At 60.2% G+C, this 110507-nt stretch carries 117 protein-coding genes and 1 pseudogene (1 of these 118 running past the window's edge); 69 read left to right on the forward strand and 49 right to left on the reverse strand.

Annotated elements, in window-relative coordinates:
- Positions 1–187: 187 nt before the first annotated feature.
- Positions 188–2572 (reverse strand): efflux RND transporter permease subunit, encoded by a 2385-nt coding sequence (locus L6D74_RS09695; protein ID WP_085648435.1) that lies wholly within the window; start codon positions 2570–2572, stop codon positions 188–190.
- A gap of 28 nt (positions 2573–2600) precedes the next feature.
- On the reverse strand, positions 2601–3629 hold the full coding sequence (locus tag L6D74_RS09700) for a WD40/YVTN/BNR-like repeat-containing protein (protein ID WP_236188886.1): 1029 nt from the start codon (positions 3627–3629) through the stop codon (positions 2601–2603).
- 324 nt (positions 3630–3953) lie between these two features.
- Here L6D74_RS09700 and L6D74_RS09705 point away from each other — a divergent pair, with 324 nt between their 5' ends.
- The 7 genes from L6D74_RS09705 (at position 3954) to L6D74_RS09735 (ending at position 9298) form a co-directional block, all read left to right on the forward strand.
- The gene (locus tag L6D74_RS09705; protein WP_007957412.1) at positions 3954–4544 is read left to right on the forward strand and encodes an amino acid synthesis family protein; all 591 of its coding nucleotides are present in this window, start codon (positions 3954–3956) and stop codon (positions 4542–4544) included.
- Between the two features lie 32 nt (positions 4545–4576).
- Complete coding sequence (locus L6D74_RS09710; protein ID WP_236188888.1) at positions 4577–5410, forward strand: alpha/beta fold hydrolase; 834 nt, start codon at positions 4577–4579, stop codon at positions 5408–5410.
- The gene (locus tag L6D74_RS09715) at positions 5407–6888 is read left to right on the forward strand and encodes an aldehyde dehydrogenase (RefSeq protein ID WP_085603065.1); all 1482 of its coding nucleotides are present in this window, start codon (positions 5407–5409) and stop codon (positions 6886–6888) included. Before L6D74_RS09710 ends, L6D74_RS09715 begins: the two co-directional genes overlap by 4 nt.
- A 12-nt stretch (positions 6889–6900) precedes the next feature.
- Entirely contained in the window at positions 6901–7386 is a 486-nt protein-coding gene (locus L6D74_RS09720; RefSeq protein WP_197868051.1) for a flavin reductase family protein, read from the forward strand.
- Between the two features lie 134 nt (positions 7387–7520).
- Positions 7521–7910 (forward strand): carboxymuconolactone decarboxylase family protein, encoded by a 390-nt coding sequence (locus L6D74_RS09725; protein ID WP_085605114.1) that lies wholly within the window; start codon positions 7521–7523, stop codon positions 7908–7910.
- Positions 7911–7968: 58 nt separating this feature from the next.
- Positions 7969–8733: a GntR family transcriptional regulator gene (locus L6D74_RS09730; RefSeq protein ID WP_236188890.1), complete on the forward strand. Its 765-nt coding sequence runs from the start codon at positions 7969–7971 to the stop codon at positions 8731–8733.
- A 1-nt stretch (position 8734) separates the two neighbouring features.
- Positions 8735–9298 (forward strand): NUDIX hydrolase, encoded by a 564-nt coding sequence (locus L6D74_RS09735; protein ID WP_236188891.1) that lies wholly within the window; start codon positions 8735–8737, stop codon positions 9296–9298.
- Positions 9299–9355: 57 nt separating this feature from the next.
- On the opposite strand, the gene L6D74_RS09740 is transcribed toward L6D74_RS09735, so the two are convergent.
- Entirely contained in the window at positions 9356–9838 is a 483-nt protein-coding gene (locus tag L6D74_RS09740) for a hypothetical protein (RefSeq protein WP_236188893.1), read from the reverse strand.
- A 139-nt stretch (positions 9839–9977) separates the two neighbouring features.
- Positions 9978–10271: a DUF1330 domain-containing protein gene (locus L6D74_RS09745; protein ID WP_236188895.1), complete on the reverse strand. Its 294-nt coding sequence runs from the start codon at positions 10269–10271 to the stop codon at positions 9978–9980.
- 65 nt (positions 10272–10336) lie between these two features.
- On the opposite strand from L6D74_RS09745, the gene ribBA reads away from it, so the two are divergent.
- The 5 genes from ribBA to L6D74_RS09770 all read left to right on the forward strand — a co-directional run bounded on the left by ribBA (position 10337) and on the right by L6D74_RS09770 (position 15677).
- Positions 10337–11446 (forward strand): bifunctional 3,4-dihydroxy-2-butanone-4-phosphate synthase/GTP cyclohydrolase II, encoded by a 1110-nt coding sequence (ribBA, locus tag L6D74_RS09750; RefSeq protein WP_064597259.1) that lies wholly within the window; start codon positions 10337–10339, stop codon positions 11444–11446.
- A 276-nt stretch (positions 11447–11722) separates the two neighbouring features.
- On the forward strand, positions 11723–12748 hold the full coding sequence (locus L6D74_RS09755; protein WP_236188897.1) for an ABC transporter substrate-binding protein: 1026 nt from the start codon (positions 11723–11725) through the stop codon (positions 12746–12748).
- The gene (locus L6D74_RS09760; RefSeq protein ID WP_039766889.1) at positions 12745–13689 is read left to right on the forward strand and encodes an ABC transporter permease; all 945 of its coding nucleotides are present in this window, start codon (positions 12745–12747) and stop codon (positions 13687–13689) included. Before L6D74_RS09755 ends, L6D74_RS09760 begins: the two co-directional genes overlap by 4 nt.
- Before the next feature lie 6 nt (positions 13690–13695).
- A complete protein-coding gene (locus L6D74_RS09765; RefSeq protein ID WP_007957396.1) occupies positions 13696–14505 on the forward strand; it encodes an ABC transporter permease in 810 nt (269 codons plus the stop codon).
- 17 nt (positions 14506–14522) lie between these two features.
- Positions 14523–15677, forward strand: a complete 1155-nt coding sequence (locus L6D74_RS09770; protein WP_236188899.1) for an ABC transporter ATP-binding protein — start codon at positions 14523–14525, stop codon at positions 15675–15677.
- Between the two features lie 247 nt (positions 15678–15924).
- Here L6D74_RS09770 and map read toward each other — a convergent pair whose 3' ends face one another.
- On the reverse strand, positions 15925–16716 hold the full coding sequence (gene map, locus L6D74_RS09775) for a type I methionyl aminopeptidase (protein WP_085648427.1): 792 nt from the start codon (positions 16714–16716) through the stop codon (positions 15925–15927).
- Positions 16713–16973, reverse strand: a complete 261-nt coding sequence (locus tag L6D74_RS09780) for a ParD-like family protein (protein WP_039766896.1) — start codon at positions 16971–16973, stop codon at positions 16713–16715. The genes map and L6D74_RS09780 overlap by 4 nt, the downstream gene beginning before the upstream one ends.
- Positions 16974–17405: 432 nt before the next feature.
- Here L6D74_RS09780 and L6D74_RS09785 point away from each other — a divergent pair, with 432 nt between their 5' ends.
- From L6D74_RS09785 to yecR, 5 genes are all read left to right on the forward strand, one after another.
- Positions 17406–18782, forward strand: a complete 1377-nt coding sequence (locus L6D74_RS09785) for a pyridoxal-phosphate dependent enzyme (RefSeq protein ID WP_085610550.1) — start codon at positions 17406–17408, stop codon at positions 18780–18782.
- Positions 18779–19957: a trans-sulfuration enzyme family protein gene (locus L6D74_RS09790; RefSeq protein ID WP_236188901.1), complete on the forward strand. Its 1179-nt coding sequence runs from the start codon at positions 18779–18781 to the stop codon at positions 19955–19957. Before L6D74_RS09785 ends, L6D74_RS09790 begins: the two co-directional genes overlap by 4 nt.
- Positions 19958–20505: 548 nt before the next feature.
- Positions 20506–21231 carry a hypothetical protein gene (locus tag L6D74_RS09795; RefSeq protein WP_236188910.1) on the forward strand — a complete coding sequence of 242 codons (726 nt, stop codon included), beginning with the start codon at positions 20506–20508 and terminating at the stop codon, positions 21229–21231.
- Positions 21232–21411: 180 nt separating this feature from the next.
- Entirely contained in the window at positions 21412–21726 is a 315-nt protein-coding gene (locus L6D74_RS09800) for a hypothetical protein (RefSeq protein WP_236188912.1), read from the forward strand.
- Positions 21727–21785: 59 nt separating this feature from the next.
- Entirely contained in the window at positions 21786–22094 is a 309-nt protein-coding gene (yecR, locus tag L6D74_RS09805; protein ID WP_011334629.1) for a YecR family lipoprotein, read from the forward strand.
- On the opposite strand, the gene L6D74_RS09810 is transcribed toward yecR, so the two are convergent.
- Positions 22066–23703, reverse strand: coding sequence for an ATP-binding response regulator (locus L6D74_RS09810; RefSeq protein WP_236188917.1), 1638 nt, complete (start codon positions 23701–23703; stop codon positions 22066–22068). The two genes, yecR and L6D74_RS09810, sit on opposite strands and share 29 nt — an antisense overlap.
- 113 nt (positions 23704–23816) lie before the next feature.
- Between L6D74_RS09810 and L6D74_RS09815 the strand changes: the two genes are divergently transcribed.
- Entirely contained in the window at positions 23817–24422 is a 606-nt protein-coding gene (locus tag L6D74_RS09815; protein ID WP_236188920.1) for a LuxR C-terminal-related transcriptional regulator, read from the forward strand.
- Between the two features lie 12 nt (positions 24423–24434).
- Here L6D74_RS09815 and L6D74_RS09820 read toward each other — a convergent pair whose 3' ends face one another.
- Entirely contained in the window at positions 24435–24647 is a 213-nt protein-coding gene (locus L6D74_RS09820; protein WP_236188922.1) for a DUF2798 domain-containing protein, read from the reverse strand.
- Between the two features lie 193 nt (positions 24648–24840).
- Here L6D74_RS09820 and L6D74_RS09825 point away from each other — a divergent pair, with 193 nt between their 5' ends.
- On the forward strand, positions 24841–25764 hold the full coding sequence (locus L6D74_RS09825; RefSeq protein WP_236188923.1) for a LysR family transcriptional regulator: 924 nt from the start codon (positions 24841–24843) through the stop codon (positions 25762–25764).
- 3 nt (positions 25765–25767) lie between these two features.
- On the opposite strand, the gene L6D74_RS09830 is transcribed toward L6D74_RS09825, so the two are convergent.
- Positions 25768–26766, reverse strand: a complete 999-nt coding sequence (locus tag L6D74_RS09830; protein ID WP_064597281.1) for a bile acid:sodium symporter family protein — start codon at positions 26764–26766, stop codon at positions 25768–25770.
- 84 nt (positions 26767–26850) lie between these two features.
- On the opposite strand from L6D74_RS09830, the gene L6D74_RS09835 reads away from it, so the two are divergent.
- From L6D74_RS09835 to L6D74_RS09845, 3 genes are all read left to right on the forward strand, one after another.
- Positions 26851–27639 (forward strand): AraC family transcriptional regulator, encoded by a 789-nt coding sequence (locus L6D74_RS09835; protein WP_236188924.1) that lies wholly within the window; start codon positions 26851–26853, stop codon positions 27637–27639.
- A 138-nt stretch (positions 27640–27777) separates the two neighbouring features.
- On the forward strand, positions 27778–29487 hold the full coding sequence (locus tag L6D74_RS09840; RefSeq protein WP_236188925.1) for an amidase: 1710 nt from the start codon (positions 27778–27780) through the stop codon (positions 29485–29487).
- Positions 29488–29711: 224 nt separating this feature from the next.
- A complete protein-coding gene (locus tag L6D74_RS09845; RefSeq protein ID WP_236188926.1) occupies positions 29712–30194 on the forward strand; it encodes a hypothetical protein in 483 nt (160 codons plus the stop codon).
- A 148-nt stretch (positions 30195–30342) separates the two neighbouring features.
- On the opposite strand, the gene L6D74_RS09850 is transcribed toward L6D74_RS09845, so the two are convergent.
- Entirely contained in the window at positions 30343–31293 is a 951-nt protein-coding gene (locus L6D74_RS09850) for a Dyp-type peroxidase (protein WP_236188929.1), read from the reverse strand.
- 193 nt (positions 31294–31486) lie between these two features.
- On the opposite strand from L6D74_RS09850, the gene L6D74_RS09855 reads away from it, so the two are divergent.
- Positions 31487–32464 carry a TerC family protein gene (locus tag L6D74_RS09855; protein WP_236188931.1) on the forward strand — a complete coding sequence of 326 codons (978 nt, stop codon included), beginning with the start codon at positions 31487–31489 and terminating at the stop codon, positions 32462–32464.
- 41 nt (positions 32465–32505) lie between these two features.
- Here the strand turns inward: L6D74_RS09855 and L6D74_RS09860 are convergent, their stop codons facing one another.
- A complete protein-coding gene (locus L6D74_RS09860; protein ID WP_236188932.1) occupies positions 32506–33606 on the reverse strand; it encodes a polyamine ABC transporter substrate-binding protein in 1101 nt (366 codons plus the stop codon).
- Between the two features lie 253 nt (positions 33607–33859).
- Positions 33860–35266 (reverse strand): purine-cytosine permease family protein, encoded by a 1407-nt coding sequence (locus L6D74_RS09865; protein ID WP_236188935.1) that lies wholly within the window; start codon positions 35264–35266, stop codon positions 33860–33862.
- Between the two features lie 324 nt (positions 35267–35590).
- Between L6D74_RS09865 and L6D74_RS09870 the strand changes: the two genes are divergently transcribed.
- Positions 35591–36076 (forward strand): flavin reductase family protein, encoded by a 486-nt coding sequence (locus tag L6D74_RS09870; RefSeq protein ID WP_236188936.1) that lies wholly within the window; start codon positions 35591–35593, stop codon positions 36074–36076.
- A gap of 67 nt (positions 36077–36143) precedes the next feature.
- Positions 36144–37187: an LLM class flavin-dependent oxidoreductase gene (locus tag L6D74_RS09875; protein WP_236188937.1), complete on the forward strand. Its 1044-nt coding sequence runs from the start codon at positions 36144–36146 to the stop codon at positions 37185–37187.
- A gap of 75 nt (positions 37188–37262) precedes the next feature.
- Here the strand turns inward: L6D74_RS09875 and L6D74_RS09880 are convergent, their stop codons facing one another.
- On the reverse strand, positions 37263–37709 hold the full coding sequence (locus tag L6D74_RS09880) for a winged helix-turn-helix transcriptional regulator (RefSeq protein WP_085648415.1): 447 nt from the start codon (positions 37707–37709) through the stop codon (positions 37263–37265).
- Positions 37710–37893: 184 nt separating this feature from the next.
- On the opposite strand from L6D74_RS09880, the gene L6D74_RS09885 reads away from it, so the two are divergent.
- The 7 genes from L6D74_RS09885 (at position 37894) to L6D74_RS09915 (ending at position 45031) form a co-directional block, all read left to right on the forward strand.
- Positions 37894–38712 carry an alpha/beta fold hydrolase gene (locus L6D74_RS09885; protein ID WP_064597308.1) on the forward strand — a complete coding sequence of 273 codons (819 nt, stop codon included), beginning with the start codon at positions 37894–37896 and terminating at the stop codon, positions 38710–38712.
- Between the two features lie 260 nt (positions 38713–38972).
- Positions 38973–40280 carry a flavin-containing monooxygenase gene (locus tag L6D74_RS09890; protein WP_064597310.1) on the forward strand — a complete coding sequence of 436 codons (1308 nt, stop codon included), beginning with the start codon at positions 38973–38975 and terminating at the stop codon, positions 40278–40280.
- A 58-nt stretch (positions 40281–40338) separates the two neighbouring features.
- Positions 40339–40755 (forward strand): RidA family protein, encoded by a 417-nt coding sequence (locus tag L6D74_RS09895; protein ID WP_007950460.1) that lies wholly within the window; start codon positions 40339–40341, stop codon positions 40753–40755.
- Positions 40756–40782: 27 nt separating this feature from the next.
- Positions 40783–41460, forward strand: a complete 678-nt coding sequence (locus tag L6D74_RS09900) for a DUF1028 domain-containing protein (RefSeq protein ID WP_236188938.1) — start codon at positions 40783–40785, stop codon at positions 41458–41460.
- On the forward strand, positions 41457–42605 hold the full coding sequence (gene argE, locus L6D74_RS09905; RefSeq protein WP_236188942.1) for an acetylornithine deacetylase: 1149 nt from the start codon (positions 41457–41459) through the stop codon (positions 42603–42605). The genes L6D74_RS09900 and argE overlap by 4 nt, the downstream gene beginning before the upstream one ends.
- 287 nt (positions 42606–42892) lie before the next feature.
- Complete coding sequence (locus L6D74_RS09910) at positions 42893–44308, forward strand: purine-cytosine permease family protein (RefSeq protein ID WP_236188943.1); 1416 nt, start codon at positions 42893–42895, stop codon at positions 44306–44308.
- Positions 44309–44407: 99 nt separating this feature from the next.
- Positions 44408–45031: a glutathione S-transferase family protein gene (locus L6D74_RS09915; RefSeq protein WP_085610573.1), complete on the forward strand. Its 624-nt coding sequence runs from the start codon at positions 44408–44410 to the stop codon at positions 45029–45031.
- A 6-nt stretch (positions 45032–45037) separates the two neighbouring features.
- On the opposite strand, the gene L6D74_RS09920 is transcribed toward L6D74_RS09915, so the two are convergent.
- On the reverse strand, positions 45038–45535 hold the full coding sequence (locus L6D74_RS09920) for a winged helix-turn-helix transcriptional regulator (protein ID WP_085648408.1): 498 nt from the start codon (positions 45533–45535) through the stop codon (positions 45038–45040).
- 99 nt (positions 45536–45634) lie between these two features.
- On the opposite strand from L6D74_RS09920, the gene L6D74_RS09925 reads away from it, so the two are divergent.
- Both L6D74_RS09925 and L6D74_RS09930 read left to right on the forward strand, forming a co-directional pair.
- Positions 45635–46273: a cysteine hydrolase family protein gene (locus L6D74_RS09925; protein WP_221397545.1), complete on the forward strand. Its 639-nt coding sequence runs from the start codon at positions 45635–45637 to the stop codon at positions 46271–46273.
- Complete coding sequence (locus L6D74_RS09930; RefSeq protein ID WP_236188944.1) at positions 46270–47835, forward strand: aldehyde dehydrogenase (NADP(+)); 1566 nt, start codon at positions 46270–46272, stop codon at positions 47833–47835. The genes L6D74_RS09925 and L6D74_RS09930 overlap by 4 nt, the downstream gene beginning before the upstream one ends.
- Before the next feature lie 88 nt (positions 47836–47923).
- Here the strand turns inward: L6D74_RS09930 and ptrR are convergent, their stop codons facing one another.
- On the reverse strand, positions 47924–48805 hold the full coding sequence (ptrR, locus tag L6D74_RS09935) for a putrescine utilization regulator PtrR (protein WP_007950470.1): 882 nt from the start codon (positions 48803–48805) through the stop codon (positions 47924–47926).
- A 103-nt stretch (positions 48806–48908) separates the two neighbouring features.
- On the opposite strand from ptrR, the gene L6D74_RS09940 reads away from it, so the two are divergent.
- The gene (locus L6D74_RS09940) at positions 48909–50300 is read left to right on the forward strand and encodes an aldehyde dehydrogenase family protein (protein WP_236188948.1); all 1392 of its coding nucleotides are present in this window, start codon (positions 48909–48911) and stop codon (positions 50298–50300) included.
- Between the two features lie 120 nt (positions 50301–50420).
- Here the strand turns inward: L6D74_RS09940 and L6D74_RS09945 are convergent, their stop codons facing one another.
- A complete protein-coding gene (locus tag L6D74_RS09945; protein ID WP_236188950.1) occupies positions 50421–51251 on the reverse strand; it encodes an oxidoreductase in 831 nt (276 codons plus the stop codon).
- A 130-nt stretch (positions 51252–51381) separates the two neighbouring features.
- Here L6D74_RS09945 and L6D74_RS09950 point away from each other — a divergent pair, with 130 nt between their 5' ends.
- Positions 51382–52287 (forward strand): LysR family transcriptional regulator, encoded by a 906-nt coding sequence (locus tag L6D74_RS09950; protein WP_085648403.1) that lies wholly within the window; start codon positions 51382–51384, stop codon positions 52285–52287.
- Positions 52288–52293: 6 nt separating this feature from the next.
- Here the strand turns inward: L6D74_RS09950 and L6D74_RS09955 are convergent, their stop codons facing one another.
- Both L6D74_RS09955 and ydiJ read right to left on the reverse strand, forming a co-directional pair.
- Positions 52294–53463, reverse strand: coding sequence for an acetyltransferase domain-containing protein (locus L6D74_RS09955; protein WP_236188952.1), 1170 nt, complete (start codon positions 53461–53463; stop codon positions 52294–52296).
- Positions 53464–53578: 115 nt separating this feature from the next.
- Entirely contained in the window at positions 53579–56608 is a 3030-nt protein-coding gene (gene ydiJ / locus L6D74_RS09960; protein ID WP_236188953.1) for a D-2-hydroxyglutarate dehydrogenase YdiJ, read from the reverse strand.
- Positions 56609–56767: 159 nt separating this feature from the next.
- Here ydiJ and L6D74_RS09965 point away from each other — a divergent pair, with 159 nt between their 5' ends.
- A complete protein-coding gene (locus L6D74_RS09965; protein ID WP_236188955.1) occupies positions 56768–57652 on the forward strand; it encodes a LysR substrate-binding domain-containing protein in 885 nt (294 codons plus the stop codon).
- A gap of 108 nt (positions 57653–57760) precedes the next feature.
- Here the strand turns inward: L6D74_RS09965 and L6D74_RS09970 are convergent, their stop codons facing one another.
- The gene (locus L6D74_RS09970) at positions 57761–59035 is read right to left on the reverse strand and encodes a glucarate dehydratase family protein (protein WP_236188957.1); all 1275 of its coding nucleotides are present in this window, start codon (positions 59033–59035) and stop codon (positions 57761–57763) included.
- A gap of 24 nt (positions 59036–59059) precedes the next feature.
- On the reverse strand, positions 59060–60427 hold the full coding sequence (locus tag L6D74_RS09975; RefSeq protein WP_236188959.1) for an MFS transporter: 1368 nt from the start codon (positions 60425–60427) through the stop codon (positions 59060–59062).
- A 121-nt stretch (positions 60428–60548) separates the two neighbouring features.
- Between L6D74_RS09975 and L6D74_RS09980 the strand changes: the two genes are divergently transcribed.
- The gene (locus L6D74_RS09980; RefSeq protein ID WP_236188961.1) at positions 60549–61448 is read left to right on the forward strand and encodes a LysR family transcriptional regulator; all 900 of its coding nucleotides are present in this window, start codon (positions 60549–60551) and stop codon (positions 61446–61448) included.
- A gap of 142 nt (positions 61449–61590) precedes the next feature.
- Here the strand turns inward: L6D74_RS09980 and L6D74_RS09985 are convergent, their stop codons facing one another.
- The gene (locus tag L6D74_RS09985; RefSeq protein WP_085648398.1) at positions 61591–62196 is read right to left on the reverse strand and encodes a DUF6338 family protein; all 606 of its coding nucleotides are present in this window, start codon (positions 62194–62196) and stop codon (positions 61591–61593) included.
- A gap of 240 nt (positions 62197–62436) precedes the next feature.
- Here L6D74_RS09985 and L6D74_RS09990 point away from each other — a divergent pair, with 240 nt between their 5' ends.
- Positions 62437–62715, forward strand: coding sequence for a Rho-binding antiterminator (locus L6D74_RS09990; protein WP_064597351.1), 279 nt, complete (start codon positions 62437–62439; stop codon positions 62713–62715).
- A 53-nt stretch (positions 62716–62768) separates the two neighbouring features.
- Here the strand turns inward: L6D74_RS09990 and L6D74_RS09995 are convergent.
- Together L6D74_RS09995 and L6D74_RS10000 are read right to left on the reverse strand one after the other, a co-directional pair.
- Positions 62769–62972, reverse strand: a pseudogene (locus tag L6D74_RS09995) (NAD(P)/FAD-dependent oxidoreductase); the annotation flags it as partial.
- Between the two features lie 84 nt (positions 62973–63056).
- On the reverse strand, positions 63057–63392 hold the full coding sequence (locus L6D74_RS10000) for a hypothetical protein (protein WP_064597355.1): 336 nt from the start codon (positions 63390–63392) through the stop codon (positions 63057–63059).
- 176 nt (positions 63393–63568) lie between these two features.
- On the opposite strand from L6D74_RS10000, the gene L6D74_RS10005 reads away from it, so the two are divergent.
- Complete coding sequence (locus tag L6D74_RS10005; RefSeq protein WP_007950501.1) at positions 63569–63808, forward strand: hypothetical protein; 240 nt, start codon at positions 63569–63571, stop codon at positions 63806–63808.
- A 59-nt stretch (positions 63809–63867) separates the two neighbouring features.
- On the opposite strand, the gene L6D74_RS10010 is transcribed toward L6D74_RS10005, so the two are convergent.
- Entirely contained in the window at positions 63868–64056 is a 189-nt protein-coding gene (locus L6D74_RS10010) for a DUF2188 domain-containing protein (protein WP_236188963.1), read from the reverse strand.
- A gap of 197 nt (positions 64057–64253) precedes the next feature.
- Between L6D74_RS10010 and L6D74_RS10015 the strand changes: the two genes are divergently transcribed.
- Positions 64254–64616, forward strand: coding sequence for an NUDIX hydrolase (locus tag L6D74_RS10015; protein ID WP_236188965.1), 363 nt, complete (start codon positions 64254–64256; stop codon positions 64614–64616).
- A 3-nt stretch (positions 64617–64619) separates the two neighbouring features.
- Here the strand turns inward: L6D74_RS10015 and L6D74_RS10020 are convergent, their stop codons facing one another.
- From L6D74_RS10020 to L6D74_RS10030, 3 genes are all read right to left on the reverse strand, one after another.
- Positions 64620–64862: a DUF1652 domain-containing protein gene (locus L6D74_RS10020; RefSeq protein WP_011334667.1), complete on the reverse strand. Its 243-nt coding sequence runs from the start codon at positions 64860–64862 to the stop codon at positions 64620–64622.
- Positions 64863–64985: 123 nt separating this feature from the next.
- Entirely contained in the window at positions 64986–65885 is a 900-nt protein-coding gene (locus tag L6D74_RS10025) for a polysaccharide deacetylase family protein (RefSeq protein ID WP_236188968.1), read from the reverse strand.
- A 134-nt stretch (positions 65886–66019) separates the two neighbouring features.
- Positions 66020–66967: an ABC transporter substrate-binding protein gene (locus tag L6D74_RS10030; RefSeq protein ID WP_236188970.1), complete on the reverse strand. Its 948-nt coding sequence runs from the start codon at positions 66965–66967 to the stop codon at positions 66020–66022.
- A 293-nt stretch (positions 66968–67260) separates the two neighbouring features.
- On the opposite strand from L6D74_RS10030, the gene L6D74_RS10035 reads away from it, so the two are divergent.
- From L6D74_RS10035 to L6D74_RS10050, 4 genes are all read left to right on the forward strand, one after another.
- Entirely contained in the window at positions 67261–68247 is a 987-nt protein-coding gene (locus L6D74_RS10035) for an aliphatic sulfonate ABC transporter substrate-binding protein (RefSeq protein WP_236188974.1), read from the forward strand.
- A gap of 61 nt (positions 68248–68308) precedes the next feature.
- Positions 68309–69148: an ABC transporter permease gene (locus L6D74_RS10040; RefSeq protein WP_085648393.1), complete on the forward strand. Its 840-nt coding sequence runs from the start codon at positions 68309–68311 to the stop codon at positions 69146–69148.
- 53 nt (positions 69149–69201) lie between these two features.
- The gene (locus L6D74_RS10045) at positions 69202–69882 is read left to right on the forward strand and encodes an SOS response-associated peptidase (RefSeq protein WP_236188977.1); all 681 of its coding nucleotides are present in this window, start codon (positions 69202–69204) and stop codon (positions 69880–69882) included.
- 267 nt (positions 69883–70149) lie between these two features.
- Positions 70150–70422 carry a hypothetical protein gene (locus tag L6D74_RS10050; RefSeq protein ID WP_085648465.1) on the forward strand — a complete coding sequence of 91 codons (273 nt, stop codon included), beginning with the start codon at positions 70150–70152 and terminating at the stop codon, positions 70420–70422.
- A 43-nt stretch (positions 70423–70465) separates the two neighbouring features.
- Here L6D74_RS10050 and L6D74_RS10055 read toward each other — a convergent pair whose 3' ends face one another.
- The 3 genes from L6D74_RS10055 to L6D74_RS10065 are packed head-to-tail and all read right to left on the reverse strand — an operon-like array spanning position 70466 to position 71662.
- A complete protein-coding gene (locus L6D74_RS10055) occupies positions 70466–70627 on the reverse strand; it encodes a hypothetical protein (RefSeq protein WP_158090459.1) in 162 nt (53 codons plus the stop codon).
- Between the two features lie 25 nt (positions 70628–70652).
- Positions 70653–70964, reverse strand: coding sequence for an AzlD domain-containing protein (locus L6D74_RS10060; RefSeq protein ID WP_176472272.1), 312 nt, complete (start codon positions 70962–70964; stop codon positions 70653–70655).
- A complete protein-coding gene (locus tag L6D74_RS10065; protein ID WP_085648391.1) occupies positions 70964–71662 on the reverse strand; it encodes an AzlC family ABC transporter permease in 699 nt (232 codons plus the stop codon). The genes L6D74_RS10060 and L6D74_RS10065 overlap by 1 nt, the downstream gene beginning before the upstream one ends.
- Before the next feature lie 155 nt (positions 71663–71817).
- Between L6D74_RS10065 and L6D74_RS10070 the strand changes: the two genes are divergently transcribed.
- Positions 71818–72204, forward strand: coding sequence for a DUF2784 domain-containing protein (locus tag L6D74_RS10070; protein ID WP_236188978.1), 387 nt, complete (start codon positions 71818–71820; stop codon positions 72202–72204).
- On the opposite strand, the gene L6D74_RS10075 is transcribed toward L6D74_RS10070, so the two are convergent.
- Positions 72201–72722 carry a DUF3087 domain-containing protein gene (locus L6D74_RS10075; RefSeq protein ID WP_236188980.1) on the reverse strand — a complete coding sequence of 174 codons (522 nt, stop codon included), beginning with the start codon at positions 72720–72722 and terminating at the stop codon, positions 72201–72203. The genes L6D74_RS10070 and L6D74_RS10075 overlap by 4 nt on opposite strands.
- Positions 72723–72932: 210 nt before the next feature.
- Here L6D74_RS10075 and ppnN point away from each other — a divergent pair, with 210 nt between their 5' ends.
- The 3 genes from ppnN (at position 72933) to L6D74_RS10090 (ending at position 75731) form a co-directional block, all read left to right on the forward strand.
- On the forward strand, positions 72933–74306 hold the full coding sequence (ppnN, locus tag L6D74_RS10080) for a nucleotide 5'-monophosphate nucleosidase PpnN (RefSeq protein WP_236188982.1): 1374 nt from the start codon (positions 72933–72935) through the stop codon (positions 74304–74306).
- Positions 74307–74463: 157 nt separating this feature from the next.
- Positions 74464–75201, forward strand: a complete 738-nt coding sequence (locus L6D74_RS10085; protein WP_039766999.1) for a response regulator — start codon at positions 74464–74466, stop codon at positions 75199–75201.
- Positions 75202–75353: 152 nt separating this feature from the next.
- Positions 75354–75731, forward strand: a complete 378-nt coding sequence (locus tag L6D74_RS10090; protein WP_236188983.1) for a hypothetical protein — start codon at positions 75354–75356, stop codon at positions 75729–75731.
- 38 nt (positions 75732–75769) lie between these two features.
- Here L6D74_RS10090 and idi read toward each other — a convergent pair whose 3' ends face one another.
- On the reverse strand, positions 75770–77308 hold the full coding sequence (gene idi, locus L6D74_RS10095) for an isopentenyl-diphosphate Delta-isomerase (protein ID WP_236188984.1): 1539 nt from the start codon (positions 77306–77308) through the stop codon (positions 75770–75772).
- Between the two features lie 296 nt (positions 77309–77604).
- Here idi and L6D74_RS10100 point away from each other — a divergent pair, with 296 nt between their 5' ends.
- From L6D74_RS10100 to L6D74_RS10110, 3 genes are all read left to right on the forward strand, one after another.
- Positions 77605–78540, forward strand: coding sequence for a polyprenyl synthetase family protein (locus L6D74_RS10100; protein ID WP_064597385.1), 936 nt, complete (start codon positions 77605–77607; stop codon positions 78538–78540).
- 120 nt (positions 78541–78660) lie between these two features.
- Complete coding sequence (locus L6D74_RS10105; protein WP_236188985.1) at positions 78661–79395, forward strand: substrate-binding periplasmic protein; 735 nt, start codon at positions 78661–78663, stop codon at positions 79393–79395.
- A 108-nt stretch (positions 79396–79503) separates the two neighbouring features.
- Positions 79504–79752 carry a hypothetical protein gene (locus L6D74_RS10110; protein ID WP_236188986.1) on the forward strand — a complete coding sequence of 83 codons (249 nt, stop codon included), beginning with the start codon at positions 79504–79506 and terminating at the stop codon, positions 79750–79752.
- A 64-nt stretch (positions 79753–79816) separates the two neighbouring features.
- Here L6D74_RS10110 and L6D74_RS10115 read toward each other — a convergent pair whose 3' ends face one another.
- The 3 genes from L6D74_RS10115 to L6D74_RS10125 form a co-directional block, all read right to left on the reverse strand.
- Positions 79817–81232 carry an FAD/NAD(P)-binding protein gene (locus L6D74_RS10115; protein ID WP_236188987.1) on the reverse strand — a complete coding sequence of 472 codons (1416 nt, stop codon included), beginning with the start codon at positions 81230–81232 and terminating at the stop codon, positions 79817–79819.
- 59 nt (positions 81233–81291) lie between these two features.
- On the reverse strand, positions 81292–82695 hold the full coding sequence (locus L6D74_RS10120; RefSeq protein WP_236188989.1) for an LLM class flavin-dependent oxidoreductase: 1404 nt from the start codon (positions 82693–82695) through the stop codon (positions 81292–81294).
- A gap of 216 nt (positions 82696–82911) precedes the next feature.
- Positions 82912–83475 carry a helix-turn-helix domain-containing protein gene (locus tag L6D74_RS10125; protein ID WP_085610605.1) on the reverse strand — a complete coding sequence of 188 codons (564 nt, stop codon included), beginning with the start codon at positions 83473–83475 and terminating at the stop codon, positions 82912–82914.
- A gap of 85 nt (positions 83476–83560) precedes the next feature.
- Here L6D74_RS10125 and L6D74_RS10130 point away from each other — a divergent pair, with 85 nt between their 5' ends.
- The 7 genes from L6D74_RS10130 to L6D74_RS10160 all read left to right on the forward strand — a co-directional run bounded on the left by L6D74_RS10130 (position 83561) and on the right by L6D74_RS10160 (position 90645).
- A complete protein-coding gene (locus tag L6D74_RS10130) occupies positions 83561–84499 on the forward strand; it encodes a DMT family transporter (RefSeq protein WP_236188991.1) in 939 nt (312 codons plus the stop codon).
- Between the two features lie 106 nt (positions 84500–84605).
- Positions 84606–87506, forward strand: coding sequence for a monovalent cation/H+ antiporter subunit A (locus L6D74_RS10135; RefSeq protein ID WP_236188992.1), 2901 nt, complete (start codon positions 84606–84608; stop codon positions 87504–87506).
- On the forward strand, positions 87506–87850 hold the full coding sequence (locus L6D74_RS10140) for a Na+/H+ antiporter subunit C (protein WP_003192163.1): 345 nt from the start codon (positions 87506–87508) through the stop codon (positions 87848–87850). Before L6D74_RS10135 ends, L6D74_RS10140 begins: the two co-directional genes overlap by 1 nt.
- Complete coding sequence (locus L6D74_RS10145) at positions 87847–89526, forward strand: monovalent cation/H+ antiporter subunit D (RefSeq protein WP_236188995.1); 1680 nt, start codon at positions 87847–87849, stop codon at positions 89524–89526. The genes L6D74_RS10140 and L6D74_RS10145 overlap by 4 nt, the downstream gene beginning before the upstream one ends.
- Positions 89523–90011 carry a Na+/H+ antiporter subunit E gene (locus L6D74_RS10150; RefSeq protein WP_039767025.1) on the forward strand — a complete coding sequence of 163 codons (489 nt, stop codon included), beginning with the start codon at positions 89523–89525 and terminating at the stop codon, positions 90009–90011. The genes L6D74_RS10145 and L6D74_RS10150 overlap by 4 nt, the downstream gene beginning before the upstream one ends.
- On the forward strand, positions 90008–90286 hold the full coding sequence (locus tag L6D74_RS10155) for a K+/H+ antiporter subunit F (protein WP_236189001.1): 279 nt from the start codon (positions 90008–90010) through the stop codon (positions 90284–90286). The genes L6D74_RS10150 and L6D74_RS10155 overlap by 4 nt, the downstream gene beginning before the upstream one ends.
- Entirely contained in the window at positions 90283–90645 is a 363-nt protein-coding gene (locus tag L6D74_RS10160; RefSeq protein ID WP_064379433.1) for a Na+/H+ antiporter subunit G, read from the forward strand. Before L6D74_RS10155 ends, L6D74_RS10160 begins: the two co-directional genes overlap by 4 nt.
- Here the strand turns inward: L6D74_RS10160 and L6D74_RS10165 are convergent.
- Complete coding sequence (locus L6D74_RS10165) at positions 90642–91082, reverse strand: DUF3995 domain-containing protein (protein ID WP_007950535.1); 441 nt, start codon at positions 91080–91082, stop codon at positions 90642–90644. The genes L6D74_RS10160 and L6D74_RS10165 overlap by 4 nt on opposite strands.
- 94 nt (positions 91083–91176) lie before the next feature.
- Here L6D74_RS10165 and L6D74_RS10170 point away from each other — a divergent pair, with 94 nt between their 5' ends.
- Entirely contained in the window at positions 91177–91563 is a 387-nt protein-coding gene (locus L6D74_RS10170; protein WP_236189002.1) for a DUF2946 domain-containing protein, read from the forward strand.
- A 94-nt stretch (positions 91564–91657) separates the two neighbouring features.
- Entirely contained in the window at positions 91658–93790 is a 2133-nt protein-coding gene (locus L6D74_RS10175; RefSeq protein WP_236189004.1) for a TonB-dependent receptor, read from the forward strand.
- Between the two features lie 114 nt (positions 93791–93904).
- On the opposite strand, the gene L6D74_RS10180 is transcribed toward L6D74_RS10175, so the two are convergent.
- The 3 genes from L6D74_RS10180 to L6D74_RS10190 all read right to left on the reverse strand — a co-directional run bounded on the left by L6D74_RS10180 (position 93905) and on the right by L6D74_RS10190 (position 95714).
- The gene (locus L6D74_RS10180; RefSeq protein WP_236189006.1) at positions 93905–94921 is read right to left on the reverse strand and encodes an ABC transporter substrate-binding protein; all 1017 of its coding nucleotides are present in this window, start codon (positions 94919–94921) and stop codon (positions 93905–93907) included.
- Positions 94922–95049: 128 nt separating this feature from the next.
- Positions 95050–95247, reverse strand: coding sequence for a hypothetical protein (locus L6D74_RS10185; RefSeq protein WP_039767035.1), 198 nt, complete (start codon positions 95245–95247; stop codon positions 95050–95052).
- Complete coding sequence (locus tag L6D74_RS10190) at positions 95244–95714, reverse strand: hypothetical protein (RefSeq protein ID WP_007950541.1); 471 nt, start codon at positions 95712–95714, stop codon at positions 95244–95246. The genes L6D74_RS10185 and L6D74_RS10190 overlap by 4 nt, the downstream gene beginning before the upstream one ends.
- Before the next feature lie 409 nt (positions 95715–96123).
- Between L6D74_RS10190 and L6D74_RS10195 the strand changes: the two genes are divergently transcribed.
- Positions 96124–96387 (forward strand): hypothetical protein, encoded by a 264-nt coding sequence (locus tag L6D74_RS10195; RefSeq protein ID WP_064597411.1) that lies wholly within the window; start codon positions 96124–96126, stop codon positions 96385–96387.
- A gap of 39 nt (positions 96388–96426) precedes the next feature.
- Positions 96427–96663: a DUF2789 family protein gene (locus tag L6D74_RS10200; RefSeq protein ID WP_236189008.1), complete on the forward strand. Its 237-nt coding sequence runs from the start codon at positions 96427–96429 to the stop codon at positions 96661–96663.
- A 6-nt stretch (positions 96664–96669) separates the two neighbouring features.
- On the opposite strand, the gene L6D74_RS10205 is transcribed toward L6D74_RS10200, so the two are convergent.
- The 3 genes from L6D74_RS10205 to L6D74_RS10215 form a co-directional block, all read right to left on the reverse strand.
- Positions 96670–96873, reverse strand: a complete 204-nt coding sequence (locus tag L6D74_RS10205; RefSeq protein ID WP_039767042.1) for a hypothetical protein — start codon at positions 96871–96873, stop codon at positions 96670–96672.
- A gap of 113 nt (positions 96874–96986) precedes the next feature.
- Positions 96987–98591, reverse strand: coding sequence for a methyl-accepting chemotaxis protein (locus tag L6D74_RS10210; RefSeq protein WP_236189010.1), 1605 nt, complete (start codon positions 98589–98591; stop codon positions 96987–96989).
- Between the two features lie 228 nt (positions 98592–98819).
- Complete coding sequence (locus L6D74_RS10215; RefSeq protein WP_039767046.1) at positions 98820–99224, reverse strand: TraR/DksA family transcriptional regulator; 405 nt, start codon at positions 99222–99224, stop codon at positions 98820–98822.
- Positions 99225–99633: 409 nt separating this feature from the next.
- Between L6D74_RS10215 and L6D74_RS10220 the strand changes: the two genes are divergently transcribed.
- From L6D74_RS10220 to L6D74_RS10230, 3 genes are all read left to right on the forward strand, one after another.
- Positions 99634–100239: a glutathione S-transferase gene (locus tag L6D74_RS10220; RefSeq protein WP_236189014.1), complete on the forward strand. Its 606-nt coding sequence runs from the start codon at positions 99634–99636 to the stop codon at positions 100237–100239.
- Between the two features lie 2 nt (positions 100240–100241).
- The gene (locus L6D74_RS10225) at positions 100242–101345 is read left to right on the forward strand and encodes a DNA alkylation repair protein (protein WP_236189015.1); all 1104 of its coding nucleotides are present in this window, start codon (positions 100242–100244) and stop codon (positions 101343–101345) included.
- Positions 101346–101455: 110 nt separating this feature from the next.
- Complete coding sequence (locus L6D74_RS10230; RefSeq protein ID WP_236189018.1) at positions 101456–102070, forward strand: LysE family translocator; 615 nt, start codon at positions 101456–101458, stop codon at positions 102068–102070.
- Between the two features lie 509 nt (positions 102071–102579).
- Here L6D74_RS10230 and L6D74_RS10235 read toward each other — a convergent pair.
- Both L6D74_RS10235 and L6D74_RS10240 read right to left on the reverse strand, forming a co-directional pair.
- Entirely contained in the window at positions 102580–103236 is a 657-nt protein-coding gene (locus L6D74_RS10235) for a DUF2931 family protein (RefSeq protein WP_236189019.1), read from the reverse strand.
- The gene (locus L6D74_RS10240) at positions 103236–104765 is read right to left on the reverse strand and encodes a phospholipase effector Tle1 domain-containing protein (protein WP_236189021.1); all 1530 of its coding nucleotides are present in this window, start codon (positions 104763–104765) and stop codon (positions 103236–103238) included. Before L6D74_RS10240 ends, L6D74_RS10235 begins: the two co-directional genes overlap by 1 nt.
- Positions 104766–104937: 172 nt before the next feature.
- On the opposite strand from L6D74_RS10240, the gene L6D74_RS10245 reads away from it, so the two are divergent.
- Entirely contained in the window at positions 104938–105294 is a 357-nt protein-coding gene (locus L6D74_RS10245; RefSeq protein WP_039767675.1) for a hypothetical protein, read from the forward strand.
- A gap of 68 nt (positions 105295–105362) precedes the next feature.
- Here the strand turns inward: L6D74_RS10245 and L6D74_RS10250 are convergent, their stop codons facing one another.
- The 5 genes from L6D74_RS10250 to L6D74_RS10270 form a co-directional block, all read right to left on the reverse strand.
- A complete protein-coding gene (locus L6D74_RS10250; protein ID WP_074688720.1) occupies positions 105363–105725 on the reverse strand; it encodes a DUF6124 family protein in 363 nt (120 codons plus the stop codon).
- Between the two features lie 419 nt (positions 105726–106144).
- The gene (locus tag L6D74_RS10255; RefSeq protein WP_236189023.1) at positions 106145–106474 is read right to left on the reverse strand and encodes an antibiotic biosynthesis monooxygenase family protein; all 330 of its coding nucleotides are present in this window, start codon (positions 106472–106474) and stop codon (positions 106145–106147) included.
- Positions 106471–107466 (reverse strand): zinc-dependent alcohol dehydrogenase family protein, encoded by a 996-nt coding sequence (locus tag L6D74_RS10260; protein WP_236189025.1) that lies wholly within the window; start codon positions 107464–107466, stop codon positions 106471–106473. The genes L6D74_RS10255 and L6D74_RS10260 overlap by 4 nt, the downstream gene beginning before the upstream one ends.
- 63 nt (positions 107467–107529) lie before the next feature.
- The gene (locus tag L6D74_RS10265; RefSeq protein ID WP_007950555.1) at positions 107530–107832 is read right to left on the reverse strand and encodes an ArsR/SmtB family transcription factor; all 303 of its coding nucleotides are present in this window, start codon (positions 107830–107832) and stop codon (positions 107530–107532) included.
- Between the two features lie 180 nt (positions 107833–108012).
- Entirely contained in the window at positions 108013–108561 is a 549-nt protein-coding gene (locus L6D74_RS10270; RefSeq protein WP_085648370.1) for a cytochrome b, read from the reverse strand.
- Between the two features lie 205 nt (positions 108562–108766).
- Between L6D74_RS10270 and L6D74_RS10275 the strand changes: the two genes are divergently transcribed.
- Both L6D74_RS10275 and L6D74_RS10280 read left to right on the forward strand, forming a co-directional pair.
- Positions 108767–109444, forward strand: a complete 678-nt coding sequence (locus L6D74_RS10275) for a thermostable hemolysin (protein WP_236189026.1) — start codon at positions 108767–108769, stop codon at positions 109442–109444.
- Positions 109434–110507 carry the 5' portion of an AMP-binding protein gene (locus L6D74_RS10280; protein WP_236189028.1) on the forward strand. 426 nt of this gene lie beyond the right edge of the window, so 1074 of the gene's 1500 nt are visible here — the first part of the coding sequence; its start codon is at positions 109434–109436; its stop codon lies off the right edge, out of view. Before L6D74_RS10275 ends, L6D74_RS10280 begins: the two co-directional genes overlap by 11 nt.

Raw genomic sequence — 110507 nt, forward strand, 5'->3', positions numbered from 1 at the left:
TCGACTTGGTCGACAACCGACAATTTAAAAGTCAGCGTGTAATCGCGTTGACTGCGTTTTGCGCCCGAATCCATTGCACCCTCCTGATAAGAAGCCAGAAGGTGTAAACCTTATTCAGGACGAGACATGCCCCATAAAAAAGCCGCAACCCTTCAAGGTTGCGGCTTTTTCATTTCAGCCAAACGGATCAGTGAGCAAACAACGAATTGCCCTTCTGCCCCGCCAGTTTCTCCGGCTTGATCAGGAACTTCGCCAGTGCCGGCAGCAGCCACAGCGCACCGAACATGTTCCACAGCAGCATGAAAGTCAGCATCAGGCCCATGTCGGCCTGGAACTTGATCGCCGAGAAGATCCAGGTGCACACACCAATGGCCAGGCACAGGCCGGTGAACAGCACCGCCTTACCGGTGGATTTCAGGGTCTGGTAATAGGCTTCCTGCAACGGCAAACCGGCACGCAGGAAACTTTCCAGACGGCTGTAGATGTAGATGCCGTAGTCCACGCCGATCCCCACGCCCAGCGCCACCACCGGCAACGTCGCCACCTTCACGCCGATACCCATGAACGCCATCAGCGCGTTGCCCAGCACCGAGGTCAGCACCAGCGGCAGCACGATGCACAGGGTTGCCGCCCACGAGCGGAAGGTGATCATGCACATGACCGCCACGCAGATGTACACCAGGATCAGGATGGTCAGCTCGGACTTCTTGATCACCTCGTTGGTGGCCGCTTCGATGCCGGCGTTACCGGCGGCGAGGATGAATTCCAGGCCTTCCTTGTTGTTTTCCTTGGCGAAGTCCTGCACCGCATGCACCGCGCGATCCAGGGTTTCAGCCTTGTGGTCGTTGAGGAACACCAGCACCGGCGCCAGCGAACAGCTGTTGTTGTACAGGCCGTCGGCCCGGGCGATGGAGTTGTTCAGCACGTCCGGGTTGCGCGACAGGGTTTCCCATTTCAGGTTGCCCTCGTTCATGCCCTTGATCATCTGCTTGGACACGGTCACCAGCGAGATCGCCGACTGCACGCCCTCGGTGTTCTGCATCTTCCACATCAGCTCGTCGATCGGCGCCATGGCTTCATAACGCGAGCAGCCTTCGGACTTGGTCTTGACCATCACCACCAGCACATCGGAGCTGGTCGAGTAGTTATTGATGATGAAGTTGTTGTCCTTGTTGTAGCGTGAGTCCGGACGCAGTTCCGGCGCGCCCTGGTCGAGGTCGCCGATCTTCAGGTTCTGGCTGTACCAGAGGCCGCCACCGAAGGCGACCAGCGCCAAAGCGATGGATATCGGCGCGACTTTCGGGTTGGCGAAGTTCGACAGCAGGCGCCAGAACGGATGCTCGCGGTGCGCGTCCTTCTTGCTCTTGGCGATGGCGCGCTTGCTGATGCCGACATAGGAAATCGCCACCGGCAGCAGGATCAGGTTGGTGAACACGATCACCGCCACACCGATGGAAGCGCCGATGGCCAGCTCGCGGATCACACCGATGTCGATGATCAGTAGCGTGATGAAGCCGACGGCGTCCGCCAGAATCGCGATCATCCCCGGCAGGAACAGCTGACGGAATGTCCGCCGTGCGGCCGTCAACGCGTTGTCCGCCTCACCGGATTGCAGGGCGATCCCATTGATTTTCTGCACGCCGTGGGAAATGCCGATGGCGAAGATCAGGAACGGGACCAGCATCGAATACGGATCGAGGCCGAAGCCGAAGAAGTGCATCAACCCGAGTTGCCAGACCACCGCCACCAGCGTGGTGCTCAACACCGCCACGGTGCTGCGCAAGCAGTTGGTGAACCACAACAGCAGGATCAGGGTGATGACGAAGGCGATGCCGAAGAACATCACCACCATCACCAGGCCGTCGATCAGGTCACCGACCTTCTTGGCGAAACCGACGATGTGGATCTTGACGTTGGGGTTCTGCGCTTCGAACTTGTTGCGGATCTTGTCTTCGAGCTCATGGGAGAACTGGCGATAGTCCAGCGCCAGCAGCTTGCCCTGGTCCTGCGGGTCCGGGTAGGACTCCAGCAGCGGGATGTCGACAATACTCGACTTGAAGTCGTTGGCCACGAGACGCCCGACCTGACCGGACTTGAGCACGTTGTTGCGCAGCAGATCGAGGCTGTCCTGGGAGCCGTTGTAGCTCTGCGGGATCACTTCGCCGCCGGCAAAACCTTCCTCGGTCACTTCGGTCCAGCGCACGCTCGGGCTCCACAGCGACTTGAGGCCGGAACGGTCGACGCCGGAGATGTAGAACACCTCGTCGTTGATCTGACGCAGGGTCTCCATGTACTCCCTGGAGAAGATGTCACCATCCTTCGCTTCCACCGAAATGCGCACGGTGTTGCCCAGGTTCGCCAGATCGTTGCGGTGCTCCATCATCTTTTCAATGAACGGATGCTTGAGCGGGATCATCTTTTCGAAACTGGTGGACGGGCGGATCAGCGTGGCCTGCCAGAACAGGAAAATGCTGACCAGCAGGCAGATCACGATCACTGCCGGGCGGTTGTTGAAGATCAGGCGCTCGAGAAACGTCGCCTTGTCCTGATGATGAGTGCTCAAGGAAGTCATAGCCCCGCCTTCTTATTATTGATTCGGCTCATTTGCCCAGCTCGGCGCCGTTCGGCGAAGTGACCCGAACGCCACCCTGCCCGCTCAGGATCAGATTGCCGTTGCCGGCGGCGGTGACCGACGACAGCGAGATGCGATCCGGACGGTTGAACACGCTGAAGGTTTCGCCGTTGTCGCTGCTGCTGACCACCGAGCCGCCGTTGCCGACGATGACGATGGAGCCGTCCGCAAGCAGTGTGGCACCGGACAGGCCGAACTCCAGCGAACCGCGCGCGGCTTTCAGTTCGACCTGCTCCCAGGTGCTGCCGAAATCGGTGGAGCGGTAAAGGTTGCCCCGCAGACCATAGGCCAGCAGGGTTTGCGGCTGCGCCGTGCCGATCACGCCGAACAGCGAGCCTTCGTACGGGCCTTCGAGTTTTTCCCAGGTCTGGCCCCAGTCGGCGGAGCGGAACATGCTGCCCGACTCGCCAACGATGAACAGACCGGCGTCTTTTACCGCGCCGATGGCGTTTAGGTGGAACTGGTCTTCGTTGTCGAGGCGATCACTGACGTCTTCCCAGTGCTTGCCGCCATCGGTGGTTTCCAGCAGCGCGCCGTAGGCACCCACCGCCAGGCCGCTGTTGACGTCCTTGAACCAGACGTCGAGCAGCGGCGATTCGCGCTTGAGGTCTTCGAACTGTTTGGTCCAGGTCAGGCCGCCGTCTGCGCTGGCGAGGATCTGCGCGTCGTGGCCGACGGCCCAGCCGTGCTTGTCATCGACGAAATACACGGCGGTCAGCAACTGGCGGCTCGGCACCTTGGCCTGGGTCCAGGTCTTGCCCTGGTCGTCGGAATAGAGAATGTGCCCACGATCCCCGACCGCCACCAGGCGGGTTCCGGCGTGAACGACATCGAGCATCAGGCTTTTCGAGGCCTTGGCCGATTCGGTGGAATAGACCACGTCGGCTGGCGCTTCGGCGGCGAGAACCGGCGCCGACAATGTGGCAAAGCCCAGCAGAGAGAGTGCTGTGGCCAGCAACGCGGTGTTGCGTAACGCCGGCGGGCGGCAACGACTCATAGACCTTCCCCTGTTTATTATTGTTGGTCATGGACCTTAAGGGCGCCGCAAGGGTGCTCACGGTGACTGCCTGGTCACAAGCATAGTCCTGAAACCCGCTGTCCAGAGCCCCTTCGGAAGCTGGCTCATCCTATCGGGCATTCGAAACGTCTGACAATCGGCGCAACGTTATCTTTTGTTAACCGAAAGGAACTACAGCGGCGGCTGAATGCGCGGGCATTCGTCCGACTGATGGCGGGGATTCTTGCGATGGGGACTTGCACGATCGGTATTATGGTATACCATCAGACGCACAGACACTCTTTATCCCCTACGGAGCAGCTCATGAGTTTCGAAATTCGCAAGATCGTCAGCTATGTCGAAGAGACCTTCATTGAAGGCGGCAAGGCGTCCGACACCCCGGTGACCATGGTCGGCCTGGCCGTCGTGATGAAGAACCCGTGGGTCGGCAATGGGTTTGTCGAAGACCTCAAGCCGCAGATCCGCGCCAATTGTTCGGATCTCGGCGCGATGATGGTCGAGCGTCTGGTGGGGATCATCGGCGGCGCCGAGAAGATCGAGGCTTACGGCAAAGCCGCGGTGGTCGGTGCCGATGGCGAAATCGAACACGCGTCGGCGGTGATCCACACCCTGCGCTTCGGCAACCACTACCGCGAAGCGGTCAAGGCCAAGAGCTACCTGAGCTTCACCAACAAGCGCGGCGGTCCGGGCACTTCGATTCAGATTCCGATGATGCACAAGGATGACGAAGGCCTGCGCTCGCACTACATCACCCTGGAAATGCAGATCGAAGACGCCCCGCGCGCCGACGAAATCGTCGTGGTGCTCGGTTGCGCCGACGGTGGTCGCCTGCACCCGCGCATCGGCAACCGCTACATCGATCTGGAAGAACTGGCCGCCGAAAAAGCCCAGTAACCACAATAAAAAAGGCATTGCAGGAGCGCTCCATGATTCGGCTCACCGCTGAACTCACCCCGGCCGGCACCAGTTATCTGGCGACAGGCGTTGGCCAACCCGTGGTGTTGATCCACGGCGTAGGCCTGAACAAAGAAATGTGGGGCGGCCAGATCGTTGGCCTGGCCACGCAATACCGGGTGATCGCCTACGACATGCTCGGCCATGGCGCCAGCCCGCGACCGGCCAACGGCACCGCCCTGCTCGGTTACGCTGATCAGTTGCTGGAGCTGCTCGACCACCTGCAATTGCCTGAGGCATCGGTGATCGGCTTTTCCATGGGCGGCCTGGTGGCGCGGGCGTTTGCCCTGCATTACCCGGAACGCCTGAAAAGCCTGGTAGTGCTCAACAGCGTGTTCAACCGCAGCGAAGAGCAGCGCGCCGGGGTTATCGCCCGTACCGCGCAGGCTGCCGAACACGGGCCGGACGCGAATGCCGAAGCGGCGCTGTCGCGCTGGTTCAGCCGTGAATACCAGGCGGCCAACCCGGCGCAGATCGCTGCGATCCGCCAGACCCTGGCTGGCAATGATCCGCAAGGCTACCTGACCACCTACGAACTGTTCGCCACCCAGGACATGTACCGCGCCGACGACCTGGGCAGCATCCAGGCGCCGACGCTGATCGCCACCGGCGAGCTGGACCCCGGATCGACCCCGGAAATGGCCGAGCAACTGGCCGCGCGCATTCCCGGCGCGAAGGTTGCCGTGCTGCCCGAGCAACGGCATATGATGCCGGTAGAGTCGCCACGGCTGGTAAACCAGACGCTGCTGGAATTTCTCGACACCGCATACGCCCGACAAAACCATATAAAGGGGATCGTTGCATGACGCTCGCACGCTTCCAGATGTGCATCGGCGGAGAATGGGTCGACGCCCTCTCCGGCAAGACTTTCGAAAGCCTCAACCCGGCGCTGGCCGAACCCTGGGCCGAATTGCCCGACGCAGATGAGGCCGACGTCGAACGCGCCGTGCAAGCCGCACAGACCGCCTTCGACAGCCCGGCATGGCGTGGTTTGACCGCCACCGCGCGCGGCAAACTGCTACGTCGTCTCGGTGACCTGATCGCTGAAAACAAGGAACAACTGGCGCAGCTGGAAAGCCGCGACAACGGCAAACTGATCCGCGAAACCCGCGGTCAGGTCGGTTATCTGCCGGAGTTCTTCCACTACACCGCCGGCCTCGCCGACAAGCTCGAAGGCGGCACCCTGCCGCTGGATAAGCCCGATCTGTTCGCCTACACCGTGCACGAAGCCATGGGCGTGGTCGCCGCGATCATTCCCTGGAACAGCCCGCTTTACCTGACCGCGATCAAACTGGCGCCGGCGCTGGCGGCGGGCAACACCATCGTGATCAAACCGTCCGAGCATGCCTCGGCGACCATCCTCGAACTGGCGCGTCTGGCCCTCGAAGCAGGGATTCCACCGGGGGTGGTCAACGTTGTCACCGGCTACGGCCCGAGCACTGGCGCCGCCCTCACCCGTCATCCGCTGATCCGCAAGATCGCCTTCACCGGTGGCGCGGCCACGGCCCGGCATGTGGTGCGCAGCAGCGCCGAGAACTTTGCCAAGCTGTCGCTGGAACTGGGCGGCAAGTCGCCGAACATCATCTTTGCCGACGCTGATCTCGACAGCGCGATCAACGGTGCGATTGCCGGGATTTATGCGGCATCCGGGCAGAGTTGCGTATCCGGCTCGCGACTGCTGGTGCAGGACGAAATCTACGACGAGTTCGTCAGCCGACTGGTGGAACGCGCCCAGCGCATCCGCATCGGCAACCCGCAGGACGACAGCAGCGAAATGGGCCCGATGGCTACCGCGCAGCAACTGGCGGTGGTGGAGGGTCTGGTGGCTGATGCGATTGCCGAAGGCGCGCGTCTGCGTCTGGGTGGCAAGCGTCCGAGTGGCGTGGGTGACGGCTGGTTCTACGAACCGACGCTGTTCGAATGCGATCGCAACTCGATGAAGATCATGCAGGAAGAAGTCTTTGGTCCGGTGGCCTCGGTGATCCGTTTCAAGGACGAAGCCGAAGCGCTGGCGATTGCCAACGACTCGCAGTTCGGCCTCGCTGCCGGCATCTGGACCCGCGATCTGGGTCGTGCCCATCGCCTGGCCCGGGACGTGCGCTCGGGGATTATCTGGGTCAACACCTACCGCGCGGTGTCGGCGATGGCACCGATCGGCGGCTTCAAGAACAGTGGCTATGGACGCGAAAGCGGCATCGATTCGGTGCTGGCCTACACCGAACTGAAAACGGTGTGGATCAACCTCTCCCAGGCGCCGATGCCTGATCCGTTTGTGATGCGTTAGGAGTCCTGCGACATGATCGAACCCGGCATTTACAAAGACGTCATGAGCTCGTTTCCGTCCGGGGTCACGGTGGTCACCACCCTCGACCCGGACGGCGGCATCGTCGGCATCACCGCCAGCGCCTTCAGTGCGCTGTCGATTGATCCGGCGCTGGTGCTGTTCTGCCCAAACTACGCCTCCGACACCTACCCGGTACTGCGCGACAGCAAGAAGTTCGCGATTCATTTGCTGTCCGCCGACCAGACCGCCGAGGCCTATGCCTTCGCCGGCAAAGGCAAGGACAAGGCCAACGGCATCGAGTGGCATTTGAGCGAGCTCGGTAACCCGATCCTTGCCAAGGCCACGGCGATCATCGAGTGCGAACTGTGGCGCGAATACGACGGCGGCGATCACGCGATCATCGTTGGCGCAGTGAAGAACCTGATCCTGCCGGCGCAGCCGGTGACGCCGATGATTTATCACAAGGGCAAGCTCGGCGCGTTGCCGACCTTGGCCTGATTGCCATACACCACTCCTGTGGGAGCGAGCCTGCTCGCGATAGCGGTCGATCATTCAACATTTGCATCGACTGAGAAGTCGCCTTCGCGAGCAGGCTCGCTCCCACAGGGGGATATCTGTGGATTGGAGGGATGATGAACAACGACAAGTACGAAAAGGGCCTGAAGATCCGCACCCAGGTGCTGGGCGAAGCCTATGTGCAGCGTTCGATCGAGAATGCCGACGACTTCACCCGCCCGCTGCAGGAAATGGTCACCGAATACTGCTGGGGCCACGTCTGGGGACGTGAAGGCCTGTCGCTCAAGGAGCGCAGCATGATCAACCTGGCGATGATCTCGGCGCTCAACCGTCCGCACGAACTCAAGCTGCATGTGCGCGGCGCCTTGCGTAACGGCCTGAGTCGTGAGCAAATACGCGAAATTCTGCTTCAGGTCGGTATTTATTGCGGCGTCCCGGCAGCCGTGGACAGTTTCCGGCTCGCCCGTGAAGCCTTCGCCGAAGCCGACGCCGAGGCCTCCAGTTAACCCCTCGGCTGTTTTGATGCCCGTCTGGCATGGACAGCCACCTTAAAGAGCGGACCCCATGAAACGCCTGCCACTCGACGACAGCTTCAAGGTCAATCGCAACCCCGTCACCCTGCGCGAAATCGTGCTGGATAAACTGCGAAGCGCCATCATGAACTTCCAGCTGCTGCCGGGCGATCGCCTGGTGGAGCGCGATCTGTGCGATCGCCTGGGCGTGAGCCGTACGTCGGTGCGTGAAGCCTTGCGTCACCTGGAATCCGAAGGCCTGGTGGAATTCGCCGACGCCAAGGGGCCGCGCGTGGCGATCATCACCCTCGCCGATGCCGTCGACATCTATGAACTGCGCTGCGTGCTCGAAGGCCTGATCGTCCAGCTGTTCACCCTGCGCGCCAAGGCCAAGGACATCAAGGCCCTGGAAAAAGCCCTCGACGAGAACCGCAAGGCACTCAAGGACGGCGAGCTGCAACAGGTGATCGACTCGGTGCAGGGCTTCTACGACGTGCTGCTCGAAGGCTCGGGCAACCATGTCGCGGCCACGCAGCTGCGTCAGTTGCAGGCGCGCATCAGCTACCTGCGCGCGACCTCGGTGTCCCAGGAAAACCGCCGCGGCGCTAGTAATCACGAGATGGAAAAAATGGTCGAGGCGATCAAGAGCGGCGATCCGCTGGCGGCGCATCAGGCGTGCGTCGATCACGTTCGCGCTGCGGCTGCCGTGGCCCTTGATTACCTCAAGCGCAAGCAGGAAGAGACCGGCAGCGATCTCAAGAGCACTCCGCCGATCACCCTGCCCATCGCGCTGAAAGAACCGCGCATAGGTCACTGACATGTTCAGCCCGAGCTTTTGCCCGAAATGCGGTGGCGCTGACCTCGGTCAGCAGGTGCCGCCGGGCGATACGCACGAGCGCCTGATGTGCCGCGGCTGCGGCTACATTCACTATGTAAACCCGAAGATCATCGCTGGCTGCATCATCGAGCAGGACGGCAAATATCTCCTGTGCCAACGGGCAATTCCCCCGCGTCCCGGCACCTGGACCCTGCCCGCCGGTTTCATGGAAAGCGGCGAAACCACCGAGCAGGCCGCCCTGCGCGAACTCTGGGAAGAAAGCGGCGTACGCGCGGAAATCGTCTCGCCGTATTCGATCTTCAGCGTGCCGAAGATCAGCGAGGTCTACATCATCTTCCGCGCCCTCGCGCTGGAGATCACCGGCCAGTACGGCCCGGAAACCCTCGCCTGCAAATTCTTCGCCCCGGAAGACATCCCGTGGGAGCAGATCTACTACCCGGCGATCCGGCAGATCCTCGAACGCTACATCGAGGAACGCCAGGCCGGGGTGTATGGCATGTACATGGGCAATGACGACAGCGGCAAGATTCATTTCATGCGTTGATCAGCCGTCACTTGCAAGAGATACAGAGCCCGGCCCGATTCCTCGGTAGATAGGTGCTCAGTCCGGCATCGCACGAATGATATCCGCCAGATCATCTTTGGTGATTTCATTGGCTTTGAGAGCAGCGGAGATGTCTTTCTTGGAGAGCGGAAAACGCTTGAAAATGTCTTTCAAGGTATCGGCATCAATATTGGCCAGCCAAAGAGGATCGATAAAAGAACCGCCATACTCAGGCTTCATCGGGACTTCTTCGTGGGCAATGGCACCTTTGTGATTCAGATACACCACATAACGATCGTGCCCTTCAGGAAAGCTTTTATCGTGATATAGCGTTGTTCCCATCGGCAGGACATAGTAATTGTCATCGCCTCCTTGCCCTTCGATCAGCAGGGGTTCTTTGGTTTTAATCATCTCCAGATCGCGTCCCTTCGCACCGCTCCCGAAAATCAGAAAAGCCAGAAAGACTGCATTTACCAATAGAGCAGCCACTAGCCAGAGGCCTACTTGCCTACCTGCAAACATTCCTTTTGTCTTGCGCATCAATATTCCCTTAGAGCACATCGTGCCTAACCGCAGGCAATCAATTACGTCCGGCGAGCGATCTCCTGATCCAGAGAAAATATCAAAAGATCGCGGCGGTGTTCGATTCTGAAGTTCCTGCGGATTTGCAGGCAAGTCGTTACGGCGCCATCCCTTCAACGATGACAATCTCCGCCTTCGCCCACTCCTCGCGGTAGCTCTTCGCTTCCTGATACGCCGCCGAGTGGTAGCACGCCACCGCCTGCTCATAACTGTCGAATTCAATCACCACGCTGCGCTGCGGCGTCATCCGCCCTTCCATCGCTTCGCTGCGCCCGCCTCTGGCTAAAAACTTCGCGCCGAACTCGGCGAACGCTTTCGGCGCGCGCTGGGTGTATTGGCTGTAGTGATCGGGATCGGTGATGTCCACGTGAGCAATCCAGTACGCCTTCATAGTGACCTCTTGGTTGATTTTGTATTATGGTATACCACGAATTTCACTTACATCGAGAGTCCAGCATGGCCTTCAACAGCATCGAAGAAATCATCGAAGATTATCGCCTCGGCAAAATGGTGTTGCTGGTCGATGACGAGGATCGGGAAAACGAAGGCGACCTGCTGCTGGCCGCCGACCGTTGCACGCCCGAGGCGATCAGTTTCATGGCCCGCGAGGCTCGGGGGCTGATCTGCCTGACGTTGACTGACGATCATTGCCAGCGCCTGGGACTGGAGCAAATGGTGCCGAGCAATGGCAGCGTGTTCAGCACCGCGTTCACGGTCTCCATCGAAGCGGCGGTCGGCGTGACTACCGGCATTTCCGCCGCCGACCGCGCTTGTACGGTGGCCGCTGCGGTGGCGCCGAACGCACGCGCAGAAGACCTGGTGCAGCCCGGCCATATCTTTCCGCTGCGCGCCAAGGAAGGTGGCGTGCTGACCCGCGCCGGCCACACCGAAGCCGGTTGTGATCTGGCGCGTCTGGCGGGTTTCACGCCGGCTTCAGTGATCGTCGAAGTGATGAACGACGACGGGACCATGGCCCGCCGCCCGGATCTGGAAGTCTTCGCGCGCAAGCACGGGATCAAGATCGGCACCATCGCCGACCTGATCCACTATCGCCTGAGCACCGAACACACCATCGAACGCATCGGCGAGCGGGAACTGCCGACGGTGCATGGCACGTTTCGCCTGATCACCTTCGAAGATCGCATCGAAGGCGGCGTGCACATGGCGATGGTTATGGGCGAGTTGCGCCGTGAGGAACCGACGCTGGTGCGCGTGCATGTGATCGATCCGCTGCGCGATCTGGTGGGTGCCGAGTACAGCGGGCCGTCGAACTGGACGTTGTGGGCGGCGTTGCAACGGGTCGCGGCCGAAGGGCATGGCGTGGTCGTAGTGCTGGCCAATCATGAGTCTTCCCAGGCGCTGCTGGAGCGCATTCCGCAACTGACTCAGCCGCCTCGGCAGTTCAGTCGCTCGCAATCGCGGATCTATTCGGAGGTCGGCACCGGGGCGCAGATTCTGCAGAACCTGGGCGTCGGCAAGCTGCGCCACCTGGGCCCGCCGCTGAAATATGCCGGTTTGACCGGCTACGATCTTGAGGTGGTCGAGAGCATTCCGTTCACCGAGTAAAGCAGCCCTCACCCCAGCCCTCTCCCGGAGGGAGAGGGAGCCGACCGAGTTGTTTTACCGCTATACATCGACCTGAAACTCCCAGTCGAACTTGAGTTTTGAACAGCAAGAAGACCTTCGCCAGATAGCCGGTACGGCAAAGTGCTTGCACAAAGTTTGGAATACCATAATATGATATTCCAAAGACCGGACGACCCAAAAACCGTCCAGCTACTGCTCCCGACAGGCGGGCAACAACGCAAGCCCGCTCAAAAACACAACAATGAGGGCGTAAAAATGGTGTTGAACAAAGCTGCAACCGCGATCTTTCTTGCGGGACTGCTGAGCGTGACCGGTCAGGCCGCGATGGCCGCCGAGAGTGTGAACTTTGTCAGCTGGGGCGGTAGCACCCAGGATGCGCAGAAACAGGCCTGGGCCGATCCGTTCAGCAAGGCCAGCGGCATCACCGTCGTGCAGGACGGCCCGACCGACTACGGCAAACTCAAGGCCATGGTCGAAAGCGGCAACGTGCAATGGGACGTGGTCGACGTTGAAGCCGACTTCGCCCTGCGCGCCGCTGCCGAAGGCCTGCTCGAACCCCTCGATTTCAAACAGATCCAGCGCGACAAGATCGACCCGCGTTTCGTCAGCGACTACGGCGTCGGCTCGTTCTTCTTCTCCTTCGTCCTCGGCTACAACGAGGGCAAACTCGGCGCCAACAAGCCGCAGGACTGGAGCGCGCTGTTCGACACCAAGACCTTCCCCGGCAAACGCGCCCTGTACAAATGGCCGAGCCCCGGCGTGCTTGAACTGGCCCTGCTAGCCGACGGCGTAGCAGCCGACAAGCTCTATCCGCTGGACCTGGATCGCGCCTTCAAGAAACTCGACACCATCAAGAAAGACATCGTCTGGTGGGGCGGCGGCGCGCAGTCGCAGCAACTGCTGGCCTCCGGTGAAGCGAGCATGGGCCAGTTCTGGAACGGCCGGATCCACGCCCTGCAGGAAGACGGCGCACCGGTCGGCGTGAGCTGGAAACAGAACCTGGTCATGGCCGACATTCTGGTGGTGCCAAAGGGTTCGAAAAACAAGGACGCGGCGATGAAGTTCCTGGCCAGCGCCAGCAGTGCCAAAGGCCAGGCCGACTTCTCCAACCTGACCGCCTACGCCCCGGTCAATGTCGACAGTGTGGCGCGTCTGGACTCGACGCTGGCCCCGAACCTGCCGACTGCCTACGCTAAGGATCAGATCACTCTTGATTTCGCGTATTGGGCCAAGAACGGTCCTGCCATCGCGACACGGTGGAACGAATGGCTGGTCAAATGAAAATGGCGGCCACCGCGTCCCGTCCCTCCACTGCCACCGGGAGCGCCGCGAGCGCTGCCGGCCTGGCATCCGGCAAGGCGAGTGCAATGGCGCAAGCCCCGTCCCTCAAACAACGCTGGCGCGGCGCCGGCAACCTCGCGCCGGCGCTGCTGTTCCTCGGTCTGTTCTTTCTCGCCCCGCTGATTGGCTTGTTGCTGCGCGGCGTGCTGGAGCCGGTGCCGGGCCTTGGCAACTATGAACAACTGTTCGCCAACTCGGCGTATGCACGGGTGCTGTTCAACACCTTTTCGGTGGCGGGACTGGTGACGGTGTTCAGCCTGCTGTTGGGCTTTCCGCTGGCCTGGGCGATCACTCTGGTGCCGCGCGGCTGGGGCCGCTGGATTCTCAACATCGTGCTGTTGTCGATGTGGACCAGCCTGCTCGCCCGCACCTATTCGTGGCTGGTGCTGTTGCAGGCTTCGGGCGTCATCAATAAAGCCTTGATGGCCATGGGCATCATCGATCAGCCGCTGGAAATGGTGCACAACCTGACCGGCGTGGTGATCGGCATGAGCTACATCATGATCCCGTTCATCGTGCTGCCGTTGCAGGCGACCATGCAGGCCATCGACCCGATGATCCTGCAGGCCGGTTCGATCTGTGGCGCGAGCCCGTGGACCAATTTCTTCCGGGTGTTCCTGCCGCTGTGCCGGCCGGGTCTGGCGTCCGGCGGGTTGATGGTGTTCGTGATGTCGCTCGGTTACTACGTCACCCCGGCGCTGCTGGGCGGGGCGCAGAACATGATGCTGCCGGAATTCATCATTCAGCAGGTGCAGTCGTTCCTCAACTGGGGTCTGGCCAGCGCCGGCGCCGCGTTGCTGATCGTCATCACGCTGGTGCTGTTTTACGTCTACCTGAAGCTGCAACCGGAATCCCCGGTTGGCGCCAGTAACGCGAGGTAAACCGACATGCTCCTGACGCCCAATGCCATGAGTCGCCGGATGCGCTTCGGCCTGTATTTCACCACCGGGCTGATCGGCCTGTTCCTGCTGTTGCCGATCGTGTTCATCGTCCTGCTGTCGTTCGGTTCGTCCCAGTGGCTGGTGTTCCCGCCACCGGGCTGGACGCTGAAATGGTACGTGCAGTTCTTCTCCAATGCCGACTGGATGAGCGCAGCGCTGGCCAGCCTCAAGGTCGCGGTACTGACCACGATCTGCGCCGTCGCCCTCGGTTTGCCGACTGCCTTTGCGCTGGTGCGCGGACGCTTCCCCGGCCGGGAAATGCTCTACGGTCTGTTCACCCTGCCGATGATCGTGCCGCTGGTGATCATCGCCGTGGCGGTGTACGCGCTGTTCCTCAAGCTCGGCTACACCGGGACGATGTTTGCCTTCGTCGTCAGCCATGTGATCGTCGCGCTGCCGTTCACCATCATCTCGATCATCAACTCGCTCAAGCTGTTCGATCAGTCGATTGAAGACGCGGCGGTGATCTGCGGGGCGTCACGCCTGCAAGCGGTGTTCAAGGTGACCTTCCCGGCGATTCGCCCGGGGATGGTGGCCGGCGCCCTCTTCGCCTTCCTGGTTTCGTGGGACGAAGTGGTGCTCAGCGTGATGATGGCAAGTCCCACCCTGCAAACCCTTCCCGTGAAAATGTGGACCACCCTGCGCCAGGACCTGACGCCCGTGATCGCCGTCGCCTCGACGCTGCTGATCGGCCTGTCGGTATTGGTCATGGTGATCGCCGCCGCGCTGCGCCGGCGCAACGAAATCAGCGCCTGAGCGCCCAGGAGTACGACATGAGTGCCGTGATCAAAGACGCATCCCAGCAGAACGACAAACCCCTGGTCAGCCTGCGCAACCTGAACAAGCACTACGGCGATTTCGCGGCCGTGGACAACATCTCGCTGGACATCAAGGACGGCGAATTCCTGACCTTCCTCGGCTCCAGCGGCTCGGGCAAAAGCACCACGCTGTCGATGCTCGCCGGCTTCGAAACCCCGAGCAGCGGCGAGATCCTGGTCAACGGCCAGTCGCTGGTGAATGTGCCGCCGCACAAGCGCGACATCGGCATGGTGTTCCAGCGCTATTCGCTGTTCCCGCATCTGTCGGTGCGCGACAACATCGCGTTCCCGCTGGCGATCCGCAAACTCGCCGCCGCTGAACGTGACAAGCGCGTCGATGCGATGCTGAAACTGGTGCAACTGGAACAGTTCGCCCATCGCCGTCCTTCGCAACTGTCTGGCGGCCAACAACAACGGGTCGCCATTGCACGGGCGCTGGTTTACGAACCACGCATTCTGTTGATGGACGAGCCTCTCGGTGCGCTGGACAAGAAACTGCGTGAAGACTTGCAGGATGAATTGCGCCAGCTGCACCGCCGCCTCGGCATCACCATCGTCTACGTGACCCACGATCAGGAAGAAGCCATGCGTCTGTCCCAGCGCATCGCGATTTTCAGTCACGGCAAGATTGTCGGGCTCGGCAGCGGTTATGACCTCTATCAGAATCCGCCGAATGCGTTTGTGGCGTCGTTTCTGGGTAACTCGAACTTCCTCAAGCTCAAGGCGCAAGGCAATGCGGCGGCGAGTTTTGAGGGGCAGTCGCTGTCGATTCGCCTGACCGCTGGATTGCAGACCGGGCAGGATGTGCTGCTGATGGTGCGGCCGGAAAAGGCGTTGGCGTTGAGTGTGCAGCAGGCAAGTGACGAGCCGTTGGCGGCGGGCTGGAACGAGGTTTCGGCGAAGGTGGTCGAGGTGCTGTTTCTGGGTGAGAGCCAGACGTGCAGTGTGGTGACGTCGGGCGGGACTTCTATGACGGTGAAGGCATTGTCGGCGGCGGGGATGCCGTTGAAGGCTGGGGATCCGGTTCGAGTGCGTTGGGCGACGGCGGATGCATGCGTTTATACGGAGTGGGCGGAGAGCGATTTGAACAAAGCGGCGGGGGCTCATTAACACCGAGTCGCCTGCCCGCCCTCACCCCAGCCCTCTCCCGGAGGGAGAGGGAGCCGACCGAGGTGTCTTGCGCTGTACATCGACCTGAAAAACCGAGTCGATTGTGGATTTGGCACAGCATTCTGGTCAGCGGCGATTATGGATTCACTGCGGAGTTTTCAGGTCGGCGTAATTCTCCAATATTCCCCAATCGGCTCCCTCTCCCTCCGGGAGAGGGCTGGGGTGAGGGCCAGCAGGCGACTCGGTATCAGTTGATCGGCGCAAACCCATCAATTTCGTCAGGCCACGCCGTCAACACTTCAAACCCATCCTCAGTCACCGCCACCATATGCTCCCACTGCGCCGACAACGATTGATCCTTGGTCACCACCGTCCAGCCATCCGCCAAACTCTTCACATGGCGCTTGCCCGCATTGAGCATCGGCTCGATGGTGAAAATCATCCCCGCCTTCAACTTCAAGCCCTGCTCCGGATAACCGTAATGCAGTACCTGCGGCTCATCGTGATAAACCTTGCCGATCCCGTGCCCGCAGTACTCACGCACCACGCTGAACCCTTCTTTCTCCGCCAGCGTCTGGATCGCATGACCGATGTCACCCAACGTAGCGCCCGGACGCACCACGCGGATCCCCGCGCACATGGCGTCGTAGGTTGTCTTGATCAGATGCCGCGCCTCGGGCGTCGGTTCGCCCACTACGTACATGCGGCTGGTATCACCGAACCAGCCATCCTTGATCACCGCGATGTCGAGGTTGACGATGTCGCCGTCCTTCAGCACGCGCTTCGAGGGAATGCCGTGGCACACCACTTCGTTGACTGACGCGCAGACGGTTTTCGGGAAGCCGTGGTAACCGACGTTGGCCGGAATGGCTTTCTGCACATTGACGATGTAGTCGTTGCACAACTGGTCGAGTTGATCGGTCGTCACGCCAGCCTTGACGTGCGGCACCAGCATCGCCAGCACCTCGGCGGCCAGTCTGCCGGCCTCGCGGGATTGAGCGATTTCGGCCTGGGTGTTGATCTTGATCGGGTTTCTCATGCCTTGACTGCCTCTTTGACCGAGGCGTTCTGCGCGGCATCCGCCAGTGCGCAGACTTGCTGCAAATCCAGACCGCCCGACTGCTCGGCGCGAATCAGCAACCGACAAATGGCGTGGTGATCAAGGTCTGGATACAGCTCGGCGAGCATGCCGATGCGCATCCAGTGTTCGGCCTGCGCGTTGATCGAGCGGCTGAGTGCGTTGCTGGAAATGCGCAGATTCTCGTGCATGTCCTCTGAAATCTTTACGATGCCCATGGCAATATCCGATACGAAGTGTATATGGATCGTATATTAATCGTGTGTCGCTCGGGATTGCAAACGCTGCATACCCGGTAAATCGCGGCGAAAAAAATCTGCCCGGCACCGGAGACTGGTATGACGTGACTTTGCGGCTGTGTGTATTTCACGTTCTGACGAGCAATCAATCAGCATTCTTCGCTGCAAGAATTTTACTATCGGATCAAGCGCTTCATGACGCCGAAGACGCCCTTTCAATACTCGATGACGCCTGCGTATAAACCCCTGCAAATCACTTCCTTCACCTCTCCGATTTCGTTCTATCGTTAGATCGAAATGGCAGTATTTCCGGCTGTTTAAAGGTTGCGACAGCGCAGGTCAGAGCCTATGTTGCACGCGAGCTTTTTCCCCGCGAATGGAACGCGATCAACACCACAAAGAGGTGAAGAGATGTCAAAGGATTCACGCCCTGCCGTACTTGGGCTGATCGGCAATACGCCGCTGGTACAAGTCACCCGCTTCGATACCGGTCCCTGCACCCTGTTTCTCAAACTCGAATCACAGAACCCCGGCGGTTCGATCAAGGACCGCATCGGTCTGGCCATGATCGACGCCGCTGAGCGCGATGGTCGCCTGCAACCCGGCGGCACGATCGTCGAAGCCACCGCCGGCAACACCGGTCTGGGCCTGGCCCTGGTCGGCCGCGCCAAGGGCTACCGCGTCGTGCTGGTGGTGCCGGACAAAATGTCCACCGAGAAAGTCCTGCACCTCAAGGCCATGGGCGCCGAAGTGCACATCACCCGCTCCGATGTCGGCAAGGGTCATCCCGAGTATTACCAGGATGTCGCCGCGCGTCTGGCCAAGGACATTCCCGGCGCGTTCTTCGCCGACCAGTTCAACAACCCGGCCAACCCGCTGGCCCACGAGTGCAGCACCGGGCCGGAAATCTGGGCCCAGACCGAGCATGACCTGGACGCGATCGTGGTTGGCGTTGGCTCGGCCGGCACGCTGACCGGCCTGACCCGCTTCTTCAAGCGCGTGCAACCGGATCTGGAAATGGTCCTGGCCGACCCGGTCGGTTCGGTGATGGCTGAATACAGCCGCAGCAAGCATCTCGGCACCGCAGGTTCGTGGGCGGTGGAAGGCATCGGTGAGGACTTCATTCCGTCGATCACCGACCTGTCGAGCGTGCGCAACGCCTACTCGATCAGCGACGAGGAAAGCTTCGATCACGCGCGCCAGCTGCTGAAAGCCGAAGGCATTCTCGGTGGTTCGTCCACCGGCACCCTGCTCGCTGCCGCGCTGCGCTACTGCCGCGAACAGACCGAGCCGAAACGCGTGGTCAGCTTCGTCTGCGACACCGGCACCCGATATCTGTCGAAGGTCTACAACGACCAGTGGATGACCGATCAGGGCCTGCTGCAGCGCAAACGCTACGGCGACCTGCGCGACCTGATCGCCCGACGCTTCGAGGACGGCAAAGTTGTCAGCGTCGGCCCGGACGATACGCTGATGACCGCGTTCCAACGCATGCGCCTGGCCGATGTTTCGCAACTGCCGGTGCTGGTGGATGGTAAGCAACTGGTCGGCGTGATCGACGAATCGGACATTCTGGTGCGTGTGCACGAAGACGCCTCGCTCTTCAGCAAACCCGTCGCCAGCGCGATGACCGACAAGTTGCAAACCCTCGCCCCCGGCGCAACGCTGGCTGAACTGGAAGCCGTACTCAGCAGCGGTCTGGTGGCCATCATTGCCGACGTTTCAGGCTTCCATGGCCTGATCACCCGCGTCGACATGCTCAATCAATTACGGAGATCCCTGGCATGAGCCAGCACGACAAGAACGCCCCTCAACAAGGCTTCGCCACCCGCGTGATCCACGCCGGGCAAACGCCGGACCCGACCACCGGCGCGCTGATGCCGCCGATCTACGCCAACTCCACGTACCTGCAAGACAGCCCCGGCGTGCACAAGGGTTTTGACTACGGCCGCTCGCACAACCCGACGCGTTTCGCCCTGGAGCGCTGCGTGGCGGATCTGGAGGGCGGCACCCAGGCGTTCGCCTTCGCGTCCGGGCTGGCGACGATTTCCACCGTGCTCGAACTGATCGACGCCGGCTCGCACATCGTGTCCGGCAATGACCTGTACGGCGGCACTTTCCGTCTCTTCGACAAGGTGCGTCAGCGCAGTGCCGGGCATCGTTTCAGCTTCGTCGATCTGGCGGATCTGTCGGCGTTCGAAGCGTCGTTGCAGGACGACACGCGCATGGTGATCGTGGAGAGCCCGACCAACCCGCTGCTGGGTCTGTCCGACCTCGCCGCCATCGCCCGTATCTGCAAGGCGCGCGGGATCATCTGCGTGGCCGACAACACCTTCGCCAGCCCGTGGATCCAGCGTCCGCTGGAACTGGGTTTCGACATCGTGCTGCACTCGACCACCAAATACCTGAACGGTCACTCCGACGTGATCGGGGGGATTGCCGTGGTTGGCGACAATCCTGCGCTGGCCGAGCGTCTGGGCTTTCTGCAGAACGCAGTCGGTGCCATCTCCGGCCCGTTCGACGCGTTCCTCACCCTGCGTGGCGTGAAGACGCTGGCGCTGCGTATGGAGCGTCATTGCAGCAATGCGCTGGATCTGGCGCGCTGGCTGGAGCAACAGCCGCAGGTCAAACGTGTCTACTACCCGGGTCTGGAATCCCATCCGCAGCACGAACTGGCCAAGCGTCAGATGCGTGGGTTCGGCGGGATGATTTCCCTGGATCTGAACAGTGATCTGGCCGGCGCCCGGCGCTTCCTGGAGAACGTGCAGATCTTCGCCCTGGCCGAAAGCCTTGGCGGTGTGGAAAGCCTGATCGAGCACCCGGCAATCATGACTCACGCGACCATTCCGGCCGAAACCCGTGCCAAACTCGGCATCGGTGACAGCCTGGTGCGTCTGTCGGTGGGCGTCGAGGACATCGAAGACCTGCGTGCCGATCTGGCGCAGGCGCTGGCCAGCATCTAAAGCCCGAAAACGTCAAAGCCCGCACAAGGCGGGCTTTGGTGTTTGAGTAGGCGGCCAGTGCTGGTCTCTGGCTTACGAGGTTTCTCAGGACTCCCACAGTACAGGCAATGTGCTCTGCTGCTTCACACGGCATAAGGGCTGGAACCCAGCGCGGGGTTCTTTCTAACCGTGTACCCTTCGGAACGCGCCCAACGCTTCCTCGCTATCCGCTTGCGCATCAGTCTGCGTCTTCGCCTACATTCTTGAGCCTAGCAAACACACTGCATTGCGCTACGCGGTTTTTAGACTGATTGTTTTCTAGCGCAGGCCTGCAAGGAAGCTAACCGACTATCGCCTTCACGACCCTTCAGCCTGCCTCCCGCCAAGGGCGAACTATACTTTTCAGTTCGCTGTCCAGATTTCCTGTAAACCGTCGACACCCGTGCACCCTCCGGTGCCCCCGTGCCATTCACCAATCTGGTTGACCCCGGGCCAACGAGCCTTCCGTCGATAAACGAATGACGGGTAATGCTCGGTTGCTGTGTGGCTGATGGGGCGTGGAGAAAATCATGAAGCACACGCTTTGGCCGGGCTTCGTCCTGGCAGTTGCGGCAACAGTGGCAATGCCCAATGTCTGGGCTGCGCAGGCGCAGGCATTGGCGTCGGATGGGGCGGATCATGTTGGCGCCGGCGCCGTTGCCTCTGACGGCGCGGACCACGTCGGCGCCGGAGCAGTTGCCTCCGACGGCTCCGATCACGTTGGCTCTGGCGCCGTTGCTTCTGACGGTTCCGATCACGTTGGCTCTGGCGCCGTTGCTTCTGACGGTTCCGATCACGTTGGCTCTGGCGCCGTTGCTTCTGACGGTTCCGATCACGTTGGCGCTGGCGCCGTTGCTTCTGACGGTTCCGATCACGTCGGCGTCGGTGCCGTTGCTTCTGACGGTTCCGATCACGTTGGCGCTGGCGCCGTTGCCTCTGACGGTTCCGATCACGTCGGCGCTGGAGCCGTTGCTTCCGACGGCGCGGATCACGTCGGCGCTGGCGCTGTTGCTTCTGACGGCTCCGATCACGTCGGCGCCGGAGCCGTTGCTTCTGACGGCTCCGATCACGTCGGCGCCGGAGCCGTTGCTTCTGACGGTGCGGATCACGTCGGCGCAGGCGCAGTCGCCGCCGATGGCGCAGACAAGGTCGGTGCCAGTCGACTCGCCTACTCCCGCGCAGGCGTCGGCTCCGACCAGGTCGCTTCCGCCCTCATGAGCGGCAGCTATTCGGATCAGTTCAACAGCCCTCAATAACCGCTATCGGCGCAATCAGCCCACCGCTGGTTGCGCCGCACTAGCACATTTGTGCTAATCGACCACCCCGTTCCCTGGCGTTATATTCCCTCGCAACCCCCGACGCTCCCCAACATTGCCGCTGTGCAGTGCGCGGGATCGTTGTGCCTGGAAAAACAACAACACCAAGGAAGAAACACCATGAAACTGCAGCTCAGCCTCGCCAAGATTACGGTTCTCGGTGCCCTGCTCCTCGGCGCCAGCGGTTGCCAGACCGCCAAACCCACCGAAGACCGCATGCGCGAACGCGCCCAGACCGTCATCGGCCAACCGGTCACCAAGATCGGCAACATCCGCAACGACAGCACGCTGACCTACTACACCGCCTACACCGCCGCCGGCGAATACAACTGCGAGTTGCCCAGCGGCGCAATCATCGCGGTGGCGAGCATGGGCATCATGACGCCTCCGCTGTCCTGCCTGCCCAAAGGCGCGTCGCCGATTCCGTACCAGTAATCCGGCGCAGGAAAACCGTTCAACGCCTCTTCTCATCCGGTAAAGGATTCCGTTCGACCATGAAAACACTCATCGCCACCCTCAGCCTCGCAGCCGTCGTTCTCACCGGCTGCGCCACCCCCAAGCAATGGGAAGCCACCGGCGGCAGCAAGACCGACGGCGTTGTCCAGGTTTCCTATGAACTGGGCCAGTTCGAAAGCGGGCAAACCTCCGCCGCTCAAGGGTTGGCCGCGGCAGAAGGCCGTTGCAAGGTCTGGGGCTACAAGAGCGCCGAAGTATCAGGCTCGGAGAAAAACATCTGCCGCACCATGGGCCAGTACAACTGCCTGCAAACCACCATCACGCAGGACTATCTGTGTAAGCGCTGACCCCTTCGGTCTGCCGGTCGCGCAGCGCACGCAGGGTCGCGCGCAGCTCGGCCGGACGTACCGGCTTGGACAGAATGGCGATCTGCCGGTCATGCAGGGCCGCCTGGATTTTTTCAATGTCATGCCCGGTGATGATCATGGCCGGCACCGCATAACCGCGCTGACGACGAATCTCATCGATGCACTCGATGCCGGTGCTGTGCGCACCGAGGTCATAGTCGGCAACGATGATGTCGCAGTCCGTGACCAAACCCTGCCCGCTCAGTTCGGCCTGCACAACGCAGCCCCAACGCTCAAGCAACGCCGAGGTCGCCAGCAGAACGTTGCGATCATCCTCCACCAGACACACCTTCAACCCTGTCAGCAAACCGACCTGGCGGGCCTCCTCCCGATTGACCGGCACCTGCGGCGGCGCCAGCGGCAGGCCAAGCAAGGTCACCGCCGTGCCATGCCCCAACCGTGAACGGATCGCGACATCGATACCGATCAACTGCCCCAACCGCCGGACAATCGACAACCCCAGGCCCACACCTTCGACGTCCTTGTCGCGCAACTGGCGAACCCGATAAAACTCCTCGAACACCTTGGGCAAATGCTCTTCGGCGATGCCGCTGCCCCGGTCATAGATCGCGATGGCCAACCCCGCGCCGCGCTTGCGCACACCGATCAACACCGGTCGGTGCGCACCGTATTTGAAGCAATTGGAGAGCACGTTCTGGACCATGGTCGCCAGCAACGCCGGATCGGTGCGCACCCAGTGTTCACATGGTCGCAGACACAACTCCACACCCGCCCAGCGTGCGGCTTCGGCGTTCTGACGGATCAGATCCGCCAGCCATTCGCCCAGCTCAAGCGTCTGCAAGCGCGGCAGAATCCGCCCGTTGTCGAGGGTGTAGAGATCAAGAATCGAACGAAACAACTGCGACACGTTGAGCAGCGAACGGTCGATGCTGTCCACCAGCCGCCGCTCCTCTTCGCCCAGCCGCGACTCACGCAGGCACGCGGTAAACAACCCGATGGAGTGGATCGGCTGACGCAGGTCATGACTGGCCTGAGCCAGGAACCGTGATTTTTCAAGGTTGGCGGCGACCGCCTCTTCGGACGCCTTGCGCGTGCGTTCCAGCAGCAGGTGCGCATACACCGGAATCACCGTGCTGGTGATCATCAGCATCAACACCATGAACGGTTGCGCCTGCCAGTAGGGCGTCAACCGATAGACCGCCAACAGCGCCAGCAACGCCAGCACCGTGGCGATCGCCAGGTAGCGCGAGCCGTAGCGCATGCCGTTGCCGAGATTGACCCAGACCATGACGGCATAGATGGGCAACGCCGCCTCGCCGCCGACCACCAGCCCGAAACTGGTGCCGGTGTAATCGTGGAGCATGCCGAAAATCCGCCGCGCCGGATAATGCCCCGGCCAGCGCACAATCGCCTGGCGCAGCACGACGGAGGCCAGCAGAAACAGGGAAATGTAGGTGACCACCGGCAGGTAAGTATCGAAGCGCTGGCCCGGCAGGAAACCAAGCACGCCCATGTAAACCAGCGCAATGCTGGCGATGATGATGCGCAGATTGGCCTGGTCGAGCTCGGTGTTCTTTTCGAACTTCATGGGGGAACGTCCTTGTGCAGCAGTCGTCATAAACGCACGAATCAACAGGCAATGCCTTCGCCCGATGCTAAGGTGCATGCCATGAGCAATGCAGACCCAGGGAGGGTTGCGCCATGGCGTGCCGAATCATCATAGCCGACGATCACCCGTTGTTTCGCGAAGCGCTGCTGCGCACCGTCCAGCGTCTGCTGCCCGAAGCCCTGATCGAAGAAGCCGGCGACCTCGACACAGTGCTCGCCCTGCTGCCGGCGGGCGATGAGCCTGACACCTTGATCCTCGACCTGCGCTTCCCCGGCCTGACCTGTGTCAGCCAGCTCGCGGAACTGCGCCGGCGTTTGCCGCGAACCACGCTGATTGTGGTGTCGATGGTCGATGACGAGGCGCTGATCGGCGAAGTCATGGCGGCCGGCATCGATGGTTTTATCGGCAAGAACATCGCCCCGGATGAGATCGGTCAGGCGATCCAGGCGATTCGTGAAGGTGAGGTTCTGGTGAAATTCGCCCCGTCCGGCCTGCTGCCGCTGGACTCCGGCACCGCCCTCACCCCGCGTCAGCAGGATGTGCTGCGGCTGATCGCCCAAGGCAAGACCAACAAGGAAATCGCCCGCGAACTGGATATTTCGCCGTTCACGGTGCGGATTCATGTGTCGTCGTTGTTGCGGGTGCTCAACGTGCCGTCGCGCGCCGCAGCAGCGGTGAAATACTCCGGAGCCTTGTAGCCGGCCTCCAGGTCAGCCGTGCGGGTGGACGGTCAGTGCGACCAGTTTCACCACAATCGGCCGGACCACGAGAATGCACAGAAATGCCACGGGCATCGCCAGTTTGTAGGCGTGCAGCGCATTGCTAAGGTAATCGGCATCAATTCCGAAATTGGAGGCGGTGATCACCATCGACATCAGAAACGCCATGATTGTCGCCATGTACAACGCAAATACGTACGGCATGGCACGGGCAGACAGCTTGCGCGGGCTGAATACTGTGGTTCTTGGGGATAGTCTCTGATTCCTGTCAGTCCTTGTTGACCGAAGTGGATAGGCGCCGAGCACCCTAACAAGTCTGCCAAGCCGTAACTAGACTGATCGCCGTGAGCACTTTATAAACAAAATCTTATTAATTCGTCCTCGCCGGGATCCACGCATGAACCTCTTGGGTGCAATCGATTGTTTTATCAAAGTCGTTGAGGCGGGATCGATTGTCGGCGCCGCCAAAACCCTCGGGGTGAGTGCCGCCGCCGTCAGTCAGACCCTTGGTCGCCTTGAAAATCACCTCGACACACGCCTGCTGCAACGCACCACCCGCAGCATGGCGCTGACGGAGAGCGGTTCGGTGTATTTCGAGAAAGTAAAACGTATCGCGCTCGATCTGGAGTCCGCGCAGAGCGCCATCAGCCACGCGCAGACGCAACTCCAGGGACACTTGAGTATCGCCTCCACCGCCGGGTTCGGGCGCCATGTACTGGCCCCGGTCATTGCCGGTTTCGCCGAACGCTACCCGCAGTTGACGCTTGAGCTCTCGACGACCGACCGCAAAATCAATCACCTCCACGAAGGTATCGACCTGAGTCTGCGCATCGAGCCGCAACTGGAAGACGGCATCATCGCGCGCAAGGTTGCGACGGTGCCGTTCGTGATTTGCGCCAGCCCTGACTACCTGCAAAAGGCCGGTCGGCCGTCGACTCCGGCGGATCTTCAACAGCACGCCTGTCTGGCGTTCCGCTATCCGCTGGACGGACGGTTACTGCGCTGGTGGTTCGTTGAGCAGGGTCAGCGCTTTGAGGCTGCGATCAATGCGACCGCCATCAGCGACGATATCGACGCCCTGGCGCAAATGGCTGCTCATGGCGCCGGGGTCACCCGACTGGCGGAATTCGTTGCCGCGCCCTATCTGGAGAGTGGCCAACTGGTCTCTTTATTCGAACCGGGCGGCGGCTCGACCTTTGCCAGCGCCGCGCCGCTCGAGATCTATGCCTGTGTGCAGGAGCGCGCCGCCATGACTTCCAAGGTCAAGGCCTTCACCGAGTTTTTGCAGGAGTTCCTGCATAACCGCTGGCCCGCTCGATGAGGATCAAGGATCAACCTGCGCCATCAGTTCAGGCACCGATTCCTGCCGCTTCGCATACCGCTGCGCCAGCACCGCGCAGACCATCAGTTGAATTTGATGGAACAGCATCAGCGGCAGAATCAACACGCCAATCGTGCTGCCGGCGAACAACACCTGCGCCATCGGCACGCCAGTGGCCAGGCTCTTTTTCGAACCGCAGAACAGAATGGTGATGCGATCCTCAAGACTGAAACCGAACGCCCTGCCCAGCAGCGTGGACGCCAGCAGCACCAGCGCCAGCAGGATGCAGCACACCACCACCAGCCCCAGCAGGTCGATCACCGGAATCTGGTGCCAGATGCCCTCGTTCACTGCCTCGCTGAACGCGCCGTAGACCACCAGCAGAATCGAGCCCTGATCGACGAATTTCAGCCAGTTCTTGTTGCGACCGACCCAGGCGCCGATCCAGCGACGGGCAATCTGGCCGGCAATGAACGGCAGCAGCAATTGCACGCTGATTTTCACGATCGCGTCGAGGGTCGAGCCGCCGTCGCCGTGGACGTTGAGCAGCAGCGTCACCAGCAGCGGCGTGAGGAAAATCCCGAACAGGCTGGACGCCGCCGCACTGCAGATCGCCGCCGGAATATTGCCCCGCGCCAGCGAAGTGAAGGCAATCGCCGACTGCACCGTGGCCGGCAGCGCACACAGATACAGCATGCCCATGTACAGCTGATCGCCGATCAGCGGCGACAGCAGCGGCTTGAGCGCAAGACCCAGTAGTGGGAACAGGACAAAGGTCAGGCCGAACACCAGTAAATGCAGGCGCCAGTGGCCGGCGCCAGCGATGATCGATTCCCGCGACAGCTTGGCGCCGTGCAGGAAAAACAGCAGCGCAATGGCGATGTTGGTCAGCCAGCCGAAACCGGTCGCGACCTGACCGCTGGCGGGCAGGAAGCTGGCCAGCAGCACCACGCCGATCAGGGTCAGGGTGAAGTTGTCGGGCAAAAATCGTGGGCGCGTCATGGTTTGTTCATCCGGGGGTTGCCAGTACGTGGAAGCGACTCTAACGTGGTTGGAAATTACCGACTAACGCCGAAGAACCCACAGATGCCGCCAAAAGGACACGACAAGAGCGTCAGACGCAGCATTCCCGGGCTGCCCAGCCTGCCGCGTCCGCTGTACGGGCGTACCGAATCGCTGCCCAATCGAGCGCTCACCCGCCGTCATAGTCATCCGTGGGTGCAGTTGTCCTACGCAATCCAGGGCGTACTCGAAGTGCAGACCGCCGTCGGTCGTTTCGTTGCGCCGCCGGAGCGGGCGGTGTGGATTCCGGCGGGCGTGCCGCATCGGGTGTTCAGTTCACCGCACACGGAAATGCGCAGCCTGTACATCGATTGCAGCGTCGCCAGCTGGGCGCCGGAGCGTTGTCATGTGCTCGGGGTCAGTGATCTTTTGCGTGAGCTGATTCGGGCCTTCAGTCAGATACCTGTCGAATATGACCAGAGCGGCCCGCACGGGCGCATGGCCCAGGTGATCCTCGATCAACTGGCCGAGGCGCCGCCCATCGATCTGATGCTGCCACTGCCGCAGGACAGTCGCCTGCGGCAGATCTATCAGAGTCTGGAGCAACATCCGGAACAGCAGACCACCCTGGCGCACTGGAGCGAAAAATTCGGCGTGACCGAGAAAACTCTGACTCGGCTGTTCCTGCGCGACACCGGTTTGACCTTCCGCACCTGGCGCCAGCGCCTGCGTCTGCTGGGTGCGCTGACGCCGCTGGAACGCGGCGAACGCGTCACCGACGTGGCTTTGGCCTGTGGTTATGACTCGACATCGGCCTTTATTGCGGCGTTTCGCCAACAGTTCGGCGAGACGCCAGGAGAGTTTTTCCGATGAAATTAACCGATATTTATCGACTTTGTGCATGCCATTGGGCAAATTTCAGGGTAGAGTTTCGCCCATCAAGAACCTTTGACATCTTTCGACGATAACAATGATCAACCACCCTTTAGCGAACCTGTCGGCGGTAACAGCATGATCGAAGTCACTGAAGTTTCCATTGCCCAATTGCGCGCGGCGCTCGAGTCCGGCCAGACCACGGCGGTCGAGTTGGTGCAGGCCTATCTGGCGCGCATCGACGCCTATGACGGCCCTGACACCGCCACTGCGCTGAACGCGGTGATCGTGCGTAACCCCGACGCACTGAAAGAAGCGCAAGCCTCGGACGCCCGTCGCGCCAAGGGCGAAACCCTCGGTCCGCTGGACGGCATCCCCTACACCGCCAAGGACAGCTATCTGGTCAAAGGCCTGACCGCCGCGTCCGGCAGCCCGGCCTTCGCCGATCTGGTGGCACAGCGCGACGCGTTCACCATTGAGCGCCTGCGTGCGGGCGGTGCGATCTGCCTGGGCAAGACCAACATGCCGCCGATGGCCAACGGCGGGATGCAGCGTGGCGTCTATGGCCGTGCCGAAAGCCCTTATAACGCTGATTATCTGACTGCACCGTTTGCTTCCGGCTCGTCGAACGGTGCCGGCACTGCCACCGCTGCCAGCTTCTCGGCATTCGGTCTGGCGGAAGAAACCTGGTCGAGCGGTCGCGGCCCGGCGTCGAACAACGGCCTGTGCGCCTACACACCGTCACGCGGGGTGATTTCGGTACGCGGCAATTGGCCGCTGACGCCGACCATGGACGTGGTGGTGCCCTACGCCCGCACCATGGCCGACCTGCTGGAAGTCCTCGACGTGGTGGTCGCCGAAGACACCGACACCCGTGGCGACCTGTGGCGCCTGCAACCCTGGGTGCCGATCCCGAGCGTCGCTTCAGTGCGCCCTGCTTCCTATCTGGAATTGGCAGTGAAGAGCGATGCACTGGCCGGCAAACGCCTGGGCGTGCCGCGCATGTACATCAACGCCGACCCTGAAGCCGGCACCAGCGACGAGCCGGGCATCGGCGGCCCGACCGGGCAACGCATCAACACCCGCGCTTCGGTGATCGATCTGTGGAAACAGGCCCGTCAGGCCCTCGAAGCCGCCGGCGCCGAAGTGATCGAAGTGGATTTCCCGCTGGTCTCCAACTGCGAAGGTGATCGTCCGGGCGCGCCGACCGTGTTCAATCGCGGCATCGTCTCGAAAGAGTTCATGCACCACGAACTGTGGGACCTGTCGGCCTGGGCGTTCGATGATTTCCTGCGCGCCAACGGCGACCCGAAACTCAATCGACTGGCAGACGTCGACGGCCCGAAAATCTTCCCCCACGACCCGGGCACCCTGCCCAACCGTGAAGGCGACCTCGCTGCCGGCATGGACGAATACGTGCGCATGGCCCAGCGCGGCATCACACCATGGGATCAGATCCCGACCCTGCCGGACGGCCTGCGCGGCCTGGAGAAGACCCGCAAGCTCGACCTCGAAGACTGGATGGATCGCCTCGGCCTCGACGCCGTGCTGTTCCCCACCAACGCCGACGTGGGTCCGGCCGACGCCGACGTCAACCCGGCCTCGGCGGACATCGCCTGGAGCAACGGCATCTGGGTCGCCAACGGCAACCTCGCAATCCGCCACCTCGGCGTACCGACCGTCACCGTGCCGATGGGCGTGATGGCCGATATTGGCATGCCGGTGGGGTTGACGTTTGCCGGGCGGGCCTATGACGATTCGACGCTGCTGCGACTGGCGGCGGCGTTCGAGGCGACCGGCTCGAAACGACTGGTACCGCCACGTACGCCAGCACTGGTAACCCGATAGGTTCTCAGTCTTAACGCACTTCGCTTAGAGAAGCGGGCGCCATGAAGTCAATAATGGCCCCGCTTCTCTAATATCAAGTACGCGCTCACACATTCCTGCCTTATACAACTGTAAGTTCTGACAGTTGCCCCTTGGAAAACGCAAGCGTAGCGTGACGATTGATTGGGTCGTTAATAACCCAAGACTGACTTTCACGCACTCTGATTTCGAAGGAACGTAAAATCATGACTACAGACAAACTGTATGAAGCACTGGGCATTGATAACAACCTGAAGCCTCTGCCTGCCACTCAAAAATCAAGCGCCGCCGACCAAACTTTCACCGCAATCATTGAACCTGCACTCCCCTCCGGAACTGATCAATTCAAGGCAGAGGAGTTTTGGTATGAGAAATTTATTCCAGACACTATTAGTGTGTTGGGGCGCTCTGGCGCTGGGGAAAAAATGAAGCAAATAGCTATCCTTATCAACGAACACACCCCAGATGGCACCTATAAGGTGAGTGGTTTCCAAGCAGTGGACGTCACAGCAGTACTGCTTGCAGACGGTGTGTTTACACATGCTCGAAAAGGTTCTGTAACGTTCAAACGAAACACCACCAATAACTCAATCGAAGGCACGGCCGATTTCAAAATTGACTTTGGAGAAGGCGTTGAGTACCGAGTATCACGAGTTGAATTTAAAGTGAAAGCAACTGGCCCGCTTTAAACAGGCCAATGTTCTTTTCAACACAGGGTGAAGGGCAGTCTTTCGATAAGAGCTAAATTTAATCGTTGACGAGCCCCTTCCCAATTCAACTTCAGAACTGAAAATTCAAAAACAACGAGGTCAGTTCGGCTACCTGTCCTGGTTTTTCTTAACGTTCTGCCAGTTCTTCCAGCAAATCCGCCGAAGGCACAAAGAACAGACTGCCTGTGACGGCGGTGCTGAAATCCAGCAGTCGATCGTAATTGCCGGGTGGTTTGCCGACAAACATGTTCTCCAGCATTTGCTCCAGCGGCTCGGGCGAACGCGCGTAACCAATAAAGTAAGTGCCGTACTCACCTGCGCCTGGCCTACCGAACGGCATGTTGTCGCGCAGGATTTTCACCTCTTCGCCGTCCTTGGTGATGGTCGTCAGCGCGCTGTGGGAATTGCTCGGCTTGACCGAATCGTCCAGCTCGATATCGGACAGTTTTGTACGCCCGATCACCCGCTCCTGCGCTTCGACCGACAGTTCGTTCCACGCCTTCATGTTGTGCAGGTACTTCTGCACCAGCACGTAACTGCCGCCGCTGAACGTCTGATCTTCATCACCCACGAGGGTGAAATGCTCGGCTTTGCGGCCGACCGGATTTTCCGTGCCGTCGACAAAACCGATGATGCTGCGCATGTCGAAATAGCGGAAACCCTGTACTTCGTCGGTAACCGTCACGGCGCCGTCCAGCGCCGACATCAACTGCGTTGCCAGCTCGAAACACAGGTCCATCTGATCGGCACGAATGTGCAGCAGTAAGTCGCCAGGTGTGGAAACAGCGCGCCGCCCTTCTACGCCGAATTCGCGAAAGTCGTGCAAGGATGCCGGGCGTGGACTGCCGAACAGACGATCCCAGGCGCTGGAAGAGAACCCGCAAACACAGGACAGGTTTCCCGAAGGGACACGCTTGCCGACCGAGCGCGTCAGCCCCGCGACATCGGCGCACCAGCCGCGGATTTTTTCGGCGGCATCGGCCCCGGCGTTAAGGGTCGCCACGATGAAGATGGCAGCGCTGGTGATCGGGCTGCAGACGGCTTGAGGATCTGGCGTTTCGATGATCGTGACTCCCAAGGGATGATGGACTGGCTCGAAGGGAGGTTAGCAAAGAAGCACTGACTGAAATACCTTCCGTCACCCCGTTGCCAAGGCAGACACTTCGTTAATAACGAACAATACCCACGAAATAAACGATTTTTCTTTGTCGGAAAGCTCCTACTAGCATGGCCCCGTCTACCCCGACAAACATAAAGACAGGGAGAACGGCATGCACACCATCAACATCGGCGAACCCTGGATGTGGGTCGCCTTCATCGTTTTTGTCCTCGCCATGCTGGCCGTCGACCTGTTCGTCTTCGGTGGGCGCAAGGCGCATCGGGTCTCGGTACGGGAAGCCTCATCCTGGGTATTTGCCTGGTGCATGCTGGCGATGGCCTTCGCCGGATTGCTCTGGTGGTATCTGAACGGCGAATTCGGTCCCGAAATCGCCAAGGTCAAGACCCTGGAATTCCTCACCGGCTACCTGATCGAGCAGTCGCTGTCGATCGATAACATGTTCGTCTTCGTGATGATTTTCAGCTACTTCGCCGTGCCGCCGGAGTTGCAGCGCCGGGTGCTGCTGTACGGCGTGCTCGGGGCAATCGTGATGCGCGCGGCGATGATCTTTGCTGGCGTATGGCTGGTGTCGCAATTCACTTGGCTGCTGTATGTGTTCGGCGTGTTCCTGATCATCACCGGGATCAAGATGCTGGTGTTCGCCGAGCAGCAACCGGATCTCGATAACAACCCGCTGCTGCGTTGGGTGCGCGGACATCTGCGGATCACCAACGGCTTTCACGGCGAGCGGTTTTTCGTGCTACAGAACGGTGTCCGCTGGGCCACGCCGATGTTTCTGGTGCTGGTGCTGATCGAGGCCAGCGACCTGATGTTTGCGGTCGACAGCATCCCGGCGATTTTCGCGGTGACCACCGACCCGTTCATCATTTTCACCTCGAACATCTTCGCGATCATGGGCCTGCGGGCGCTGTACTTTTTGCTGGCAGACATGGCCGACCGTTTTCATCTGCTCAAGTACGGACTGGCGCTGGTGCTGGTGTTCATCGGCGGGAAGATGACGGTGATGCCGTGGTTTCACATGCCGGTGGAGTGGTCGCTGGCGATTGTTGGCGGGCTGATTCTGGCGTCGGTGGTGCTGAGTCTGATGCTGACGAAGGACAAGTCGCCCGAAGAAAGTCAGGCGAAATAACGGCCGAGGGAGCGAACGGATTCGCTCCCTCGGCTTTGAGCTCATTTATCCGACTTGATACTGGTCCACACCCGGGTCCGCACCCGCTCCAGTTTCTGCGGCAACGGTTGCACCACGTACAGCTTCTTCAGCGCTTCGCTGGTCGGCGTCAGGTTCGGGTTGCCTGTGATTTCCTTGTTGATCAGCGGCAGCGAATCCTTGTTGGCATTCGGGTAGCCGAGGAAGTCGCTGATCGAAGCGATGACTTTCGGATCGAGCAAGGTGTTGAGGAACTCGTGGGCCTCTTCGACGTTCTTCGCGCTCTTCGGAATGGCGAAGGTATCGAACCAGATCGGCGCGCCTTCCTTCGGCAAGCGCCAATCGACCACCACGCCATTGCCCGCCTCTTTGGCACGGTTGCCGAACTGGTAGAAGCTGCCGGAATAACCGATGGCCACGCAGATATCGCCGTTGGCGATGTCGGTCATGTACTTGGCCGAGTTGAAGTAGGTGACGTAAGGGCGAACCTTGAGCATCAGGTCCTTGGCTTTCTCATAGTCGGCGGGGTTCTGGCTGTTCGGGTCCAGGCCCAGGTAGTGCAGAGCCAGCGGCAGGATTTCCGACGGCGAATCGAGCATTGCCACGCCGCAGGATTTCAGCTTTTCCATGTTCTCCGGCTTGAACACCAGATCCCAGCTGTCCACCGGCGCATTCTCGCCGAGCGCAGCCTTGACCTTGGCCGGGTTGAAACCGATCAGTACCGTGCCGACCATGTAGGGCACGCCATACTGATTGCCGGGGTCGTTGGCGTCGAGCAACTTGAGCAGCGCCTGGTCCTGGTGGCTCCAGTTCGGCAACTTGGACTTGTCGAGTTTCTGGAACACACCGGCCTTGATCTGGGTATCGAGGAACTGATTCGACGGCACCACCAGGTCATAGCCGGAGTTGCCGGTCAGCAATTTGGCTTCGAGGGATTCGTTGGTGTCGAAGGTGTCCCAGGTCACTTTGATGTTGCTTTTGGCGGCGAACTCCTTGGGCACCGATGGCAGGATGTAATCCGCCCAGTTGTACACCCGCAGTTCGCGCTGTTCGGCCTGTACGGCGCTGGCCAGCAGCGTCAGCCCGAAAACAGTAGCGCCCAGAATGCGTTTCATCGTGACCATGTTGTGTTTCCCCGAATGCAGCGTGAGTCGATGGTTTTTATGTTCTGTACACGGCAGTGGCTGGCAAAATCAGCCATGGGCAAGGAAGGTGCAGCATTTAGTTGTGGCTTCGATTCTTGCTGACAGCGTAGACGCAGCACAGTAGCCGGTTGGCCAAAAGGGGATCGAAATGGCCAATTTGCATGACCGCCGGGATGCGGAAACAACAATGCCCGACGATGTGCCGGGCATTGTTTGAACAGCTTGCGAACGCTCAGTCGGTAAAACCCAACCGCGTCGCCCTGCTTTGCTGCGCCTGCCCGCGGGTCGCCAGGCAGTAATACAGCGGGCACGTCACGATCAGGCCGACCAGCCACGACAAGTCAGCGCCTTCCACCAGATTTGCATACGGCCCGACATACAACGATGTGTTGGCGAACGGCAGCTGCACAATGATGCCGATGAAGTAGGCAATGATCGCGTGCAGGTTGAAGCGCCCATAAATGCCGCCATCGGCGCGGAAGATCGAGGCGATGTCGTAACTGCCGCGCTTGATCAGGTAGAAGTCGATCAGGTTGATCGACTCCCACGGCACCAGCACCAGCAGCAACGCGAGAATCAGCCCGATGAACTCGGAAATGAAATCCGCCGACGCACCCAGCGCCACCACGCAGCAACCCGCCAGCACGATGCTCGACAAGATCACCCGCACCTTGATGCTCGGCGTCCATTGGCTGGCAAAGGTCTGGATCGAGGTGATGATCGACAACACCGCGCCATACAGATTCAGCGCGTTGTGGCTGATGATGTTGAGCAGGAACAGCACCATCAGAATCGGCCCCAGCCAACCGGTGGACTGCTTGACCGCCGCCATCGCCTCAGTGCCTTCCGGCGTTGCCAGTACCGCCACCGCGCCAAACGTGAACGACAGAATCGTGCCCAGCGTGGCGCCCAGATACGTCGCGATAAATGGCTTGGAGATACCGATGTCCGCCGGCAGGTAACGGGAATAGTCGGAGACGTACGGCGAGAAACTGATCTGCCAGATGATCCCCAGCGATACAGTCGCCAGCCACCCGGACAGGTTGAAGCTGCCACGGGTAAAGAAGTCCGCCGGCAACTCATGGGCAAAGATGTAGATGAAACCGGCGAGCAGCGCGCTGCCCATCACCCAGGTGCCGATGCGGTTGAGCGTGTGAATGAAGTTGTAGCCGATCACGCCGATGGCCGTGGCGCTGAGGGCGCCGATCAGGATGCTCAACGGTGCCGGCACCGACGGCGCGATGCCGACGATGGATTTACCCGCCAGCACGATGTTGGAAATGAAGAAGCCGATATAGATGATCGCCGCGAAGAACACGATCAACAGCGCACCGTAACGCCCGAACTGACCGCGACTCTGCACCATCTGCGGAATGCCCATGCGCGGGCCTTGCGCCGACGCCAGGGCGATCACCACGCCGCCGATCATGTGCCCCAGCGCTATCGCCAGCAGCCCCCAGAACAGGTCGAGATGAAACACCTGGACCACCATGGCGCCGGTGACGATGGGCAGTGGCGCAATGTTGGTGCTGAACCAAAGGGTGAACAGGTCGCGGGCCTTCCCGTGGCGTTCCGCGAGTGGGACGTAGTCGACCGTGTGATTCTCGATCAACGGATCTTGCCGGGACATCTGGGACATAAAAATGAACTCGATTGGGTCTGTTCTTATCGTTGTATGAAGCCAAACCGGGGTGCTTCGTGGCCGCCCCTCAGATGCAGACCATATTATGGTATTCCAACATTTTCACAAGACTGATCCGCTGTTTGCGACGGCATCTGATCCGGCATACTCCCTGATAGCCAGCGTTCACGGCTAGAGCAAAGCCCAGTAAATGCTGAGTTTCCGACGGATGAACCACGTTTATCGCTTCACCAAAAAAGCGCTTGCAATCGATGTATTACGGTATACCATCAGACCCATAAACACATAAAAACACGCTCTACCGCACTCGAGGATTGACCAATGATCGATGCTGCCGTCTACAAACAAGTCATGGGCTCGTTCCCGTCCGGCGTTACCGTCATCACCACGCTGGATGACGACGGCCAGATCGTCGGTCTGACCGCCAGCGCCTTCAGCTCGCTGTCGATGGACCCGGCCCTGGTGCTGTTCTGCCCCAACTACAGTTCCGATTCCTACCCTGTCCTGATCAAGAACAAAAGCTTTGCCATTCACGTCCTGTCCGGCGGTCAGCAAAGCGAAGCCTACGCGTTCGCCCGCAAAGGCAAGGACAAGGCGCAGGGCATAGAGTGGACGCTGAGCGAACTGGGCAACCCGATCCTGGCCAACGCGACAGCTATCATCGAATGTGAGCTGTGGCGCGAATACGAAGGCGGCGACCACGCGATCATGGTCGGCGCGGTGAAGAACCTCATCGTCCCTCAGCAGGACGCCGGCCCGCTGGTGTACTGCCACGGCAAGATGGGCGCCCTGCCCGCCTTCGCCTGATCCGCACGATTGCATTTAAACAGGCCGGCAAGCGACCGGCCGACCACAAGAGATTCGAGGTAGCGTCATGAAATTTTCCCTGTTCGTACACATGGAGCGCTGGGACGAAAGCGTCAGCCACCGTCAACTGTTCGAAGACCTGACCGAACTGACGTTGATGGCCGAGGCCGGTGGTTTCAGCACCGTGTGGATCGGCGAACACCACGCGATGGAATACACCATCTCGCCGAGCCCGATGCCGCTGCTGGCCTACCTCGCGGCCAAGACCACCATCATTCACCTGGGCGCCGGCACCATCATCGCGCCGTTCTGGCATCCGCTGCGGGTCGCCGGTGAATGCGCGTTGCTCGACGTGATCAGCAACGGCCGAATGGAAGTCGGCCTGGCACGTGGCGCCTACCAGGTGGAATTCGACCGCATGGCCGGCGGCATGCCCGCCTCCAGCGGTGGACAGGCACTGCGGGAAATGGTCCCGGTGGTGCGCGCCCTGTGGCAAGGCGACTACGCCCACAACGGCGACATCTGGAAATTCCCCACCTCCACCAGCGTGCCGAAACCTATCCAGAAGCCGAACCCGCCGATGTGGATCGCCGCCCGCGACCCGGACTCGCACAACTTCGCCGTTGCCAACGGTTGCAACGTGATGGTCACGCCGCTGATGAAGGGCGACGAAGAAGTCCTCGATCTGAAGAACAAGTTCCAGACTGCGCTGGACAACAACCCCGATGTGCCGCGTCCACAATTGATGGTGCTGCGTCATACCCACGTGCACTCGGCGGATGACCCGGAAGGCTGGAAGGTGGGCGCGAAAGCCATCTCACGTTTCTATCGCACGTTCGATGCGTGGTTCGGCAACAAGGAAGTGCCGGTAAACGGCTTCCTGGCACCGAGCCCGGAAGAGAAGTTTGCCGGGCGTCCGGAGTTTGAACTGGAGAGCCTGCACAAGACGGCGATGATCGGCACGCCGGAAGAGATCATTCCGCGGATCAAGTACTACCAGGAACTGGGGGTGGATGAGTTCAGCTTCTGGTGCGACAACAGCTTGCCGCATGCGCAGAAGAAGAAGTCGCTGGAGTTGTTTATCAAGCATGTGGTGCCGGCGTTTCGTTAAATACGCTAAGCGACCCTGAATGTAGAAGCGCCCCGAATAGAACGTCGGGGCGCTTTTTTTCGTCTGACACAGGTGTCAGTACGCAGTCGAAGTTGTCTCGATATCTTCCGGCGCCAAATGGCGTCCATCGGCCGACAGTAACTCCAGCTTCCTGATCGGCTTTCGCTTTTGCGCATCCACCATCACCGACCCCGCCTCGCCCGGCTCGAACATGAACTCCCCACCCCACTGCGACAACGCGACGATCACGGTTTGCAACGCCCGGCCCTTTTCAGTCAGCACGTACTCCTTGTAGGCGCTGCCGTCGGACGCCGGCACCAGACGCAGGATGCCCCGCTCCACCAGCCCTTTGAGCCGCATGCTCAACATGTTCTTGGCGATTTCCAGGCTCTTCTCGAAATCGCTGAAACGACTGATGCCTTCCAGCGCGTCGCGGATGATCAGCAACGACCACCAGTCGCCGATCAGGTCCAGCGTCCGGGCAACCGGGCAGATGTTGCCCTCCAGGCTTTTACGTTTCATTCAGCGCTCTCTAGCAAAACGGTCATCAAATCGTGGTTGCATCTTACAACTCTGGCGCCCGCGAGCGTCTACGCTGATCGGCTGGCGAAACTTAGCACCTGCGTACAAGTAGACCAGACGCTTAACCGCGATAGTCAGCGATGCCATCCCGGCAACCACACACGCCCCGACATAAGGAGTTTTCATGAGCACCTTCACGACCCAAGACGGCACCGAGATCTATTTCAAGGACTGGGGCAGCGGCAAGCCCGTGCTGTTCAGCCACGGCTGGCCGCTGGACGCCGACATGTGGGAATACCAGATGGAATACCTGAGCAGCCGCGGCTACCGCACCATCGCCTTCGACCGTCGTGGATTCGGGCGCTCCGAGCAGCCTTGGACCGGCTACGACTACGACACCTTCGCCGATGACATCGCGCAACTGATCGAACACCTCGACCTGCGTGACGTGACCCTGGTCGGCTTCTCCATGGGCGGTGGCGATGTCAGCCGCTACATCGCGCGCCACGGCAGCGAGCGCGTTGCCGGGCTGGTGTTGCTGGGCGCGGTGACCCCGCTGTTCGGCAAGAAACCGGACTTCGCCGAGGGCGTCGACAAGTCGGTATTCGACGGGATCAAGGCGGGTCTTTTGAAGGATCGCGCGCAGTTCATCGCAGACTTCAACACGCCGTTCTATGGCCTCGATAAAGGTCAGAAAGTTTCGGACGGCGTGCTGACACAAACCCTGAATATTGCGCTGCTGGCCTCGCTCAAAGGCACCGTGGATTGCGTCACCGCGTTCTCGGAAACCGACTTCCGCCCTGACATGGCGAAAATCGATGTACCGACCCTGGTGATCCATGGCGACGGCGACGTCATCGTGCCGTTCGAAACCACCGGCAAACGCGCCGCCGAGCAAATCAAGGGTGCCGAGCTGAAGGTTTATGCCGGTGCGCCGCACGGGTTTGCCGTGACGCATGCGCAGGCACTGAACGAAGACCTGCTGGCTTTCCTCAATCGTTGAGTTCGATGTAAATCAAGCGCCAACTGAAAAGGGCCGTCGACACACCTGTCGACGGCCCTTTTTTTCGTTGTCCCGGATTCCGGCTCCAGGGCGAACCCCTTTGTTTACGGGGCTTTCAGGCCTCTGCATCACGTTTTTATCTTCACATGCCAGCTTAATAATATTTTACCGATAACCACCCCCTCCCTAGTCTGATCCCAAGCACAGAGAACAGGTCGACAGCGACCTGAATCCAACGGCCTCGTGAGAAGGGATCAGAGATGACCACTGAAATAATAAAAACAGACACGCTTGTTGTCGGCGCCGGTCAAGCGGGTGTGGCCATGAGTGAACACCTGAGCAAACTCGGTGTGCCGCACCTCGTTCTGGAGCGCAACCGCATTGCCGAACGCTGGCGCACCGGGCGCTGGGACTCGCTGGTGGCCAACGGTCCGGCGTGGCACGACCGGTTTCCGGGGATGGAATTCGATGACGTCGATCCGGACGGTTTCGCCCACAAGGAACGTGTCGCCGATTACTTCGAAGCCTATGCGAAGAAATTCAACGCGCCGATCCGCACCGGTGTCGATGTGAAAAGCGTGGTGCGCAATGTCGGGCGTCCGGGCTTCACTGTCGAGACCTCCGAGGGCGTGATCGAAGCCGCCCGCGTCGTCGCCGCCACCGGCCCGTTCCAGCGTCCGGTGATCCCGGCGATTGCGCCGAAAGATGAGCGTCTGCTGCAGATTCACTCGGCCGACTATCGCAACCCGCAACAACTGCCGGCCGGCGCGGTGCTGGTGGTCGGCGCCGGTTCGTCGGGCGTGCAGATCGCCGACGAATTGCAGCGCTCGGGCAAGCAGGTTTACCTCTCGGTCGGCGCCCATGACCGCCCTCCTCGCGCTTACCGCAACCGTGATTTCTGCTGGTGGCTGGGTGTGCTCGGCGAATGGGATCAAGCCGCGATGAAACCCGGCCGCGAGCACGTGACCATCGCCGTCAGCGGCGCCCACGGTGGCCGCACCATCGACTTCCGTGGCCTGGCCCATCGCGGCATGACCCTGGTTGGCGTCACCGAATCGTTCAGCGACGGCGTGGTGACCTTCAAACAGGACCTGCGCGACAACCTCAAACGTGGCGACGAGAACTACCTTGCGCTGCTGGATGCCGCCGACGCCTATATCGAACGCAACGGCCTCGACCTGCCGCTGGAACCGGAAGCCCGCGAGACGTATCCGGACCCTGAATGCGTAAAAAACCCGCTGACCGATCTCGATCTGGCCGCCGCCGGTATCACCTCGATCATCTGGGCCACCGGGTTTGCCGTGGACTATTCGTGGCTGAAAGTCGCCGCTTTCGACGACAACGGCAAGCCGCAACATCAGCGCGGTGTGTCCAGCGAATCGGGCGTGTATTTCCTCGGTTTGCCGTGGCAGTCGCGGCGCGGGTCGTCGTTCATCTGGGGCGTTTGGCACGACGCCAAGCACGTGGCCGATCACATCGCCACCCAGCGCAAATACCTGGCTTATCGCGATGCCGAACAACGCGAAGCCGCGCTGCACAACCACGCTGTCGACACCGTCGACGCTTGATTTCCCTCTTCAGTACTGGCGCCTGTCGCGCCGGGTTCGATTTCGTCAGGAGCCTCACATGAGTCAGCCAACCCACACCCGCATCCGTATGTTCAACACCAAGGACACCTACCCGAACCAGACCCTGGACAACGACCTGTGCCAGGCTGTGCGCGCCGGCAACACCGTGTATGTGCGTGGTCAGGTCGGGACCAATTTCGATGGCGAACTGGTCGGCCTCGGCGACCCGCGCGCGCAGACCGAACAGGCGATGCGCAACGTCAAGCAATTGCTCGAAGAGGCCGGCAGCGACCTGAGCCATATCGTCAAGACCACCACTTACCTGATCGACCCGCGCTACCGCGAGCCGGTGTATCAGGAAGTCGGCAAATGGCTGAAAGGCGTGTTCCCGATCTCCACCGGGCTGGTGGTGTCGGCCTTGGGTCAGCCGCAATGGCTGATGGAGATTGATGTGGTTGCGGTGATCCCCGAGTAATTCGACCTTAGCGAAAGGAGGCCACACATGACATTTTCCATCGCCACCCGTTGCCCCGAAACCGGTCAGTTCGGCATCGCCATCAGTTCCTCCAGCATCGCCGTCGGCGCACGCTGCCCGTGGCTGTTGCCGGGGGTCGGCGCGGTGTCGAGCCAGAACATCACCCTGCCGTCCCTCGGCCCGGAAGTGCTTGCCCTGATGGAACAAGGCCTGGCACCCGAGGCTGCACTGGACAAGGTGCTGACCCGCAACGGCTACAGCCAGTACCGGCAGATCACGGCGATCAACCACCTCGGCCAGACCGCGCATTTCAGCGGCGCGCAGACCCTCGGCGTGCACAACGCCGTGTCGGGCGAGCAATGCGTGGCGGCGGGCAACATGCTCGCCGGGCGCTCGGTGATCGAAGCCATGGTCAGCGCGTTCGAAGAAGGCGAAGGTCAATTGGCCGATCGCCTGATCAAGGCCTTGCACGCCGCCCAGGCCTTGGGCGGTGAAGCGGGCCCGGTGCATTCGGCGGCCGTGGTCGTGGTCGGCGAGCTGACCTGGCCCATCGTCAACCTGCGGGTGGACTGGGCCGATGAAGACCCGATCGGGCAATTGCAGAAACTCTGGGACGCCTATCGCCCACAGCTTCAGGACTACATCGACCGCGCCCTCGATCCGGCAAAGGCGCCGGGCTACGGGGTTGCCGGAGACGACCGATGAGCAACAGCGTCGCGTTGCTCAAGACGCTGGTGGGGTTCGATACCACCAGCCGCGAGTCCAACCTGCAATTGATCGAGTTCGTGCGCAACTACCTCGAAGGTTTCGATGTGCCGTGCGAGTTGATTTACAACGATGAGCGCAGCAAGGCCAATCTGTTCGCCACGATCGGCCCGGCCAATCAGCCGGGCATCGTGCTGTCGGGGCACACCGATGTGGTGCCGGTCGATGGCCAGCCGTGGACGCTGCCGCCGTTCGAACTCAGCGAGCGCGACGGCAAGCTTTACGGGCGAGGCACGGCGGACATGAAGGGCTACATCGCCTGCGTGCTCGCGTTGGTGCCGTCGCTGATCGAAGCACCGTTGCGCATCCCGGTGCACATTGCCCTGTCCTACGACGAAGAAGTCGGCTGCCTCGGCGTGCGCTCGTTGCTCAAGGTGCTGGAGCAACGTCCGGTCAAACCGCTGCTTTGCATCATCGGCGAGCCGACCGAACTCAAACCGGTGCTCGGGCACAAGGGCAAACTGGCGATGCGCTGCGATGTCCAGGGTCACGCCTGTCACTCGGCTTACGCGCCACTTGGGGTCAACGCCATCGAATGCGCCGCCGAGCTGATCGGCGAGCTGGGACGCATCGGTCGACAGCTCAAGGATGAACACCTCGACCCGCGTTTCGACCCGCCGTATTCCACGGTGCAAACCGGCGTGATCAGCGGTGGCAAGGCGTTGAACATCGTCCCCGCCGATTGCCGTTTCGACTTCGAAATCCGTGCCCTGCCCTCGCAGGATCCGGCGCTTGTTGCGCAGCAACTCAAGGCCTACGCCGAGCAGCAAATGCTACCGCGCATGCGGGCCGTCAGCGAGCAAAGCGATATCCGGTTCAGTGAATTGTCGGCCTATCCGGGGCTCGCAACCGATGCCAGGAGCAAGGCTGCGGAACTGATCGCCACGTTCTGTGGCTCGGACGATTTCGGCACCGTGGCCTTTGGCACTGAAGGCGGATTGTTCGATGAGGTGGGGATTCCCACGGTGGTGTGCGGGCCCGGGAGTATGGATCAGGGGCACAAGCCGGACGAGTTTGTCAGCCTCGATCAGCTCACGGCCTGCGATGAGATGCTGCAACGGATGCTGGCGTCGATTCGTCTTTGAAAGAACGCCTGGCTGCTGGATTGAAATCCGCAGCCAAGCCGCCGGTTCACCGACAGACAGCTGCTCCGATGGAGGTCAGCTGCGTTGTCGTTCACCGGGCTGAAACACCCGAAACAGAGCGTTTTCAGCTGACCGGAGAGCCTCGTTTTTTTAACGCCTGAAGCAACAAAACTACTAATTTATCTCTGCCCTTTCCTTGCCCATGATCACCCCAACAAGAAATGCGCCGTCCGTGCCGGCGCTCACTGAAGTACGTCCACGTACTCGTCCTTGCCTTGGAGTTCGTCATGACCACCTCTGCATCAACGTCTGCACCGCTCATTGAAAAACACACGATCGGCTACGTGCCGCCCGAAGATCGCCACGGAAAGGTTCGGGATCTGTTCACCCTCTGGTTCGGCGGCAATATCGCGCCGTTGCCCATCGTCACCGGCGCTCTCGGCGTGCAACTGTTTCACCTGAATCTGGTGTGGGGCATCGTCGCCATTCTGGTCGGCCATCTGGTCGGCGGTGTGCTGATGGCGCTGCACTCGGCGCAAGGCCCGCAGATGGGCATTCCGCAGATGATCCAGAGCCGCGCGCAATTCGGCTCCCTCGGCGCGCTGCTGGTGGTGTTGATTGCCGGCGTCATGTACATCGGCTTCTTCGCCTCCAACATCGTGCTGGCCGGCAAGTCCCTGCATGGCGTGGTCGACAGCGTTCCAGTGCCCGTCGGCATCGTCATCGGTGCGCTGGGTTCGGGGATCATCGGGATCATCGGTTACCGCTTCATCCACGTGCTCAACCGCATCGGCACCTGGGTGCTGGGGATCGGCATCGTGATCGGTTTCGGCTACATTCTCACCCACATCCAGACCGATGATTTCCTCACGCGCGGCAGCTTCAACCTCTCGGGATGGCTGGCAACGGTGTCGCTGGCGGCGCTGTGGCAGATCGCGTTCGCGCCTTACGTGTCGGACTACTCGCGTTACTTGCCGGCGAACGTGCCGGTGGCGGCGACCTTCTGGACGACCTATCTGGGATCGGCGCTGGGCTCGAGCCTGTCGTTCGTATTCGGCGCCGTCGCCGTGCTGGCAACCCCGGTGGGCATGGACACCATGGACGCGGTGAAACTCGCCACCGGCGCCATCGGCCCGCTGATGCTCGTGCTGTTTCTGCTCAGCGTCATCAGCCACAACGCCCTCAACCTGTACGGCGCGGTGCTGTCGCTGATCACGCTGGTGCAGACCTTTGCCTACCGCTGGATTCCAACTGCCAAGAGCCGCGCAGTGATTTCGATCATCGTCCTGCTGGCCTGCTGCTTCGCTGCGGTCGGCGCCTCGGCGGACTTCATCGGCCACTTCGTCGACATGGTGCTGGTGCTGCTGGTGGTACTGGTGCCGTGGACCGCGATCAACCTGATCGACTTCTACGCCATCCACAAAGGCCAGTACGACATCGGCTCGATCTTCCAGGTCGACGGCGGCATCTACGGCCGTTACAACCCGCAGGCCTTGCTGGCCTATGCGATCGGTATCGCGGTGCAGATTCCATTCATGAACACGCCGCTGTACGTCGGGCCGGTGTCGGCGCACATCAACGGCGCGGACCTGTCGTGGCTGGTTGGCTTGCTGGTGACCTCGCCGCTGTATTTCTGGCTGGCGACCCGTGACAGTGCTTATCGTCGGCGGCTGACCTCCGAGAAACTGGCGGGCAGTCTCTGAGATTGACTCGATGCACCAACAAGGCCCGCCGTTCGCGGGCCTTCTGCTTTGCGTTGTGCTATTTCTTTACGCCCGACGACAACCGGAGATGGAAATCCAATGCTGCGAATTCTGGGCAAAGCCTCATCGATCAATGTGCGCAAAGTGCTGTGGACCTGTGCTGAACTGAATCTTCCCTTCGAACGCGAAGACTGGGGCTCAGGTTTTCAATCAACGTTGACGCCGCAGTTTCTCGCACTCAATCCCTGCGCGATGGTGCCGGTGATTCAGGACGATGACTTCACGCTGTGGGAATCGAACTCGATCATTCGCTACCTGGCGTCGCGCTACGGCGGCGAGCAACTTTACCCGAGCGAGGCGCGTGCCCGCGCGCGGGTGGATCAATGGATCGACTGGCAGGCTTCGGAGCTGAACAAGTCGTGGTCGTACGCGTTCCTTTCGCTGGTGCGCAAGTCACCCGCGCATCAGGACAGCGTTGCTCTTGCGGCCGGTTGCCGGGAGTGGGCAAGGCACATGGAGATCCTCGACCGGCAGCTGCAAAAAACCGGCGCCTATGTCAGCGGCGAGCAGTTTTCCCTCGCCGACATCCCTATCGGCCTGTCGGTCAATCGCTGGTTCGAGACGCCGCTGGAGCATCCGCACCTGCCCGCAGTGAGCGCTTATTACGAACGCCTGAGCCAACACCCCGCTTACCGATTGCACGGACGAAATGGCACGCCGTGATTTCAGTCATTTGTTTTTGAACGCCTCACGCCGCGCCTGTCGTTCCGCGGCGTACGCCTCTTGCGGCTGGCTGATCAAATCCTCACGGCGCAACACTTCACCGCAGTGATCGCACATCGGTCCGAGGCCGGCGCTGTGGTTGCAGTTCTTGTGGGTCATGTTCACCGCCAGCCCCTCCTCCGGCGATTTGCACCAGGTTTCTCCCCAGGCGCGCAGCGCGATCACCACCGGGTAAAACGCCTCACCCTTTGCGGTGAGGTGGTACTCGTAGCGTTTCGGCCGCTCGTTGTACAAGCGGCGCTCGACCAGACCGTCCGCTTCCAGGCTTTTCAGACGGGCGGCGACCATCTGCGGCGTGCCGCCGGTCTGCGCCAGGATCTCGTCATAGCGATGGCTGCCCATGAACAATTCGCGCAAAACCAGCACCGTCCAGCGGTCGCCGACGATCGCCTCGGCCCGGGAAATCGGGCACAAGGTCTCAGGAAGACTATCGTTTACAGCCATCAGGGCTTGCCTCTTACACAGTTACTATGATTATCATATCAACACGATGCGGGAACAAGCCCTGAGCATCGATCACTCTCATTGCCGGAGTACATCGTCATGTCGAAACCTCTTTATCCGCTCGACAGAACCGCCTACCTGCTGGTCGATCCGTACAACGATTTTCTCTCCGAGGGCGGCAAGATCTTTCCGCTGCTCAAACCGATGGCCGAGCAGAACGGACTGCTCGACAACCTGCGCAAACTCGATCACGCCGTGCGGGCCCTGCCGATTCCGGTGGTCATCGTACCGCATCATCGCTGGGTCAAAGGCGACTACGAGAACTGGGATCACCCAACCCCTACCCAACAAAAGATCATGCACATGCACCACTTTGCACGCGGCGAATGGGGCGGTGAATGGCACCCGGATTTCGCACCGAAGGACGGCGACATCGTGGTTCAGGAACACTGGGGCTCCAGCGGTTTCGCCAACACCGACCTGGATTTTCGCCTGAAACAGCAAGGCATCACCCACGTGATCATCGTCGGCCTGCTGGCTAACACCTGCATCGAAGCCACCGCCCGTTACGCGTCGGAACTCGGCTATCACGTCACGCTGGTGCGCGATGCGACCGCCGCGTTCAAAGAGGAAATGATGCACGCCGCCCACGAACTCAACGGCCCGACCTTCGCTCATGTCATCACCACCACGGACGAACTGATCGCCACTCTTCAGTCGCAAGGTGAAGCGAAATGAGTCTGACTGGCCACCTGCTGATCGGCGCCGCTGACGTCCCCGCTACCGAGGGCACGATGAAGGCGCTGAATCCGGCAACCAACACGCTGATCGAGCCGGAATTCGCCTTCGGTGGTACGGCCCAGGTCGATCAGGCGGCTACCCTCGCCGACGCGGCATTCGACACCTACAGCCACACCTCGCTGGCCGAACGTGCGGCGTTTCTCGAAAGCATCGCCGACAACCTCGACGCCGTCCGTGAGGAACTGGCCGCCCGCGCTGCCCTGGAAACCGGTCTGCCTCAGGCTCAACTGGAAGGCGAAGCCACCAAAGCTGCGACCCAGTTTCGCCAGTTCGCCGAGGTGGTGCGCAAGGGGCGCTTCCTGCAGCTGGCAATCGACCCGGCACAGCCGGAGCGTCAGCCGCGACCCCGAATGGATCATCGCCTGCAGAAAATCGCCATCGGCCCGGTGGCAATCTTCGGTGCGAGCAATTTTCCGATCTCCTATTCGGTGGCCGGCGGCGACACTGCGTCGGCACTCGCGGCCGGGGCGACGGTGATTCTCAAGGCCCATAACGCGCATCCCGGTACATCGGAAATTCAGGCGCGCGCCATCCGCAAAGCGGTGCAGTCGCATGGCTTGCATGAAGGCGTTTTCTCCATGGTGCGCGGTGGTGGTAACGCCATCGGTGAAGCGCTGGTCGATCATCCCTTGATTAAAGCAGTAACGTTCACGGGTTCAGAGGTGGGCGGCATGGCGCTTTATCGTCGCGCTCAATCACGGCCTGATCCGATCCCGGTGTTTACCGAAATGACCAGCGTCAACCCGACCTTCATTTTGCCCGCCGCGCTGGCCGCGCGTGGCGGTGAGATCGGCGATGGCTTTGTCGAGCGGATGCTGGTGAATGTCGGCCAAGCCTGCCTGTGTCCATCGATCCTGATCGCGGTCGAGGGCGAAGGTCTGCAAGCGTTGCGCAGCGCGATGATCAAGCGGGTCAGCGAAGCGTCGGCGCGTACGATGCTGACGCCGGGGATTCACGGTTCATACGTCAAGGGGCTGGTGGCAATGGAAAGCGTGGGGGCGAATCTGGTGGCGGTTGGCGCGCCGTCGGATGGCCAGTTTGAGGGCCGCTCGGCGTTGCTGGAAGTCAGTGGCCAGCACTTTCTCAACGAAACCGCACTGGCCCATGAAGTGTTCGGCCCGGCTGCACTGCTGGTGACGGTCAGCGATGAGGAAGAACTGCTGGCAGTTGCCCGCTCGTTCAAGGGCCAACTGAGCGCAGCCATTCACCTTGAAGACCGCGATCTGGATCTGGCCCGGCGTCTGCTGCCGATCCTCGAGCGCCGCACCGGACGCATCGTGGTCAACGCCTTCGCCCACCCGCAGGAAGTGACCTTCGCCACCGTACACGGCGGGCCGTTCCCGGCCACTTCGGACAGCCGCTTCACCTCGGTCGGCATGACCTCGATCGAGCGTTTTTTGCGGCCGGTGGCGTATCAGGGCTTTCCGGATGCGTTGTTGCCGGAGGTGTTGCGCGACGCCAATCCACTCGACCTGCCCCGCAGCATCGACGGCCAATGAAAAATGCCCGGTTCGGCGAATCACCGAACCGGGCACGCTTTTCAATCAAATGAGCAGGTCTTCATGGAGAAGACCCGAACCCAGAGCGTCAATTCTCTTCTGCACGCACCACACCGCGCTCCTCCAGCAAACGCACAAACATACTCAGACTGCGCGAAACCGTGCCCCGCCGCCATACCAGCCACGTCGTCAGATAGCGGAAATCCGACGCCAGCGGCCAGACGCTCACCGTCGCGCAGCCGGGCATGCTCTGCAGCATGCTGCGCGGCATCAAAGCCAGGCCGGCGCCCGCACTGACGCAGGCGAGCATGCCGTGATAGGACTCCATTTCGAAGATCTTGCCCGGTACCGCAGCGTCGGTGCTGAACCATTTTTCGAAGTGATGGCGATAGGAGCAGTTCGAGCGAAATGCATAGATGTTCTCGCCATTCACATCCGCAGCGCGCTGGATCGGCCCGTGATGAAGTGGCGAGATGATGACCATTTCCTCTTCGAACGCCGGAATGCCTTCCAGCGCCGGGTGCAAAACCGGGCCGTCGACGAACGCGGCCGCCAGGCGCCCGGAGAGCACACCGTCGATCATCGTCCCGGACGGACCGGTCGACAGGTCCAGATCGACCTTCGGATGTTGCTGGTTGTAGGTCGCCAGCAAACCGGGAATCCGCACCGCCGCCGTACTTTCCAGCGACCCCAGCGGGAAAGCGCCTTGCGGTTCCTCGCCGGCCACCGTGGCGCGGGCTTCCTGTACCAGGTCGAGAATGCGTCGCGCGTACTCGAGAAAACTCCAGCCCGCCGGTGACAGGCGCAAGCGGCTTTTCTCACGGATGAACAGGTCGACGCCCAGGTCCTCCTCCAACTGCTTGATGCGCGTCGTCAGGTTCGACGGCACGCGATGGATCTGCGCCGCCGCCGCACTGATGCTGCCGTGCTCGGCAACGGCCTTGAAGATTTCAAGTTGCACCAGATCCATCATCATTCTCCAATCGTGAAAGAAACGCTCTTTATTATTCAGTTTCCAGAAACCAAACACCACCCTACTCTGAGCGCATCCACTGACCTCGCAGGACGATGCCATGAGCCCGATTTCCAGCCAGACCCACGCCATCTCGATCAATCCCGCCACCGGCGAGCAGATCGGTCACTACGCTTTCGAATCCGCCGAAGCTCTCGACGCCGCGCTGACCCGCGCCGCATTCGGCTTCAACAAGTGGAAACGCAAGCCACTGCAAGACCGCTCCCGCGCCCTGACAGCGTTGGCCGGCGCGCTGCGTGACAGCAGCGAAGCCATGGCGACCATGATCACCCAGGAAATGGGCAAGCCGATCGCCCAGGCCCGTGGCGAAATCGAGAAATGCGCCAAGCTCTGCGAGTGGTACGCCGAACACGGCCCGGCCATGCTCAACGCCGAAGCGACGCTGGTCGAAGGCGGCAAGGCGCGCATTGAGTACCGTCCGCTCGGCCCGATCCTCGCCGTGATGCCGTGGAACTTCCCGATCTGGCAAGTGCTGCGCGGCGCCGTCCCGGCACTGATCGCCGGCAATACCTACGTGCTCAAGCATGCGCCGAACGTGATGGGCAGCGCCTATCTGTTGCGCGACGCCTTCACCCGCGCCGGTTTTGCCGATGGCGTGTTCGAAGTGATCAACGTCACCCCGGAAGGTGTTTCGACCGCCATTGCCGATTCGCGCATTGCCGCCGTAACGCTGACCGGCAGCGTCCGCGCCGGCATGGCCATCGGTGCACAGGCCGGTGCGGCGCTGAAGAAATGCGTACTGGAACTGGGCGGTTCCGATCCGTTTATCGTGCTCAATGACGCCGATATCGACGAAGCCGTGCAAGCGGCGGTGATCGGTCGTTACCAGAACTCAGGGCAAGTTTGCGCCGCCGCCAAACGCCTGATCATCGAAGAAGGCGTGGTCGAAGAATTCACCCGCAAATTCGTCGAAGCCACCCGTCAGTTGAAGATGGGCGATCCATTGTCCGCCGACAACTACATCGGCCCGATGGCCCGTTTCGACCTGCGTGACGAGCTCGATCAACAAGTGCGCGACACCCTCGAAGAAGGCGCCACCCTGCTGCTCGGCGGCGGCAAAGTAGAGGGTTCGGGCAACTATTACGAGCCGACCGTACTGGCCGACGTCACCGACCGCATGACTTCGTTCAAGCAGGAACTGTTCGGCCCGGTGGCCTCGATCATCACCGCTCGGGATTGCGCTCACGCCGTGGCCCTGGCCAACGACAGCGAGTTCGGCCTGACCGCCACGATCTACACCGCCAACGTCGCCCTGGCCCAGCAATTGACCAGCGAACTGGAAACCGGCGGCGTGTTCATCAACGGTTACTCCGCCAGCGACCCGCGCGTGACCTTCGGCGGCGTGAAGAAAAGCGGTTTCGGCCGCGAGCTGTCGCACTTCGGCGTGCGCGAGTTCTGCAACGCGCAGACGATATGGCTGGATCGCCGTTGATCCGGTCGATCCGATAAACCCTGGGAGAGCGGGCTTGCCCGCGAAGAGGGAGTGTCAGTCTCCGTTTAAGGTGCCTGACACTCCGCCTTCGCGGGCAAGCCCGCTCCCACAGGTCTTGTTTCAGTCCTTGAAATCCGTGGACAGCGCCAGCTCATTCCACTCGGCCAACTCCTGCGCCACCAAGCGGTTCTTCGCCTCGATCCGTGCAACCGTGTCGCTGCCTAGCGCCAGCCGCTGCGGCGGGTTCGGTGCGTTGACCAGCGCCAGCATCGCTTCAACAAACTTCAGCGGATCGCCAGGTTGCGCATGGTTGGCAGCTTCGGCAAAGGTGCGCATCTTGCCAACGGTTTCGTCGTAGTCCGGCAGCACCAGCGCGGTCTTGAGCAGCGACTGCTCGTCGAGGAAGTCGGTGCGGAAGAAGCCCGGTTCGACCACCGTGGCATGAATGCCCAGCGGCGCCAGTTCCTGATGCAGCGCTTCGCTGATGCCTTCCACTGCGAACTTGGTCGAGCCGTAAACACCCCAGCCCACGTAGGCCTGATAACCGCCAATCGACGAGATGTTGATGACCCGTCCGCTGCGCTGGGCGCGCATGTGTGGCAGCACGGCGCGGGTGACGTTCAGCAGGCCGAACACGTTGGTGGCGAACAGGCGCTCGGTTTCGCTGGCGCTGGTTTCTTCGACGGCGCCCAACACGCCAAAGCCGGCATTGTTGATCAGCACGTCGATGCGGCCGAAGCGCTTGATGCCCTGTGCCACCGCTTGGTGGGCTTCTTCTTCGCGGGTGACATCCAACCGCACCGCCAGCAGATTCGGGTGATCGCCGAGGCGGTCGGTGATGTCTTGCGGGTTGCGGGCGGTGGCAATCACCGCGTCACCGGCACGCAGGGCCTGTTCGGCGATAAGGATGCCAAAACCACGGGAAGCTCCGGTAATCAGCCAGGTACGCATATCAACTCCTCCTGTCGGTGACCCTGGCGAGATTGCCGGGCCTTCTTGATGAGTTGAGTCGACTTTAAAGCCGTGCTACTGATGTGATAATCCCAGCAAATTTGCATGACTTTGTGAAAGGTGTTCACAAATGAAAAACCCGTCCACGGCGGATCTGTCGATCTTTCTTTGCATCGCCCAGCACCTGAATTTCAGCCGTGCAGCGGTGGATCTGGGCCTGACACCGTCGGCGCTGAGCCATTCGTTGCGCGCTCTGGAAAATCGCCTGGGCGTGCGTCTGTTCAATCGCACCACTCGCAGTGTGGCGCTGACCGAAGCGGGCGAGCGGTTATATGCGCGGCTGAAACCGGCGTTTCGCGACATCGACGACGCGCTCGAAGACCTCAATCACTTTCGCGACAAACCTTCCGGCAACCTGCGCATCACTGCGGGGCGCCAGGCCTGCGAACTGGTCCTGCTACCGATTGCCGGGGCGTTCCTTCAGGCCTATCCGGACATCCGCCTGGAAGTGGTCGAAAGCGATGCGCTGCTGGATATCGTCGCCGCCGGTTTTGATGCCGGGGTGCGGTTCGGCAATCGGCTGGAGGCGGACATGGTGTCGCTGCCGATCGGCCCGACCTTGCGCTCGGTGGTGGTCGCTTCACCGGCGTTTCTGGAACGGCACGCCGCGCCGCAAAAACCGGAGGATCTGCACACCCTGCCCTGCATCCGTCACCGCTTTCCCAGCGGCGCGCTGTATCGCTGGGAATTCGAACGCGGTGGCATCGATCAGGAAATCGAAGTCAACGGCCCGCTGACCCTGGGCGATGTCAGCCTGATGGTCGGCCCGGCGTTGCAAGGTCTGGGACTGGCCTATGTGTTCGAAGACATGGTCAGCGAGCACCTCGCGGCCGGGCGTCTGGTGCAGGTCTTGGCGGACTGGTGCCCGTACTATCCGGGTCTGCACCTGTATTACCCGAGCCGGCGCCATGTGCCGGCGCCGCTCAAGGCGTTTATCGACTTCGCCCGCCATGCCCGCGATGGCAAAACGGGCTGAGCCGTTTTACAGATACTTCAGCCAGGCGATGTCGCGACGCCGGGCCTTCAATGCCGAAAACCAGCGCACGGCCGGGAACAACGCGACCGCCAGCACCATCGCCGCCAGCCACACCGAAACCACCGACGAGAAACCGAAATACATGCCCTGATTAAGCCCGAACAGCGCCACACCGATCAGGTACAACACCTTCAGCGCATACAGGTGCAGCAGGTAAAAAAACATCGGTGCCGAACCGAACACCGTCAGCCAGCGAATCCAGCGTCGATCCTGTGCGCGTTCGAACACCAGCAACAGCAACAGTCCGACACTCACAGTCAATGTGATGAACAACAGCGACGGCGGGTATTTGGTGATGTTGAAAAAACTCATCAGGGTTTGCACACCGCTGTCACCGAAGGCCCAGGGTTTCTCGCCGTAACCGTTGACCAGCCGCAGGGCCACGAACCCCAGCAGCCCGGCGATGCCACCGATCAACAAACGGCGCTGACGCACCCCGGCATCGGCCGCACGAGCGAACCACGGCCCCAGCGCGTAACCCAACCCGATCACGCCGATCCACGGCAACAACGGGTACGAGGTGCGCAGACGCAAAGTCTCGCTGGCCTCGATCCAGCCCCGGTCATGCAGGATCGCCCACGGTATGTGCAGCGCCGACTCCGCTGCGAAGTGCAGTCCGTCGAGCAGATTGTGCCCGGCGATGATCGCCAGGCTCAGCGTCAACAACAGACAGCGTGGCAGCCAGACCAGCAGCGACAGCGCGATCATGCTCAGGCCGATCGCCCAGATCACTTGCAGGTAGATCACAGTCGGTGGCAGCTGGAACGTCCAGGCAAAATTCACCAGGGTGAATTCGAGCGCCACCAGAAACAAACCGCGCTTGAACAGAAAGGCACTGACGTCAGCCTTGCCGGCGTACTTTTCCCCGAACAACCACGCCGATAAGCCGGTCAGCAGCACGAACACCGGCGCGCACAGATGCGCCAGGGTGCGACTGAAGAACAGCGCCGGTTCCGTGCTGGCGATGTCCATCGGGTCGGTGACCTGACGATGCAGCAGAAAGGTTTCGCGCACGTGGTCGAGCAACATGAACAGAATCACCAGGCCACGCAGCGCATCAATGGACAGCAACCGGCCAGTGGCCGAGGGGGCAGAACGGGGAACCGCAATCGTCATGGAGGTATCGCAATCGAAAGGTTGATCGATGCGGCCGCCCGAAAGCGGCCGTAAAATTTGCGTTACCTTATAACATGAAAAACCAATCTAATCGCTAGCGGTTCTCAAACAGCCTTCACGCGGTGCGCAGGGTTTCCAGCACGACCTGCAACGGATGACGCAACTGTTGATCGGCCTGGCGCTTGACCTGGCTGCGGCAGGAATAGCCGGTGGCCAGTGCTTCGCCCTTCTCCAACGGAGCCTCGATCTGCTTCGCCCAGGATTGCTCGTAGATCACCGCCGAGGTCTCGCGATTACGCGCTTCGTGCCCGTAAGTGCCGGACATGCCGCAGCAACCGGTGGCCTGAGTCGCGAGATTCAGGCCAACACGCTCGAACACCTGCTCCCATTGCCGAGTGGCGGCCGGAGCGTTGGTTTTTTCGGTGCAGTGCGCCAGCAGGCGGAAGGTTTCGTCGCGGCGCGTTCCGACTTGCTCCGGCATGATCTTGAGCAGCCACTCCTGCACCAGCGCCACCTCCGGGCATTGCTCCATTCCCGGGACTTTCAGATATTCCTGGCGATAGACCAGGGTCATGGCCGGGTCGAGCCCTACCAACGGCACACCGATCTCGGCCAGCGCGCGCAATTGCCCGGCATTGCGCAACGCCGCGCGGTTGAACGCCGAGAGGAAACCCTGCACATGCAGCGGCTTGCCGTTGGCATTGAACGGTGCCAGGTAGACCTGATAGCCGAGACGCGAAATCAGCTCGATCAGATCCGCCAGCAACGGCGCCTCGAAATACCGGGTGAAGGCGTCCTGCACCAGCACCACGCTGCGTTCGCGCTGGGCTGCAGTCAGCGCCGACAACACCTCGACCGACGCTGGCTGAACCTGCCAGCGACGCATCGCCGCGTGGAAATCGAAACGGCTGAGCAATGGCACATCGACCATGCCGCCAAGACGTTCGATCAAGCGACGGCTGAACGAGGCGCCCATCAAGCCGTTATAGAGAAACGGAATCCGCGCCATGTACGGAATCGTGTACTCCAGCGAAGCAATCAGATAATCCCGCGCCGGCCGCAGATAACGGGTGTGGTACAGCTCAAGGAACCGCGAACGGAAGTCCGGCACGTTGACCTTCACCGGGCACTGCCCCGCGCAGGACTTGCACGCCAGGCACCCGGCCATGGCGTCGTACACCTCGTGGGAGAAGTCCTGTTCCTGCGCACGGCTGTTACGCCAGCGCTGCAGCAACGTGCTGAAAAACGGCGGACGGCGACTGGCATCGGCCAACACGTCGACCCCTGCCTCGCCCTGCAACCGCAGCCATTCGCGAATCAGCGAAGCGCGGCCCTTGGGCGATTGCGCACGCTGGCGGGTGGCTTTCCACGATGGGCACATGGCGTCGTCGGGATCGAAGTTGTAGCAGGCGCCGTTGCCGTTGCAGTGCATCGCTGCGCCGTAGTCCTGCCAGACCTTCTCGTCGATCTGCCGATCAAGTTCGCCGCGCAGGGTGACTTCGTCGATTTTCAGCAATGCCGCGCCGGGAATATTCGGCGTGGCTATCTTGCCGGGATTGAACTGGTTGAACGGATCGAACGCCGCCTTCAGGGCCTGCAGCGCCGGGTACAAGTCGCCGAAGAAGGCCGGCGCATATTCCGAGCGCAGGCCCTTGCCGTGTTCGCCCCACAGCAGGCCGCCGTAACGCTGGGTCAGCGCGGCGACGCCGTCCGAAACGGGACGCACCAGTGCGGCTTGCTGTGGGTCTTTCATGTCGAGAATCGGCCGTACGTGCAGCACGCCGGCATCGACGTGACCAAACATGCCGTACTGCAACTGGTGGCTGTCGAGCAGGTCGCGCAGTTCGGCGATGTACTCGGCCAGGTGCTGCGGCGGCACGGCGGTGTCTTCGACGAACGGCTGCGGCCGCGCTTCACCGGCGACGTTGCCGAGCAAACCCACCGCGCGTTTGCGCATGCCGTAGACGCGATTCACCGCCGCATGCCCGACGGCCAGCGTGTGGCCCAGGCGCTCGACCGTGGCGTCGTTGCCCAAGTGCTGGACGAAGGCTTCGACCCGGCGTTGCAGCTCCTCGGGATCGTCGCCGCAGAACTCCACCAGGTTGATCCCCAGCGTCGGCCGCTCGGCGCTTTCCGGAAAGTACTCGGCGACGCCGTGCCAGACGATGTCCTGCATCGCCAGCAACAGCACTTTGGAGTCGACGGTTTCAATCGACAGCGGCTTGAGCGCCATCAGCGCACGGGCATCGCGCAAGGCATCCATGAAGCCGGCGTAGCGAATGTTCACCAGCATCGTGTGCTTGGGGATCGGCAACACGTTGAGTTTGGCCTCGACCACAAACCCCAGCGAACCCTCGGCGCCGCACAGCACGCTGTTGAGGTTGAAACGGTTGTCGGCCTCGCGCAGGTGCGCCAGGTCGTAGCCGGTCAGGCAGCGATTGAGATCGGGGAAGGTTTCCCGGATCAGCTCGCCCTGCTCATCAATGATCTGCCGCGCGCAGCGATACACTTCGCCGGCCCGACCCTCGCGAGCACACTCCGCTGTCAGCTCGCTTTCTTCCAGCGGGCGACCGTGCAAGCGCTCGCCACCGCGCAGGACCATGTGCAGTTCCAGCACGTGGTCGCGGGTCTTGCCGTAGGTGCAACTGCCCTGGCCGCTGGCGTCGGTGTTGATCATGCCGCCGACCGTAGCGCGGTTGGAGGTCGACAGTTCCGGGGCGAAAAACAGCCCGGCGGATTTCAGGGCGGCGTTCAGTTGATCCTTCACTACGCCGGCCTGCACCCTTACCCAACGCTGTTCAACGTTGATTTCGAGAATGCGGTTCATGTGCCGCGACAGGTCGACGACGATACCGTCGGTCAATGACTGGCCGTTGGTGCCCGTGCCGCCACCGCGAGGGGTGATCACCACTTTCTGGTAGGCCGGTTCGGCGATCAGGCGTGCCAGCAGCGCCACGTCGTCGGCGTCACGCGGGAATACCGCCGCCTGCGGCAAGCGTTGATAGATCGAGTTGTCGGTGGCCAGCACCACGCGGCTGGCGTAGTCGGCACTGATTTCGCCGCGAAAACCGCTGGTTTCAAGGGCTTTGAGAAACTGCTGGTAGTCGGTGTTCAACGTGGTGGAAGGCGACAGCTGAGCAATCATCGGAAGTGCAATCTCGGTCAAAAACGGGCCGTGTGGCGGTGAACAGTTGTGCGCAAGGAATGATTGCGTCACGCTCCCGCCATCTCATAGGCCTTATGTTCATTGCAGAGCGATGCCGGGACAACCGTAAAATCGACCCGCAATCCATGACTAAAACGAATGAATCCGCGAACCCTTACTCCCTCGATGTCGTTGCTGCTGGCGTTTGAAGCCGCTGCACGCCATGAAAGCTACACCCGCGCCGCTCACGAACTGTCGCTGACTCAGAGTGCGGTCAGCCGTCAGGTGCAAATCCTGGAAAAGATGCTCGGCATGCGCCTGTTCAGCCGCGAAGGACGGCGAGTGATCCTCACTGACGTTGGGCGCATGTATCAGCGCGAACTGTCCGAAGCCCTCGGCCAGATCCGCAGCGCGACGTTGCAGGCCATGGCGTTTGGTTCGGGAATCCACAGCCTGCGCCTGGCGACCTTGCCGACCTTCGGCTCGAAATGGCTGCTGCCACGCTTGAAGGATTTCTACACTGCCCACCCCGGCATGACTGTGCACCTGCATTCACGCATCGAAACCATCGACTTCGACACCAGCGAAATCGACGCGGCGATTTGTGTCGGCGGCGGTGACTGGCCGGGGCTGACCGCCCACCGCTTGCACACTGAAGAACTGGTGGTGATCGCCAGTGCGCAGCTGACCGATGCCGAACGTCTAGCGGCCGACAAGGATATCGCCGGGCAACTGCTGCTCAACGTCAGCAGCAACGCCCAGGCCTGGTCCGAGTGGTTCAGTCATCACGCCCTGCCCCATCGCAGCATGCGCATCGGCCCGAGTTTCGAGATGACCTCGCACCTGATTCAGGCCGTGCGCGCCAATATCGGTATCGGGCTGGTGCCGAGGATTCTGGTGGAGGATGAATTGCACAACGGTGATTTGCTGCAACTGGGCGAACCGATCAGCAGCCGGCGCAGCTATTACCTGGTGTACCCGGCGCGTAATGAATCGCTGGCGTCGCTGAAGGCGTTTCGCGACTGGTTGATGCGCACGCTCTGAATCTCTACATCGCCAGATCAATTGCCATCGCGAGCAGGCTCGCTCCCACAGAGATCAATATTCCAATGTGGGAGCGCGCCTGCTCGCGATGGCGCCAGACCCGTGAACTCAGAACCGCGGCTTAACTGCTTTCCAGTCCGGCTTGTAGCGCTGCATCTGTCGCACATCATCGCGCTGGCGAATGCCGCAGGTCAGGTACTGGTCATGCAGCTTGCCCAGTTGATCGTGATCCAACTCCAGCCCGAGGCCCGGTGCACGAGTAACCTTCACGCAGCCATCGACAATCGGCAGCTTGCCGCCCTTGATCACTTCTTCATCCGGTTCCTGCCACGGGTAATGGGTGTCGCAGGCGTAGTCCAGATTCGGTACAGCCGCCGCCACGTGCGCCATGGCCATAAGGCTTATGCCCAGGTGTGAGTTGGAATGCATCGACACGCCGAGGCCGAAGGTGTCGCACATTTTCGCCAGGGTCTGGGTGTCGCGCAGACCGCCCCAGTAGTGGTGGTCGGCGAGGACAATCTGCACGCTGTTCAGCGCGACGCTGCGTCGGAACTCGTCGAAATCGGTGACCACCATATTGGTCGCCAGCGGCAGCCCGGTGCGTTTGTGCAGTTCGGCCATGCCGTCGAGGCTCGGGGTCGGGTCTTCGTAATACTGCAGATCATCGCCCAGCAACTCGGCCATGCGGATCGAGGTTTCCAGCGACCAGTTGCCGTTGGGATCGATGCGCAGCGGATAACCGGGAAAGGCCTTTTTCAGCGCCTTGATGCACGCCACTTCGTGTTCCGGCGGCAGCGTGCCGGCCTTGAGCTTGATGCTCTTGAAACCGTACGCCTCGATCATCCGCGCGGCCTGGGCGACGATCTGCTGTTCGTTCAGCGCCTCGCCCCAGTTGTCCGGTTTGTACGGCGAATCGACGTGCTGCGCATACTTGAAAAACAGGTAGGCACTGAACGGCACTTCATCACGCACCGCCCCGCCCAGCAGATCCACCAGCGGCACATTCAAGTAGCGGGCCTGCAAGTCGAGGAACGCCACTTCAAACGCCGAATATGCGTTGCTCACCGCTTTACTGGCGTGGGAACCAGGGGCGAGTTCAGCACCGGCCAGACTGGCCGGTTTGTTGGCGGCGACCGTGGCCTGAACGATCCGACGCAACTGATTGAGATTGAACGGATCGAGGCCGATCAACTGCGACTGCAACTGTTGCTGGATCGCCAGCGCCGGGGCATCCCCATAGCTTTCGCCGAGGCCGATGTAGCCGTTGTCGCTTTCGATCTCGATGATCGAGCGCAGGGCGAACGGTTCGTGGATGCCACTGGCGTTGAGCAGCGGCGGATCACGGAAGGCAATCGGAGTGACGGTTACGCGAGTGATTTTCAAAATGACGCTCCTGTTGAGTCGGAATCAGTGGCTCGCCACCGGATTGGCCGTCGACGCGACGGCGGTTTCGGGTTCAGGCTTTGCCGGGGTTTTGCCTTTGGCGCCGGGCGCCATGCGGGCAAAGAAGATCACCACTGCTGCCACCAGCGAAGTTGCGGCCAGGCCATACAGGCCGCCTTCTATGGAGCCGGTGGTCTGTTCCAGGAAACCGAACGCGGTCGGCGCAACGAAGCCACCCAGATTGCCGATGGAGTTGATCAGCGCGATCACCGCCGCCGCGATGCGCGCATCCAGGTAGCTTTGCGGAATCGGCCAGAACAGCGCCGAGGCAGCTTTGAAACCAATAGCCGCGAAACAGATGGCAACGAAAGCGAAAATCGGCCCGCCGGTGGTGGACATGAACATGCCGAACGCGGCGATCACCAGGGTCAGCGCGACCCACGCCTGCTGGAATTTCCACTTGCCGGCCAGCGCCGCAAAGCCGTACATCGCGACGATGGAAATGATCCATGGCACCGAGTTGAGCAACCCGACCTGGAAGTCGCCGAGATTGCCCATCTTCTTGATCATGCTCGGCAGCCAGAAAGTGGCGCCGTAGATGGTCAGGGCGATGGAGAAGTAGATGAAGCAGAACAGCGCGATCTGCCGGTCCGCCAACAGTTTGAACATCGATGGTTTGGCAACGTGAGTCGCTTCGCGGGCGCGCTGCTCTTCAGCGATTGCCGTCACCAGCGCTTCACGCTCCTCCTCGCTCAGCCACTTGGCCTGACGCGGATGGGATTGCAGCCAGAACCAGACAAACCCGCAGAGCACTACCGATGCGGCACCTTCGATCAGGAACATCCACTGCCAGCCGTGCATGCCCAGACCGCTGATGTGCAACAGCGCACCGGACACCGGACCGGAAATTACCGAAGCGATTGCCGAGCCGCTGAGAAACACCGCCATGGTCTTGCCGCGCTCAGAGGCCGGCAGCCATTGGGTGAAGTAATAAATGATCCCCGGGAAGAACCCGGCCTCGGCAGCGCCCAGGATGAAGCGCAGCACGTAGAAACTGGTTTCGCCTTTGACGAACGCCATGGCCATCGCCGCTGCGCCCCAGGTGAACATGATCCGCGTCAGCCAGGCGCGGGCGCCATAGCGCTGAAGAAGCATGTTGGATGGCACTTCAAACAAGGCGTAACCGATGAAAAACAGACCGGCACCAAGGCCATAGGCAGCAGCGCCGATACCCAGATCGGTTTCCAGATGACTGCGCACAAAGCCGATGTTGACCCGGTCGATGTAGTTGACGATGAACATCACCACGAACAACGGCAGCACATGGCGCTTGACCTTGGCGGCGGCGCGGGCGAGTACCGTGATGTCCGGCGGACTCTGGAGGGTTTTCAAGGGGCGACTCCCGATCTTTGTTTTTGTAGGGATGGCCTGTTCAGGCATAGAGCGATCATGGACGGGGTGATTGATCCCGTCTAATCTAACTTGGCATTCGATTGATACCTGGATTAGATCAATGTTCGAACTGACCCAATTGCGCTGCTTCACCACCGTCGCCACCGAACTCAACTTCCGCCGCGCTGCCGAGCGGTTGAACATGACGCAGCCACCATTGAGCCGGCAGATCCAGTTGCTGGAACATCACCTGGGCGTCGAACTGTTTACCCGCAGCACGCGCAGTGTGGCGCTCACCGCTGCCGGCCGCGCATTCTTCATCGAGGCGCAGAACCTGCTCGAGCGCGCCCAGCAAGCCGCCGTCACCGCCCGGCGTTTTGCCGAGGGCGATATCGGTTCGGTGAACATCAGTTTTGTTGGCAGCGCGGTTTATGAATTCCTGCCCAAGGTCATCGCCGAGGCGCGCCTCAAGCAGCCGCAGGTGAAGATCGACCTGACTGAAATGAACACCTACCAGCAACACGAAGCCCTGCGCGCTCGACGCATTGACCTGGGGATCGTCCGCGCGCCGTTGCTGGAGCCGGGTTACGCCACCGAATGCCTGGTGCGCGAGCCGTTTGTGCTGGCGCTGCCGAGCGGCCATCGACTGGCCGAGGCCGACGAAGTTTCAGTGAAGGACCTGGATGGGCAGCCGTTCCTGATGTATTCCCACGCGGCCTATCCGCCGTTCAACGAATTGCTCACCGGCATGCTGCGCTCGGCCCGGGTCGCCCCGGATTACGTGCAATGGCTGGGGTCTTCGCTGACGATTCTGGCGCTGGTCAACGCAGGCATGGGCCTGGCGCTGGTACCGCGTTGCGCGACCAGTGTGGTGTTCAGGAATGTGGTGTTTCGCGAGATCGATCTGGGCGAAGGGGTGCAGAGCGAACTGCATCTGATCTGGCGGGAGAACAACGACAACCCGGCGTTTGCGATGTTGCTGGAGGGCATTCGCCGGGCGGTGAAGGATGGATGGGGTTAAGAGCGGGCTTGCGATGATGGGGGGTACTTCAGCGGTGGTGGTGCCTTTGGGCCTGTGATCAATGGTTTCTCCAACAGCTTCCCGTCGGGCCCTACGAAAAGTCGCTCCAGATGTTGCGGCATTGGTTGCGGTGCTCTGGCGGTCATGATGAACCCTCTGATGCCGGGCTGAATTCAACCCATTTAACCTTCGCGGAATCTATCAGCAAAAATTCAGCGCCAATAGGATCCAATTTGCCATCTTCGTTGAGCCAGCGTGGAAACCTCATCAAGAACTGCCCGGTGTTCGACTCCGGTGGCCACTCGACTGGCCAGCCTAGGACGCGCCTTTCATCCTCCAGATGAAGGGTGATGAATCGGTCATATTGAGCGAAAGCGCAGAACCATTCACTGGGATAGGAAGATTGTTTCGTTACGTTTCTGCTGCGCAACCACCTATGCAATTTGCCATTAGTTGCCAGACAACAAGCCATCAATCCCAGCAGCAAGGACGCAGAAAATGCCCAGCACGTTTCAGCTTTCGCATCCCATCTCCCTACAGAAAACCCCTTCTCCCCCACCCACACACAAACCGCTCCAACCCCCAGCACCATCCCGTGAATCACAAACGTGAAAATCAGCGCCTGCACAATCTGGCCGAACGTATCCGGTCGCTTGAAGGCCGTCAGCGTGTAGAAAATCCAGGTCGAAACAAACCCCGGGATCAGGTACTGCAACAGCGGAATCACTTCTTTCACCAGATCATCCATGATCGGTCGCTCCTTGAATCAAAAACAATCCTCCAGAAACAGCAATGCCGGCCCGTAATGGGCCGGCATTCAAAGCCTAGTGCTCGCGGGAAAAAAGCCCGCAATCAACTGTCACCGCGCATTACACTTCCCGCAGAATCTGATCCGCACCGTTCCCTGCCGCCATCAGCACCGCCGCATGAAGGTTGATGCACGAGCCGGATCGTTTCATCATCGCGCAAGGTTTCGAGGAGTAACGCCATGACCCGTTATCAGCCGTTGAACTGTGATCTGCACGACTACCTGGAAATCGCCTGCCTGCGCGGCTATCAGCTGGACATCGAGCTGGTCGACGGTCAGCGTCTGATGGCCCGGGCCGTGACCACGCGAACCAGCAGTGACAAGGAGGAGTTCCTGGTGATCGAGCAACAAGGCGCGCAACAGGAAATTCGCCTCGACCAGTTGCTCGCGATCACACCTCAGGAGGCCAACGCCGAGTTCGGTCGAGTGGTCCTTGCCGGAGGAGTTTGCGGAATCTGAACAAAAAATCCCGCCCGGCATCAACCGGGCGAGATTTTCTGTGACACGCCGTTTTACGCGACGACAGGGATCATCGGGTCCGCAGCGGCCAGCGCGCTGGCACGGTCAGCCGCCGGCGGGTAGATCCACTGGGTGTTGATCTGGGTCTTGAGCGACTTGCCCTCCTCCCTGACCAGTTTTACCTGGCGACCCCAGCCTTCGGTGTACACCGCGCCCCAGGCGCCGAGTTCGAGGCAGGTCACGTATTTCGGCTGGCTGTCACCGACATCTCGCACTGAACTCGATCAGCAGGCAAAAAAAAGCAGAAACCGATCACCGGTTTCTGCTTTTTTATTTCGACCTTACAGGCAATCGCGCACCGCTTTGCGCAACGATCCGGACTTCGCCCACGGCGGCCCTTGGTAAAGGGAGACACGGCTGCCGTCCTTGTACTTGACCACATCAAGAATCTCGTCGGCGGTGACGATGCTCGGTGCAGTGATCCGGTAGCCATTGGAAATTGCTGTCTGGGACGTCTTGGCAACGTCCTGCTGCCAGAGCGGCAATACACACGCGGCGTAGTCCTTGGGAGTCTTGTCGCTGGTCTTGCTGACATTCGGCTCGCCCGGCACCAGTGACGCAGGCAACGAACAACCGGCCAATGCCACCAACAGCATCCCCCCGATCAACATCCGCATGGTGATTCCTTCATCTGAAAAAACGCGAATGTACCCTGTAACTGTTCGGACATCCATCGTAGCGCTCTGCCTCTATTCCTCGTAAACCGGAACAATCAGCTCACCGACAGATGACCTTGCCCCACTCCCAAAAAATGCGGCTACTCTGTTTTACCGAGAATCTTCCGGAGGTGATCATGCGGCTCAATGAATACGAACACGAACTTCAACGTGACCTGCAAAGCGTGGCATCGGACCTGAGATGGTCGGCGGTGGACCTCAAGCGCATTGCCGAGCAATTGCGCCAGTCGGGCAACGAGGCGGACGCCCAGGCGGTACTCAGATCCTGCGAGGTGCTGCAAAGCGATGAAGAGCGCCTGCAACTGTATGCCCGGGAAGTGAAAGCCCGCGCCATCAGCCGAACCAAAGTCCACTGAACCTCACGCTGCGCACAGCAAAAAGCCCCGGACAACCGGGGCTTTCTCTTCACAGGTCGTCAGCCTGACTTGCGACCGCGCGTACGACCTTTATAGCCCGGCAGCGCAGCGGCGTACGCCAGCGCTTCCTCGCGACTGGCAAACAAAGCGAGCCGGTCACCCTGCGTGCAGACCCGCCACGGGCCGTTGTTCACGCTGAGTACGTCGTAGCCATTCATGTGCATTTTGTTCAGCATCGCCATGCTCATAGGCACCTCCTGTCTTCTAACGAACTTTTGCACCTTACACCCGCAACGCGCAGTCGTGCCGACCGGACGTCGCACCGCAGCAGCGTCAAGTCTCCGGCACTTTTAGCCTGGCTAGGCACTCAGACGCTCTAAACCGGCAGCGGCCCAAATATTGCTAATTCATGACAGATTTATGACAACCGGCAATCGGGTAACACATGAAAGTACGAGCAACCGTCATCTGCGAGCAGGATCGACACATTCTCCTGGTGCGCAAACCCAGATGCCGCTGGACGCTTCCGGGCGGGACCGTCGAACCGGGAGAAACCCGCGCGCAAGCCGCCGCCCGCGAACTCAAGGAAGAGACCGGACTGGACAGCGATGACATGCTTTATCTGATGGAGTTGCAGAACGGCAGCACCCGCCACCACGTCTACGAGGCGTCGGTGCTGAACATCGAGCAGGTTCGCCCGCTGAATGAAATCGTCGACTGCCTCTGGCACCCGCTCGATGCGGTGCAGAATCTGAACGTCAGTGACGCCACGCTGAGCATCCTCCGCGCCTTTCAACGACGCCTTTGACTCTCAGCCGGCAAACGCTCGGCGTCCGGCGCTCATTTCCGTGCGCAATTCACCGATAAAATTGGAGATGTCACGAATGGTGACCAGATGTTCAGGAGAAACACCATTGAGCAGCAACTCGACACGCCCGCTGTCGGGTTCGTAAACCTTGATCTGCAAGAGGCCTTGCGCCGTTTCGGTGCAGTCGCAATACAACGGCGAAAAGCCGGATTCGACGATGCGGCAAATATCGGCAATGGCAATCATGGTGGGCACGCCTCACAGGCGTTGGCTCGGGCGACCCGATGAGCATAGATGAGCTTTCACTGCCCCGCCCCTGCCGCCCAGTGTAAAAATTGCCAACCGCTTCACAACTTCAAATCGCGGTTCTCAATGAGCGTCATGATCCCAGATCCAGTTCCATATTCCCGGCAGATTCACCGGTTTCGACGACTCGCGCACCGTGCGCGCCAGCGCAGCTTTTTCCAGCGCCGCGCGATCGTCATAGAACGGTTTGCCTGCCAGTCGCACGCCGGTGGCGGCGGCACTGTCGAGCAGAATCTGCAGATACTCGCGGGTGTGGCGGGCGGTGTAGCGGTTGAGGTCATGGAAGGTCACCACCACCGGAATCACTCCGTCCACCGTTGGCAATTCGCCGAGGGCAATCCGTTCGCGGACCTCCGACAGTTGTCGCAGCATGTTCGCCCGCCGCCGGGGGCTGGCGTTGAAGCCCCAGATCTTGCCGTCGTTGGCGCTCAGGTCGGTCAGCAACACCTGCATATGGTGCTGCTGATAGGCGGCGAAGGTGCGCTTGTCATAGTTCCAGAATGGCGGACGCAATAACGTCGGCGGCGCGCCAGTGATTGCCGCGATGTCCGCCGAACCGTTGGTCAGCGAGGTTTCGAGTTCTTGGGGATCGAGCAATCGATGATTGGTGTGCCAATGGGTGGCGGTGTGAAAGCCCAGAATGTGCCCTTCGTCATACTCGCGGCGCATGACTCGCCGACCGATCTCGCTGTTGCCCGCTCGGGGTGCGCGGGTCTGGACGAAAAACACCGCTTTGATCCCCGGTTGCAGCGGGTTGTCCTTGAGGCTGTCGAGCACGGTGTCGGTAGGATTGAAAAGACTGGAAGCGCTGGGGCCGTCATCGAAGGTCAATAGAAAGCGCACAGGCGCCTGAGTCTTGAGCCGGGCTTCGGTCTGCGCGGTCATTTCGATGGGAGCGGCGATGCATCCGGCCAACCCGACGGCTACCGCCATCGCACAGAAAAGCTTGAACCACTGTGTCATGTTTTGCCTTGAGCCCGACCGTTGCGGTCATGTTGTCGATTGGCAAAACTCCTTCGCCGCTGCTGCCTCCCTGCGACCCATTGAGATGGGCCGAGGTTGGATAAAGATACACAGGGTTTGGTTCCGGCGCTCGCTCAGCGCGCCAGCGCCTGTTGAAACGAGCTGTCGATGATACCGGCCGTGGCCAGCGGAGCCGGCAGCGCCTTGACCTTGAACAGGAAGTCGGCCGTGCTTTGCAGATCGGCGGCGGCCTGCTGATCCACCGGGCCGACCGTCATGTGCGCCTGGCGCAACCAGTGCCGCGAAACCTGTTGATCGAGGTTGGCCTTCTTCGCCCACAGGTCGGCGTACTCGTCGGTGTGACTGTCGACCCAGGCCCTGGCCTGCTTCAAACGTCCGAGGAAATCGGCGATCGCTTCGCGCTTGCTGTCGATGGACGGCGCAGACGCGGCGATGGCGCTCAAGCCCGGCATCAGGTTTTTCGCCGTGAGAATCGGCCGGGCGCCGGAGAACACGATCTGCTGGGAAATGTACGGCTCCCACACCGGGAACGCGTCGATGCTGCCTTGCGGTAGCGCGGCCGCCGCATCGATCGGCATCAGTTTGACGAAGTCGACGTAATTCTCCGGCAAACCGCCCTGCTCCAGTGCGCGAAGGGTCAGCTGCTGACTCCAGGCACCCGGCCAGTAAGCGACTTTTTTGCCCTTCAGGTCCTCGATAGTTTTCACCGGAGAATCCTTGGGCACCAACAGCGCGATAGTGTCCGGGTTCTGTCGTGACACACCAATCAGTTTCACCGGCGCCTGTTTGGCGGCCAGAAACAGAAACCCCGAATCCCCCAGGAAACCCAGATCCAGCGACCCGGTCTGCAACGCTTCGGCCAACGGCGCGGCAGCCTGGAAGTGTTTCCAGTCAACCGTGTAAGGCGCGTCCTGCAGCACGCCGGACGCTTCTATCGAAGCGCGGATGTTGTAGTAATTCTGGTCGCCGACGTGCAGGACCAAGGGTTCGGCAGCGTAGGTCAATGGCGTGGCAAACAGTGCACTGGTCAACGCGGCGCGTAGGAAACGTGAGAGCTTCATGGCGAGTCCTGCAGAAGTGATTTTTATAGACCATAACGCTCTTACAAATCAGATTTGAAATTCGATTAGCGCATAAGCTCAGCACCTTCCCGCCGCACTGTTGGCCGAGCAACAGTGGCTCGTCAGAGTGTTTTCCCTGCAACACTTCAAACCTGCAAAACCAGCGTCAACCCCCGTAAATACGGGACAAAACGTACATGGCACAGAGCCTGCAATATTCCATTCATGCAGGAAGCATTCGATAAAAATATCTTTTTGGACATAAGAATCTGTTGCCTTGCCGGAGCGTGCCCATGAAACCCCTCTTTCCGTTTTCCCGCGTCAAAACGCTGCTCGCGGCCTGCGCAGTAGCCCTGAGTCTGCAACCTCTGGCCCACGCTGCCGAAGCGCCGCCCGCTGAAGTGCATCTGGATTACGCCTATTACTCGCCGGTCAGCCTGGCGCTGAAACATCTGGGCTACCTGGAAAAAGCCTTGCCCCAGAGCAAAGTCAGCTGGGTGCTGAGCCAGGGCAGCAACCGCTCGCTGGAATACCTTAACAGCGGCGGCGTGGATTTCGCCTCGTCGGCCAGCCTCGCTGCCGTGCTCAGCCGCGCCAATGGCAGCCCGATCAAATCGGTCTACGTCTACAGCCGCGCCGAATGGACCGCGCTGGTGGTGCGCAAGGACTCGCCGATCCAGTCCGTCGCCGACCTCAAGGGCAAAAAAATCGCCGCCACCAAAGGCACCGATCCGTACCTGTTTACCCTGCGCACCCTGCAACAGGCCGGGCTGAAAAAGGACGACGTGGAACTGGTACACCTGCAGCACCCGGACGGCCGCACCGCGCTGGAGAAAGGCGATGTCGACGCCTGGGCCGGCCTCGATCCGCACATGGCCGCCAGTCAGGTGCAGGCCGGTTCGCGCCTGCTGTACCGCAATCGCGACTTCAACAGCTACGGCGTGGTCAGCGTCACCGAGCAATACGCCAAGCAACACCCGCAAACCATCGACACCGTGATCAAGGCCTATGAGCAGGCCCGCGAGTGGTCGGTGAAAAACCCCGACGAATTGGCCAAATTGCTCGCCAGCGAATCCGGCCTGCCGCTGGACGTGGCCAAACTGCAATTGTCGCGCACCGACCTGAGCAGCCCGCAGCTGACCGCCAGGGACGTGCTGGCCTCGAAAGCCGCCGCGCCGATTCTGGTCTCCGAAGAACTGGTGCGCCGTGGGGTGAATGTCGATCAGGTCATCGATCAGTTGATCGACACCGGTTTCCAGCAAGTCGCCGCCGCCCAGTAACCGATCAGGCCCATGACAAGTCCGCGTCCGTCGCGGATTTGTCGTGAGCGGAGAACCGTCCATGAGCAACGACTTGCCCGCCCGCCTCGCCGTGCCGGCACCACGCCGAAAACTCCCACTGCTGAATCCGCTCTGGCGCCGGCGCCTTAAAGGCCTGGCCCTGCCACTGCTGATCGTGATCGCCCTGGAATTCATCGTACGCATCGGCTGGCTGCCGTCCTACCAGATGCCCGCGCCAAGCGAGATAGCCCTGACCCTCACCGATTTGGCCGAAGGCGCCTTGTGGAAGCACATCGGCGCCAGCCTGATTCGCGTACTGCTGGGGTTCGCCATCGGCGCGAGTCTGGCGCTGGTGTTTGCCGCGTGGGTCGGCCTGAGCCGTGAAGCCGAGGCTTATCTGGAACCGACGTTCGCCGCACTGCGGTCGATTCCCAGCCTGGCCTGGGTGCCGCTGTTGCTGCTATGGCTGGGGATCGACGAGACCTCGAAAATCGTTCTGATCGCCATCGGCGCGTTCTTCCCGGTGTACGTCAACGTGGTAGCGGCGATCCGCAACATCGACCGCAAACTGGTGGAAGTCGGGCACATCTACGGCTTCAGCCCGCTGCAACTGGTGCAACGGATTCTGTTGCCCGCCGCCCTGCCCGGCCTGTTCACGGGATTGCGCAGCGGCATGAGCCTGTCGTGGATGTTTCTGGTGGCGGCCGAACTGATCGCCGCGACCAAAGGTCTGGGTTACCTGCTCAGCGACGGTCGCGAAACTTCGCGGCCGGACATCGTGCTGGCCGCGATCATCGTCCTGGCGCTGCTGGGCAAACTCAGCGACGGTTTGCTTGCGGTGCTGGAACGTCGCTGGCTGGTCTGGCGCGACGCGTTCACCGGCCAGGGCAGCAAGGATTGAACCGTGCAACTAAGCTGAAACCTTCAGGCAGCTGTTCGCCGGAGGGTCGGCCGATGTGCGGAAGACTGTCGCAATACCGGGGCATCCACGATTTCGTCGCAGTGCTGAGTATTCCCGATGCGCTGATCAATCACGTCGGCGACGCCCCGCTGGCGCATTACAACGCCGCGCCCACCACGTCACTGGCGATCCTTCATCAGCACCAACAACGGCTATACGCCGACAATCTGCGCTGGGGCTGGCGCCCGCACTGGGCCAGGGATCGCGCCGCACCGATCAACGCGCGGCTGGAAAAAGTCGCCCACGGACCGTTCTTTCGAGCAATCTGGCGTCATCGACTGATCGTGCCGGTCGACAACTGGTTCGAGTGGGTCGATGCACCCGACAAGAGCCGACAACCGTGGCTGATTCGTCGGACCGATCACCAGCCGGTTTTCTGCGCCGCCATCGGCCAGTTTCCGATAACCGGCGAACCTTCACGGGAAGACGACGGCTTCGTCATCATTACCGCCAACAGCGAAGGCGGCTTGCTCGATGTGCATGACCGGCGCCCGATTGTGCTGCGCGCTGACCGGGTACAGGAATGGCTCGATCCCGCCACGCCCACAGAGCGTGCCGAGCAGATGCTGTTGTTCGAAGCCGAACCCAGCGAAGCGTTCCAATGGCACAAAGTCGGCAAAGCGGTGGGCAACTCCCGCAATCAGGGTGCGGAATTGATTGATGCCGTACCGTAAATAAATGTCGACGCGGTGCGTTATCAAAAGCAGGAATTCCCGAATCGAATCCTGCGTGTTACACGCGGTGTTTCAAACGCGAAACATTCAACCTAAACAGTCGTTTGATTGAACTAACCGCCTGTCTGACATTTCAACCGTCATACATACATTTACAAACACTACGGATAGCATGCGCGCCGCATTTCCTTTTGGCATACCAGTTGACCAAAGAGTCAGCAAAACCAGGAATCCCCCACAAACTTACAAGCCTTGCAGAGAATTAAGTTGCGCGACGATTTTGCAATCAAACAGGTCACAGGCCTGGAGTGTATTCATCTGTCCCCGACAGAACGCTTTCAACTCGACTGTTTTATCGGCCACTACATAAAGACTCGAAACCTGCGTGACGTACCCGATATCGACCGCATCCTGCGCGCCACCCTCGAAAGCTATCCCTGCCACCCGCCGGTGATGGTCAACGAGCTGAATGCCTGGATCGACAAGACCTTGGGTTATCGGGCCTCCCACCCAGATTTCACGCAGTTGGACGATCTTTGATGAACGAAAAGCCCCGCAATCGCGGGGCTTTTCGTTGTGGCGTTCAGGGTTTCAGCAGGGGTTCCCGATCACGTTCGGACAACTCGCGGCTGTCGTCATGCTTCCAGGTCTGCTCCTTGTGTTTCTCCCGCTCGATTTCTTCTTCGCTCGGTTCGTCATCTTCTTCAGGACGTTTCTGCTCGGTTGCCATGTTCACCTCGCTCATGAAATTGATCCATTAAGCGTAGAACTTAAAGCCACCAGCGCAATAGAAAGAAGAACGCCATGCTCAATAGCATGCTGAGCAACGTGTTGCGCGTGTAGATCACCAGTGCGATTGCCACTAACGAACTCAGCAGATAAGGGTTATCCCACTGCAGATTCAGTTGTTTGTCCGGCATGAACACAATCGGCCCGCAAATCGCGGTCAACATGCCCGGCACGGCAAAACCGAGAAATTGCCGCGCGTTGCTGCTCAACCGTACCGGCAAGCGTGGTTCGAGAAACACGTAACGATTGAGGAACACCAGAATCCCCATGCCGAAAATCACTGCCCAGACCATCATGTGCGCTCCCGATACAGCTTGTTGCAGATGAACCCGGCGGTCATGCCGGCCAGACCCGACAGCACCAGCGCCGAACCCCATTGCCAATAACTGAACAACACCGAGCAAAACAGCGACACCGCCACGCAGACCACCGTCGGCACATTGCGCACCACCGGGGTGATCAGAGCGATGAAGGTGGCGGCAATCGAGAAGTCCAGCCCAAGGTGTTCAAGCCCCGGAATGCTGCTGCCGAGCACAATGCCGGCCAGGGTAAAAAGGTTCCAGGCGATGTAGAACGTCAGGCCGACGCCCAGGGCGTACCAGCGGTTGAACTGCTGACGATCGTGCTGACTGGTCAGGGCGAACAGCTCGTCGGTGAGCAAAAAGCCCAAGCCGATGCGCCAACGTCCCGGCAACGGCGAAATCACCTGGCGCATGCTCATGCCGTAAAGCAAGTGCTGCGAGGTCAGCAGCAGCGTGGTCAGCAGAATCGAGAAAATCCCGGCGCCGCCCTTGAGCATGCCGATCGCCACCAATTGCGCAGCGCCGGCAAACACGATGCTCGACAGGCCCTGCCCCTGCAGCGGTGTGAGATTGGCTTCGATCGCCATGGAGCCGGCCAGCAGCCCCCAAGGGGCGGTCGCCAGGGATAACGGCATGATCGCCGCGGCGCCGCGAAGGAAGGCACTGCGCGGCATTAATGAGTCAGACATAACACGCTTCAACCGTGAGACAAGGCCCCGGACTCTGCCAGCAAACGCCCTTTCATGGCTTGAACAATCTTGCGCAGTTGGCGCAAATCCTTCCTTCCGTCAGTCGTTTACGGGCGTAACATGGCAACCATTCACACACGCGTCAGGGAGACGACATGCTGTATCGAATAGCCGCCGACGGGCTGGTGCTGTTTCATTTGCTGTTCATTCTGTTCGTGCTGTTCGGCGGACTGCTGGTGCTCAAGTGGCCGCGGCTGATGTGGCTGCATTTGCCAGCAGCGGCATGGGGCGTGGCGGTCGAGGTGTTGCACCTGACCTGTCCGCTGACCTATTGGGAAAACCTGATGCGCCACGCCGCCGGGCAGACCGAATACGCCGGCGGATTCATCGAACATTACATCTGGCCGATCATCTACCCGGCGGGGCTGACCCCGCAGATTCAGTTGGTACTGGGCAGCGTGGTGCTGGTGGCCAACCTGCTGGTCTACGGGCGCCTGATCCGCCGCTGGAAACTCAGACGCGCCGCGCGCATTCCGTTTTAGCGCGCTTTCAAGGTTTCCAGCCAGGCCGGATCGAGGCGCGTCTGATCGGTGTCCAGGCCCAGCGCCTCCATCCGCGCCTTGTGCGCTTCGACTTCCCGGTGCAATTGCGCGTGATCGCTGGAGTTGCCATCCAGTTCATGCATCTGGGTCAGGCCCAGGTGATAGAAACGCAGCACTTTCATTGCCACCGGATCACCCTTCTCCACTGCCGCCGTCACCTGATGCATCACATTGGTGACGCTCATCAGGCTGCGCTTGAGCCGCCAGCCGTACACTGCCGGAGCCATCCAGGTCTGGTTCCAGAAACGCCCGCGCAGCAACGCCGCCGTCAGCAGAAATGCGCCAAACACCCCGCCAACATTGAACCGCAGATTATCCCCGCCCGGCTCGCCGAACAGCGCCACCGCCGCCGTCGAAAACGCCATCGCCAGCACCAGAAACAGCAACGCGATGATCAGCGTGCTGCGCCGGGTCTGCTGGCGATAAGTCATGGCATCGATCGGTTGAATCTCGAACATCGCGACAGGCTTCCATGGCTTGAGTTAAAAAGAGGCTGCGCATTATCGCCTCTGAGGCGGATTTAGCTATGCTGGAGCGCCTTTTCATCTTTTCAAAGTCCAACGGGGACATGGCGATACCACGCAGATCGTGCCATCTTCATTCATGGATACACACTATTCGGATGCCATTGGCCATGCCGGCAATGACATCGTTTTAAGGATCACTGCATGACCCAACGACACGTAATCAATGCCTCGGTCAGCCCGAAAGGCAGCCTCGAAACCCTTTCTCAACGTGAAGTTCAGCAACTGAGCCAGGCCGGAACCGGCAGCACCTACACCCTCTTTCGCCAGTGCGCCCTGGCCATCCTCAATACCGGCGCCCATGTCGACAACGCAAAGACCATCCTTGAAGCCTACAAAGACTTCGAAATCCGTATCCACCAGCAGGATCGCGGCGTGCGTCTGGAACTGTTGAACGCCCCGGCCGACGCCTTCGTCGACGGCGAAATGATCGCCAGCACCCGGGAAATGCTGTTCAGCGCCCTGCGCGACATCGTCTACACCGAAAACGAACTCGACGCCCTGAGCATCGACCTCAGCACCTCCCAGGGCATCAGCGACTACGTCTTCCACCTGCTGCGCAACGCGCGCACCCTGCGTCCGGGCGTCGAGCCGAAAATCGTCGTGTGCTGGGGCGGCCACTCGATCAACACCGAAGAATACAAATACACCAAGAAAGTCGGCCACGAACTGGGTCTGCGCAGCCTCGATATCTGCACCGGCTGCGGCCCGGGCGTGATGAAAGGCCCGATGAAAGGCGCGACCATCGCCCACGCCAAACAGCGAATTCACGGCGGCCGTTACCTCGGTCTGACCGAGCCGGGCATCATCGCCGCCGAAGCGCCGAACCCGATCGTCAACGAACTGGTGATCCTGCCGGACATTGAAAAACGCCTGGAAGCCTTCGTCCGCGTCGGCCACGGCATCATCATCTTCCCGGGCGGCGCCGGCACTGCCGAAGAGTTCCTGTACCTGCTGGGCATCCTGATGCACCCGGACAACGCCGGCCTGCCGTTTCCGGTGATCCTGACCGGGCCGAAACATGCCGCGCCGTACCTGGAACAACTGGACGCCTTCGTCACCGCCACCCTCGGCGAAGCGGCGAAACAGCACTACGAAATCATCATCGACGACCCGGCCGAAGTGGCGCGGCAGATGACCGCGGGCCTCAAAGCGGTGAAGCAGTTCCGCCGCGAGCGCAACGATGCGTTCCACTTCAACTGGCTGCTGAAAATCGACGAAGGCTTCCAGCGCCCGTTCGACCCGACCCACGAAAACATGGCCAACCTCAAGCTGCACCGCGACCAGCCGTCTCATGAACTGGCGGCCAACCTGCGCCGCGCGTTCTCCGGGATTGTCGCCGGCAACGTCAAGGACAAGGGCATTCGTCTGATCGAGGAACACGGGCCGTATCAGATCCGTGGCGACGCCGCGATCATGCAGCCGCTCGATCTGCTGCTCAAAGCCTTCGTCGCCCAGCACCGGATGAAACTGCCGGGCGGCGCGGCGTATGTGCCGTGCTATCGCGTGGTGTCCTGACACCGCCAATGAATAAGCCTGAAGACCCATTCTTCAGGCCATCCCATAACACTGTGGGAGCGGGCTTGCCCGCGAAGGGGCCATCGAATTCAGCATCTTTGTTGACTGACGGACCGCCTTCGCGAGCAAGCTCGCTCCCACAAAAAGAGTGTGAACCATGGATCACATCAACCACATCCTGATCGTCGACGATGACCGCGAGATCCGCGAACTGGTCGGCAATTACCTGACAAAAAACGGCCTGCGCAGCACCGTGGTCGCCGATGGCCGGCAGATGCGCAGCTTTCTGGAAGCCAACACGGTCGACCTGATCGTGCTCGACATCATGCTCCCCGGCGATGACGGGTTGGTGCTGTGCCGCGAGTTGCGCGCCGGCAAGCACAAGGCGATCCCGATCCTGATGCTCACCGCGCGCGACGACCAGACAGACCGCATCCTCGGCCTGGAAATGGGCGCCGACGATTACCTGACCAAACCCTTCGCCGCCCGCGAGCTGCTGGCGCGGATCAACGCCGTGCTGCGCCGCACGCGAATGCTGCCGCCCAATCTGCTGATCACCGAAACCGGGCGGCTGCTCGCGTTCGGCCGCTGGCGCCTGGACACCACCGCCCGCCACCTGCTCGATGAAGACGACACCATGGTCGCCCTCAGCGGCGCCGAGTATCGCCTGCTCCGGGTGTTTCTCGATCATCCGCAACGGGTGCTCAGCCGCGACCAGTTGCTCAATCTGACTCAGGGGCGCGACGCCGACCTGTTCGACCGCTCCATCGATTTGCTGGTCAGCCGCCTGCGTCAGCGGCTGCTGGACGACTCCCGCGAGCCGACTTACATCAAGACCGTGCGCAACGAGGGTTATGTGTTCTCCTTCGCCGTGGAGATGCTCGCCGAATCCTGATGGATTTGTATCGCTCTGTATAAATTCGCCGCGCAGATACGTAACCGGTGTTTTTGGGCCGTAACACCACATATCAGCGATACACCCTCGCGTTTGAATGAACCCACCAGAAAGCACTGGTTCACTCATCATCAAACGCAAGGAGAAGCACCATGTTCAAGTCCTCGAAATCCCTGGTACTCGCAATCAGCCTGCTCGGTGGCCTGGCCCTGACCGACCTGGCGTCCGCCAGCTCCCAGCCGCTGGTCGCCGAATACGGCGCGGAAAACCTGCAGAAGGATCGTGTTGCCGAAGGTGGCGCGGATCGCTTGCAGGAACTGCGTGAACGCGTGGCTGAAGGCGGTGCCGATCGTTTGCAGGAACTGCGCGAACGCGTGGCTGAAGGCGGCGCCGACCGTTTACAGGAACTGCGTGAGCGCGTCGCGGAGGGTGGCGCAGATCGCCTTCAGGAACTGCGCGAACGTTCGGCCCGCAGCGTACTGGTCGCCGAGAACCGTCCCGAGTTCGGTTCCAAGTATCAGCGCTACTGATCGGCTGTACCCGTCGTACTCGATTCCTGCCGGGGGTGTCACACCCCCGCAGCGATCACGACTTCCCGGTAACGAGGCACTGTCAGATGCCATGCAATATTGCCGTGCCATTGCACCTCGAGCGTCCGGGCACTGCGCAAGACTTGTTCGCGTAAAACATCGTCGCACTCAAGTCGATCCAGCTCGCGCGGCAAGCGCCGTTGCAGCTTGAAAAACTCACCGGCCCACACATCGATTCGACGGCGAACCTCGCTGGCAGCTTCACGCGGGGAACATTGTCGATGATGAATGAGATGAGTCAGCAGGTTGTACACGTCCTCCATGGGTTTTTTCATGATGGAGAAAGACAACAAGTCATTAACAGCCTTCAGCAGGTTCAAGCTCAGCCTGCGTAGCGCCTGCCAGATGTCGCTGTAATAAACACGAGATGGCAGGTGTACACGATCGGCGAAGTAATTGAATTCCACACACACCTGAAACCCGCCGGCATTGCGCCAGACACTTTCAAAATCCTGTTCGGCCGGCTGCGAACCTTCAAGCCGATGCATCGCTGCGCGCAAACAGGGATAGAGATAACTTTCATATTGCTCAAGCGTTCGTTGTCGCCACTGCGCGGGCATCTGCGCCCCCGCCTGCTGAATGATGTCCGCCAGACCGCCCGCCAGACCGGTGCAAAACGGTTGTCCATCGCGGCTTGCCATCTCATGCACGTCACGGATGCTCTGCTCCAGTAACTCAGGTGCCTGACTCAAATCCTCATCGGCCAGATCGTCTTGACAACTGAACCACCCGGTGAGGTGAGCAAACAACAGAAGGTCCTCACAGCCTGCATCGGGCCACATATAACCGGCGTAGAGCCCTGGCTGGTATATATCAAGTTGATGACGCGCATGCGGCCCATCCTCCAGCCCCAGTCGAATCAGCCATTGGCGAGTATGCAGTTCCGCTGCCTGAGCATGGGGGCTTAGCGCAAATGAAAGCCGTTGCAGCCGAGGTGGAAGAGCGAAGTCTTTTCGATGCTGTTTGATTAACGCGTCACGGTCACGAAGCTGCTTGTGCCACCCGCGTACGGTCGAGATGTCGTGCTGCCTGAAAATTAACTGCAGCCAGACGGTGAACTGTGCCGCATCTCGCCTGATTTCGCCAAAAACCGCATGCAGACTTGACCATCTCCAATCCATCGCTTCATCGGAATTCACCTTGGGATCCACTCGACTGAGCCCGACAAAGACGTGGTCATACTCGTTCTCGATCAAACCATTCGAAACCGGTGTCCGATAAACGAAGGCCTCGACCTCGATCAGCGCTGGGCAGTCCAGTCCCATTTCTTCGAACAATCGTCGTCTGGCTGCCGCAAGGATCGGTTCGCCGGCTCGAGGATGACCACAACACGTATTAGTCCATAATCCTTGAGAGTGATATTTGCCCAGCGCCCGTTTTTGCAGGAGCAGTCGGCCTTTCAAATCGAAAATGAAGATGGAGAAGGCGCGATGCAAAAGTCCGTCGCGGTGAACCTGCATTTTTTCGGCAGTTCCGGTTTCCCGATCGTATTCATCTACAAGAATCAGCTCTTCCATTCTCGTCACCGTCGCCCTTCAAGACTGGACGATACGTCGGACCAGGCTTCACTTTGCATGTGGGGTTAAAACTTCATTCTAAAACTAGACAAATTTGAGCAAGTGACAAGTTCGGCACTCAACCTCTCTTCAGACAACATCTGGATATATCTGAAAATTCTACAGTCGATAACCAATCGGTTTTTACTTGAGCATGAATCGCCACAAAAAATACGCTACGTTTCAACTGTCACTCCCGTATAACCCGCCCTTGCCAGAAGTACGCTGTTGGCAACCCGCCCAAAGAGTCTTCTGCAATGTTGCAATCAACCAGCTCAACCTACGCGCAAGCCAGAGAACTCTGGACGTTGGCCTTTAACTATCAAGAACAGCACGCCGGCATGAAAGTCAGGACAGCACTGACGCTCGCGCTTGCGGACATTTACCAATTAGCGCCGATGCATGCGCAAACGCTTTGCCAGATTGTCGAGCTCTTCAACACGGCGTCTCTGGTACACGATGACATCATTGACGAAGACCCTACACGTCGTGGTGCCCCGTCCGTCTGGGTGAAATTCGGTATCGCCAGCGCACTGGTATCCGGTATGTATGGCTACATTGAAGGCCTGCAAAAGTTGAACGCTTTGGGGGATCCGAATCTTATTCACGCAGCCCTGGGAAGTCTCGAGGCGTTGCACATCGGTCAGCACCTCGACACGCAGTTGAGTGCAGGCGACAGCCTACCGACGCTGGATCAATATCGTTTTATTGCACAAGCCAATACCGGATGCTTTTTCATGTTTATCCTGGACTCATGCCAAAGCCTCAATCCGATGCCGGTAGCAGTTTATTTGGCATTGCAGGACTTGATGCTGGAACTTGCCGTCTATTACCGCTACATCAATGACTACTGCGATATAAATCACACGCCCCACTTCAAGAAAAAAGGCTTTGCCCCTGATTTGGAAGGAGGTCCGAAAACGTTTCTCATGATCCTGGCCAACAGTCCATTAATCAAAAGTAAAAGAACGGACTTGCAGAAGCGCAGAATCATTTCTGACTGGGGTGATGCCGGAGTTTTCACCCGAGCGATGAACATCATGGAAGACAGTTTCAAGACCATTGAGCTTCATTTTGAGCAAGCCCGGTGCCTAGCTGGGGAACGAAACTTCGGTTCTCTACACACGTTCCTGCGGAACGTGCACTTTGAGCAAGAACCACAGGATAACTACTATCAGTCATTAATCAGGTAGTCTGGGCCCCTCGCTACTACCGATAAGCCTTGTTCTCTGACACAAAAGCCCCGCTGTTTCCCCACGACAGCCGTCATGGCTCGTACTAAGCTGCGCGATTGATTTGTTCAGGGACGATCCATGAAACGATTTGCCGCCTGTCTGCTGTCAATGCTGGCCCTGACGGCCACTGCGGCGGACCTGCAACTGCTCACCGACAACCACCCACCCCTGCATTTCATGCAAGGTGATCAACTCGCGGGATTCGGGGTGGACGTGGTACAGGCCCTGGCGACCCAGACCGGCGACCGTATCCATCTGCAACAAGTCCCGCTGCTGCGCGCCCTGCGCATGGCCAGCGACACCCCCGACACCGGCGTATTCACCGTGCTGCGTACCGACGAGCGCGATGATCGCTATCAATGGGTCGGGCCGCTGATCGAAGTCGAAACCGCGCTGTACGCCCGCGACAATCTCCAGCCTCCCGTGCACAGCCTGCGTGAAGCCGATCACTTGGGCCGGATCACCGTGCCGCGCAAATGGCTGGTCTACAGCTACCTGCAAGGACAAGACCTGAACAACCTCTACGGCGTGGAAACCCCGGAGCAGATGATGCGGCTGTTCAGCCTGGGGCGTACCGATTTCGTGGTCTCCGATACCTGGTCCAAAGCCGCCCTCGCCCGCGAACAAGGCATGGAGCCGGGACGCTTGCAGTACCAGATCCCGTTGATGAAACAGAACACCTACATTGCCTTTTCGCCGCAGACTGATCCGAAACAGGTCGCACGCTGGCAGCAGGCGCTGGATACATTGCGGGCCGACGGTCGTCTGGAGCAACTGCGCCAGCGCTGGCTGAGCAATACCCTACCGCGCTGATCGCGCATCAACACCTTCGATAACAACTATGCGCAAGGGTGTTTTCACATCAAAACCCTCCAGCACTACAGTGGGCCCCATCTTCTCCCCACTCTCTGGAGCAACATCATGAAAGACATCATCGCCCTCGGCTTCATTGTTTCCCTGATCGGCGCCACTTCCGCCATCGCTGCCCCACACGCCAGCACTCCAGTTGTCGCGGCTGCGACCGTTGGCCAGTCCGGCACCCTGAACGTCGACACCGTCAGCAAGGACGCCGAACACCAAGGCCTCAAACTCCAACAGAACGCCGAACAGACCAAACTGTACGTCGCGGAAAACCGCCCGGAATTCGGTTCCAAATATCAGCGCTACTGAGTGATCGGTTTGAGCTGCCAGAAACAGGAAACCCCGCCGAAGCGGGGTTTCTTGCATTCGGGCGTCAGCGCACCAGTCGCGCGGCCAGCGCCTTGGCCTGCAACGCCACGTCGGTGACAGCGGTGCTTTCCCACCACATGCCACGCAGCGGCGGGCCCAAGGCGAACAAGCGGTTCGAGACCCGACCCTCTTCATCCAGCACCGCACCGTCCACCGCCGCCGCGATGCCCAGCGCCAACGGCCCCGGGCGAACCAGACCGCGCGCCAACAATTGTTGTGGCAAAGGTCGCGCGACCCGGCGCCAGTCGTATTCGATGCCGCTTGAGTTGATCAACGCCGCGCCCTGCACCACGCGGGTTTCAGCCTCACCGCGAGGGCGAATGCGGATACCCACGCCGTCGCCCGATACCGGCTCAAGCCCCTTGTAAGACGCCGCCTGAATGCGCAATCGCCCTTCCCGATGCAGTCGCTCGACCAATTCCGCGCTCAGCGGCGGTGAACGATGGTGATGACTTTCCCACCACGGTCGCACATGGCGCACGAACTGCCGGCGCTGCGCATCGCTGGCCTGGCTCCACAAGCGACCGATGTGCGCCCGCACGGTGTCGAGCGGCGCCTGCCAGTCGATGCCTTGGGCGATGGCGTCGCGGCAATGCCGGCGCAATTCGCGCAGTAACTGGCGCGGCGTGCGGATGCTGTGATCCTCGGCGAGGAAGTCCACCCACGCAGGCGGCTGCCGACGCACATGGGGCAACAGCCCGTGCCGGGAAAACACCTCGATCGGCCCGCGATGCCCGGCCTGCTCCAGCGACACCACGGCATCGACCATGGTCAAGCCGGAGCCGATGATCAGCACCGTGGATTGTGGATCGAGCTGGCGCATTGCAGCGACATCCCACGGATCAAGCGCCGCAGCGTTGAGACCGCTGGATTCTTTTTGCGGGGTGCGAGCAGCCGGGAACATCCCGGTCGCCAGCACTGCAAAAGCGCCCTGCAATGGCTGGCCGTCACTCAAAGTGAGCAGCACGGAATCGCCGGAAGCCTGAACATCGACCACTTCGGCGCGCACATGCTCGACCGTCGACCCGTGTTGTGCGCCCACCTGCTGCGCCTCCGCCAGACGCTGCTGCACATACACGCCGAACAAACCCCGAGGTGGAAACAGTTCGCTGACCGGTACATGTTGCTGATCCGACTCCGGCCAGCCACCGCCAGCGATGTGATCGGTCAGCCATTGAGTCAGGTCATCGGCATTGTCCGGATCGACGCTCATCCGCGCCGCATTGCCGTTGAGCGTGTGGCCCAGCTCCACCGCGCTGTACGCTTCGCCCCGGCCCAGTTCGGCCCGGGGCTCGATCACCAGAATCGTTCTGCGCCCCGGCAAACGCAGCAATTGCACCGCCAGCATCGTACCGCTGAGGCCGCCGCCGACAATCAGAATGTCGGCGTGACGGGTGGCGGTTGTATCGGTTTGAGTCATGCCGTTCTCGCAGCTGAGGATATGCTCGGGCCAGTGTCATTCAGACGCCGCGAAGACGTCTAGACAGACGCGACCTTTTTCTCCTGCCGATTCAGCTCGCCGAGGTTTCGATAGCCGCTGCCCGGATGGATCTCCGGCAGTCTCGGCCCTTCGCCAAACAGCTTATCGCGCAAGGTCCCCGGCGCGTACTCGGTCTTGTAGACACCGCGCTTCTGCAACTCCGGCACCAGCAATTCCACGGCGTCGATGAACGTTTCGTGGGTCAGCGCGTAGGCCAGGTTGAAGCCGTCGACGTCGGTTTCATCGACCCATTCCTGCAACAGGTCCGCCACCGTTTCCGGGCTGCCGACGAACAGCGGGCCGAAGCCGCCGATGCCGACCCAGTCGGCCAGTTCATTGGGGGTCCAGACCTTGTTCGGATCGGCCGTGGAAAATGCTTCGACCGCCGACTGAATCGCGTTGGTGTGTACGTGCTTGAGCGGTTCGTCCGGTTTGAAGCGGCTGAAGTCGATGCCGGTCCAGCCGGAAATCAGCGCCATCGCGCCTTCGTAGCTGACCCAGGATTTGTATTCTTCGAACTTGGCTTTGGCCTTGGCGTCGGTCTCGCCCAAGATCACCGTTTGCAGATTGAAGATCAGGATCTTCGACGGATCGCGCCCGGCCTCGGCGGCGCGGCGGCGGATGTCGGCCACCGTTTTCTTCAGCAGCACTTTCGACGGTGCCGCGACAAATACACACTCGGCATGCTCGGCAGCAAACTGCTTGCCACGACTGGACGCGCCGGCCTGGTAGAGAACCGGCGTGCGCTGCGGCGACGGTTCGCAAAGGTGAATGCCCGGCACCTGGAAGTGTTTGCCGTGGTGGCGGATCTCGTGGATCTTGCTCGGGTCACTGAAAATCCGCCGCTCGCGATCCCGCAGGATAGCGCCCTCTTCCCAACTGCCTTCCCACAGTTTGTAGCAGACCTCCAGGTATTCCTCGGCGAAGTCGTAGCGCGCGTCGTGTTCGGTCTGGGCTTGCTGGCCGATGTTCTTTGCGCCGCTCTCCAGATACGAAGTGACGATGTTCCAGCCGGCACGGCCCTTGGTCAGGTGATCGAGGGTCGACAGGCGTCGGGCGAATGGATACGGATGTTCGAAGGATAACGAGGCGGTCAGGCCGAAACCCAGGTGTTCGGTGACCAGCGCCATCGGCGGAATCAGTTGCAACGGATCGTTGACCGGCACCTGCGCCGCCTGCCGGATCGCCGCTTCGCCATTGCCGTTGTAGACGTCGTAGATGCCCAGCACGTCGGCGATGAACAAGCCGTCGAACTTGCCACGCTCAAGGACTTTCGCCAGATCGGTCCAGTACTCCAGATCCTTGTATTGCCAGGAGCGATCCCGAGGGTGAGCCCACAGGCCCGGCGACTGATGGCCGACGCAGTTCATGTCGAAGGCGTTGAGACGGATTTCGCGGGGCATCAGGTGGCACTCCCGATGTTCAGGAGGCGTTTCACGATTGGGTTTGAAGCGGTCATGTAAGGCGACTCCGTGGTTTCCGGATGAGGATCCACAACCCTTAGCAGGAGTCATGCCTGAATATATTTTCTATATTTATCAATAAATTGAGATGACAACCTAAAGAAGTCTGCAAACGATATGGAGCAAACTGTTTATTGGCTGTCGGCGCAGCAACAGTCAGATCACCACATTGCGCACGAAGCGCGCGGCCACTTCCCCGTCATTGCGGTAGGTGTGCGGCTGATTGCTGGCGAACATGAAAAACTCGCCGGCCGCGATTTGCTGGGGTTGGTCGCCGAGCATCAGCGTCAGGCAGCCTTCGAACACAAAAATCTGCTCGCTCCAGCCCTCGGCGTCCGGTTGCGAGGGATAGACCTCACCCGGCTGCAGGCACCATTCCCACTGCTCCACCGCGCGGGTGGCATTGGCCTTGGATAGCAAAACGGCTTTGCTGCCGGGGATGCTGCCGGCCCAGGCAAGTTCGTTGATACGGCCGGGATCGCGATTGTCCGGGGCCTGGATCAGATCGCTGAAGGCCACTTCAAGGGCTTCGGCGACGCGGTCGAGGGTGGTCAAACTGACATTCTTCTCACCCGCCTCGATGGCCACCAGCATTCGGCGGCTGACCCCGGACTTTTCGGCGAGGGCCGTCTGGCTCATGTCGGCGGCGTGGCGCAGGCGCCGGACGTTCTGGCTGACGTGTTGCAGGACTGAAGCCCGCTGAACGGAATCTCTGTGCACTATATTGCTCACTGGCTGGGGTTGGGCAGTATACTGCGCACCATTTGGCGCATTGTGCGTCTCCTTCTTAAAAGTGCGCAAGGTCATGACGTCAGCCAACTCCCCTCAAACTCCCCTGCGGTTTTCCCGGTTCAGCAAAGCCGAGTGCGTGCTGGTGTTGATCACCATGCTTTGGGGCGGCACCTTCCTGCTGGTGCAGCACGCCATGACCGTCAGCGGACCGATGTTTTTCGTCGGCCTGCGCTTTGCCGCCGCCGCAGGCATTGTTGCGCTGTTCTCCTGGAAACACCTGCGGGAACTGACCATGTTCGAATTCAAGGCTGGCGCCTTTATCGGCGTGGCGATCCTGCTCGGTTATGGCTTGCAGACCGTTGGGTTGCAGAGTATCCCAAGCAGCCAGTCGGCGTTCATCACGGCGTTGTACGTGCCGTTCGTGCCGCTGTTGCAATGGCTGGTGCTGGGCCGGCGCCCGGGTTTGATGCCGAGCATCGGCATCATGCTGGCGTTTACCGGGCTGATGCTGCTTTCCGGGCCATCCGGGGCTTCGCTGAATTTCAGCCCCGGTGAAATCGCCACGCTGATCAGCGCCATCGCGATTGCGGCCGAAATCATCCTCATCAGTAACTACGCCGGGCAGGTGGATGTGCGCCGAGTGACGGTGGTGCAACTGGCGGTAACCTCGGCCCTGTCTTTCTTGATGGTGGTGCCGACCGGCGAGGCGATTCCGGATTTCTCGTGGCTGTTGCTGAGCACCGCCCTGGGCCTGGGCGCGATGAGTGCGGCGATTCAGGTGGCGATGAACTGGGCGCAGAAAAGTGTTTCGCCGACCCGCGCGACCTTGATCTACGCCGGTGAGCCGGTGTGGGCCGGAATCGTCGGGCGCATCGCGGGGGAGCGTCTGCCAGCGATTGCATTGGTGGGTGCGGGGCTGATCGTGGCGGCGGTGATCGTCAGTGAATTGAAGACCAAAGGCAAAGAGACACAAACGGTCACGGAAGAATTGGAGCACGAGACCGAAGGCTAAACGGGGGTTTTACGGCTACTTTGTAGGATTCAGAGACATCCTCGCGTTTGGCGATCCGGGAGCTGGCACGTATGATGCTTCACAAACTTCCGCAGATTAGAAGCCTATGTCCCTGATAGTTCTACTGCTTCTGCCTTTTCTGGGCAGCTGTCTGGCAGCCGTGCTGCCGCACAACGCACGTAACGCCGAATCCCTGCTGGCAGGTCTGGTCGCACTGATCGGCACTGTCTCGGTCGCGATGCTGTACCCGCAGATCGCCCACGGCGGCGTGATCCGCGAAGAATTCACCTGGCTGCCCAGCCTGGGCCTGAACTTCGTCCTGCGCATGGACGGCTTCGCCTGGCTGTTCTCGATGCTGGTGCTGGGCATCGGCACCCTCGTTTCCTTATATGCCCGTTATTACATGTCGCCGGACGATCCGGTGCCGCGCTTCTTCGCGTTCTTTCTGGCGTTCATGGGTGCCATGCTCGGGCTGGTGATCTCCGGCAACCTGATCCAGATCGTATTCTTCTGGGAGCTGACCAGCCTTTTCTCGTTCCTGTTGATCGGCTACTGGCACCACCGCCACGACGCGCGCCGTGGTGCGTACATGGCGTTGATGGTTACCGGCGCGGGAGGATTGTGCTTGCTGGCGGGGGTCATGATCCTCGGCCATGTGGTCGGCAGCTATGACCTGGACAAGGTCCTGGCCGCCGGCGATCTGATTCGCGCACACGCTCTCTACCACATCCTGCTTCCCCTCATTCTTATCGGCGCGCTCAGCAAAAGCGCCCAGTTCCCCTTCCACTTCTGGCTGCCCCACGCGATGGCGGCCCCCACACCGGTTTCGGCGTACCTGCACTCGGCAACCATGGTCAAGGCCGGGGTTTTCCTGCTGGCCCGTCTGTGGCCATCGCTGTCCGGCAGTGAAGAATGGTTCTACATTGTCAGTGGCGCCGGCGCCGCCACGCTGTTGCTCGGCGCGTATTGCGCGATGTTCCAGAACGATCTCAAAGGGCTGCTGGCCTATTCGACCATCAGCCACCTCGGCCTGATCACCCTGCTGCTGGGTTTGAACAGTCCGCTGGCCGCTGTGGCGGCGGTGTTCCACATTCTCAACCACGCGACCTTCAAGGCTTCACTGTTCATGGCCGCCGGGATCATCGACCACGAAAGTGGCACCCGCGACATCCGCAAGCTCAACGGCCTGTTCAAACTGATTCCATTCACCGCCACCCTGGCGATGGTCGCCAGTGCGTCCATGGCCGGCGTGCCGCTGCTCAACGGTTTCCTGTCCAAGGAGATGTTCTTCGCCGAAACCGTGTTCATCAACGCCACCGCCTGGGTTGAAACCAGCCTGCCGATCGTCGCTACTATTGCCGGGATGTTCAGCGTTGCCTACTCGCTGAGATTCACCGTCGACGTATTCTTCGGCCCGACCGCCACCGACCTGCCACACACCCCGCACGAACCGCCGCGTTGGATGCGTGCACCGGTGGAACTGCTGGTGTTCACCTGCCTGCTGGTGGGGATTTTCCCGGCCCAGGTGGTCGGCCCGTTGCTCGCCGCTGCCGCCTTGCCGGTGGTGGGCGGCGTGCTGCCGGAATACAGCCTGGCGATCTGGCACGGCCTCAATGCACCGATGATCATGAGTTTGATCGCCATGTCCGGCGGCATCGTGCTGTATCTGCTGCTGCGCAACCAGCTCAAGCGCGGCCGCTTCAAGTATCCGCCGCTGGCGGGTCGCCTTAACGGCAAGCGAATGTTTGAACGCAGCCTGGTGGCGATGATGCGCCTGGCTAGACGCCTGGAGCGACGAATCGGCACCAAGCGCCTGCAAGCGCAATTGTTCCTGATGGTGCTGGCGGCGGTGCTGGCCGGGCTGATCCCGATGCTGCACAGCAACCTGAGCTGGGGCGACCGGCCGAAGATCCCGGGCTCGATCGTGTTCGTGACCCTGTGGCTGCTGGCAATCGCCTGCGCCCTGGGCGCTGCGTGGCAGGCCAAGTATCACCGTCTCGCCGCACTGACCATGGTCAGCGTCTGCGGCCTGATGACCTGCGTAACCTTCGTCTGGTTCTCGGCGCCGGATCTGGCCCTGACGCAACTGGTGGTCGAAGTGGTGACCACCGTGCTGATCCTGCTCGGCCTGCGCTGGCTGCCACGGCGGATCGAAGAGGTTTCGCCGCTGCCAAGCAGCCTGCGCAAGGCGCGGGTTCGACGTCTGCGCGACTTGCTGCTGTCGATTGCCGTTGGTGGCGGCATGGCGCTGCTGTCCTACGCGATGCTGACCCGGCAGACGCCGAACGACATTTCCTCGTTCTATCTGAGTCGCGCCCTGCCCGAGGGCGGCGGCAGCAACGTGGTCAACGTGATGCTGGTGGATTTCCGTGGTTTCGACACCCTTGGTGAGATCACAGTGCTGGCCGCCGTGGCACTGACCGTGTTCGCCCTGCTGCGTCGCTTCCGTCCGCCGAAAGAAAGCCTGCAACTGCCGGCCCAGCAGCGCCTGCTCGCCCCCGACGTGGTGACCGATCTGGTCAACCCGCGCTCGGCCAGCGACACCGCGCTCGGTTTCATGATGGTGCCGGCGGTACTGGTGCGCCTGCTGCTGCCGATTGCGCTGGTGGTGTCGTTCTACCTGTTCATGCGCGGGCACAACCAGCCGGGTGGCGGCTTCGTCGCCGGTCTGGTGATGTCGGTGGCGTTCATCCTCCAATACATGGTCGCCGGCACTCAGTGGGTCGAGGCGCAAATGAGCCTGCGCCCACTGCGCTGGATGGGCACCGGCCTGCTGTTCGCCACCGTTACCGGCCTCGGGGCGATGGCGGTGGGCTATCCGTTCCTGACCACCCACACCTGGCACTTCAGCCTGCCGCTGCTGGGTGATATCCATATCGCCAGCGCGCTGTTCTTCGATATCGGCGTCTACGCCGTGGTGGTCGGCTCGACCTTGCTGATCCTCACCGCCCTCGCCCACCAATCGGTCCGGGGCCATAAAACCGCTGCCGCCAAAGGAGCCGCCTGATGGAAGAAGTCATCGCAATCGCCATCGGCGTACTCGCCGCGTCCGGGGTCTGGCTGATCCTGCGGCCACGGACATTCCAGGTGGTGATGGGCCTGTGCCTGCTGTCCTACGGCGTCAACCTGTTCATCTTCAGCATGGGCAGCCTGTTCATCGGCAAGGAGCCGATCATCAAGGACGGCGTGCCGCAGGACCTGCTCAATTACACCGACCCGCTGCCCCAGGCGCTGGTGCTGACGGCCATCGTCATCAGCTTCGCCATGACCGCGTTGTTTCTGGTGGTACTGCTGGCCTCACGAGGCCTGACCGGCACCGACCACGTTGACGGAAGGGAGCCCAAGGAATGACGGCGATGACTCACCTGATCGCCGCACCGATTCTGCTGCCGCTGCTGACCGCCGGCATCATGCTGATGCTCGGCGAAAAGCACCGTCCGCTGAAGGCGAAAATCAACCTGTTCTCCAGCCTCCTCGGCCTGGGCATTTCGGTGATGCTGCTGCAATGGACCCAGACCACCGGCGTGCCCGGCTCGATCGGCGTCTACCTGCCGGGCAACTGGCAGGTGCCGTTCGGCATCGTGCTGGTGGTCGATCGTCTGTCGGCATTGATGTTGGTGCTGACCGGGATCATTGGTGTCAGCGCCCTGCTGTTCGCCATGGCCCGCTGGGACGGCGCCGGGTCGAGCTTCCATGCTTTGTTCCAGATTCAGTTGATGGGCCTTTACGGCGCATTCCTGACGGCGGATCTGTTCAACCTGTTCGTGTTCTTCGAGGTATTGCTGGCCGCGTCCTACGGTTTGCTGCTCCACGGCTCGGGCCGGGCGCGGGTGTCGTCGGGGCTGCATTACATCTCGATCAACCTGCTGGCCTCGTCGCTGTTCCTGATCGGCGCGGCGTTGATCTACGGCGTGACCGGCACGTTGAACATGGCGGATCTGGCCCTGAAGATCCCGCTGGTGCCGGAGGCCGACCGTGGCCTGCTGCACGCCGGCGCGGGAATTCTGGCCGTGGCGTTCCTGGCCAAGGCCGGCATGTGGCCGCTGAACTTCTGGCTGGTGCCGGCCTACTCGTCGGCCAGCGCGCCGGTGGCGGCGATGTTCGCGATCATGACCAAAGTCGGTGTCTACACCCTGCTGCGCCTGTGGACGTTGCTGTTCTCGGGCCAGGCCGGCGCTTCGGCGTACTTTGGCGGCGACTGGCTGATCTACGGAGGCATGGCCACCATGGCCGGCGCGGGTGTGGCGATCATCGCCGCGCAACGCCTGGAACGCATGGCCAGCCTGAGCATTCTGGTATCCGCGGGAATCCTGCTATCGGCCGTGGGCTTCGCCCAGCCAAACCTGATCGGCGCCGCGCTGTTCTATCTGGTCAGCTCGACCCTGGCGCTGAGTGCGCTGTTCCTGCTGGCCGAATTGATCGAACGTTCGCGCACCGCCATCGAAGTGCCGCTGGAAGACGAGAACGAACTGCTGCCGCGTCCGCAGGAATGGCAGCGTCCGATCAAGGGCATCAACCTCGACGACGATCAGAAAGCCGTGGTCGGTCAGGTGATCCCGTGGACCATGGCCTTCCTCGGTCTGAGCTTCATTGCCTGCGCGCTGTTGATTATCGGCATGCCGCCGCTGTCCGGCTTCATCGGCAAGCTCAGCCTGATCGGTGCCCTGCTCAATCCGCTTGGCCTCGGCGCCGGCGAGCCGATCTCGAATGCTGCCTGGGCGTTGCTGGCCTTGCTGATTCTTACCGGACTCGGCTCGCTGATGGCGTTCTCGCGTCTGGGGATCCAACGCTTCTGGTCGCCAGAGGAGCGCCCGTCGCCGCTGCTGCGCAAACTGGAATGCACACCGATTTTCCTGCTGCTCGGTCTGAGCATCGCCCTGACCTTCAAGGCTGAACCACTGTTGCGTTACACCCAGGCAGCGGCCGATGCCCTGAACAATCCGCAGCAATACGTAATGGCGGTACTCGGCACCCGCGCCGTGCCGAGCCCGGAAGCCAAGGCTGCGCTGCTGGAGGTGCAACCATGAAGCGTCTGTTTCCGGCTCCGTGGTTGTCGCTTGCGCTGTGGTTGCTGTGGCTGGTACTGAACCTGTCGGTCAGCCCGGGCAACCTGCTGCTGGGTGCCGTACTCGGTTTCTGCGCCCCGCTGATGATGCGCAAATTGCGCCCGCAGCGGATTCACATCCGCCGCCCGGGCACGATCCTGCGATTGTTTCTGCTGGTCGGGCGTGACGTGATCGTCTCGAACCTGCAGGTGGCCTGGGGCGTGCTCAACGCCGGTCGCCGCCCGCCTCGCTCGCGCTTCATCAAGGTGCCGCTGGACCTGCGCGACGCCAACGGCCTGGCAGCATTGTCGATGATCACCACGGTGATTCCCGGCACAGTCTGGTCGGAACTGGCGCTGGATCGCAGCATTCTGTTGCTGCACGTCTGGGATCTGGATGACGAGGCGCAGTTCATCCAGCACTTCAAGGTCACTTACGAGCGGCCGTTGATGGAGATTTTCGAATGAGCCCGCTGCTGTCGAACGCCATTCTGCTGACGCTGTTCCTGTTTTCCCTGGCCATGATCCTCACGCTGGTGCGCCTGTTCAAAGGCCCGTCGGCGCAGGACCGGGTACTGGCGCTGGATTACCTGTACATCGTCGCCATGCTGATGATGCTGACCCTGGGGATTCGTTATGCCAGTGACACCTACTTCGAAGCGGCGCTGCTGATCGCGCTGTTCGGCTTCGTCGGCTCGTTTGCCCTGGCGAAATTCCTCCTGCGTGGCGAGGTAATCGAATGAACGCTGAACTGTCTTTGTGGGTGGAAATCCCGGTGGCGATTCTGCTGGTGCTCAGCGGTATTTTCGCCCTGATCGGTGCGACCGGCCTGCTGCGGATGAAGGATTACTTCCAGCGCATGCACCCGCCGGCACTGGCCTCGACCCTCGGCGCGTGGTGTGTGGCGCTGGCATCGATCATCTGTTTTTCCGCGCTCAAGTCCGGGCCGGTGCTGCACGCATGGCTGATCCCGATTCTGCTGTCGATCACCGTGCCGGTGACTACCCTGCTGCTGGCGCGGGCGGCATTGTTCCGCAAGCGCATGGCCGGGGATGACGTGCCGGCCGAGGTCAGCAGCCGGCGTACTGAAACCGGGAGCTAGATCCAGGCGACGGCCAGCAGCCCGGCTCCCAATATCAGACACAGCGGCGAGTAAACCCAAGTGTCGAGCCGGGCGAACCGCGATCCCTTCACTTCCTTGAAAAAACCCACCAGCTCCGAATCGCCGATCGCCCGCGCAAACATCAACAGCGCAATCGCGCTGATCACCCATTGCAGCGCCCAGTGATGCACGGCGGGCAGCCACCACCCCACTCGCATGCACACCAGTGCGGCAATCAGTAGCAGGGCTGCCGCCACCACCAGCGTGATCCAGCCTGACGGCTTGAACGCAGGCCTGAGGGTCAGCCCGCCGTTATCCACCGGAACCTGCGGCACCACCGCAACGGCCGCCCACTGTCCACCCATCGCCCAATACACATGCATCAGGCTGATCACCGCGAATATCGTCACCAGCCATTGAGCCAACACAAAGGTCATGGTCGAGAATCCTTGAAAGGGATTTGAACAAAACATCCTAGTCGGCATTTTTCCATGTGCACGACCGATCGGCGGTGCGGTAAAGTGCCGCCCCATGAAATGCACCCGTACCGATCGCTCACTGCTGGCCTGGATGCTCTATTGCTGCGTCCTGTTCAACGTGTTCGCCTGCAGCATCGGCCACGGACAAATGGTCGGTATGCAGCTCAACGGTATCGGCGGACAGTTCTGTGCCGTCGACCCGAGCACCCAGGCGCCGCTCGCCTCGAGTCCCGCCGAAGAAAAACTGCCGACCCTGGCCAAAGCCTTCGGCTGTCCGCTCTGCTCCACCGGAGGCATGGGTCCGGCGTTCAACTCCAGCCTGACCCTGGCGATCCTGCCGGAACAACACAGCCCGCCGCTGCCGGCCATCGTCAGCGCCGACCTTCCTGCCCGCTTTATCTGGCCTTCGGCCAATCCCCGCGCCCCGCCGCTCGCCTGAGTGCCCTTGCCTTTTTGATCTGTCAGCCCACTGCGCCAACGCGCGGCGTTCGCCTGTGCGCTGACTCCGAGAACAAGCATTCAGGATTCAATCAATGAAACAACTTACCTTGCTGGCGAGCCTGTGCGGCTGCCTGTCCGTCAACGTCTGGGCGCAATCCACCGTGGATCTGGCGCCGATCACTATTGATGGCGAGTCCGGCGCCGAACCCGGCCTGAGCCTCGACCAGTCCAGCGGCATGGCCTCGCGCCTCGGCCTCAGCGTGCGTAACACCCCGGCCTCGGTGGCCATTGCCAACCGCAGAGACATCGAACGTCGCGGTTCGCAAAACTTTCAGGACGCGGCCAACACCTTGCCGGGCGTGAACGCCAGTGCACCGCCTGGCTTTGGCGGATTCGTCTCCTATCGCGGTTTCACCAGCAGCCAGATCACCCAGATGTTCAACGGCGTCAACGTTTCCGGCGGGCTGGCGCGGCCAGTGGATTCATGGATTTATGACCGGGTGGAACTGGTCGGCGGCCCGTCATCGTTGATCAACGGCGCGGGCTCGGTCGGCGGCTCGCTGAACTACGTGACCAAACTGGCCACCCGCGACGAGCAAGCCATCGAAGGCCGGGTCAGCTATGGCACCTACGACACCACCGAAACCGCGTTCGGCCTCAATCACGCGCTGACCGAACCCGGTGCCGACGTGCAGCATTACGCGCGACTCGACGTCAGCCACAACACCAGCAACGGCTACATTGACCGCCAGGAACGCGATGCCTGGAGCGTGGCGTTCTCGTTGCTCAGCGACCTGACGCCAAACCTTTCGCACACCCTGGCCCTGGAATATCAGGACGAACACGAGGACAGCCCGTACTGGGGCACGCCGGTGCTCAATCCCAAGGCCGGCGAGTTGAAGATCGACAAGCACAACCGCTTCAACAACTACAACGTCGAGGACGGCCGCTACGAGCAGCGGACGATCTGGGTGCGCTCGATCATCGATTACCGGATCAACGACAGCACCACCCTGCGCAACACCCTCTATCACCTCGACAGTCAGCGTGATTACCGCAACCTGGAAACCTATCAATACAACGCCGACAACAGCGCGGTGAACCGCTCCACTGCGTATCAGGTGCGACACCAGGGCGAGCAGAACGGCAACCAATTCGAACTGCGCCACGACAACACCCTGTTCGGCCTCGACACCACCTGGTCCGGCGGATTCGAGTACAAGGTCAACCAGACCACCAACTCGCCGCTGAACGTCAAAGGCGCCAGCGCGGTGGACCCGAACAACTACCGACCGGGGCATTTCTATGACATCCCCGGAACGATGCCGGGTTTCGTCAGCGACAAGACCAACGAAGTCACGACCAAAGCGCTGTTTGCCGATAACCGCCTGGCACTGACCGACAAGCTCTCGCTGCTGACCGGTCTGCGCTATGACGATATCGACCTCGACGTGACCAACCATCGCACTGTGACCGCGAGCAACCCGCGTCATTTGAAGCGCAGTTGGGAACCGGTCACAGGGCGTGTCGGCATGACATACCAGTTCATACCGTCAGCCAATGTGTACGTGCAATACAGCACCGCCGCCGAGCAACCCAATGGCACGCAGGACTTCGATGTCTCGACCGGCAAGCAATGGGAAATCGGCAGCAAGTTCGACTACCTGAACGGACGCGGCTCGGCGACGGTGGCCGCCTACACCATCGAGCGCAAGGACTTCGCGGTGACGGATCCACTGGACCCGACCAGCAGCATTCCGGTCGGCCAGCAGACTTCGAAGGGCATCGAGATTGCCAGCTCGCTGCGGATCACCGAAAAGTTGCTGGCCGAAGGCAACTTCACCTGGGTCGATGCGCAATACGATGAGTTCAACGAGAAGAACGCCGCCGGCGTAGTGGTTTCGCGCAAGGGCAATGCACCGACCAACGTGCCGGACCGGGTGGGCAATCTGTGGCTGACCTATGATTTCTCGCCGCAGTGGCAAGGCGGGGTCGATGCGCGGTACGTGGCGTCGGTGTTCGCCGACACGGCCAACACCATGACCGTGCCGTCTTACACGTTGTTTGGCAGCTTTCTCAGCTACAAGGTGGACTCGCACACCACCGTGACCGGGCGGGTGCGCAACCTGACGAATGAGGTGTATGCCGAGTTCGCCCATGTATCGCCGGCGTATTACCTCGGCACACCGCGCACCTTTGAGTTGGCTGTGCAAACCCGCTTCTAAAAGCTTCGCGGGCAAGCCCGTTCCCACAGAAATCGATGTGTTTTCAAAGCTCAGAGCACACCGAAAAACCTGTGGGAGCGGGCTTGCCCGCGATGAGGTCCGTTGATTCAACCTCTATTTCAAATCAGCTGAAACCTTATCTGCCACATCCTTCGGCAGCCACGCCTGCCACACATCCGGATGCGCCTTCATGAACGCTGTCGCCGCATCCCGAGGTGGTGTGTGTTTTTCACTCATCTCGGCCAGCGCCTTGTTCAGATCATCAATCGGAAAGTCGACCTTGCTGAAGAACTCGGCGATCTGCGGATACTGCTTCTGGAACGGCGTGGACACCCCGATCGACAGCTTCGAGGCCAGTGACCGGGTCGGTTTCGGATTGAGGTTGTCGGCGTCGGTCAGGGTCTTCCAGGCCTCGGCATCGAACGGCGGCTCTTCGAGTTGGATCAGCTTGAACTTGCCGAGCAACGGCGTCGGCGACCAGTAATAGAACAGCACCGGCTTGCCCCGGCGGATCGATGAACTGATCTCGGCATCCAGCGCAGCACCGGAACCACTGCGGAAATTGGTGAAGTCATTCTGCAAGCCATACGCCGTGAGCTTCTGCTTGTTCACTACCTCCGATGTCCAGCCGATCGGGCTGTTGAGGAATCGGCCCTTGCTCGGGGTTTCCGGATCCTTGAACACATCCTTGTACTTCTTCAGATCGCTGACGCTTCGCAGGTCCGGCGCCAGTGGCTTGATGCCCTTGGCCGGATCGCCTTTGATCACGTATTCCGGCACCCACCAGCCTTCGGTAGCGCCTTTGACCGTGTCGCCCAGGCTGACGACCTTGCCCTCGGCCTCCGCCTTGACCCATACCGGACTGCGCCCGGCCCACTCTTCGCCGATGACCTGAATGTCATTGTTGGCCAGCGCAGTCTCAAGGGTGATGGTGGTGCCCGGCAAGGTATCGGTCGGCAGGCCATAGCCCTTCTCGACAATGATCCGCAGGACGTCGGTGATCAGGCTGCCGCTTTCCCAGTTCAGATCGGCAAAGTGAATCGGCGCCTGTGCCGCGCTCACCGCAGGCACCACCGTCATCAGGCCGAATGTGGTCAACCCGGCAGCCAGCAACCGTCGAAATCCGTTCATGCTTTTGCACCTCGTGCCGTTCACAGCAATAGCAGGATGGCCTGACAGAAGACCGCAAGCCTCTGAATACTCAGTCAACTGACTGTAGACGAGGTTCCTGCTTTTTCAGGGGCATGACACGCACGAGGCTACTTTTCAGACATTTCCTGCAGGCTCTTCAGCTCGCGTCTGACCATGCTGGCGTATTCCGCAGGCTGCAAGGCGTAGATCTGCGAGGCGACCCACCCCAGCCAGGCGCCCTTCAACTCAGCCTTTGCAGTGAACAATCGACGTGCTTCTTCACGGGCGCTGTCGAGGTTCTGCAAATGGAAATCGGCGCGGCTCACTCGCTGGCCTTGAACGTCACCAGTTCGCCCTTGCGCCACTTGGCGGCTTTGGCGGTGACGGCTTTCAGGGTTTTGGTCAGGCCTTCCTGCAGTTGTTCATTGGCGGCAAACACGGTAACCGCGCTGTGGCCTTCCTTGAACACGATGGCGTGGCCATCGGCCGTGGTGACGAACGCGTAGTCGCCCAGACCGTACACGGTCATTTTGATTTCGCGAAAGCGGATGTCCATCTTGCCGCCTTCACGGCTGGGCAGTACCGACGCGCTGAAATGATCGCCGACCTTGAGCTTGAGGCCAGGTTTGTCATCGACCACCAATGCGCTTTCGGTGTCGATCTCGGCAACGTAAATGCCTTCGGCGTTTTGCTCGGTGATGTAAACAAAACGTGATTGAAACTGCTTGACCAGCTTTGCCCGCAAATCACCCAGCACGAACAAAGCATGCATATCGAGGTTACTGACTGCCAAAGAAACATCCCCACACTTGAAAAGAGTGCCATACGCAAAAGCGCGCACAGCAGAAAAAGTCGGCCGGGCCGAAGGTGTTGCGCGATGACTCGAATATACGCCTGAGCGAGCGAAGTGCTCATTCAACGCGAGTTGCACAAGACTACTGGAATGCCACTCTCGAAACCTGCAAAGACGTTCTCCAAATGTTGACGGAAAACGCATCACGGCCGGCCAGGAAAAAAACTGACTACGAACTTTAGGGAAAAAACTCACCAACAAAAGCATTTTTCCGACATATCGCACGCAAAAAATTGCTTTAGATAGCGCCATGCCGACAACAGGTGTTGGCGATTCTAGAGCAGCGATGCTGTTCGCGACTACCCGCAACACCCTGTAAATGCGGGTCAATCCATGAAAAGGACTTCATATGTGCACTATGACGCATTTTGCCGTGACTCACGAACCCGCCTTTGCCTTGAACACTCCAGCCTTCGAGACTGTTCCTGCAATCGAGTGTTGCGGTCAGGCACCGTTGTTTCAGGTAATCCCGGCGGGCAACGGCTTTTTCCATATCAGGGAAAAGTCGACGGGGCTTGTCAGAGGTTTCCGTGAGAATCACAACGCCGCTTGCGCCCTCGCCCGTTCACTGGAATCGCGGATCGAACTCCTGGCCAGCGAGCACCTCAGATAAAGAGAGCGATCGACCCCACCATCCTTCAAGGAGTAAACCATGGAACTGCCTGCGTACAATCTGACAACCCTGTTCGACCAATTAGGGCTGCCTTCGGAGGAAACGGCGATCGACGACTTCATCGAAGCCCATCCGCTGGATGCCGATACCAAGCTGATCGAAGCCGACTTCTGGAGCCCACAACAGGCGCAAATGCTCAAGGAGTGGCTGCGGGCCGATGGCGAGGAAGCCATCATGGTCGATGAGCTGAATGTGCGCCTGCACCGGGGCAAGTAATCTTGATCAGTGCAGGCTGTCACCGGTTTCAGCGCTCAATTGCGCAAGCCATGCGGCCCTGCACTCTTCCGCCTCGTTACGACTTGCAAACGCAGTGCCCCGGCGTTCGCCATTGAGCAGCACCACCCAGCAGACACTTTGCCCCATCGCGCGCAGACCGGCGGGTACACCGCTGCCGATCATCACCGCGACATCGACTCTGCATTGCATGTTGACCTCCCAACTTCATTAGCAACCTAACTATGTGGGCATGTTAATGATTTGGATCAAGAGGAAACAGCAACGCCGCTGCACAGCTTAATTGCAGTTCCGGCAACAATGGCTCAGCGCGGCTTCTCCGGTTTATAGCCCAGACGCAACCCGCCCCAATGTCGGCCCTTGACTATGATCGGCACCGACAGGTCGTGCATCAGCTCGCCGGTATCGCGGGTGTAAGTCTGCAACAGCACCGGTTGCTGGTGGCTGCCGCAACGGATTCCGGTGCGGTCGGCAAATTTGCGTTTGGTGCGATTGTTGACGGTATCGACCTGCACATTACCGGTCAGCGGTTGGCTGAATGCCTGATTGTGGGTCGGCACATAACCCTGCTGCGTGCAGGCGATGGCGAACACCAGACCTTCGTGACGCGGCAGTAACGGTTCCTGGATGGCCGGCAGCACCTGATCGGTGTAGCGATCAAAACGAGTCTGGAACTTGGCGGGCTGGGTGTCGGGAATCGGCTGATACTGACGGTCGAACAGGTCCTCAAGACTGATGCGACCTTGCTCGACATCGGCCTCGAACCGCGCGGCAATCTGGCTGGCCCCTTCGCGGGCGAGGTCGTAGATGCGTTGGTGATAGTCATCCAGCCCGACTTCGGCCAGACGTTCGCTGATGGTTTCTGCCTGCCCTTCCATCTGCACTGCGGCTTCGGCCAGGCGCCGGGTCTGCTGGTCGCTGATCGCCAGATCGCTGCGCATCTGTTCGATGGCGGTGAACAGGCTGTCGAGCTGTTCACGATTGGTTTCCGCGCCTCGGGCGATTTCGCCAACCTGGGTTTCCACCCCGGCCGCCAGTCGCGCAATGTTTTCCAGGTGCTGACCGGTGTGTTCGACCTGCTCGACGCCCGTGTGCAAATCGTCGGAGAGCTGGCGAATCTGCTCCACCACCTGCGCCGTGCGTTGCTGGATGTCGGCGACCATCTCGCCCACTTCACCGGTGGCTGTCGCGGTACGCGCCGCCAGACCGCGCACTTCATCCGCCACCACCGCAAAACCACGACCGTGCTCGCCGGCCCGGGCTGCTTCGATGGCGGCATTCAATGCAAGAAGGTTGGTCTGACTGGCGATGGATTGAATCACCAGCGTCACGCGCTGAATGTCATCGCTGCGCTGGCTCAAGGCTTCGATCAGTTCGCGGCTGGCATTGGCGCGCTGGCTGAGCTGATGCATGCGCGAAATGGAATCCACCAGCTCGGTGCGCCCCGCCGCGCTGCTGTGATGGGCTTCGCTGGCAGCGCCCAAGGCTTCACGGCTGAGCTGCGAAGTGGCTTGCTCAGTGGCGATCATCACTTCAGCGTTGTTGACGATCTGCGCGGCGGCGTCGAGTTGCGATTGAAGCTTGCCGGCCAGCTCCTTGACGGAAAACGCCACGCCAGCAGCTGATAGCGCGTTATGACTGGTGGTGTAGGAAAGGTCGCGAGTCAGCTCGGACATCGCGTTGCTGCTGTCGACCGGTTGCGCATCGGGAACCGCCCGGGAACGCAGGCGCGGCAGCCAGACGATCAGCACCGCCAGCGGCATGCCGATGTACAAGGGCCATTCGCCCAGGCTCATCCCGGCCAGCAACAGCATCAGGGCGATGCTTTGCAGGGTCGGCGTCAACCAGCGATTCTTCGGCAAAACAACTGGTGCAGGCAGAGCCGCAACCAGAGATCCATCTCTCGTCATTTTGTTACCCCACGCTTGTTCTCATTGTTGTGACTGCATTAAACGCCACTACAACGCCATTATCCATGGTCCGTTAGTCGTGGGTCTGTGGCAGGTCAATGGAATGGCGGGGAGACTTTCCGGCAGACGAGAAAACGCAAAGATCGCAGCCTTTTGCAGTTCCCGGAGAAACTGCAAAAGGCTGCGATCTTTTCGCGACGACCCGCATTGAAGGGGTCGCCTCAGGAATCAGGCCTGACGCTGGTGCTTGTCGATCTGCTCGTGACGCTCTTGAGCTTCGATGCAGTACTTGGTGGTCGGGCTGATCAGCAGGCGTTTCAGGCCGATCGGCTCGCCGCTGTCGTCGCACCAGCCAAAGCTGTCTTCCTTGATACGCTCAAGGGCTTGCTCGAGTTGCGGCAGCATGCGCTGGTCGCGATCGATCGCGTTTACCAGCCAGGTGCGCTCTTCTTCCACCGATGCGGCGTCCGCCGGGTCAGCCGGGGTGTCCAGGCTTTCGATGGCAATACGGTTCTGCTCAATGCGCTCATGGGTTTCGACTTTCATGTTCTGCAACAGCTCTTGAAAGAAAGCGTGTTGCTCGGCATTCATGTAGTCATCTGCCGGCATGGCCAGCAACTTGTCCTTTGTCATTGATATCTCTATAAAAAACGTGCATTAAGGCGAATTAGGGAGCGTTCCGGCGAACCGCCTGCGGTCATCGGAAAGGCATCGTTTATTGCAAACGCCACCCGGCACTCAATTTACGAAGGGGCGGCAGTCTAAGGCCCGTTTGAGGCCTCAGCAACTGTAAATACCGGGAATTTGTCCGACAAGGCCCGGAAACTGCTCTGACACAGGCTTCACAGCGCTCATCGGAGTGCGTTTATAGCAAGAAATTCAGTCGAGCGGCTGTATATAGAAGACAAACGTCAGACGAGCGGCGCTTTGTCGCAATTCGTTACAGTCGTTAACCGCGACACCAGCCCTTCCCAAAAACTGACAAATCCCCCCAACCTCGGCTACGTTATGCCCTCCCCGGTTCGACTAGAAGGAACGCGTCATGAAACTGATCGGCATGCTGGACTCCCCTTACGTGCGCCGCGTGGCGATCTCTGCCAAATGCCTGGGGGTCGAACTGGAACACGACCCGGTCTCGGTGTTCCGCCACTTCGAACGTTTCCAGCAGATCAACCCGGTGGTCAAGGCGCCGACCCTGGTGCTCGATGACGGCGAAGTGCTGATCGACTCGACCCTGATCCTCGACTACCTCGAAGCCCTGTCCGGGAAAACCCTGCTGCCCGCCGACCTGCCGCAACGCGCCAAAGCCCTGCGTCTGATCGGCCTCGGCCTCGCCGCCTGCGAAAAAGCCGTGCAGCTTTACTACGAACGCAACCTGCGCCCGGCCGACATTCAATACCAACCGTGGGTCGAACGCGTCGAAGGCCAACTCGCCGCCGCCTTCACCGTCCTCGAGCACGAACTCGAAAAACACCCACTGCCCACCGACGGCCCTCTCCAGCAGGACGGCATCACTCTCGCCGTCGCCTGGAGCTTCACCGGCCTCGTCGTCCCCGACCAGATCGACGCTCAACGTTTCCCGCGCATAGCCCAATACACCGCGTACGCCGAAAGCACCCAGGCGTTCATCAACACCCCGATGACCTGACCATGAGCGCCACCGAAACCGCCGCTCCGGCCCTCAAAGAAATCTTCAACGCCGAACGCCTGCAACACATCGCCACAGAAATGAGCGCCGTGTACCCGGCATTCAAGGCCAAGGCATTTCTCAAGCATGCCAACGACGGCCTCGCCGACCTCTCCGTCATGCAACGCATGGCCCGCGTCAGCGAAAGCCTGCACCACGTGCTACCGCTGGATTACGAAGATTCCCTCGCCGTACTACGCGAACTTGCCCCGCGACTGAACAGCGGCTTCGTCAGCATGTGCCTGCCGCACTACGTCGCGTGCTACGGCGCGCACGCGTTCGACACTTCGATGGAAGCCCTGAAGTACTTCACCACCTTCGGCTCCTCCGAATTCGCCATCCGCCACTTCCTGCGCAACGACCTGGAACGCTCGCTGGAACTGATGCACGACTGGACCCGAGATGAAAACCACCACGTCCGAAGACTCGCCAGCGAAGGCAGCCGCCCTCGCCTGCCGTGGTCGTTTCGGCTGGAACCGGTGCAGGCGGATCCGCTGTTGGCTGCCGGGATTCTCGACCGGTTGAAGGCGGATGAGAGTTTGTATGTGCGCAAGTCCGTGGCGAATCATTTGAATGACGTGACGAAAGAGCATCCGGAATGGGTGCTGGATACGGTTGAGGGGTGGTCGCTGGAGAACAAACACACGGCGTGGATTGCCAAACATGCGCTACGAAGTTTGATCAAACAGGGGAATTCTCGGGCGCTCACGGTTATAGGCGCTGGGGCGAAGGCTGAGGTTGAGTTGCTGGATGTGAAGGTGGAACCGGCGGTTGTGCGGCTTGGGGAGATGATTACTTTGTCGTTTACCGTTCGATCGTTGGTGCCAGTTGAACAGCGGTTGGTGATTGATTATGCGATTGACTATGTGAAGGCGAATGGCGGGACTTCGGCCAAGGTTTTCAAATTGAAGACGTTGGTGTTGGCGGGGTTTGGGAGTGAGGTTGTGGCGCGGCGACAGGTGATCAAGGATTTCACTACGCGCAAGCACTATGCGGGGGTGCATGCGGTACATGTGGTGGTTAATGGGGAGCGGCTGGGGAGTACTGCCGTTGACATCATCACTTAATAAGCGTCAAAAATGGTCTGCTCATCGGATGACAACCGAAAGTAGCAGGTATGTTGAGTCTTGAAACGAATGATGACCTCTCCAACCACTGAGCTCGCAAAGGAATGCAGATGATCGATGGCCCCGCTGTTTTGACAGTCTTTTTGGTTTACCTGGCCGGTGTCGTTATTCCAGGACCCAATTTCGTTGCGGTAGTCCACAAAGCGGTCGCTGCGTCGCGGTCAGAAGCTTTGGCCTTGGTGGCAGGCATTGTATTGGTCAACTTACTCTGGGCCACCTGTGCAATCGCGGGTATCGGCGTTGTATTTGCTGCATTCCCTTGGGCGGCGCTATTCGTAAAAGTTCTGGGGGCAGCCTATCTGATGTGGTTTGGACTGCGCCTGCTGCTAAATGCCGGGAAGACGCATTTCCACAGTAATGATGCTGCCGTCGGAAACTTTCGGCAGTCATTCATTCAAGGAGTCATCACGAACATCGGCAACCCTAAATCCATGGCCTTCTACGCCGCTATTTTCTCAGCGGCAGCCCCCGCCCACGTGTCAACAAGCACGTTTTTGTCGATGCTGGCAGTCGTAGTGGTGGTTTCAATGACTTGGTATGGAATGGTCGCAATCGCTCTTTCGCAACCTGACATCGCGTCAGCGTATCGAAGGAGGAAAAAAGCTATTGATCAATTATGCGGTGGTTTGATTTTGTCTCTGGGGATCCGGCAGCTTGTTCAATAAGTCAGGGAGGAATGCGGATAGATTTACTTTCGGACTGCTTTTGGCCCAGATCCTGTAAACACGCGTGGCACTTTCTCGCGGCAGGCTTCAGGCTGGAAGGAATGTCAAACTATCAAGATTGATCTCGGCGTAACACCCCATACCCCCCTTGTAAAGCGAGACCCTGGACACTCCCAGCTCGGACTGTAAGAGTTCGACAAGCTTTCTGAGGTTCTTGTTTTTAGACATCGAAGCCGGACGTACCACCGTTGCCTCTCCGGGTTCGTCATCGTAAATTCTGATCAGAAACGTATCCTCTTCGCTCTGTATTTCGTAGTTATAACCACGATACTCATACCCGAGGTCGTGGTCGACGTCATCAAAGCGAGTAGTTTTTATTATCTTCAAAGTGGCATCCAGTATTCGATCACCATAGAAGGATCGTTTCAAAGAAATGCAAAAATGGGGACTCATCGATTTATCAAAAGAGCCGCCCTATCTTTTCCGACTCGCCCCCTATTTTCCAAGAGTTACCAACTGCCATAAGGAATGCCGAATTTGTCGATATAACGCTTGGATTTTTCACTGATCGGATAAGCGTAACGCCCTTGGTTCTTACCCTGGCTCGGACCAAGCGGTTCGATTTCGGCTTTGGCCCTGGCCACTCTCACTGGATGGTGGCACGAGTCCCTGACCCAGACTTGTACAACCCCGCCGGGAGCCAGTCCCAGGTAGATAGAAGCGGAATAACTCGCTTGCTCCTTCGGAGTTTCCGGACAACGCTGATCGACCGACGTTCTCATTAATTGTCTGGCCTCTTCGGGCACATCCAACCAAACGCTATAGGTCTGAGGTTCGACAATCGATTGCCAACGCACATAAATGCGTTTGGGGAGATCTGCACCAATCACTGGCTTTGCAGCAGCGCCTACAGCGTGCCATCCACGTGCAGATTCTTTACCGTCTTCAGGCTCCCCACCAGCGGCCGTACCTCCTCCCGTACGTTTGAACAGCTTGCCGTTTATATCTTCGACGGCACTGTCCTCCACCCACACTTTCATATAGTAAGGCTCAGTAAATGCGAGCTCCCACGACTCGGACTTAGGGTCGCTTTTGGCAGACAGCGGGTCCGCAGACTGACAGCCAGTCATGAACAAAGCACAAAACAGGGTTACAAAAACTCTCATTACCAAAGCGTCCAATCAGGTACGTGTGGGTGTAGCACGCGGATGGCATCGGCGGTAGGGGCGTTGATGTATACCGCATTTAGTCCGCTGCCATCTCTGCGGCCGAGTGGATGGTTCCAGTTTGCGGACATATGAATGTACTTGAGTTTCAGCAACTGCTCCTCTTCAGGCGTGGTGCTGTAGTCACCCGCAACGAACCGATCACACAAAGCTTGAAGTTCTGCGGGGACGGTCAAATCCGGAGTGTCAGGAATATCGTTGAATCGAGCGCCTTTCTCTTTTGCCAGATGATGCATCACTCTCAGGTAAACCCTGGAAAGCATGCCACTCACCGGACGCTTGAGCTGTACAGCTGCGTAAACACGTTTAGCGCTTGGACTCAGCCGATCTTGCGGACTATTCGGCACCAGAAGCGCTTCTGGAGTCACAATCTCAAGCATGTCTGCAGGCCATCCCTTGGATAACCACTGGTTTCTAACATTAACCGCATCGCTGTAGATCGAGGTAGTCACGACGTCGGTGTTCAATGGCACGATCAGTGTTTGCATTGGGCTAACAAGAACACACTCCTGCGCTTCCTCCAGATACCCTCCGCCGATGTCGGAATGCACTCCAGGCAGAATAATCTCCAGATGATCAGGTTTGACGCGACTGAGTGCGAAGTTGGCTCTGCATTCATCACGAGCAACCAACTGAGCGACATCACTGAAAAAACGACGATCAAGGTAAAGCTTGATACCCGTCGCAATTGGACTTTTGATGTTTCCCAAATTCGACCAACCAGCAATCGAGGGCACTGTATCGAATAAGCCGATAAACCCCATATTGATGTCGCTTTTATACTGGTCATTGAATCTAGGACCGAATGCTCTCGGTAGATTTCGCAGTACATGACCAAGAGGGCCGCGACTGGTGCGAACAATTTCGTTGGCGAAATGCCGTGCGGCTGCGGCGCCACGACTGAAACCAAACGTATCGAACGTCAGTGAGGTGATTTCACTGTCCGGGTTATCTTCCAGGACTCGATTGATCGCTTGTTGGATCTTGGGAAACGCGGACTCGACTCGCCCTGCGACGCCTGTTTCTCCGCGCCCGGCACCAGCCCCGAGTGTGCTGTCTTTTTCGCCAGATCGCGTGCCGATGCCCTCGACGTAGACAACGCGGGAGGCTCGTCCCGCTTGCGCTACTGGAACCGCGTCATACAGCTCACTCAGCTTTTTGATATTGCTGACATCGTTGCCATAACTACTGTCCGGATCACTCATATACGGCTTGCAACTCGCATCAATATCTTGAGCCGCAATCGGATGATGAGCACCACACAGAAGCCCGGCCGCAGCGTTATTGGCATTATTCCCCGTCCCATCGAAGAACACTCCGATCCGCAGGGCAATGCCAATTTTTTCACGTGCCGATGCCGGTTCCTTCCCGTATTTCTCATATTCAGCCCAACGCTGGGCATGAATGTCGACGGGGTCGGTTCCTTTGTTGCGATAGTTTTTAGGCGGGTTGGGAATGTAGCCACTCAATCCTTGATTCCTTCTTCTGATCCTTGAAGAACGGGCCGAAGGGTGACAGCGGAAATCGGGGGACGCAAGGCGTGGCCGCGTGCCAGCACCTGGCGCTCTTTCTCCCTGCCTGCAATGGTGGCGCCGAGCCACGAATGATAAGGTTCAGCCTCAAAACCAGGGACGACACCTCGTGCACAAACAATGTCTGGCAGCAGCAGTTACCTTCGCCATCAGTTTTTCCGCTCTTGCCTCTCCTGTGCCGCAGGAAGAGCTCGAAGAGTGCCAACGAATAGAAAACTCGGCCAAACAGGTCATGAAGACCAGGCAGCAAGGCGTGCCCATGGCTTCGGTGTTGGAACTGGCCGAAGCGGCAGGTAAGCAGAACGAGTATGTGGGTGAGGTGTTCAAGTCGTTGATTCGCGAGGCGTACGAGATTCCTCAATACTCAAGCGAGAGTTTGCAACAGAAAGCGATCAGCGATTTCCATTCCAATTTCTACAAGGCTTGCATCGTGACGGCGGAAAAGAGAGCAAACGCCAACGGCTGAGCTCAAACAAACAAAAAAGGGAGCAGATTCAGGTAATGAATCTGCTCCCTTTTTACTGAAGTACTGCCTTAGGTCTTCAGTTCGACGTTATCCAACGCCTGATTCACCGCCAATTCCCCAAGCATCACAATCTGCGCAATCCCTATCGCGGTCTTACGGTGAGCGGGCTCCAGCGTGGCCGCAAAGTTGTTCAGCATTTCGCTGGCCGAACCGAGAGATTCGCTGGCATTGGCGAGCAGGGATTCAGTGTCGTACGCCGGATTGGCCAGATACATCGGATCATGTTTGTGATGACTCCCCATAACCCGTTGCTGCGGAGTCAGGTAATGGTCGAGCGCGCGTTCGGCTGCCTCGTTCAGGGTTCGGGAGTCGGGGAATTTGTAGGGTGAAACCGGATCGGTTTCCGGGGGATTCGGTGTTGGTTTGATCATGGTGAAACTCCTGATTTTCAATAGGAGCTACCAGCATCACTTGCAGATGATGGGTGGCAGCCATGTGCGGGTCTGCAAGACCGGGAAACCAGGCACCCGGCAGACCCGAGGGTCTCCCGCACAAAGCCGCCATTGAGCGGATGCAAACAAGCGTCCTTTTGGCAGGCTGTGCGACTGGTTTTTCCGGCGGGCTTGCAGACCCGATCACTGATGGGCAGTGACGGGAATCAAGTTACGGTCGGAGGTCCAGACGCACAAGCCGGCGGATTCTGTCTTAGGTGTAGGGGACGGCGCAAGGCGCTGTGGGCATCCGGGCGTGACTGCAGGACTGATTTAAACAACCAATGCGCACCGCGTTTAACTCCGGACAAAAGCCGGACTGTCACCCAGTCCGGCTCGCTCGTCACAAAATCATGTTTTCAGTTTCCGGACCAAAGAGCCCCATCACCTTCGCCAGCAGTAAAAGCCGCCCCTTCAATGTGATAAACCTGCGGCTCCTCCGAAAAATACCCCTCCAATCCCAGCATAAAGACCCTGTGGTCTTCCCCTGCTTCAAACTGCGTGTGAGCCTCAAGCGACTCCCACCGCACGATCAAGTTGAACCGCTCCGGCGATTCAATTCCCTGCGCAAGCATGTGCCCGCCATACCCATTCGCACGGCGGAGTAAAGGCGCAACCTCTGCAAATCCACGTCGGAACTCATCAACACGTTCTGCGTGAACAGGCAGCAAAGCGATTTCGTAAATCATGACGCATCCCCCACAGAACCCGAACGAAGTGACGGCTCGACCGCAATCGCAATTTTTCCTTGAAGACCATTATTGGGACTTTCCAGCCGCGCATGGGCCAGCGGAATCTCTGCAAGTGAATACACCGCGCCAACGTGGGGCCGCAGTTGACCGCGCTCCACCAGGGCACTCAATTCATCAAGCTTGCCGCGGTTCTGGCGGGTGAACACGAAGTGATAGCTCGCGTTCTTGCCCCAGGCCTGAACGAGGTTTTGTGGTTTGGCGATGTCGACGATCGAGACCACGCGGCCAAGTTGTGCGAGGGCGTCGGGGCTGCGCGCGAGGGTGTCGCCGCCGATAGTGTCGAATACCACGTCTACTCCGAGGCCATTGGTTTCTCGCAGGATGGCTTCGACGTAGTCGTCTTTTTCGTAGTCGATGATCACATCGGCGCCCATGCGGCGGACGAACTCGGCGTTTGCTTCGCGTGCGGTGGTGAACACTTTGGCGCCCATCGCTTTGGCGAGCTGGATGGCGACGTGTCCGACGCCGCCTGCGCCGCCATGGATCAAGATGCTCTCCCCCACTCTGAGCGCCGCCCGCACGATCAGCGCTTCCCACGCCGTCCCGCCGACCAGGCTCAGGCTGGCCGCTTCGAGATGGCTCAGCGAGCGCGGCTTTTTGCCAATGATGCTGGCCGACGCCACGTGGTATTCGGCATAACTGCCGGGGCCGTCGAAGATTTGCGGCGTGTACCAGACTTCATCGCCGGGCGCGAAAGCCGTCACGCCGGGGCCAACCGCTTCGACTACGCCGGAGACGTCATGTCCGGTGATGGCCGGCAGTTGCACCAGATCCTGATAGTCGCCGCGTCGGACTTGATAATCCAATGGGTTGATCGAGGTCGCGTGTACCCGGACCAGCACTTGTCCCGCTTCCGGCACGGGTTTGGGCACGTCGCAGAGCGTGAACGATTCCGGGTTGCCAAATGATTCAAGCAGCATCGCTTTCATGGTGAATCCTCGCATCGACAATAAGGGATATCGAGATATCTCGATATCATGCGGTAAAATTTTTTACAGCTCTTTCCCTATGACCTCGGCCAAAGCGCTGATGTTGGCTTCATTGCGCTTGTAGTAGGTCCACTGACCGATGCGCCTGACTTCAACCAGGCCCACACGCTGCAGCGTTGCAAGATAACCGGACACCGTTGACTGCGAGAGTCCGATGCCCTCTTGAATACTGCTCACACACACGCCCACCGTGTGAACGTCGCCCTCGTCCTGCGGGGGAAAGTTCTTTACGGGGTCTTTCAAGCCTTTCAGGATTTCAAGCCGTACCGGGTTTGAGAGTGCTTTGAATACTTCGATCAGGTCCATGCCGCGAGAATATCGAGATTATTCGATATGTCAATACGCTGTTTGACCAGCGGAAAACGAACCGCTGGCCGGATCATCGTGAAGATGTCCTCACTTCCTGTTGACAGGCAACAGACTGGATGCTGATCGTGCGTTCGGCAACCTGCCCGGCAGACTGCCTTTGGCTTTTTGATAACGAACTCAACGCTGACGCAACGGCAGCATGCGCAGCAGCGTGTTGTCCCGCACCCAATAGTGATGAAACAGCCCCGCCGCCGCGTGCAGGCCGATCAGCCAATAGCCCGTACTGCCCAGCAGTTCATGCCAGTACTTGATCTGCTTGGCCAGATCCGAATTGACCGCCACCGGCGCCGGCACATGAAAGCCGAAATACGGAAAAGGTTTGTCGCCGGCCGCGAGCATCAGCCAGGCCAGCACTGGCGTGACAATCATCAGCCCATACAGGGCCAGGTGCATCAGGTGCGCGATTGCCGTCTGCCAGGCAGGCGGTTTGGGGATAATCGGCGGACGTGGCGTCAGGCGGCCAAACAGGCGCACCCAAACCAGAACAAAAATGCTCGCGCCGAACATTCCGTGCAGGCCCATTAACAGGCCTCGCGCTTCGCTGCCTCGGGGCATGAAGCCTTTTATTTCAACGCAGGCATACACGCCCACGAACAGCGCCAGCATCAGCCAGTGCAAGGTGATCGACAGTTTTCCATAACGGGGTGCGGCCAGGTCGCGGGTCATAGTTGCCTCGTGATTGTTGTAAGCGAAGGCCGATTCGTTCGGCTGTCTCGATCCGGTTGCCGGGTGGACCGACGGCGTCACCCTGCCGTGACAGTCTTAAGACAATCTGAAGATCCATCGTTCGTTAACCTTTTTTCACCTTCAGACTTCGTTAAGAAATGGTCCGGATACTCCACTCAAACCTATTGAGGGAGGCGTTCAGCCCATGCCCGATTCTGACTGGAACATCTCCCTGCCCCTGCGTTTCGGCCAAGGCGAAACACCGCAGATGCAACTGTCGAGCGCCCCACCCGGCGACGCTCAACGAGCGGCGTTCGAAGCGTTTATTGAACAACGTTTTCGCAAGGCCCACGGCGCCGATATCCGCCATTTCATGCCCGAACTGTTTGGTGTGCACAACGACTCCGGCGACCTTTGCGCGGTTGCCGGAGTACGTCGTGCGCACCTTGAACCACTTTTTCTCGAACGTTACCTGGATGAACCGGTCGAGCCGTTGATCAGCGCGGCGGCAGACCATCCGGTGGAGCGCAGCGCGATTGTCGAAGTCGGCAACCTTGCCGCCAACGACACCGGCAGCGCGCGCCTGAGCATCATTGCCATCACTTACCTGCTGGCCATGGGCGGTCTGGAGTGGGTGACGTTTACCGGCAATATCGGGCTGGTCAACAGCTTCCATCGCCTGGGTCTGAAACCCGTGACGCTGTGCGCCGCCGACCCGGAACGCCTGGGCGATGACCGTCACCACTGGGGCAGTTACTACGAAAGCAAACCCTGGGTGCATGTCGGCAACATCCGCGCCGGTTTCATCCATCTGCGCAACATCGGTCTGTTCAGCCGGCTGGGATTGCCGACGTCTATCGAAGGAGCCTGCCATGTCGCTTGAACGGCAACGATTCCAGGAAACCCTGCGCAGCCATGCAGGGCGCAATGACAACGCTTTGGCATTGTGGGGCGACACGCTGAAAATCAGTTACACGACGCTGTACGCCGAGGTGATGTACCGCCAGCAGCGCCTGCGCGATGAGCAGGTGACGGTCATCGCCCTGGCGCTGGACAACGGCGTCGAAGCCATACTCTGGGATCTGGCGGCGTTGTTTGAAGGCTTGACGTGCGTGACCCTGCCGCCGTTCTTCAGTCCGGCACAACGTGCCCATTGTTTGGAACAAAGCCAGGCCGAACGAGTGATCGCCGAACCGGAGCTGGAGCCAGAATTGCTCGCTGCCGGTTATGAACAACGCGGTGAATTCTGGTGCCGCGCCTTTGAAGGCCCGAACCGCCTGCCCGCCGGTACCGCCAAACTGACGTTTACCTCCGGCACAACCGGCACACCGAAAGGCGTGTGCCTGAGCGCCGACAGTCTGCTGCGGGTCGCTCGGGAGCTGGAAGAGGCCAGCAAACCCACAGCCCCTCAACATCACGTGGCGTTGCTGCCGCTGGCAATCCTGCTGGAAAACCTTGGCTGTTACGCGGCCCTGTACGCCGGCGCAACGCTGAGCGTGCCGAGCCAGAAAACCCTGGGCATCCAGGGCGCCAGCGGCGTCGACCTGCCGCGCTTGCTGGGCTGCCTGGCCCACCGGGCGCCCGAGAGTCTGATCCTGGTGCCGCAATTGCTTTTGCTGTTGGTCAGCGCTGCCGAACAGAAAGCCTTCGATCCGCAATCGCTGCGTTTTGCCGCCGTTGGTGGCGCACGGATTTCCGAGGATCTGCTGCACCGCGCGCAACGAATCGGCCTGCCGGTCTACGAAGGTTACGGCCTGTCAGAGTGCGCCTCGGTGGTCTGCCTCAACCGACCCGGCGAACGTCGTCCGGGCAGTGTCGGGCGGCCCCTGCCCCATGTCGACGTGCGCCTTGCCGAAGACGGAGAGGTGTTGATCAAGGGCTCGACCTTGCTCGGTTACCTTGGCGAGCCGATGTACAGCGATGAATGGTGGCCCAGCGGCGATCTG

Source organism: Pseudomonas pharyngis, assembly GCF_021602345.1.
Classification (GTDB): Bacteria; Pseudomonadota; Gammaproteobacteria; order Pseudomonadales; family Pseudomonadaceae; genus Aquipseudomonas; species Aquipseudomonas pharyngis.

Coding starts and splice junctions, on each gene's coding strand:
- L6D74_RS09695 (WP_085648435.1), bottom strand. CDS start 2,572: ATGACTTCCTTGAGCACTCATCATCAGGACAAGGCGACGTTTCTCGAG.
- L6D74_RS09700 (WP_236188886.1), bottom strand. CDS start 3,629: ATGAGTCGTTGCCGCCCGCCGGCGTTACGCAACACCGCGTTGCTGGCC.
- L6D74_RS09705 (WP_007957412.1), top strand. CDS start 3,954: ATGAGTTTCGAAATTCGCAAGATCGTCAGCTATGTCGAAGAGACCTTC.
- L6D74_RS09710 (WP_236188888.1), top strand. CDS start 4,577: ATGATTCGGCTCACCGCTGAACTCACCCCGGCCGGCACCAGTTATCTG.
- L6D74_RS09715 (WP_085603065.1), top strand. CDS start 5,407: ATGACGCTCGCACGCTTCCAGATGTGCATCGGCGGAGAATGGGTCGAC.
- L6D74_RS09720 (WP_197868051.1), top strand. CDS start 6,901: ATGATCGAACCCGGCATTTACAAAGACGTCATGAGCTCGTTTCCGTCC.
- L6D74_RS09725 (WP_085605114.1), top strand. CDS start 7,521: ATGAACAACGACAAGTACGAAAAGGGCCTGAAGATCCGCACCCAGGTG.
- L6D74_RS09730 (WP_236188890.1), top strand. CDS start 7,969: ATGAAACGCCTGCCACTCGACGACAGCTTCAAGGTCAATCGCAACCCC.
- L6D74_RS09735 (WP_236188891.1), top strand. CDS start 8,735: ATGTTCAGCCCGAGCTTTTGCCCGAAATGCGGTGGCGCTGACCTCGGT.
- L6D74_RS09740 (WP_236188893.1), bottom strand. CDS start 9,838: ATGCGCAAGACAAAAGGAATGTTTGCAGGTAGGCAAGTAGGCCTCTGG.
- L6D74_RS09745 (WP_236188895.1), bottom strand. CDS start 10,271: ATGAAGGCGTACTGGATTGCTCACGTGGACATCACCGATCCCGATCAC.
- ribBA (WP_064597259.1), top strand. CDS start 10,337: ATGGCCTTCAACAGCATCGAAGAAATCATCGAAGATTATCGCCTCGGC.
- L6D74_RS09755 (WP_236188897.1), top strand. CDS start 11,723: ATGGTGTTGAACAAAGCTGCAACCGCGATCTTTCTTGCGGGACTGCTG.
- L6D74_RS09760 (WP_039766889.1), top strand. CDS start 12,745: ATGAAAATGGCGGCCACCGCGTCCCGTCCCTCCACTGCCACCGGGAGC.
- L6D74_RS09765 (WP_007957396.1), top strand. CDS start 13,696: ATGCTCCTGACGCCCAATGCCATGAGTCGCCGGATGCGCTTCGGCCTG.
- L6D74_RS09770 (WP_236188899.1), top strand. CDS start 14,523: ATGAGTGCCGTGATCAAAGACGCATCCCAGCAGAACGACAAACCCCTG.
- map (WP_085648427.1), bottom strand. CDS start 16,716: ATGAGAAACCCGATCAAGATCAACACCCAGGCCGAAATCGCTCAATCC.
- L6D74_RS09780 (WP_039766896.1), bottom strand. CDS start 16,973: ATGGGCATCGTAAAGATTTCAGAGGACATGCACGAGAATCTGCGCATT.
- L6D74_RS09785 (WP_085610550.1), top strand. CDS start 17,406: ATGTCAAAGGATTCACGCCCTGCCGTACTTGGGCTGATCGGCAATACG.
- L6D74_RS09790 (WP_236188901.1), top strand. CDS start 18,779: ATGAGCCAGCACGACAAGAACGCCCCTCAACAAGGCTTCGCCACCCGC.
- L6D74_RS09795 (WP_236188910.1), top strand. CDS start 20,506: ATGAAGCACACGCTTTGGCCGGGCTTCGTCCTGGCAGTTGCGGCAACA.
- L6D74_RS09800 (WP_236188912.1), top strand. CDS start 21,412: ATGAAACTGCAGCTCAGCCTCGCCAAGATTACGGTTCTCGGTGCCCTG.
- yecR (WP_011334629.1), top strand. CDS start 21,786: ATGAAAACACTCATCGCCACCCTCAGCCTCGCAGCCGTCGTTCTCACC.
- L6D74_RS09810 (WP_236188917.1), bottom strand. CDS start 23,703: ATGAAGTTCGAAAAGAACACCGAGCTCGACCAGGCCAATCTGCGCATC.
- L6D74_RS09815 (WP_236188920.1), top strand. CDS start 23,817: ATGGCGTGCCGAATCATCATAGCCGACGATCACCCGTTGTTTCGCGAA.
- L6D74_RS09820 (WP_236188922.1), bottom strand. CDS start 24,647: ATGCCGTACGTATTTGCGTTGTACATGGCGACAATCATGGCGTTTCTG.
- L6D74_RS09825 (WP_236188923.1), top strand. CDS start 24,841: ATGAACCTCTTGGGTGCAATCGATTGTTTTATCAAAGTCGTTGAGGCG.
- L6D74_RS09830 (WP_064597281.1), bottom strand. CDS start 26,766: ATGACGCGCCCACGATTTTTGCCCGACAACTTCACCCTGACCCTGATC.
- L6D74_RS09835 (WP_236188924.1), top strand. CDS start 26,851: ATGCCGCCAAAAGGACACGACAAGAGCGTCAGACGCAGCATTCCCGGG.
- L6D74_RS09840 (WP_236188925.1), top strand. CDS start 27,778: ATGATCGAAGTCACTGAAGTTTCCATTGCCCAATTGCGCGCGGCGCTC.
- L6D74_RS09845 (WP_236188926.1), top strand. CDS start 29,712: ATGACTACAGACAAACTGTATGAAGCACTGGGCATTGATAACAACCTG.
- L6D74_RS09855 (WP_236188931.1), top strand. CDS start 31,487: ATGCACACCATCAACATCGGCGAACCCTGGATGTGGGTCGCCTTCATC.
- L6D74_RS09860 (WP_236188932.1), bottom strand. CDS start 33,606: ATGGTCACGATGAAACGCATTCTGGGCGCTACTGTTTTCGGGCTGACG.
- L6D74_RS09865 (WP_236188935.1), bottom strand. CDS start 35,266: ATGTCCCAGATGTCCCGGCAAGATCCGTTGATCGAGAATCACACGGTC.
- L6D74_RS09870 (WP_236188936.1), top strand. CDS start 35,591: ATGATCGATGCTGCCGTCTACAAACAAGTCATGGGCTCGTTCCCGTCC.
- L6D74_RS09875 (WP_236188937.1), top strand. CDS start 36,144: ATGAAATTTTCCCTGTTCGTACACATGGAGCGCTGGGACGAAAGCGTC.
- L6D74_RS09880 (WP_085648415.1), bottom strand. CDS start 37,709: ATGAAACGTAAAAGCCTGGAGGGCAACATCTGCCCGGTTGCCCGGACG.
- L6D74_RS09885 (WP_064597308.1), top strand. CDS start 37,894: ATGAGCACCTTCACGACCCAAGACGGCACCGAGATCTATTTCAAGGAC.
- L6D74_RS09890 (WP_064597310.1), top strand. CDS start 38,973: ATGACCACTGAAATAATAAAAACAGACACGCTTGTTGTCGGCGCCGGT.
- L6D74_RS09895 (WP_007950460.1), top strand. CDS start 40,339: ATGAGTCAGCCAACCCACACCCGCATCCGTATGTTCAACACCAAGGAC.
- L6D74_RS09900 (WP_236188938.1), top strand. CDS start 40,783: ATGACATTTTCCATCGCCACCCGTTGCCCCGAAACCGGTCAGTTCGGC.
- argE (WP_236188942.1), top strand. CDS start 41,457: ATGAGCAACAGCGTCGCGTTGCTCAAGACGCTGGTGGGGTTCGATACC.
- L6D74_RS09910 (WP_236188943.1), top strand. CDS start 42,893: ATGACCACCTCTGCATCAACGTCTGCACCGCTCATTGAAAAACACACG.
- L6D74_RS09915 (WP_085610573.1), top strand. CDS start 44,408: ATGCTGCGAATTCTGGGCAAAGCCTCATCGATCAATGTGCGCAAAGTG.
- L6D74_RS09920 (WP_085648408.1), bottom strand. CDS start 45,535: ATGGCTGTAAACGATAGTCTTCCTGAGACCTTGTGCCCGATTTCCCGG.
- L6D74_RS09925 (WP_221397545.1), top strand. CDS start 45,635: ATGTCGAAACCTCTTTATCCGCTCGACAGAACCGCCTACCTGCTGGTC.
- L6D74_RS09930 (WP_236188944.1), top strand. CDS start 46,270: ATGAGTCTGACTGGCCACCTGCTGATCGGCGCCGCTGACGTCCCCGCT.
- ptrR (WP_007950470.1), bottom strand. CDS start 48,805: ATGGATCTGGTGCAACTTGAAATCTTCAAGGCCGTTGCCGAGCACGGC.
- L6D74_RS09940 (WP_236188948.1), top strand. CDS start 48,909: ATGAGCCCGATTTCCAGCCAGACCCACGCCATCTCGATCAATCCCGCC.
- L6D74_RS09945 (WP_236188950.1), bottom strand. CDS start 51,251: ATGCGTACCTGGCTGATTACCGGAGCTTCCCGTGGTTTTGGCATCCTT.
- L6D74_RS09950 (WP_085648403.1), top strand. CDS start 51,382: ATGAAAAACCCGTCCACGGCGGATCTGTCGATCTTTCTTTGCATCGCC.
- L6D74_RS09955 (WP_236188952.1), bottom strand. CDS start 53,463: ATGACGATTGCGGTTCCCCGTTCTGCCCCCTCGGCCACTGGCCGGTTG.
- ydiJ (WP_236188953.1), bottom strand. CDS start 56,608: ATGATTGCTCAGCTGTCGCCTTCCACCACGTTGAACACCGACTACCAG.
- L6D74_RS09965 (WP_236188955.1), top strand. CDS start 56,768: ATGAATCCGCGAACCCTTACTCCCTCGATGTCGTTGCTGCTGGCGTTT.
- L6D74_RS09980 (WP_236188961.1), top strand. CDS start 60,549: ATGTTCGAACTGACCCAATTGCGCTGCTTCACCACCGTCGCCACCGAA.
- L6D74_RS09985 (WP_085648398.1), bottom strand. CDS start 62,196: ATGGATGATCTGGTGAAAGAAGTGATTCCGCTGTTGCAGTACCTGATC.
- L6D74_RS09990 (WP_064597351.1), top strand. CDS start 62,437: ATGACCCGTTATCAGCCGTTGAACTGTGATCTGCACGACTACCTGGAA.
- L6D74_RS10000 (WP_064597355.1), bottom strand. CDS start 63,392: ATGCGGATGTTGATCGGGGGGATGCTGTTGGTGGCATTGGCCGGTTGT.
- L6D74_RS10005 (WP_007950501.1), top strand. CDS start 63,569: ATGCGGCTCAATGAATACGAACACGAACTTCAACGTGACCTGCAAAGC.
- L6D74_RS10010 (WP_236188963.1), bottom strand. CDS start 64,056: ATGAGCATGGCGATGCTGAACAAAATGCACATGAATGGCTACGACGTA.
- L6D74_RS10015 (WP_236188965.1), top strand. CDS start 64,254: ATGAAAGTACGAGCAACCGTCATCTGCGAGCAGGATCGACACATTCTC.
- L6D74_RS10020 (WP_011334667.1), bottom strand. CDS start 64,862: ATGATTGCCATTGCCGATATTTGCCGCATCGTCGAATCCGGCTTTTCG.
- L6D74_RS10025 (WP_236188968.1), bottom strand. CDS start 65,885: ATGACACAGTGGTTCAAGCTTTTCTGTGCGATGGCGGTAGCCGTCGGG.
- L6D74_RS10030 (WP_236188970.1), bottom strand. CDS start 66,967: ATGAAGCTCTCACGTTTCCTACGCGCCGCGTTGACCAGTGCACTGTTT.
- L6D74_RS10035 (WP_236188974.1), top strand. CDS start 67,261: ATGAAACCCCTCTTTCCGTTTTCCCGCGTCAAAACGCTGCTCGCGGCC.
- L6D74_RS10040 (WP_085648393.1), top strand. CDS start 68,309: ATGAGCAACGACTTGCCCGCCCGCCTCGCCGTGCCGGCACCACGCCGA.
- L6D74_RS10045 (WP_236188977.1), top strand. CDS start 69,202: ATGTGCGGAAGACTGTCGCAATACCGGGGCATCCACGATTTCGTCGCA.
- L6D74_RS10055 (WP_158090459.1), bottom strand. CDS start 70,627: ATGAGCGAGGTGAACATGGCAACCGAGCAGAAACGTCCTGAAGAAGAT.
- L6D74_RS10060 (WP_176472272.1), bottom strand. CDS start 70,964: ATGGTCTGGGCAGTGATTTTCGGCATGGGGATTCTGGTGTTCCTCAAT.
- L6D74_RS10065 (WP_085648391.1), bottom strand. CDS start 71,662: ATGTCTGACTCATTAATGCCGCGCAGTGCCTTCCTTCGCGGCGCCGCG.
- L6D74_RS10070 (WP_236188978.1), top strand. CDS start 71,818: ATGCTGTATCGAATAGCCGCCGACGGGCTGGTGCTGTTTCATTTGCTG.
- L6D74_RS10075 (WP_236188980.1), bottom strand. CDS start 72,722: ATGTTCGAGATTCAACCGATCGATGCCATGACTTATCGCCAGCAGACC.
- ppnN (WP_236188982.1), top strand. CDS start 72,933: ATGACCCAACGACACGTAATCAATGCCTCGGTCAGCCCGAAAGGCAGC.
- L6D74_RS10085 (WP_039766999.1), top strand. CDS start 74,464: ATGGATCACATCAACCACATCCTGATCGTCGACGATGACCGCGAGATC.
- L6D74_RS10090 (WP_236188983.1), top strand. CDS start 75,354: ATGTTCAAGTCCTCGAAATCCCTGGTACTCGCAATCAGCCTGCTCGGT.
- idi (WP_236188984.1), bottom strand. CDS start 77,308: ATGGAAGAGCTGATTCTTGTAGATGAATACGATCGGGAAACCGGAACT.
- L6D74_RS10100 (WP_064597385.1), top strand. CDS start 77,605: ATGTTGCAATCAACCAGCTCAACCTACGCGCAAGCCAGAGAACTCTGG.
- L6D74_RS10105 (WP_236188985.1), top strand. CDS start 78,661: ATGAAACGATTTGCCGCCTGTCTGCTGTCAATGCTGGCCCTGACGGCC.
- L6D74_RS10110 (WP_236188986.1), top strand. CDS start 79,504: ATGAAAGACATCATCGCCCTCGGCTTCATTGTTTCCCTGATCGGCGCC.
- L6D74_RS10115 (WP_236188987.1), bottom strand. CDS start 81,232: ATGACTCAAACCGATACAACCGCCACCCGTCACGCCGACATTCTGATT.
- L6D74_RS10120 (WP_236188989.1), bottom strand. CDS start 82,695: ATGCCCCGCGAAATCCGTCTCAACGCCTTCGACATGAACTGCGTCGGC.
- L6D74_RS10130 (WP_236188991.1), top strand. CDS start 83,561: ATGACGTCAGCCAACTCCCCTCAAACTCCCCTGCGGTTTTCCCGGTTC.
- L6D74_RS10135 (WP_236188992.1), top strand. CDS start 84,606: ATGTCCCTGATAGTTCTACTGCTTCTGCCTTTTCTGGGCAGCTGTCTG.
- L6D74_RS10140 (WP_003192163.1), top strand. CDS start 87,506: ATGGAAGAAGTCATCGCAATCGCCATCGGCGTACTCGCCGCGTCCGGG.
- L6D74_RS10145 (WP_236188995.1), top strand. CDS start 87,847: ATGACGGCGATGACTCACCTGATCGCCGCACCGATTCTGCTGCCGCTG.
- L6D74_RS10150 (WP_039767025.1), top strand. CDS start 89,523: ATGAAGCGTCTGTTTCCGGCTCCGTGGTTGTCGCTTGCGCTGTGGTTG.
- L6D74_RS10155 (WP_236189001.1), top strand. CDS start 90,008: ATGAGCCCGCTGCTGTCGAACGCCATTCTGCTGACGCTGTTCCTGTTT.
- L6D74_RS10160 (WP_064379433.1), top strand. CDS start 90,283: ATGAACGCTGAACTGTCTTTGTGGGTGGAAATCCCGGTGGCGATTCTG.
- L6D74_RS10165 (WP_007950535.1), bottom strand. CDS start 91,082: ATGACCTTTGTGTTGGCTCAATGGCTGGTGACGATATTCGCGGTGATC.
- L6D74_RS10170 (WP_236189002.1), top strand. CDS start 91,177: ATGAAATGCACCCGTACCGATCGCTCACTGCTGGCCTGGATGCTCTAT.
- L6D74_RS10175 (WP_236189004.1), top strand. CDS start 91,658: ATGAAACAACTTACCTTGCTGGCGAGCCTGTGCGGCTGCCTGTCCGTC.
- L6D74_RS10180 (WP_236189006.1), bottom strand. CDS start 94,921: ATGAACGGATTTCGACGGTTGCTGGCTGCCGGGTTGACCACATTCGGC.
- L6D74_RS10195 (WP_064597411.1), top strand. CDS start 96,124: ATGTGCACTATGACGCATTTTGCCGTGACTCACGAACCCGCCTTTGCC.
- L6D74_RS10200 (WP_236189008.1), top strand. CDS start 96,427: ATGGAACTGCCTGCGTACAATCTGACAACCCTGTTCGACCAATTAGGG.
- L6D74_RS10205 (WP_039767042.1), bottom strand. CDS start 96,873: ATGCAATGCAGAGTCGATGTCGCGGTGATGATCGGCAGCGGTGTACCC.
- L6D74_RS10210 (WP_236189010.1), bottom strand. CDS start 98,591: ATGACGAGAGATGGATCTCTGGTTGCGGCTCTGCCTGCACCAGTTGTT.
- L6D74_RS10215 (WP_039767046.1), bottom strand. CDS start 99,224: ATGACAAAGGACAAGTTGCTGGCCATGCCGGCAGATGACTACATGAAT.
- L6D74_RS10220 (WP_236189014.1), top strand. CDS start 99,634: ATGAAACTGATCGGCATGCTGGACTCCCCTTACGTGCGCCGCGTGGCG.
- L6D74_RS10225 (WP_236189015.1), top strand. CDS start 100,242: ATGAGCGCCACCGAAACCGCCGCTCCGGCCCTCAAAGAAATCTTCAAC.
- L6D74_RS10230 (WP_236189018.1), top strand. CDS start 101,456: ATGATCGATGGCCCCGCTGTTTTGACAGTCTTTTTGGTTTACCTGGCC.
- L6D74_RS10235 (WP_236189019.1), bottom strand. CDS start 103,236: ATGAGAGTTTTTGTAACCCTGTTTTGTGCTTTGTTCATGACTGGCTGT.
- L6D74_RS10250 (WP_074688720.1), bottom strand. CDS start 105,725: ATGATCAAACCAACACCGAATCCCCCGGAAACCGATCCGGTTTCACCC.
- L6D74_RS10255 (WP_236189023.1), bottom strand. CDS start 106,474: ATGATTTACGAAATCGCTTTGCTGCCTGTTCACGCAGAACGTGTTGAT.
- L6D74_RS10260 (WP_236189025.1), bottom strand. CDS start 107,466: ATGAAAGCGATGCTGCTTGAATCATTTGGCAACCCGGAATCGTTCACG.
- L6D74_RS10265 (WP_007950555.1), bottom strand. CDS start 107,832: ATGGACCTGATCGAAGTATTCAAAGCACTCTCAAACCCGGTACGGCTT.
- L6D74_RS10270 (WP_085648370.1), bottom strand. CDS start 108,561: ATGACCCGCGACCTGGCCGCACCCCGTTATGGAAAACTGTCGATCACC.
- L6D74_RS10275 (WP_236189026.1), top strand. CDS start 108,767: ATGCCCGATTCTGACTGGAACATCTCCCTGCCCCTGCGTTTCGGCCAA.